Source organism: Pseudomonas sp. C 49-2 (assembly GCF_003970195.1).
Lineage (GTDB): Bacteria > Pseudomonadota > Gammaproteobacteria > Pseudomonadales > Pseudomonadaceae > Aquipseudomonas > Aquipseudomonas canadensis.
In genome coordinates this window covers 168890-284232 of sequence record NZ_RXYG01000006.1, presented here as the reverse complement: position 1 = coordinate 284232, position 115343 = coordinate 168890, and the positions used below count along the sequence as shown (strand labels likewise).

Genomic DNA, 115343 nt, shown 5'->3' with positions numbered 1-115343 from the left:
AAGACTTCATATTCGCGATTACCTATTGTCACTTTGATGGGTTTATTGACGTTAGGTGCAAATGCCCGAGCGACTAACACCAACGTGAATGTTTGTGGCAGCGGGGCTGTGAATTCAATACGCACCGTGTTGGAAAGTCTCGCATCGGACCAGCGCCCCCAGGATTCTTTCCCAGAAAGCCCCTCGGCCCCTTTCACCGTATTCGGCCAACCATCTCGCGTAAAATCGATACCGTCTTTCAGACTACCGGGATAGCGGGCTCCCAACTTGTCAGCATAATAACCGGATTTTTTCATGATCTGCGCAAAGCTCAGACCCGAGAGATCAGCCGGCTTCGGCCTATTCAAATTGAAAAAAACCAGATTCCCATCAACGCTGGATATCGAGGGCCCGGTGCCCAGCAGCGCGGTAAACTGTTGAACCACACTCTGGGCATTATCCTCATAGCCGCGACGATCAATATAAATCCCGTTGAAACCAAGATTTTTGATCACTTCCAACTGCTTTTCCGGTGTTTCTTGGGCAAGCGCTCGATAAAATAGATCGCCTTCCCGCCCCTTCATGCCACCGAAGCTCCAGCGCAGTGTTTTGGAATGCAGCACGCCCGCACCCAACTGGTAGTTATTCAGGCGGTGGACAGGAGGCATTTCTGGAAAGGCAATGTAGGGAAGCTGATAAACAGCAGCCTGAGCGGGTAACGCCGCTTCAATCGAAGTCACGAACGCCCTGTCATTCTCAAAAGCAGCCTTGGCGCTCGCATTACAAGCCCGGCAGGCCGGCGCTGTCTGATCATATAACCCTACGACAAGCAGCAGGGTCAGAATCGCCGTCGAATAGACCGCAAGCCTTGATGAATAACGCGTCATCAACGTCTGCAGCACTATAAAGAAAATCAATAGTGCGCCGAACCCAACAAACACACTGATTCTGTTCCACCCCCTGATTGAAGAAGAAACAAAAGATGAAAAAAGTGCGCCGAGCCCGCCGATAGTACCTAGCATAAAAAGCACAAAAACAAGCGCTACCAGAAACCCCAGTTTCGGATCAACAGAATGCCCCGTGAGAGACAGTAGCAACACACAGAACGCTAACAACAGGCCGAGTGCGCCGACTGCACCCAGTGTAGAAGTCGCGTTCTCATTGATTAATGGAAAGGTCGAGTTATACAGGCTTGTAAACCTCCCCACCCACGATATGCGGTGATCCGCTCTCGGAAGGATGAGTTGCATTAACTTGAAACCGTAGACCTCGGCTTCCATTGGGGACCGTTGCGCCACCTCCAGGTTGGGACCCGCTTGGTTTTTCGCGAGCATATTAGGTGCCACATTAAGCAACACCCCACCCATCAATATCGAAAGCACGCACAGGGTGCGAATAATCACACTGACACGACGGGCTCTGCACCACCCCAATACGCCCCCAAGCGCAACCAACATAACGCCAAACAACGCGTAGTACACACCGAATGACGACAGCACCAGCAGCCCAAGCACGACGGCCACAGCCTTCGGATAAGAAAAGCCTTTTAACGTTTGGCTATCAGCGTCGGTTGAAGATTGAAATATTGAATACGACAAGTAGAAAAAGAACGGAACAACGAAATACCAGGTGTAAAACAGATGGTCCATTCTTAACAAGTGAAATGGCAAAAACGTGAACAGCATGGCCGCCACAAATGCAAATGAGCGGAACAGGCCGAAAGCGCGAACCACGACGAACGTCGCAGAAAACCCTACTGGAAAACTCAGGAGAAGAAACAGGTTTGTCGCTTTGAAGCTGCTCCCCGATACGATTGCAAGTAGCTTAATGAGAAGGTGGTTACCAAAGTCAGAACCTGGATAATCTAGAAAATTTGACCCAAACGGATACCCACTGCGAATATTTTCAAACAGCCATCCTTCAGAAACCCGTTGAGCCATCCAGGCATGAAAGAGACTGTCTCCCGCATACCGATAAGGCGCAGAAAGATCAGGCAGCAGACCCGAAGGCCAGCCACTGATGAATACGCTCGCCAACACAAAAGATAAGAAAGCGCCCCCAAGCACTATTACCCAGTCACTTTTAAATACCTGCCACAATGATGCGAGTGGCTGCCCTGAACTTAAAACCGTTCTTTCCTGGAGCGTCATGCTTGAGGCCACTGTCCAATATCCCTTACCAGATTAATCAAAGTTGACGCGCTCTGCCTCTACCACTAGAGGCATATTACGTACCTGCGTGTGCACCGACCCTATGTATTCTCCCAGCATGCCCAGGAACAGTATCTGAACCGAACTGAAGAAAAATAGTGAAATCAACAACGGCGCAATACCCATCTGGAATGAGTCCCAGAATATGATTTTTGCCACAAAAAAACAGAACGCCATCAACAAGCTGACCAGGGCAAGCAACCCTCCTCCCATTACCATCAAGCGAAGAGGAACCTTCGAGTGATTGGTAATTCCCAACATAGCGATGTCATACAACGTGTAGAAATTATTTTTTGTAATCCCGCGTTGACGCCGAGGTTGCTTGAAGGGAACAGTGGCGATAGGAAAACCAATCTCACACAACAAACCGCGAAAATAGGGATACGGATCATCGACCTTCTTCAGGATATCCAGCACCGCGCGATCAAATAATCCTGCGCCCGTGGCATTTTGAACAAGTGGCACTTCAGAAATACGAGAAACGAATCGGTAGTAGGTTTTCCTGAGGAAAAACATGACCGGCGACTCTTCACTCTCGGGCTTGACTGCCAGGACAGTCTTGAAACCGGCCTCCCATTTCTTGACAAACTCTTCGATCATTTCCGGTGGGTCCTGAAGATCGGAGGCTATCAGTACGCACGCATCGCCCTTGACTTGTAGCAGCGCATGGTAGGGGGAACGGATATGACCAAAATTGCGGGCATTCAAGATAATCTTGACGCGCTTATCCTGCGCCGCGATCGCTCTCAACTTTGGAATACTTCCATCCGTCGAACAGTTATCGATGAACACGTGTTCATAATCGTAATCCAGCTTTGACATGACGTCATTAATTCGCTGGCACAGCTCATCAATATTCGCCTCTTCGTTATAGCAAGGCGTCACAATACTTATTAATTTACGCGTCATTGAAAACAAACCTATTATTAATGAGGAACGACAATACGGCCATCGGCAGAAGCAAGATCAATCCGGACACGTAAGGTACAACTCCGAATAGCGCCAGCGCCGCCACGCCACCTAGATTCACGCCATAAACCACTGCGTAGCCCAGTACAAACCTGACAATCAGCTTATTGTCATGAGAGCCGAAAACCAACGAACCCGTACTTTTAAAATTGAACGCCACACCTAAAACGGTTGCCAGTAACAATGCAAAACTGTAATGCAAGCCCAGATAAATAAAACCCGCAAAGCATCCATAGCCAAATGCTGCGTTCATCAGTCCGACGAGCAAAAATCTCAAAAACTTCACTTTGATCAGTTCATTGAACGTCATCATCCTGACCTTATACCCCTTGAGCCGACTGCGCCGTTCCAGCTAAAACAATACCCATTAATCATGCCCCCCAGCTCATGGCTATGTTTCTGCGGCTTCTGAGTAAACCTGTAGCGTTTCTCGCGCACAACGCGCCCATGAAAACTGGCTGGCCCTGGCCTTACCCACCTGCACCATTCTTTCATGCAGCCCTGAATCCTCAAGCAGTCGGGAAATAGCTGTCGTCAGGGCTTCGGCGTCCCCGGCCTCGAATAGCGTACAGGCGTCCTCGGCAAATTCCGCCATGGAGGTACCCCCAGCGCAAATAACCGGTACGCCACTCGCCATCGCCTCAAGCACCGGCAGCCCAAACCCCTCGTACAACGAGGGAAAGACAAAGGTTTTGGCACCGGCGTATATAAAAGGTAAATCCTGAGCGCTCACAAATTGCAGAAACCTCACTTCCCCCTTGGCACGCAGTACTTGAATACGCGCCATCAAATCAGCATTGAGCCAACCTGGTGCACCGGCGATAACCAAAGGCCAGGCGCGGCGGACATCCGCAGACAGGCGCTGCCACGCGTCCAATAGAATCGACAGCCCTTTGCGCGGCTCAATCGTCCCGACATAGGCCAGATAGGCACCATGCACCAAGCCATACTTGGCCAGTACCGCCTCGCTCTGTTGTGCCGAACGCGGCATGAAACGCTCATCGGCCCCCAGATAAATGGCCCTGACCCTGGCTGATGGAACGTTGAATTGTGAAATAAGCTCACGGCGCACCACTTCGGAATCGGTAATGACGAAGTCCGCCCGAGCCAGTGTCTTCGGGAGCTGACGACTCAACCAGGCCACACGCTCGGCCGGGTGAAATTCGGGATGGCGAATAAACGAGAGATCATGCACCGTTGTGACGCTGGGCCCATCATGGGGCCTCAAGATGAAGTTAGGCTCGTGATAAACGAAATTCCGGCAGCGTTGAGCGCCTTGCTTGAATCGCGTATTCGAGACCATCGACTTCAGTTGATAGGCCAACGGTGCAGCACGCAACGTTCTACGCAGATACCCCAGCACGCCTGAGCGCGCGCCACCTGATGGCGCAGAGGCTGAGTCAAGCCCGGCCAACAAATCTGCTGCAGGTAAGAACCGATGACCGTCAAAACAGCACGTGGCCCCAACATCAGGCACCCTAGAATACTCACGCAAAAGGTTAAGCGTGTAGTTTCCTATCCCGGTCAAGGGCGGACGCAGCGACTCGGCGCCCATCAGCACGTTCACTGCTCGGTTTCCACACGGGATCGCCAGTCCACTAACAGCGACGCCAGTGTGTCCTTCAACGAAATAGTCGGCTGCCAGTTCAGAACATCACGCATGCGATCACTGTTACCAACGGCAAATGGAATATCCGATGGACGCAAGCGCTGAGGATCCAACTCGACAGCGATGCTCTGACGGCTCTGACCGACAAGCTCGTTCAGGACGCTGCGAATTTGACAGGCATTTGCGGAGGAAATATTGAAAAGACGTGGGTAACCCGACTGCTCGCTGAGGGTCAGCAACTGCAGGTAAGCCGAACAGACATCGCGCACATCCAGGAAATCCCGGTAGGCATCCAAGTTGCCAACCTGTATGACCGGTGCTTGTTTACCGCTCTCGATCAGGGCAATTTGCCGGGCAAACGAAGCAGTGACAAAGTCGGGTGACTGCCCCGCGCCGATATGGTTGAACGGACGTGCAATTACCCCTCGGACGCCTTGCCGAAAATACTGCTCGCCGGCCAACTCAGCCGCTAATTTACTGGCTGCATAGGGATTCATCGGCAAGCAAGGGCTGCTTTCATCAAGCGCGACGCCCGCCTTGAATGCCTCGCCATACACTTCGGAAGAACTGACGAGGACAACAAACGCATCAGGTGCTTTCTGCTTTATTGCTTCCAGCAGATTCATAGTCCCCAGGACGTTGGTATTCCAGGTCAGCAATGGATCACGAAAGCTCGTCGGCACATGAGAAACGGCGGCCAAATGAAGAACATGAGTGGGTTTGATCCGCTCAAGTGTCGCAGCGCACGCCTGCGCATCACGAATATCCAGCAATACATGCTCAACATCCGCTCGAAGCGATGCGCCAGGCGAGGTGCAAGCGCAGCTTACCCGGTAGCCAGCGGCCAACAACTGCTCCAGCAGAACTTTCCCAACAAAGCCATTGGCTCCGGTTAACAGAACATGTTTCACGGCTATTCACCTTTAGACTGGACAACACAGGTAGGACGAACGGGCCAAAAAACAGCCCGCTCGCTCCGAGCGCAAACCACGCGCTCTGTCAGCTTCAGAACGAAAAGCCTTGTTCGTTTCGACGTAGATCAGCCTCCACCATCATGCGGCACAATTCTTCAAGATTGGTTGCAGGCTCCCAACCCAGCTTTTCCTTGGCCTTTGCAGGATCGCCAATCAACAGTTCAACTTCCGCGGGGCGGTAGAATTTCGGGTTGACCCGTACAACGACTTTGCCGGTTGCAGCATTTAGCGCATGCTCTTGATCGCCATCGCCACGCCAGTCCAGATGGATATCAACCGCCTTGAATGCCAGCGAGACGAAGTCACGGACGGTCTCGGTGCGATTGGTCGCCAGTACGAAAGTATCCGGCTCATCGACCTGCAACATACGCCACATGCCTTCCACATATTCCTTGGCAAATCCCCAGTCGCGCTTGGCGTCCATGTTTCCAAGCTCCAGGACGTCCAGCTTGCCCTGGGTGATCTTGGCCACCGAGTCGGTGATCTTGCGAGTGACAAACTCGCGCCCACGTAGCGGGGACTCATGGTTGAACAAGATGCCGCTGGCCCCGAATATGCCGTAGGACTCACGGTAATTGATGGTCATCCAGTGGGCGTACAACTTAGCAACGCCATAGGGGCTGCGCGGGTAAAACGGCGTGGTCTCGATCTGTGGAATCGCTTGGACCTTGCCAAACATTTCAGAAGTGGAGGCTTGGTAATAACGAACCTTCGGATTCACGATCCGAATCGCCTCCAGCAGATTGACAGCGCCCAAGCCTGTGATTTCCGCGGTGGTCACCGGCTGATCGAACGACACGCCGACAAAGCTTTGAGCGGCTAGGTTGTAGACCTCGGTCGCCTCGGTGCTTTGGAGCAGGCGGATGCTGGCCGAGAGGTCGGTCAGATCATATTCCACCAGATGCAGGTTCGGGTGCTGAGTGACGCCCAACTCATCCATCCGCCAGAAGTTGACCGAACTGGTACGGCGATAAGTGCCGTAGACGATGTAGCCTTTTTCTAGTAACAGCTGAGCAAGGTAGGCGCCGTCCTGTCCGGTAATGCCGGTAATAATTGCCTTTTTCACGTGTAACTCCTTGAGCAAGCTGTGCTTAGTCTATAAAAATGCTATTCAAAGAAACTGTTTGAATTCTCTCATGCATGAAATGATACGTTGTACTTAGCGAGTCATCCTGCCTGAACACTTGATCAAACTTAAGACCCTCGATTACCTCGAGTGCCTCCCTCAACACATACGCCCTCACCCATGGATCAAAGAAGGCATATATAGCGCGGTACAACATCTTCGAAGGCAATGCCGACGTGTTGAATGCAATCTCCACCTTCGGCAAGTAGCACGGAAGAATGACATCCCCGTCATCAATGCCCGGCGCCATGAAAAAACAGCTGGCGGAGGTACGTCCTTTGATCAATTGCGACCACAGTACGCAATCGGCTCCCCGCACATCCGGTAGATACCCGGGGTGAATATGAATGAATTTCAGCGCAGGCAACTGCAGGCACCGGGCAGGAACAATACCGCCTCCTGTAAACAACAGGGTAGTTTCCGGCAATTTCGCAAGGTAGTCGAACAAACGATCATCCGCGAGATTATCGATCATCAGTGTTTCGACGACAGGACAATATTCACGCAAGGATGACAACGACACTGCATCGTCAAGGACATGCGGCTCAAAACACAGCGAATCCGCTACGGCCATACGTATGGCGTCGCATAAGACGCGTTCTTTCTTGAGGAGTGCCGATGCCCAGTAATGGATGCTGTTTTTCTGGCGTACCGCCGCATACCCCTCGCGAATAAAGGCTGGCAGGTACCTCCCGACAACTTTTTTGCTCACCAGGTCTACGGCCGAGATCAAATGAATGATTTTCTCAGGTCGGTAACCCATGCTTTTAAGCGTTGCGAGGTAGGCCCTTGCAATGGGGCCTTCCCAGAACAGTACGGTGATGGGCAAGACTTTCTGTTGCTCTGGAACAGTGCGCGAAACCGCAGGCGCAATGGTTTCAACCGTGTCAGCGCTTGAATGTTGATTCAGAAACCGCTCGGCATGGGCGTCGATGGCTTTGCGCAGGTCAGCGTTTATATCCCGGCCAGTACCGATAAAGTCTGTCAGTTTCAACATCGCGTTCAGACGTTTGAACGCCAATGGAGCCTGCTCTGGGGCCTCATATATCTGCACAAAATCCAAGAGTAACAGGACAAGCGCAACTTCGGCCCATGCTGAATCTATGAGCTGATTACCGATTTTTTTACCATCAACACCATAAGCGTCAAACAAACGACCTGTAATTTCCAACCGCATGCACAGGAAGCTCAACAACCGTAACCGCTCGCTGGCAACCGGCGAAGTAGTGGCTAATTGATATAGTTCAAAAACCGTATCAAAGTGCACAGCATCATTTCTATTTGGCACCTGCTCAGGCAGGACCTTGAACAACAACCCATCGATCATCTGGCCCTCCATCATTTACGCGATGCCAATTGTTGATGAACAAACTGCAAAATATTAGCCATCGTCCAGTAAAGCACCATGCCGGAAGGAAATGAGTAAAACAGCAGGAAGAATACTAACGCCATCAGCCACAGAAAAAATTGCTGGCGAAATGCCTCTTTTGCATTAGCCGCAACGGTTTGGGAGAACTTGATACTCAGCAGGGTACTCAGTGCCATCAGCACCGGCAGCAGGTTGAAGTAGGCTCCAAAAAATGGAATATCAACCCCGAACGAGAACAGCTGGTCGGGCTGCGCGAGCGTCTGTATCCACAAAAAAGGTTCGTTGCGAAGCTCAAACGCTTGGCCGAGCAGGTGATACAGTGCCACAAAAATCGGTATCTGTATCAGCACGATCAAAAGAGGTTTCAATCCGGCCAGGGGGCTGACTTGATGTGCCTCATACAGCTCAAGGATACGCTCACTTTGCTCTCCGCCTTTATAGTTGCGGCGAATCTCCTGCAACTCTGGCTGGATACGCTCCTGGATAGCTGCAAATTTTTTCTGCGCCGCCATAGCGTTCTTCGCGACGGGATACATCACCAGCCGAACCAGGATCGATAGCAGAATAATCGAGACTCCCCAGTTGCCAACACCCTGGTGGATAAAGGCCAGGACATACATGATGCCCAGGATCAGTGCACGCATCCATTCCCACAACCCCGCAAACAACAAGCTGGTCAGTGTCGGCTCCTGAGCAGACAGGACGTCATAGGACTTGCCGCCACCAAACACATCCCAACGCAAGATTTGGGAGGACTCGCTGTGGGCTTCAGGCAGGGGGATATTTACCCTGAGCAAGGTTTCAAAGTCAGGTTGCTGCGGATACTCGACGCCCGTCGCTGGCGCCTGCGCTTCCCATTCAAGGCGACCCTCGGTACTCCCTTCAGGGATCAGAAGTAGCGCAAAGTATCGACTTTGCAAACCCACCCACTCGGTCACGCCCTGATCCGCCGGGGGTTTGAACTGCACGTTGTCGTCATGCCCCAATCGCTGAGTGGAAACACCTTCAGCGTTTCGGTAAACCACCTCAGTGAACGAGTAAATCGCTTGCCCCATGCCCAGTCCGTGTGTCGGCTGCTCGCCGAGCCCAGGGCCGAGCTCAAGCCACAAAGCGTCTTGCGCCTGCTTGGCTTGCCATCGTGATTGAAGGCTCAGCTCAAATCGAACGCGCGAGGGTGTGTTGGTCAGGCGCCATGTCTTGCGGATTACGAACGGCAACTCTGCGCTGTCGAGTGCAATGGTTACCGCGCCGCTGTCGGCGGCTACGGTTTTCCAACCACCTGCGAGGGTCGTCCACTCTTCGAGTGTTTTTCCTTGCAGACGCCCCTTCAGCGCGAACAATTGACCAGCCGGCATCGCAAGGTCCTGTGGCTGGCCCTGCGCATTCATCACCTGCGGCAAACGCCAGTGCGAGACCGTGCCCGCCGTCAGGTCGAGCGACAATTGCACATTGGAGTCAGCAAGGGAGGGAGAGACCTGAGCTGGGGCAGTCGCGAATGCAAACGGCGCCATGAACATCAGCAGCCAGAGATAAAACACACTCGGCATGCTCTTTTTCTGAATAGACATTGGGACACTTTGATTATCAGCTCCGCCAACACGAGTTGGCGGAGTGCACTATGCGTATGGAAACCTGCGACGGAAAAGGCCCGATTCATCCTAATGACAAGGACTTGAATCCACCTGCCGGCGACGCTTCATTTCTCAGTAGGGGTATCGCCGCGAGTTTGTTTTTTCACGGTGTCTTTGCGCAACCCCAGCATACGCAGGAAGCGGTGCCAGTAAAGCTTGAGCACAACGGCGATTGCGGCCAGTGCCCCCAGAATGCCTTGCAATACCGCGCTGCCGGTACCCGGATCCAGGTAAGCAAAAGCGTTGATCGGCAATACGACCAGGCAAACCAGAGCTACCAGCGAGAAACGTGATGTGTTCATAGATACTCCATATCAATTCAGCAAAGAAATCAGATGAGCTGCAGCAGCGCTGCCACTTTTGCCCGAATTGAAAACCCAACGCTCGCGTGCCGTGCGGATAGCCATCTGCCACTGGCGTGCGTTATGGATCAATTCAGTTGCTTTCAACCCCAGACTGGCTAACTCATGCTCTGAGAGAATGAGACCAACCTGTTCACGGATAGCCGCTTCCAGCGGTTCATGGCTAATTGCCTCATACGCGGGATTGAGGATTTTACGCGCAACATCAACAAAAAGGGTGGGTCTTTCTAGCCCAAGGGAAAACTCAAGCGCAGCGCCCGACCAATCGCTGACCATTAAATCCGACTCAATCAACGACTTGCGCGCATCCCCGTCTTCATCCAGATGAAACAGTGGCTCGCCATGAAAATGACTGACAATGGCTTCCAGGACGTCCGGACGCAGTTTGCGAGTACGCGGATGGGGCCGTAGCACCACACGAAAGCCCGCCTGGATCAGCGGCTGTATGACTTCGACTCCATGCAACTCCAACAGGCCATTGTCGCCCCAAGTCGGCGCTACCAGCACCTGCGCAGGTTGGCCGGGTGAGCGCGCCAACGATCCGCAGTTACCTTCTCGAAGAATCGCATCCAGACGACCGTAGCCATGTTCGACCAGTGTTTTTTCCGGCAATGCTGCCATCTGCTCGCGAGCTCGCGTTTCCAGGACGTGGTGCGGGCCGACACACAGGATCGAATCAAAATGATCGAAGGCCGCCTCGCGGTAGATCATATGCGTGCTGACAATCGAGTGGTGCAGGTAGACATAGTGCACCGGACAGGGCGACCGCTTGATATGAAAGCTCTGCAAATCCGGCATCGTCATCAGCAGGACCTGAACATCCAGCGTCGAGAAGAACAACGTGCGCATGCTGCCCTCCCCCACATAAAAGGCCAGTAGCCCTTCTGGCGGGCTCAACAAGATGGGGTCGTCCTCCGCCGATGTCACGTAGATGACCGATTGCGCATACTCGGCCCGCAAGGCCTCAAAGACTGACTCAAAGTAAGTCCAGTAGCCACGCCCCTCCGAATAGAAAACCAATTGCCTCTGGTGCTGTGGCAGCCGCTTGAAGGCCTGCAAGCCTTTCCATTCCCTGTAAGTTTTGCGCAGTGAATTGAACATGCTTAAACCGCTAGTTGAATAAAAGAGGCCAACTGTCCGGCTTCATGCATTTGGTGGTATTGATCCAGGTCTTCGACCGTATCGACTTCCAACCAACCGTTGTCGGTAAATGCAGCCTTGGCCTCCCAACCTCCATCAATCAGATGCTGGATAAAACTGGTCATGTACATGTTGTCGACATCTTTACCGTCATAGAGCGCCGAACGATCCAGGGCATGCCAAGCAGCGCGAAATGCAGCCACCTGATCGCCTCGCACCTTGAACAATCCCATGTATTGCCCTTGGATTTCACTGTAGTCACTGGGTTTTTTACCCAGTTCCACGATGCAAGCGTGCGCGTCGAGCTTGAGCGTTTCGGCATCGGCCAGGGGATTTTCCATACGGATCTCCCAGAATCGACGCCACTGGCGATCCACGGCGACAGACAACTGCGCATCACTGCGCAATACCGCCTCGAGCACTCGCGGCTCGTAGACAATATCGCCATAGGCAATCAGTAGATCTTCACCTTCCGGCATCAGGGCTTCGGCACAAAAGAGCGTCGATACCATGTTGGTTTGCGCGTAACGAGGGTTCAGCACGACTTCTATGTCATCCGCCTGTAAGCCCGAAGCACAATAGCCCCCAACCAGGGCGACCTTGTCCACCCCCCCAGCCCGCAACACTTCAAGCTGGCGGTGCAGCAGAGGCTTTCCGAGCAGCTCGACCATGCACTTGGGGCGATCATTGGTATAGGGGCGCAAACGAGTGCCCTGGCCTGCGGCAAGAATGATGGCTCGCATTAAATAGTCCCTGATTCAAAAAGCTTGCGAATGAGTTCGGCGTCGAGGATGTGGAAGGGCGCTTCACGCTCCGGGTGCCACATCAGCCCGACCCAGGGTAGATGGTCATGCGTAAACGCTTCGACCGTACCATCGATAGCGCAGACCTGCGCGGACACCTCGGGGGCCAGATCGCTGATCTGCATCCCCCAACCATGGAAGCTGTTGACCTCACGGTAGCCACTGAAGAAACCGTCATTATTCAGCGCACGCACCGCGTGTCGAACGGCAATGTGATTGGGTACGGGGGCCAGTCCACCTCCGAGAAAGTGGTTAAGCATTTGCATACCTCGACAAACCCCCAGCACGGGCAGACGCTGGAGAGCGGCCGATGACAACAATGCGATTTCTGTGGCATCGCGTTCAGGCGCGGAACGGGCCGCGCGTGGTAGATGGGCAAGATCATTGCCCCCCGTCAAAATAATCCCGGCAACCCGTTGGCGTTCAAGCCATGCCTGGGGCGCTGTCAACGAATTGGGCACAGGGACGACATCAATCCCCAAAGACTCCAGCAGGACGCTCCATTGCTGGTCAAGACAGTCACGACGCTCGCCGTAACCCTCGATCCACTCGACACGCTGGGTGACCGCGACACGCATCACCGAATGATCCTGATCAGACGGTTGGCGGCATTGAGCTCCAGTACGCGAGCCCCCGACAGGGCCTGGTATTGTGTTTCGCCCACGCCGATGGCCGCAGGCAATCCAAACTCCGCCGCTCGAATTGCCATATGTGAATTGGCACCGCCATACATGGTGATCAACCCAGCGATCTGGCGACCGAACAGCCAATCGTAACCAGGATCGGCCTGGGGTATCAGCGCGATTTTCCCACTCAGTTCGACATCATCATCGCACTTGCTCAGGTCAACACAAGACGCTGTAACCTTGGTACTGCCGATAAAGTTGGCTTGTGTCGAGGGATAAAGAAAGACCGAAAAGTCTTCTTCACGACTCAACAACGGCGGCAGTTCGGCAGCGGATGCCAGACTGTTCATTGCCTTGCCTTCCGTCGCCCGCTGCAAGAGCCAGGCGCCCGGTGTTGCAGTCGCTACCGACCCTGTACGCAACGCGAGGATGTCGTCAAGATTGACGTGGGCCAGCGCTTCACGGGAGACACCCAATGGTTCTGCCCAGAGTACGAGCTCATCCAGTGCCAGAGATAAATTGCGGCTGAAGGCAAACTTTGCATACTCACGCCCTTCGATGGCGCCTCGCAAGAATGCTTCCAGGCTCTCAACCGTGCATTGCAGCCCCTGGGCGTTTAACGCGTCGGCAAACCGTTGACGGGCTTCATGCCATAACGTCCCGGCAGGCGCGGCCTCATGGCTGGAATCCGCAGTGTTGAATTGCACAGCACTGGTCACAATGGGTTTTAAGTAATGCTCTGGGTCGGCGCGGTAACTCAGGGAGGCGATGTCGTAAGTACCCGGGCGTAAATGCCCATACATATCGACAAACGCTTCCCAACTCAGATCACCCCCGGCACAAGCCTTGGCATCCTGTGTCAACTGATGGCTGACGGTACGGATTGTCCCAAGGAAATCCTCGACCTGCGCCTCGCTCAACACACCCACGCTGACGCCTGAGCGAAGCAACGTGACCGCGACAAACGCACTGCGAGCCAAATGCGCAAAGGGCAAAGTGCCGTACTTGCGACAATCATGCAGCAGCGCCCATACCTTCTCCAGCGGAGGCAACGCCGACTCCCGCAGGCGCTCATAGCGCACTTCGAGTTTCTGTATCTGAGCCAAATCATCAGCGTTACGCACAATCGCTTGGGCGCTGATATCACGCAATGCAACGCGTAATGTTCTCAACTCCTCCACAGAAAAACCGCCCTGCTCGATCAGGCGAGTTTCCCAGCGTTCGAAGTCGAGGGCAAAACAGGTGGGCACTACGTCGAATTCAACCTTGTCATGCAAGTGCGGATGTTGCTTGAGCCATTCCAGGTAAAAGTCGACCAGCCGGGTTGCCAACCCATCATCCAGTACCGCGGGCACGAACGAGTTGAAACTGGCCCGGACATCCACATAAGGATGACCGGCAAATGCCACCAGCAAGGGCTGTGGCCGAACATCCCGGTAGCCGTACTCGGCGCGTTGGGTCGCCCACGTCTGATCCATGATCAGGAAGCGGTACAAACTGAAGGCCAGAAGACCGGGCTTGGTACCGATGATCTCTGCGGGATTCCAGTCCGGCATGATGCCAAATACACCGCTGTGTCCCAGTACGAAGGGCGATGGCGTCTGTAACTGGCAAAAACGATGACGGGCTTCCTCGATCAACGCCATCAGTTCGCTGTCATTTCCACTCCATCCCGAGTGGTCAACGGCAATCGGGCGCACCTGGAGAATATGCAAGCCACCGCTGGCAGTGACGGCAAACTCGATATCCAGCGAGTCGTACCCCAACAGGCTTTCGATTTCGCGTATTGCCGGTAACAGCGAACGCAGATGAGCAGGGATGTTCGGGTTGTGATCTTCGGCATCTCTGCGCATGACCAGGGTTTTATGTTCGCGACTGCTACCGCTGGTAATCGATTCTGTGCTGCCACTGACATCGTCGTAGTTGGCAACGTAATAAGGTGCCCCACTGCTCAGACTGCGGGTAAAAACCACACCACTGGCCAAGACTTGATCCAGCATGGGCTGGACCAGGACCTGGTCCTCGGGGTTGTAGTCCGGGTAGGAAGCAACGACCTCTTCCACGGCACGACGGAGGGCGCCCAAATCACTGCCCGGGATATTCAACAGGCTGGTATAGGCGCCCGCATTGGAGTTTACAAACCCGTCCTCCGATAACGCACTGCTTCGAATAACCAGGTTCTGATCAGGGAAATGGCGTTGAATCGTCAGCAGCACAGCCTCTGGATCGTCACGCCATTCAGCGACGGTGAAGCTGACTTGGTCCTCGATACGACTCAATGTGACCATGCCATACAAGCGCTGCAGCGTCTGGGCCTTGGTGCCGAGCACGAAATGCGCCAGATCTCGCGGTTCATTCAACTCCGCCCAGTCGCCATGGACATCGACCGCCTGCACGGTGAAACCTTGCATTCGCAAGACTTCAATGAGGTCCGACAAATTCCCCTGCCGCAACCGCTGGCGCAGACTGGCCTTCTCCCCCATCAACATCTCGATGACTTTAGGCCCGAATCGTACGCAGCCCACAAACTCCGCCGATGCGACGTCCGACGCAATATCGGCACCAAGCCGGGTCACCAACGCCTCATGCAGGCACACTTTTTCACAGCGGGCCAGATCGTCTTGAGTCCGCCCGGAGAAACGCTTGCGCCAGTGGGAGTCCACCGCAATGACTACGTCGGCGTCGACCGCACGCAACGCCGGCACCAGGCTCTTACGTATCAGAATGTCGGAATACGACACCAGGCATTCACTGAAGGAAGGCAGGTCAACCTGTAGAAACGAATAGGCCGCGCGCGTACTTTGCCACGCGCCGTTGAGCCAATAAGTGAACTCGGGGTAGCGCGCCTCGATGGTTTCGACCTGATACCCACCCACAAAGTGAACAACAGGCTGAATCGGACCAACAGCGCGCAGCAACCAGTCCAGGACTCTGGACGGGCCCAACGCGCTGCGAAGCGCTACGTGCTCCTCCCCTGAGTGTGGGCGACCAGCGCCAAGAATAATGAAAGCGGGTTGCATTACTGAGCCACTCCCTGTTCGGCAACACTGACTTCAAGGACAGCCATGCCCAGTTTTCGACAATCTTGCGAGGCACTTATCTCGCAGGGCGCTGTGGGATCTTTGATCTTGAAAACAACACCCAGCACACCATCCCCTACCACACGCTTCGCAATCGGGGCCTCGTACCAACCCACTCCCGACAAGGTCCAGTTTGCAACTTTCACACCATTCACCAGCACATCAACCTGCTGAGGACCTCCGCGCCCAGGGAAACCACCGGCTTTCACGCGCAAGAGAAGATCACGCGCCTTACCGGATAGCTTCATTGGCAAACTAAGGTCGGCCTTCGCACCATCCGTCCAACGATGATCACCTTCCTGGCCACTCCATCCATGACCGATGAACGTGTCGGAAAAACCGGATTGCGAGAAGGAAATTACACTGCCCAACTCAACGTCTGAAACTTTGACCTTGGCATTTTCAACACTGTCGAAATGGGGTCGGCCTTGCCCATTGATGCTGACTTTAAACTTGTAATAATTCCCCGCAATAATCTCGTCAGTAGAAAAGAAATTGAAAAACCGCTCTCGACCACTCGGAATATTACACGTGTCGCGGGACAGACAACTCACCAGGCTCAACCCATCCAACCGAATACCGGAGGTGTCAATTCCGGCCAGATCGGCGATCGTTGGGTACACATCCAGCAATTGCGACTCAGTGTCCACTGTCACAAGGGCGTGATCGGCATGGGCAGGCTTGATCATCAACAGTGCCATGGAGCGTGATTCCAGCTGCTGCTTGCTCCAAGGGGTGATCGAGGCGTCGAAGGGCGGGTTTTCAGACTCGACACCGGTGGAACTGTAAAACCCACTCTCTTTAGTGCCGTCCAGAAAGCCCGCCCACCCCGCACCGTGGTCCGACTGAACGATAACGATCGAGTCATCCAAACGCCCGAGCCTGTCCAGCTCCGCAAGGAACTCCTCAAGCTTGTTCAGCGCACACGCCGCTTGTCGCAAGTAAAGATTGGCAATTTCTCCTGGCTGCGGGTCGTACCTGCACTGTTCGTCCAATACATAGGGGCCATGCGGCAACAGGGCGTGCAGATAGAGATAACTTGAAACGTCAGGCCGATCCTTTTCTGTGCGCAGGGCATCATCAAACATGAAGACACCGGCATAAGGTTCGATACCTTCTTCGATCGTCTTTGGCTGTACTGTCGCGTTCGACTCAACGACATTGCTGGCCGCCTCGCCCAATGCACTGCCATATTCCAATGCCGCATTCGTCATGAAGTTAGGGGAAACCCTGGCGAACCACAGCCTGACGAACTCTTTGATAAAGGGATGTTTTAGTTCGGAGTATCGTTTCAAGACTTCGTCTTGCTGGGTGTAGGTCGTGGCTGCTTTAGCATGAATGAGCGCAGGCTTCGCGTATACATTGACGCTGTAGCCACTTTTGGCAGCAAGGTTTAACAAACTGTTATCCGACTCACCAACCCACTTAGAGAATGACCCGGAATAAAAGCCCGTTCCTGTCAGATAACTCGCGGCCGACACATCGGTATAGGGATAGTTGCTCACGTTATGCTTGAACAAGCTAAAGCCTTTAAGCGCCTTGGTTCGCTCGGGGTGCTTGAGCAGTTCGAGAAAGTAATCCGTTTCCATCTCGTCCAGCACAATATGATAGACATTAGGCCTACGGACACTCTCCATCGCCTCGCCTCCCGCTGGCACTCCGCGGGCCTGGCGTGGCAAGTCTACTTTCACTGCGTAAGCAAAGTATCCCACGAAGCACAGGATCAATACGGTTGCTACAGCGCTACAGGCTTTTCGCTGTGCTGGCGTTTTAAGTTGTCGAGCAAACAGAACGATGCCTATCAGCAACCCCGCTTCAATAGCGGTATACATCAACGGCTCGTCACTGAGCCCGACAGAACCGTCCAACCGTGCCAACTGCAATGGTGCAAACACGTCTGCAAATAATAGATAGACACCCGCAATAAAAAACCAGAAGCACACCTTCTCAACCGCCCAACCGGAGAACCACTTGAAACAAATGGCCACCAATCCAACAACCAAGGCAATGATCAGGCCGGCACACGCCGCGCTCTTCAGCAGAAAAGCGTCTCCTCCCCAATCATAAATATTATGATAGTAAAGCTCCGTCGGTATAAATAGAAAAACAACAGCAAAGGGGAATGCAAGCAATGCATAGCCACCCAACTTACCCAACTCCAATTGACGCCCCATAAACTTCCCACTACCAACTTGGTAAAAAACAAATCACTTAAACAGTGAGCACTTTAATTGTTGAGCGCTTTGCTCCCAGGTCAGCCAAGGCATATCCTTGGAAACCGGGTGCGCGCCTTCTTCAAACAACTTCAACCATTCACTCAGAGACTGCGCCACCGTCTCTGGCTGTTTTCCACTGAAGTAAAACGCATGCCCTTGGGCGACTTCACGAAAAACAGCAAGGTCACGAGCAATAATCGGTAAATCATGCTGGGCCGCTTCAATCAACGGCAGCCCGAACCCCTCTCCTTCAGAAGCGGCGATCAAGCACTTCACCGAACGGTAAACCGCTTCCAGGTATTCATCACTGATGCCTTCCAGCCAAAGCAGGCGCTTACCAAGCTCTGGATGCGCTCGTATTCTGTCCACAAGTGCTTCAACCATCCAGCCTTGCTTGCCGACGATGACCAGCACGACGTCGTTGCCCTTGGCCCATAGCAACTCAAAAGCACTCAAAATCAACGAATGCCCTTTACGCGGCTCCACCGTACCCACCATCAAGAATCCCGGCATCGCCCGCAGGCGTTCAAGGACACCCTGACTCTGCACAGGCAAACCTGTCGAGGGAACAGACTGTTGGATATCAGCGCCCAGGTGAAACCAATCCAGCTTGAAGGGCCGTTCACGCTTGCCGCCGCTGTGCTCCAGCCACTCAGCCAGTCGATCGCGTACCGCCCCGGAGATACACACAGCGCCATCGGAACGGGCTACCACTGCAAGCCACCGCTCCAACAACGCACCGGCACCTTCAGGGAAGTACTGCGCCAATTCAAGCAGCAACAGGTCGTAGACAACAAAGTGCACGCCCACCCCGCTGCGGCGCATAGCTTCATAACAAGCCGCCTGCGCGGGAACAACTTCCGGTTGAAAATCCAGCCCCACAAACACGTCACCGGCTCGGTAGGTGATGGGTTCATCGGCCAACACCGTTGACGGGCACTCCAGAAAACCAAGGGTGAACTGCCTGGCGTACCGATACCCGCGCGAGGTAGTCGTCGCATAGACCGGCTCAACTCGGTACCCGTCCGGCGGATTCAGCAACCACTCTCGCAGGATGCTACGCACTACACGCTGGATACCGCTGCGGGCATCGCGCTGAACCAGCTCCGAAACATCGACCAGCAATTGTCGATGAGAGAACCGAGCCGGCATCGAGCTATCGATGGCGCTCGCCAACTCGATCAGTTCAGCACCATTGCCGGGCGCATCCAACTGGGCGATCGCCTCGACCAACGCCGGTATGGACGTCGATGCGCGGTTGTGAAAATGCTCGATGGCCTCGAAATACTGCTCGGCACAGGCCCGCGGTGAATGCTGCTGGCGAATCGACAACTGCGCGCGATCACCCAACTCCCGGCGCGCCTGATCATCACCCCACAGCGTCTCAAGGGCCTCGACCAACTGGCTGTCGGTGAACTCATCGTCCATCCGCCAGATGCACTCCTCAGGGAGGTCAGCCATGCTGCCGTGAGAGTTGACGATGGTTGCCAGGCCGTAGTTCATGCAATCTAGAACCGCAGCAGAGGTCTCACCGCGAGACAGGGTACGCAGTTGCACACCGATATCGGCTGCCGCCAGGTACTGTTCGAAAACTCCGGCGTCAGCCCAGCCAGTAATTTTGATGCGTGCGCGAGAACCACTTTTCTTGATGATTGCTTGCAGTTCCCGCGCGTAATCGCCCGCAGCCAAGTCGCCCACAAAAACGAGCACACAGTTTTCATCACGGGCCAGGGCCGAGTTGACCCAGGCATTGAGTAATCGGTGATTCAGCTTGCTTGGGCCGAGCAGCCCGAAGCTGCAGACAACAAAGGCATTGTCAGAAAGCCCTAGCGTCGAACGTGCAACCTTGCGACTCTGCGGGGTAGGAAAATAGGGTGTACGCAGCAGCGGGATACATGACCACTCGCCGCCCACTTCGAGGCCATACCACTTGCGGGACAACCTGCAAGCGTCATTCGAATGAACGATGATGCCTTGGGCGTTGCGCAGCACGTCATAGTTGCACGGGTACGCCCACACCACGTCGGCCGTGTCCTTGGCATGAAAACGCTGACGAAGTGCGTGGTAGCCATGCCCGGAGTACAGCGCCTGGGACCAGAAATTCGGAACCGCGCCATGGCACTCTTTATGCGCGACGATACCGGAGACAAAGAAGTCGTGAAGCACAACCACCCCGGGAATATGCTCCAGGAGCGAGAACATGTGCTCGTGGAATGACGAGTTACCAAAATGATAGATAACCCGGTCAAACGCTCTTCCGTGCTGCCTGAACCACTCGACGGAACGCACAGGGCAATTCGCGGTAATCCACGGAGTGGTGATGGTGTCCTGAGCGACGACGACTTCAATTGCATAATGGCGTGCCAGCTCGGGCAAAAGCTCCGCACTGTAGTCACTGATGCCGCTACGCTCTGAAGGGAGTGGAGAGACAAATGCAAGGCGCGGGCGCCTGACCGCCTTGGCGGATCGTTCATCCACGTGCTGGGCGTAGTAAGCCTCCAGCGCCGCTATTGCGGCCAGTGCACTGGCATCCCAGGAAAACGTTTTTGCCTGCTCAAGGCTATGGCGCTCAAGCTGGGTGCGAAAGGTGTCATCCGTCAGGACCTGTTCCAGTTTTTGCGTTATCGAACGATCGTCGAACGGGTCAAACAGGGCTTCAGGAAACCCGACGACCTCGGGCAAGCTGGAAGTATTGGCAGCAATCACTGCGCGTCCACAGGCCATCGCCTCCAGCGCGGGAAGACCAAAACCCTCGTGAAAAGATGGAAAAACAAACACCTTGCAACCGTTATAAAGAGCAACAAGGTCGTGTTCCGAGACGAAGCCGGTCAGAACCAGTTCATCCTTGCCCAGTCCCTGCGCCTTGGCCAACGCGAGCAGGCGCTCACGATCAGCAGGCTGGATGGAACAGACAACAGCCAACTGGTGGGCTCGTCGCAACGCCACAGGCAACTTTGCATAGGCCCGGATCAAACCCTCGATGTTTTTCCGATAGTCAATGCCACCCGTGTACATAATGAAATCACGCACGATACCGTGGCGACTTTGTACGTCACCCCGTTCATCGTCCGTCAGTGGCGTCACCCTAAAGACGTCGTCCACGGCCGTGGAAATGTTAGTGATGCTACTTTTGGCAAACCCTAGATGATCGATACCTTCATTTCGCGATGACCCCGATATCGCCAACAGCAAATCGCAGCGACGAAGATGATCCAGCTTGTTTTCGTACCAGGCGGCCACGGCCGGGTTGTCGAGATAGGGGCTGCGCCGAATCAAAGGAATCAAATCGTAAAGAATGGCTGCGGTAGGTATCGCTCGACTCAACGTCCCGACACTCGTCACCGCGTCATCGACCAACCCTTCGAACACACTGGTCACCAGCACGATCGACGGGTCCAGTTGAGCGATGAAAGCCTCGCGCACCAGCTCCGCGGATTTACGACGCCAACTGTTGGTTGAATCAATATGGCTCAACGGCCCGACAGCCTGCCATACGTGGATGTTAGCCTGCGGCAACAGGCCCTCAAAGGCCGCACGGACAGGCTCGATCGTTTCAGGGAAACTGCCGTTCAGGACCAGAAGCACTTCATGGTCTGAACGATTTCTGACAATCGCCTGCGCTACGGAAAGTGCATATCGACCGATGCCACGATGGCGATTTTCGGCCTGCGCCCCCTGCAGGTCGATGACAATACGCATTAATGAATTTCCTTGTTCATTGAAGCTTTCTTCATTTCTGTATAAATGCGACGCGCGCCCGGCGTCATACTTGAGACCGACTCCTCCGGACTCTCGTCATGATGCGGCGCGGCGACGCTGAGGTGAGCCACGGGCGCCGAAGTGATCGGCGCAGCTCCTGTCACATGCGAATGCGCAGTCCCCGTGGACAAAATGCCACGATGCCGCGCGAACCGTTCAAGATGATTGAACAAGGCTGGAGACACACTGCGAACGCCCCTGGCCAGACGCTGGCGTAAGCCAGGGCGCTTGAGCACCGTATTGATGGAAGTGGCCAGGACGGGCCTCAATAGTCTGCGCGCGATACGAAACGGTAGGCGTATCAACCATTTGAATGCCCGAACGAGTGCCCTCAGTGGCGATGTGATCCGCCAGGAACTGCTGCTTAACACCTGCTCAAGTCGCGTTTCGTGAGCTGTCGCACGCTCCCACCAGTGATGGGCGTTGCCAAGGGACTCATTCAAACGGTCGCCAAGATGCGTGGCGCGCTCCCACCAGTGATGGGCATTTCCAAGGGATTCGTTCAAACGATTGTTGAGCTGTTCAGCCTCTGCCTTGAGCTCATTGATCCGGGCATTCAGGGATTCAACTTCAGTCTGGCTATGCGCCTTTCTGACCTCCTCCTCGGCATGCGCCAGACTTTGTTGCAACTGCTCGATTTGTTCACTGGCCTGGAAATAGGAGGTTTCCAGCAGCCTTATGTGAGTCTCAGCCTTGGTTGCTTCATGTTTGAACGTATCAATCTGGGCTTCAAGCAACTCCTCTCGATCCTGAGCATCGGCAAGCTGTTGCATCCGACGGGCCAGGTCCTCTTGTTGCGGGGCGAGTTGTTCCAGCGCTATCGCCTGAAACGCCGCTTCGAGTTCAGCCAGCTCTGCTTCCAACGACCTGTTACGGTCAGCATGCTCCCCCAAGGCGCTTTTGAGAGAGTCAGACTGAGCCTGCAATTGCAGCACTTGATTCTTTTCTGAAAGCAGTTGCGTCTGAAGCAGCTCGTTGATGGCTTGCGCGGCACTCAAACGCGCCTCCGCCTCGCTGGCACGGCTGCTCAACTCGCGCCCCATGCGCTCGCTTTGCTCATAACGGTCATCAGCCAACCGACTACGAATGCTCAAGTCCTGCAATTGGTGGCGCAACTGATTCGAGCCCGCTTCCAATCCATCAAGCCGAGCTTCGACATTCGCATTGCGCCCCAGCAATTCACGCACCGAGGCTTCCAGATGCTTGCTATGCCGCTCAGTATGTTCAACGTGGGTGCTGATCTGCGTCAGATTGCGATGCAGCAGATCCGTATGGACCTCCAGCTTGTGGCTGCGCTTTTCGGCCTGGTCGTCGTAACGCTTGGCAAGGGTATCCAGCGCTAGCCCGTAATCACGCTCGAACGCAGGGTTAAAATGCTCCAACTGCTCAGGTTCGGCGGCCTTTTGAGCGACGATCGCATAATCGGGACTTACGCCTCCCAGAACGCTCATCAGATCAACCGCAGAGCCCTCTACCAGCGACGCAGACTCTTGCAGGCGGAGCAATTTGGAGCGAGCAAAACCTGTGTACTCGGTCAAAAAGCTGAGCAGCAAATGTGGAATCGGGCGCTCGTGTGTCGGGTCCAGGTAGAAGTTCTGGGTGCCCACCATCAGGTTTTCCGCATTGGGCGTTTCCAGAACCAGCAGCCCTCCCGGGCGCAAAACACGCAATGCCTCAGCGACCAGCACCTTCAAATCGGCAAACGGGATGTGTTCCGCGATATGAAACCCGGAGACAACGACCTTGCAGGCGTCAGGCAGGCTTCGCAACGCCGACAGCGCATCCCCCTGCTCGGCAGGCAAACCGCGAGACTGGCATGCCTCTAGCATTCCACTGTCCAGGTCCACGCCTGAAGGCGCAAAGCCATTTTGGACCAGCAGTTCAAGCCACTCTCCGCGACCACAGCCCAGGTCCAGTGCATCCAGATCCTGATACAGGTTCTTCAAAGGCTCAAGAAAGGCCATGTAAACCTGAAGCCGCTGAGCAATCAACTCACGAGAGCCCCTGTGACGATCCTCAAATGCGCGATAAAAAGGGACGGTCATCTCACACACTCCACACTTGGCGGCATCCAGGCCAACCCGACAAACTCATCTTTGGAGATATTCACGATATTGAACACCATCGCCAGGTCAAGCCACTCGTAGCTTCGGGCAAGGTGTGTATCAGCGGTATGCAGCGCCACTGCTACCGAGTAAGACCCCACGCCAAGGTTGGCAGAAAAGTCAAAACGGTACTCCGGGCTTTCACCTGCTGACAGATCAGTCAGCTTACAGTCAAGGTGATGTGTATTGGTGCCAAAGACGGGCTGGCCCAGGCGGTCCTTAATGAGGTAGCCGACCACCAGCTCAGGAATATCCGCGTTGATCTGCGTTTTGATACGCAATGTAACCGGCTCGCCCACCGGCACATACTCCACCATCTGTCCCGCTGCATCGTGCAAGGAAACCGACTCGATAGTGGCTTCACCACTCCCGGAGCGAGTCTGGATACTCCCATCCTCTAATTGCCGCACGCTTACGGTCGCGTTTTCTTTCTCGGCGATAATTGCGTTGTAGAAATCCATCACTTCTTCAGGCTTGCCATCTTTGATGACGGTCCCGCTTTCGAGCAGAATCGCACGATCACACAGGGCCTGGATCGAGCCACGATCATGGGAAACAATCAGCAAGGTCGTACCCTGTTGCTGAAATTCGCGAATCCGATCAAAGCTTTTATGCTGGAAGTAACTGTCACCCACCGACAACGCTTCGTCGACGATGAGGATTTCGGGCCGAATCGCGGTTGCCACTGCAAACGCGACACGCATCTGCATACCACTTGAATAAGTACGCACCGGCTCATTGAAGTATTCGCCAATTTCGGCAAATGCCTCGATGTCATCGATTACCTCGTGAATCTGATCAGCGCTGAAACCCATAAGCCCGGCGGCGTGGTAAACATTTTGCCGGCCGGTCAACTCAGGGCTGAACCCCATGCCCAACTCGAGAATGGCCGCAATTCGTCCATTCACCGTTACCGTGCCCTCAGTAGGCTGCAACGTGCCGGTAATCATTTTAAGAAGGGTCGACTTACCTGCACCATTTTGGCCGACGATCCCTATCGCTTCTCCAGGCTCGATGGAAAAGTTGATGTGCTTGAGTACCCAATGCTCTTCAGAGGGACGCGTGGGCAAACCGAACCAGCGGCCTATCCGCTGAAACTCCGACGCATAAACACGATAAGCCTTACCCAGATTCTTAACAGACAGCAGGCTCATAGTACGTCCACCATTTCCGGCGCGGCGCGCCGAAACATGAACAAGCCGAGCAACATTAAACCCAGGGAGATCAGTGCCGTGAGCATAACGTCCTGCAGATCCGGTGTTTTGGCGTATACCAAAATGTCGTGAAACGCACTGACTATCGGAAACATCGGGTTCAAGTCCATTACGTTCTTGAATTGCTCAGGAATAATAGTGACGGGATAAACAATGGGCGTAAACCAGAACCACACCTGCATCAAAATAGGAACGACTTGGCCAATATCACGCACAAACACATTCAAAACACCCAGAATCAAGCCAATCCCAACGGCCAACGCTGTGACCGTAGCCGTCAATGGAATAATCCAGAACATCTGAGGGCCTGGAAACTGATCAAGCAATGCAAAAACCAACAGCAAAGCGAGAAACAGCAACACGTAGTTGAGCAAACAGGATCCGACAACAATCACCGGCAACGTGATACGCGGAAAACGCATCTTCTTCATCAAGTTGCCTTGATCGATAAACAAGGTCAGGCAACGATTGATAATTTCGGAAAACAAACTCCACGCCAGCATCCCGGCCATCAAATAAAGTGCATACGCATACTTATTGTCGATTCCGGGCAGTTTCGCCGCCAACACGTTGGACAACACCAGCGCATAGATCGCCACCTGCGCCAGCGGGTTAATGATCATCCACAGCCCACCCAATCGGCTACGGGCAAAACGGGCAACGAACTCATTCCGAATGGATGACCAGACGAAACCCCGGTACTCCCAAAGGCTTCTAAACAACCCCAACATCGCTGACTCCTGAAAAAAGCCAGGCCTATGCCTGACTTATTGCACCACTTAACTGCGGACTCGCCCGTCATGCACCGACGATCAACCCTTAGCGCTTCCCCAAGCAGGCGCGCTGTTCATCCTCCGGCCCTGCCATAAATGTCTTGAAACCTGACGATGTCGTTCTCCCCCAGGTAGTCGCCACTCTGCACTTCGATCAATACCAGATCGATGACACCTGGGTTCTCCAAGCGATGGGTGTGCCCGGCAGGAATAAAGGTCGATTCATTGGTATTCAACAAGAACTCACGATCATTGTTAACCACACGCGCCATACCACTCACCACAATCCAGTGTTCACTACGGTGGTGATGCATTTGCAGCGACAACGACCCTTGTGGCTTGACGACAATACGTTTGATCTTGAACCGCAGCCCTTCTTCCAGCGTGGTGTAAGCGCCCCAGGGTCGACTTACTGTGGTGTGGTCCAAGTGTGATTGGTGACCATTTTTCTTCAATTGCGCCGTGATCGCCTTGATGTCCTGCGCATGATCTTTGTGCGCAACCAACAGGGCATCCGGCGTATCGACAATGATGAGGTCCTCAACACCTACCAGGGCGGCCAAGCGGCGCTGACTGCGTACGTAGTTGTTGCTGGCGTCGTGAAAGATGGCTTCACCCTCGACGCGGTTGCCCTGCTCATCCGCCGCAGACAACTCGCTCATGGCATTCCACGAGCCAATATCACTCCAACCAATGTCACAAGGCACCGTCGCCACTTTGCTGGAACGCTCCATTAGCGCGAAGTCGATGGAGATATCAGGCACGTTGGCAAAGCTTTCGGGCTCCAGATGCAGGCTGCGATGACTGCTGCCGGTCATCGTGCCAGAACCCGCCAGGCACAGCTCTACGGCACTGGACACGTCCGGTGCACACACTGCCATTTGTTCAATTAACGTTCCGGCGCGGAAGCAGAACATACCGGAGTTCCAGAAGTACTCGCCCGACGCCAGATAACCCTGGGCAGTTTCGAGGTCTGGTTTCTCTACGAAACGCTTGACTTTGAAACCGCTACCCAAGGGGCTGTCGTTATCTTTCTGGATATAGCCATAACCGGTTTCCGGATACTCAGGCTTCACGCCAAACGTCACCAGCCAGCCATCTTTGGCCAGCTCGCACGCACTTGAAACAGCGGTGGCGAAGGCTGCCTGATTATCGATCAAGTGGTCGGCTGGCAGTACCAGCATGATGGCATCTTGCCCATGCGTGCGTGCAACTTCCAGGGCAGCCAATGCTACTGCTGCTGCTGTATTACGCCCGAACGGTTCCAGGACAAAACTCAAGTTCGTGAATTGAGGCGCCTGAGCACCATATTCATCAAGCGTCTTGAAGTAGAGATCACGGTTAGTAATCGTCAATACTTCACTCACCGCGTCCAATGCCAAGGCACGGCTATATGTTTTCCGAATCAAATTGCCACCATCTGGCAATTCGATAAACGGCTTGGGATGCGCAGAACGTGAAACCGGCCAGAGGCGGCTGCCCGAACCGCCACAGATAATGACTGGAACAAGTGTCACTTTGTACTCCTTTACGCATTGCCACTACAGTTGTGCTGCAGCCCTAGCACCCTCGATGCAGCATGCTCGAAAGAAAAGTGACGTAGAGTCTTCCAGCTATAAAAAGTCAAAACGCCGGAGGCGTTTCGGGGGGAAAATACGGTATTTTTCTTACAAAATATCCTGTGCATTCTTTATCAAACGGTCATTTATGTCTAGGAAAAGGCGGAATATTCCTATGGGCACGGCCATTATTCATCTCAAGGAAAAGGGTGCTTCAGGCGAAACTTGTCACTTTTCTGTATGAGATTTCTTAAGCTCAGCGAAATCTCGCCTAAAATCTTCCACTCCCTTGACCTAGAGCCTTGGCAGATACTGTCGCTTTTCCGCGCCAGCCCTTGGCGTGTCGCCCCTCGAAAAATCGCCCTCAACAATGGCCTACTGCTGCCGATAACCCATGAAAGCCTTGCGGATTGAACAACCATGCGTAATAACCAACCCGTTACCCAGCGCGAACGTACCTTCCCCGCTCAGCAACGGTTGATCTCCACCACAGATGCCAAAGGCGTTATCACCTACTGCAACGACGCCTTCGTCGAGATCAGTGGGTTCTCCCGTGACGAACTGGTACGTGCCCCGCACAACCTGGTCCGTCACCCGGACGTGCCGGCGGCGGTGTTCGCACACATGTGGTCCACGCTCAAACAAGGCTTGCCATGGATGGGCATTGTCAAGAATCGCTGCAAGACCGGTGACCACTACTGGGTTAACGCCTACGTGACGCCGGTTTTCGAAGGCAACCAGGTGGTCGGCTACGAATCGGTGCGCATCAAGCCTACCGCCGAGCAGATCCGCCGTGCCGAAGCGCTCTACCACCGCATCAACCAAGGCAAGTCGGCGATCCCTCAGCGGGACAAGTGGCTGCCCGTGTTGCAGGACTGGCTGCCGTTTATCCTGGTGAGCCAGTTGAGCTTCATGATCGGCGCCACCCTCACCTCTCAATGGGGCTTTGCCTTGGCGGCGGGGCTGTCGGTGCCGTTGGGCCTGTTGGGCCTGAGCTGGCAACAGCGCGGCCTCAAGCGCTTGTTGCGCCTGGCCGAGCAGACCACCTCTGACCCGCTGATCGCGCAGATGTACACCGACAGCCGTGGCGCCCAGGCGCGCCTGGAAATGTCGATCCTCAGCCAGGAGGCACGTCTGAAGACCTGCCTTACGCGTTTGCAGGACACCGCCGAACACCTTAACGAGCAGGCCGCGCAATCCAACACCCTGGCGCATAACAGCTCCAGCGGTTTGGAGCGCCAGCGCGTCGAGACTGAGCAGGTAGCGACCGCCGTCAACCAGATGGCGGCCACCACCCAGGAAGTCGCCAGCCACGTGCAGCGCACCGCTGATGCGACCCAAGAGGCTAACCGCCTGACCGGTCGCGGCCGCGATATCGCCGGGGAAACCCGCGAGGCGATTCAGCGTCTATCTGTTGCAGTGGGTGAGACCGGCGTGACCGTGACCCAACTGGCCAAGGACAGTGATGAGATCGGCGGCGTAGTCGACGTGATCAAGGGCATTGCCGACCAGACCAACCTGCTGGCACTGAACGCGGCCATTGAAGCGGCGCGTGCCGGCGAAATGGGTCGTGGTTTTGCGGTGGTCGCGGACGAAGTCCGTCAACTGGCGCAACGTACCGCCGAATCCACCGGGCAGATTCACGCCCTGATTGCCAAGCTGCAGCAAACCGCCAGCGCCGCCGTGCAAACCATGGACGCCGGGCATCGCCAGGCCGAAGAAGGCGTGGCGCGGGTGATGGAGGCGGATCAGGCGTTGGTGGGCATCAGTGAGGCGGTGGCGCATATTACCGACATGACCACGCAGATCGCGGCGGCAACTGAAGAGCAAAGCTCGGTGGCCGAAGAGATCAGCCGCAACATCAGCACCATTGCGTTGTTGGCGGACCAGACGTCAGAGCAGGCGTTGAACTCGGCTCAGTTGAGTGAAGAGCTGACGCACACCGCGAATACCCAGTATTCGCTGGTTGAGCGTTTTAACCGGTAAACCGCTATCGCAGGCAAGCCAGCTCCCACAGTCGACCGCATTCCAAGGGATGTACACGGTTAAATGTGGGAGCTGGCTTGCCTGCGATGAGGCCCTAACAGCCGCCTAAAAACCTGACCACCCGCCCCGCCGCAGCCTCCAAATGCTGCTCATGACTGAACCCCGAAGCCTTCAACGGCTTCAAGTCATGATCCCCTGCCACCAGCCACATCACCTCGATACTCGGCGACAACTCATACCCCTCCACCGCCGCCCGATTGCCCAGCGCATCCCGCTCGCCTTGCACAATCAAGGTTGGCGTCTTCAACCCGGCTAGATGTTCAGTCCGCGGTTTCTCCGGTTTGCCCACTGCATAAAACGGGTACCCAAGGCATACCAACCCATCAGCAGCCAATTCATCAGCCAGCAAACTGGCCATGCGTCCACCCATGGACTTGCCGCCAATGGCCAGTCTCCCAGCGACATGACGTCGCACCTCGGCGTACACCTCGCGCCAGGCGTCCAGCAGTTTCGGCGCCGGGTTCGGCGGGCGTTTGCCGCCGTCCACACGGCGCTGGGCCATGTAGGGAAACTCGAAGCGCAACACGTTGACGCCATGCCCGGCAAGGCGTGCAGCCATATCGTTCATGAAGGATGAGTCCATCGGTGCACCGGCGCCGTGGGCCAGGATCAGCGTCACAGGTTCACGTCCGGCAACGTTCGACGCGACATCCCACAACCAGCCGCGTTCCTGCACACACTGCGCCCATTGATCCCCGTCAATACTGGCCTTGTGCTCTTTGCCCATGCTTGCCTCGCTTTTTAGTCTGCCTATAACTCCAGCCCAAGTGCCGCATTTGCTTGGGTTGAACCGTGGATGGGGAACCATGAACACTACATTAAGTACCGCCTATAACTACAAGGTGGTCCGCCAATTCGCCATTATGACGGTGGTGTGGGGCATCGTCGGCATGGGGCTCGGGGTTTTTCTCGCCGCCCAATTGGTCTGGCCTGCACTCAACTTCGACTTGCCGTGGACCAGCTTCGGCCGCCTGCGCCCGTTGCACACCAACGCGGTAATCTTCGCCTTCGGCGGCTGTGCGCTGTTCGCCAGCTCCTTCTACTCGGTGCAACGCACCTGTCAGACCCAGCTGTTCGCGCCGAAAATCGCCGCGTTCTGCTTCTGGGGCTGGCAGTTGGTCATCCTGTTGGCCGCGATCTCCTTGCCGCTGGGCTACACCAGTTCCAAGGAATACGCCGAGCTGGAATGGCCGATCGACATCCTCATCACCATCGTCTGGGTGGCCTACGCCATCGTGTTCTTCGGCACGGTGATGAAGCGCAACACCAAGCACATCTACGTCGGTAACTGGTTCTTCGGTGCATTCATCATCACCGTGGCCATCCTGCATATCGTCAACAACCTGGAAATCCCGGTCAGCCTGACCAAGTCCTACTCCCTCTACGGCGGTGCGACGGATGCCATGGTGCAGTGGTGGTATGGACATAACGCGGTAGGCTTTTTCCTCACCGCTGGCTTCCTGGGGATGATGTACTACTTCGTGCCCAAGCAAGCCGAGCGTCCGGTGTATTCCTATCGCTTGTCCATCGTGCACTTCTGGGCACTGATCACCCTCTACATCTGGGCGGGCCCGCACCACTTGCACTACACCGCGCTGCCGGACTGGGCACAGTCCCTCGGTATGGTGATGTCGCTGGTACTGCTGGCTCCGAGCTGGGGCGGCATGATCAACGGCATGATGACCTTGTCGGGCGCCTGGCATAAGTTGCGCAGCGACCCGATCCTGCGCTTCCTGGTGGTATCGCTGGCGTTCTACGGCATGTCGACGTTCGAAGGCCCGATGATGGCGATCAAGACCGTCAACGCCCTCTCCCACTACACCGACTGGACCATCGGCCACGTACACGCCGGCGCCCTCGGCTGGGTGGCGATGATCTCCATCGGCGCGCTGTACCACATGATCCCGAAAGTCTTCGGCCGCGAGCAGATGTACAGCCTCGGCCTGATCAACGCGCATTTCTGGCTGGCCACCATCGGCACCGTGCTCTACATCGCCTCGATGTGGGTCAACGGCATCGCCCAAGGCCTGATGTGGCGTGCGGTCAACGAAGACGGCACCTTGACCTACTCCTTCGTCGAAACCCTGGTGGCCAGCCACCCAGGCTTCATCGTGCGGCTGGTGGGCGGTGCGGTGTTCCTCAGCGGCATGTTCCTGATGGCTTACAACACCTGGCGCACCGTGCGTTCGGCGCAGCCCGTCGAAGCCACTACCACTGCGCAGCTGGCCTGAGGAGTCTGTGATGAAACACGAAACGATTGAAAAGAACGTCGGCCTGCTGATGCTGCTCATGGTGCTCGCCGTGAGCATCGGCGGCCTGACCCAGATCGTCCCGCTGTTCTTCCAGGACGTGACGAACAAGCCGGTGGAAGGCATGAAGCCCTACACCGCGCTGCAACTGGAGGGCCGTGACATCTACATTCGCGAAGGCTGCGTACAGTGCCACTCGCAGATGATCCGCCCGTTCCGCGCCGAGACCGAGCGCTACGGCCACTACTCGGTCGCCGGCGAAAGCGTGTGGGACCACCCGTTCCTGTGGGGCTCCAAGCGTACCGGCCCGGACCTGGCCCGCGTTGGCGCGCGCTACTCGGACGACTGGCACCGCGCGCACTTGTACAACCCGCGCAACGTGGTGCCCGAGTCGAAAATGCCGGCCTACCCGTGGCTGGTCACCGCCGCCGTCGACAGCAGCCACACCGAGACCAAGTTGAAAGTGATGCGCACCCTCGGCGTGCCCTACACCGACGACGACATCAGTGGCGCCGTCGCCAGCCTCAAGGGCAAGACCGAGATGGACGCGCTGGTGTCGTACCTGCAAGTGCTCGGCACTGCCATCAAGAGCAAGAGGTGAGCCATGGGATTTGAATTCGATGCGGGCACCATCCGCGGCCTTGGCACGCTGGTGGTCGCCATCGCCTTTATCGGCCTGTCGCTGTGGGTGTTCAACAACCGGCGCAATGCGGAATTCGAGCAGGCGCGCCTGCTGCCGTTCGCCGATGAACCCTCTCCATCCGACGCTCAAGAAGAGCCTGCAATAAGGAGCACTCGGCCATGACCCTATTCTGGAGTACATGGATCTGCGTACTGACCCTCGGCAGCCTGATCGGCCTGACCTGGCTGTTGATCGGCACCCGCAAGGGCGAGACCAAGGGCAGCGTCGACCAGACCATGGGCCACGCCTTCGACGGTATCGAGGAATACGACAACCCGCTGCCCCAATGGTGGTTCATGCTGTTCGCCGGCACCCTGGTGTTTGCGGTCGGCTATTTGATCCTCTACCCGGGCCTGGGCAACTGGAAAGGCGTGTTGCCGGGCTATGAAGACGGCTGGACCCAGACCAAGGAATGGGACAAGGAAATGGCCAAGGCCGACGCCAAGTTCGGGCCGATCTTCGCCAAATTCTCGGCCATGCCCGTGGAAGAAGTGGCCAAAGACCCGCAAGCGCTGAAAATGGGCGGTCGCCTGTTTGCCTCCAACTGCGCGGTGTGCCACGGCTCGGATGCCAAGGGCGCGTTTGGCTTCCCGAACCTGGCGGACAACATCTGGCGCTGGGGCGGCTCGGCCGAAGCGATCAAGACCACCATCCTCAACGGCCGCCACGCGGCGATGCCGGCGTGGGGTGACATGCTTGGCGATGAAGGCGTGAAAAACGTCGCGGCCTATGTTCGTCACGACGTGGCCAAGCTGCCCTTGCCGGCCAACAGCACCGCAGACCTGGCAGCAGGCCAGGCGGCGTTCAGCACTACCTGTGTCGCCTGCCACGGTCCGGAAGGCCACGGCATGGAAGCCATGGGCGCGCCCGACCTGACCAAACCGGCCGGCTATATCTACGGCACCAGCCTTGCGCAGTTGCAGCAGACTATCCGCCATGGCCGCCAGGGCCAGATGCCCGCGCAGGAAGTGCTGCAGGGCAATGACAAGGTGCACTTGTTGGCGGCCTATGTTTACAGCTTGTCCCACACCGCTGATGGTGCAACGCCAGAAAGCCAACCTGAGTAACCTCTGAGCTGCTGCCCCAATCTGGGGCGGCAGCTCAACCTAGCTGCGCGACCAAGTGTCGCACCCTTCCAAAGCACACCTTTCCCCCCCTCACTTTCGGGTCTACGCTTGTTCCCACAGCGGACCGATCCTGGCGTACGCAACGACATTCGTTGCGACCCCAGAATTTTCCTGTCCACTCGATCAGCTTTCGAATTCTGATTTTGTCCCTACGCGAAACATGGAAAGGGCGCAGAATCTGGCGTGGAACGCATTGATACAGGTCAGCCATTGCGTTGCAATGGCCCCTCGCTTTCTACATACTTGCGGCCGATTTTACCTATAAAAAAACCTAAACCGTGGAACCTTAGAATGAGCACAGCAATCAGTCCGACTGCTTATAACTATAAGGTAGTCCGCCAGTTCGCCATCATGACGGTGGTCTGGGGGATCCTTGGCATGGGGCTCGGGGTGTTCATCGCCTCGCAACTGGTTTGGCCGGAATTGAATTTCGGTTTGCCATGGACGACCTTTGGCCGCCTGCGCCCGCTGCACACCAACCTGGTGATCTTCGCCTTCGGTGGATGTGCATTGTTTGCCACCTCCTACTATGTCGTGCAGCGAACCTGCCAGACGCGACTGATCTCCGACAGCCTCGCGGCCTTCACCTTCTGGGGTTGGCAAGCGGTCATCGTGAGCGCCATCGTCACCCTGCCGCTGGGGTACACCACCACCAAGGAATACGCCGAGCTGGAATGGCCGATCGCCATTTTGCTCGCCATCGTATGGGTGACCTATGCCGTGGTGTTCTTCGGCACCATCGTCAAGCGCAAGACCAAGCACATCTACGTGGGCAACTGGTTCTACGGCGCGTTCATCCTGGTGACGGCGATGCTGCACATCGTCAACCACGCATCGTTGCCGGTGAACCTGTTCAAGTCCTACTCGGCCTACGCCGGGGCCACGGACGCGATGATCCAATGGTGGTACGGCCACAACGCCGTGGGTTTCTTCCTGACCACCGGTTTCCTGGGGATGATGTACTACTTCGTGCCGAAACAGGCCGAACGTCCTATTTACTCGTACCGTTTGTCCATCGTGCACTTCTGGGCACTGATCACCCTGTACATCTGGGCCGGTCCGCACCACTTGCACTACACCGCGCTGCCGGATTGGGCGCAGTCGCTGGGCATGGCGATGTCGATCATCCTGTTGGCCCCGAGCTGGGGCGGCATGATCAACGGCATGATGACCCTGTCGGGCGCCTGGCATAAATTGCGCACCGACCCGATCCTGCGCTTTTTGGTGGTATCGCTGGCGTTCTACGGCATGTCGACCTTCGAAGGGCCGATGATGGCGATCAAGACCGTCAACTCGCTGTCCCACTACACCGACTGGACCATCGGCCACGTACACGCCGGCGCTCTCGGCTGGGTGGCGATGATTTCCATCGGTGCGATCTACCACATGATCCCCCGACTGTTCGGCCGCGTGCAGATGCACAGCGTCGCGCTGATCAACACCCACTTCTGGCTGGCCACCATCGGCACCGTGCTCTACATCGCCTCGATGTGGGTCAACGGCATCACCCAGGGCCTGATGTGGCGTGCGATCAACGATGACGGCACCCTCACCTACTCCTTCGTCGAAGCGCTGCAAGCCAGCCACCCGGGCTATATCGTCCGCGCCCTGGGCGGTGCGTTCTTTGCCGCCGGCATGCTGTTCATGGCCTACAACGTCTGGCGCACCGTGCGTGCCTCGGACCCTGCCGAAGCCGAAGCCGCCGCCAAGATCGCCGTTGTGGGAGCCCACTGATGAAGCATGAAGTAGTCGAGAAGAATATCGGCCTGCTGGCCTTCTTCATGGTCATCGCCGTGAGTATCGGCGGCCTGACCCAGATCGTTCCGCTGTTCTTCCAGGACGTGACCAACAAGCCGGTCGAGGGCATGAAGCCGCGCACCGCGCTTGAACTGGAAGGCCGCGACGTCTACATCGCCAACGGTTGTGTCGGCTGCCACTCGCAGATGATCCGTCCGTTCCGCGCCGAAACCGAACGCTACGGCCACTACTCGGTCGCGGGTGAAAGCGTGTGGGACCACCCGTTCCTGTGGGGTTCCAAGCGTACCGGCCCGGACCTGGCCCGTGTTGGCGGTCGTTACTCCGATGACTGGCAGCGTGCGCACTTGTACAACCCGCGCAACGTGGTGCCTGAGTCGAAAATGCCAGCGTATCCGTTCCTCGTGGAAAACAAGCTCGACGGCAAGGACACCGCGAAGAAGATGGAAGTCTTGCGCACCCTGGGCGTGCCCTACACCGACGAAGACATCGCCGGTGCAGCCGCAGCCGTGAAGGGCAAGACCGAAATGGACGCATTGGTGGCCTACCTGCAAGGCCTGGGCACCATCATCAAAAGCAAACGGTGATTCTTCATGGATATCGGGATGATTCGTGGCCTGGGCACCGTTGTAGTGATGGTGGCCTTTATCGGCCTGGCGTTGTGGGTGTTCAGCCCCAAGCGCAAGTCGGAGTTTGAAGACGCGACCTTGCTGCCCTTTGCGGATGATCCCGAAGCCATCAAGCACGTCGAGCAAGCTTCTAGGAGTAACAAAGAATGACTACGTTCTGGAGTCTGTACGTCACAGTCCTCAGTCTGGGTACCATCTTCGCCCTGACCTGGCTGCTGCTGTCGACCCGCAAGGGCCAGCGCGCCGAGCAAACCGACGAGACCGTCGGCCACTCGTTCGACGGCATCGAGGAGTACGACAACCCATTGCCGAAATGGTGGTTCATGCTGTTCGTCGGCACCATCATCTTCGCCCTCGGCTACCTGGCGCTGTACCCCGGCCTGGGTAACTGGAAGGGCCTGCTGCCGGGCTACAACTACCTCGACACCGACAAACAAACCCCCTTCGCCAACGGCCAGACCGGCTGGACAGGCGTACACGAATGGGAAAAGGAAATGGCCAAGTCGGATGCCAAGTTCGGCCCGATCTTCGCCAAATTCGCGTCGATGCCGATTGAGGAAGTGGCCAAGGACCCGCAAGCCTTGAAGATGGGCGGCCGCCTGTTCGCCTCCAACTGCTCGGTGTGCCACGGTTCCGACGCCAAAGGCGCCTATGGCTTCCCCAACCTGACCGACGCCGACTGGCGCTGGGGTGGCGAGCCAGCCACCATCAAGGAAACCATCATGAAGGGCCGCCATGCGGTGATGCCGGCCTGGCTGGATATCCTCAAGGAACAAGGCGTCAGCGATGTCGCCGCGTTCGTGGTCACCAACCTTGACGGCCGCAAGCTGCCCGAAGGCGTGAAAGCCGATGTGGCCAACGGCGAGAAACTCTTCGCCGCCAACTGCGTGGCCTGCCACGGCCCGGCCGGCAAAGGCACCCCTGCCATGGGTGCGCCTGACCTGACCCACCCAGGTGCGTTCATCTACGGTTCGAGCTTCGCGCAACTGCAACAGACCATCCGTTGGGGCCGTCAGGGCCAGATGCCAGCGCAGGAACAACTGCAAGGCAATGACAAGGTGCATTTGCTGGCGGCGTATGTGTACAGCTTGTCCCATGGGGATAAGAAGGCTGAAGAGCAGTAAGCCCTTGAAACATCAAAGCCCCGCGCAGCTAAAGCTGGCGGGGCTTTGTTCTTTCTGGCTCTCGGGGTTATGTAAGCAGGAACCCACTACCACTTGTAGCCTAATACTTGCGGTTTGTGACAGCCAAGTAGTAACGTAACTACATCCAGCCTGACGAAGGGGGATTACCCCATGACCATCACGACTATTTCCAGCCGCGAATTCAACCAAGACACAAGTGGTGCCAAAAAAGCTGCCCGCCAAGGGCCGGTTTTTATCACCGATCGCGGCAAGCCTGCCCATGTACTGCTAAGTATTGAGGACTACCAGAAACTGACAGGGCTCAACGCCGATATCGTTGATCTCCTGGTGATGCCGGAAGCGGCCGATATCGACTTCGAAACCGAACGCGCCGTAATCACTCATCGACCTGTGGATCTCTCTTGATGTACCTACTCGACACCAACGTTATTTCCGAACTGCGCAAACCCCTTGCTGATCCAAAAGTGGTCGCCTGGGCCAAAAGTGTGATTGCTCCACGCCTGTTTATTTCGGCGATTACGCTTAAAGAATTGGAGACCGGGGTCTTGCGTATCGAGCGCCGAGACCCGGCACAAGGCAAGGTGCTAAGAACGTGGCTGAAGCGCCATGTAATGCCCGCTTTTGATTCCAGGATTCTGCCGGTGGATACCGCAGTCGCCCTGCGTTGTGCACATCTGCATGTGCCTGACCGGGCCAACGAAAGTGATGCACTGATTGCCGCTACCGCTCTGGTTCACGGGCTGACCGTGGTAACGCGCAACATCAGCGATTTCAAATCCAGCGGCGTTCCACTGATCAATCCATGGGACGAATGACCTGCTTACCCACCAAAACCGTCCATACTTACCAAGTCAATTGATCCAGATCACGTACACCATCAATTGATTTCCCCCAACGCGACCAAAGGTCGCACCCTTTGCACACCATCGGGGGCGTATCATTAGGCCACTGCAACACCCCTAATTTGACCCCGGTTGGCACGTACTGGCCGAGGCAAATCTCCACCGCCGTGGGATGCAATGATGAGCAACCAAATACCGGTACATGACGTTACCCCGCCTGCCAAAACTGTCGACCTCTACGCCTCGCGAGAGAAAATCTACACCCGCGCCTTCACCGGCCTGTTCCGCAATTTGCGCATGCTCGGCGGTGCCGGACTGTTCCTGCTCTACTTCGGCACGGTATGGCTGAACTGGGGTGGCCACCAGGCCGTATGGTGGAACCTGCCGGAGCGTAAGTTCTTTATTTTCGGCGCGACCTTCTGGCCCCAGGATTTCATCCTGCTCTCGGGCATTCTTATCGTCGCGGCATTTGGCCTGTTCTTTATCACCGTGTATGCCGGACGTGTGTGGTGCGGTTATACCTGCCCGCAAAGCGTGTGGACGTGGATCTTCATGTGGTGCGAAAAGGTCACCGAAGGCGACCGCAACCAGCGCATCAAACTCGACAAAGCGCCGATGGGCGCCAACAAGTTCCTGCGCAAGTTCAGCAAGCACACCCTGTGGCTGCTGATCGGTTTTGTCACCGGCATGACCTTTGTCGGCTACTTCTCGCCGATCCGCGAACTGGTGTTCGACTTCTTCACCGGCCAAGCCGATGGCTGGTCGTATTTCTGGGTCGGTTTCTTCACCCTCGCCACCTACGGCAACGCCGGCTGGCTGCGCGAACAGGTGTGTATCTACATGTGCCCGTACGCACGCTTCCAGAGCGTGATGTTCGACAAGGACACCCTGATCGTTTCCTACGATCCGCGCCGTGGCGAGTTGCGTGGCCCGCGCAAAAAAGGCATCGATTACAAGGCCCAGGGCCTGGGGGACTGCATCGACTGCACGATGTGCGTGCAGGTGTGCCCGACCGGTATCGACATCCGCGACGGCCTGCAGATCGAGTGCATCGGCTGTGCAGCGTGTATCGACGCCTGCGACAACATCATGGACAAGATGGACTACCCACGCGGCCTGATCAGCTACACCACCGAGCACAACCTGTCGGGGCAGAAAACCCACAAGCTGCGCCCGCGCCTGATTGGTTATGCACTGGTGCTGCTGGCGATGATCAGCCTGTTGGTGGCAGCGTTCTTCATGCGTTCGCTGGTGGGCTTCGACGTGAGCAAGGACCGTGTGCTGTACCGCGAAAACGCCGAAGGCCGCATCGAAAACGTCTACAGCCTGAAGATCATGAACAAGGACCAGCGCGACCACACTTATGTGCTCGATGCCTCCGGATTGCCAGACCTCAAGCTGCAAGGTCGTCGCGAAATCAAGGTCGCTGCTGGTGATATCGTCAGCATGCCGGTCGAGCTCTCGAGTGCGCCAGAACAGTTGCCGTCGAGTACCAACGAGGTGAAATTCATCCTCACCGATGCCGATGACGCCAGCGTCCATATTGAAGCCAAGAGCCGATTTATCGGCCCACAAGTTCGTTAGAAGAGAGCAGAACAATGTCCGTAGCCACTGCCGCAAGCCCCTGGTACAAGCACCTCTGGCCCTGGATCATCATTGGGATCCTGGCCTGTTCGGTGACGTTGACCCTGTCCATGGTGACCATCGCGGTGAACAACCCGGATAACCTGGTCAACGACAACTACTATGAGGCCGGCAAAGGCATCAACCGCTCCCTGGACCGCGAACTGCTGGCCCAGACCCTGCAACTGCGCGCCAAGGTGCACCTGGATGAACTGACCGGTGAAGTCGAAGTGAACCTCGCCGGCAACAGCAACCCGACCACCCTGGAATTGAACCTGATTTCCCCGACGCAGCCGGAGAAGGATCGCAAGATCAACCTGGCCCGCAGCGACAGCGAACCCGGTCGCTACATCGGCCAGGTCACCGACAAGGTCGAAGGCCGTCGCTTCGTCGAGTTGCTGGGTGTGGAAGGCGACCGTACCTGGCGCATGTTCGAAGAAGAACAGGTCAGCCACGACAAGGACTTGCTGCTGGGCGATGAACCGTTGCAGGGTGCCGAAGACCTGAAAAAATAAACACCTGCGCTTCGCGCATCGCCGGCAAGCCAGCTCCTACAAGGGACCGCGTTAGACCTGTAGGAGCCGGATTGCCGGCGATGAGGCCTTCCCAGCCGACTAAGATTCATACCCATGACCAGCCCAATCCCCTGCTACCACTGCGCCCTGCCTGTTCCGCCGGGCAGCCGCTTCACCGCAGTGATCCTCGGCGAACGCCGCGAGCTCTGTTGCCCAGGCTGCCAGGCGGTGGCCGAAGCCATTGTGGCCGGCGGCCTGGAAAGCTACTACCAGCACCGTAGCGAAGCCTCGGCCAACCCCGAGGCATTGCCGGTGCAACTGGTGGATGAGCTGGCGCTGTACGACCGCGCCGACGTGCAAAAACCCTTTGTGCGCCACGAAGGCGAACTCGCCGAAGCCACCCTGTTGATGGAAGGCATCAGCTGCGCGGCCTGCGGCTGGCTGATCGAAAAACACCTGCGCAGCCTGCCCGCCGTGGCCGAGGCGCGGCTGAACCTGTCCAACCATCGACTGCAAGTGCGTTGGGCCGACGGCCAACTGCCGCTGAGCCAACTGCTCAGCGAGTTGCGCCACATCGGTTACGCCGCCCATCCCTATCAGCCGGACCGCGCCGCCGAGCAACTGGCCAGCGAAAACCGTCTGGCCCTGCGCCAACTGGGCGTGGCCGGGCTGCTGTGGTTCCAGGCGATGATGGCAACCATGGCCACCTGGCCGGAATTCAATATCGATCTGAGCCCGGAGCTGCACGTGATCCTGCGCTGGGTGGCAATGTTTCTGACAACGCCCATCGTGTTCTACAGCTGCGCACCGTTTTTCAAGGGCGCTATGCGCGACGTACGCACGCGTCACCTGACCATGGACGTTTCGGTGTCATTGGCTATCGGTGGCGCCTATCTGGCGGGGATCTGGACCGCGATCACTGGCGTGGGCGAGCTGTATTTCGATGCGGTGGGCATGTTTGCGCTGTTCCTGTTGGCCGGTCGCTACCTTGAGCGCCGCGCCCGCGAGCGCACGGCCGCCGCCACCGCACAGTTGGTGAACCTGTTGCCCGCCTCGTGCCTGCGGCTCAAGGCCGATGGCCAGAGTGAACGCATCCTGCTCCCGGAACTGGCACTGGGCGATCGCGTCCTGGTGCATCCAGGCGCTGTGCTGCCAGCAGATGGCGTGATCCTTGATGGGCAATCGAGCATCGATGAATCCCTGCTCACCGGCGAGTACCTGCCGCAACCCCGCCAGACCGGCGACGCGGTCACCGCAGGCACCCTCAATGTCGAAGGCGCGCTGACCGTCGAAGTACGCGCCTTGGGCCACGACACACGCTTGTCCGCCATCGTGCGCCTGCTGGAGCGGGCCCAGGCCGAGAAACCGCGCCTGGCGCAGATCGCCGACCGTGCCGCGCAGTGGTTCCTGTTGTGCTCGTTGATCGCCGCAGTGTTGATCGGCCTGCTGTGGTGGGAACTGGATTCGTCGCGGGCGTTCTGGATTGTGCTGGCGATGCTGGTGGCGACCTGCCCCTGCGCGCTGTCCCTCGCCACACCCACCGCCCTCACCGCCGCCACCGGCACCTTGCACAAACTGGGCCTGCTGTTGACCCGCGGGCATGTGCTGGAAGGGCTGAACCAGATCGATACAGTGATCTTCGACAAGACCGGCACCCTCACCGAAGGACGCCTGGCATTAAGAACCATCCGCCCCCTGGGCAGCTTGAGCACCGACCTGTGCCTGAGCCTCGCCGCTGCCCTGGAAAACCGCTCCGAACACCCGATTGCCCGCGCCTTTGGCCGTGCGCCACTGGCCGCCGATGAAGTGATCAGTTCGCCAGGGCTGGGCCTTGAAGGGCGTGTCGGCGAGCGCGTATTGCGCATTGGCCAACCGGGTTTTGTCTGTGAACTCAGTGGTTGCCCGATCCCAGCCGCGCCTGAGGTTTCGGGCCAATGGCTGCTGCTCGGCGACCGTGAAGGCGCCCTGGCCTGGTTCGTCCTCGATGACCGTCTGCGCAGTGACGCGCCGGCCCTGCTCGCCGCGTGCAAGGCACGTGGCTGGCGCACGCTGTTGCTGTCCGGCGACAGTTCGCCGATGGTCGCCAGCGTCGCCGCCGAACTGGGGATCGACGAGGCCCACGGCGGCTTGCGCCCCGATGACAAGCTGCACGTACTGCAACAACTGCACAAGGAAGGCCGCAAGGTATTGATGCTCGGCGACGGGATCAACGATGTGCCAGTCCTCGCCGCCGCCGATATCAGCGTGGCCATGGGCACGGCCACCGACCTGGCCAAGACCAGCGCCGACGCGGTCTTGCTGTCCAACCGCCTGGACGCCCTCGTACAAGCCTTTACCCTGGCGCGGCGCACCCGCCGAGTGATCATTGAAAACCTGCTGTGGGCCGGGCTGTACAATGGCCTTATGCTGCCGTTCGCCGCCCTGGGTTGGATCACCCCGATCTGGGCCGCAGTGGGCATGTCCCTCAGTTCGTTGACCGTGGTGCTCAATGCCCTGCGCCTGACTCGCCTGCCGAGCGCGCCAGCGGTCCGAGCCCCCTCAGTAACCCGCCCGCTGCCGGTGTGAGCCGCACGGCCATGGAGTGCAGATGCCAGCTTTATACGTGATGATTCCGGCGGCGCTGCTGTTAGTGGGCGTGGCTATCTACATCTTCTTCTGGGCGGTGGACAGCGGTCAGTACGACGACCTCGACGGCCCGGCCCATAGCGTGCTGTTCGACGACCAGGACCCGAACCACCTGGCCGGCATCGAAGAGGCCAACCACCCCGAACAACCGCCCAAAGACCCGCCCCATGCTTGAACTGGCGCCACTGCTGGTCTCCGCGCTGATCCTCGGCCTGCTCGGCGGCGGCCATTGCCTGGGCATGTGCGGCGGCCTGATGGGCGCGCTGACCCTGGCCATCCCCAAGGAGCAGCGTGGTCGCCGGTTTAAACTGCTGCTGGCCTACAACCTTGGGCGCATCTTCAGCTATACCGCTGCCGGGGTGTTGATCGGCCTGGCCGGTTGGGCAGTGGCGAACAGCCCGGCGGCGATGTTCATGCGCGTACTGGCCGGGTTGCTATTGATCAGCATGGGCCTGTACCTGGCCGGCTGGTGGAGCGGCCTGACCCGTATCGAAAGCCTCGGACGCGGCCTGTGGCGCTACATACAGCCAGTCGCCAACCGTTTGCTGCCGGTGTCCAGCGTACCGCGCGCCTTGCTGCTGGGCGCGCTGTGGGGCTGGTTGCCGTGCGGGTTGGTCTACAGCACGTTGCTGTGGGCGGCGAGCCAGGGCAATGCGCTGGACAGCGGGTTGCTGATGCTGGCATTCGGGCTGGGCACTTGGCCGGTGCTGTTGGCTACCGGCCTGGCCGCCGAACGGGTCACGGCATTATTGCGCAAACGCAGCGTGCGGATGACCGGTGGCGTGCTGGTCATACTCTTCGGTATCTGGACGTTGCCCGGCCCGCACCAGCACTGGCTAATGGGCCACTAGCGCCCTGCCTCGTAAGTACGATCGTTTTTGACGAGTGGCCGTTGTCGTCAGGCAAGGCGCCGCGACGACTCATAGCTGGCTATGGGGAGGAGCGGCAACGCAGCATGACGGCAACAGACGCCGTCAAAAACGATCAGTACTTGCGAGGCAGGGCGCTCGGCGCCATGTGGCATAGCGCCGCTCCCCGTTGATGCAAATCAAGATGCCATCCCTGCCACGCCCCTAGACTCGGCCCACTAGCCTATCCGGGGGAACGCCCGCATGCTCGACGCCATTCGTTGGGACACCAATCTGATTCACCGCTACGACCTGGCGGGACCGCGTTACACGTCCTACCCCACCGCCGTACAATTCGACAGCCAGGTCGGCACTTTCGACCTGCTCCACGCCCTGCGCGACAGCCGCAAAGCCGTGCGACCGTTGTCGCTGTATGTGCATGTGCCGTTCTGCGCGAACATCTGCTACTACTGCGCTTGCAACAAGGTCATCACCAAGGACCGTGGCCGCGCCCAGGCCTACCTGCAACGCCTGGAGCAAGAGATCCAACTGGTGGCCTGCCACCTCGATCCGAAACAGCGGGTTGAGCAACTGCACTTCGGCGGCGGCACCCCGACCTTTCTCAGCCACGATGAACTGCGCCAGGTCATGGGCTGCCTGCGCCAGCACTTCAATCTGCTGGATGACGATTCCGGCGACTACGGCATCGAGATCGACCCCCGTGAAGCGGACTGGGCGACCATGGGCCTGCTGCGTGAACTTGGCTTCAACCGCGTGAGCATCGGCCTGCAAGACCTTGACCCCGAGGTGCAACGGGCAGTGAATCGCCTGCAGAGCCTGGAGGAAACCCGTGCGGTCATCGATGCGGCGCGCACCCTGCAATTTCGCTCGATCAATGTCGACCTGATCTACGGCTTGCCCAAGCAAACACCGATCAATTTTGCGCGCACTGTAGAAGAAGTCATCAGGCTGCAACCCGATCGTCTGTCGGTGTTCAATTACGCGCATCTGCCGGAGCGTTTCATGCCCCAGCGGCGTATCAGCACCGACGAACTGCCCTCCCCTGCGTCAAAGCTCTTGATGCTGCAAACCACCATCGAGCAACTGACCCAGGCCGGCTACCGCTACATCGGCATGGACCATTTCGCCCTGCCCGACGACGAGTTGGCCATTGCCCAGGAAGAAGGCACCCTGCAACGCAACTTCCAGGGCTACACCACCCACGGCCATTGCGACTTGATCGGGCTCGGGGTGTCGGCGATCAGCCAGATCGGTGACCTGTACTGCCAGAACAGCAGCGACCTCAACGGCTACCAGAACACCCTGGCCGGCGCGCAACTGGCTACCAGTCGCGGCCTGGTCTGCACCACGGACGATCGGTTGCGGCGGGAAGTAATCCAGCAGTTGATCTGCAATTTCAGCCTGGCATTCGAGACGATCGAGCAGGCCTTCAACATCGACTTTCGCGGGTATTTCGACGACATCTGGCCGCAACTGACGGCGATGGCCGAGGATGGCCTGATCGAACTCGACGCCCAAGGCATTCGCGTATTGCCAGCCGGGCGACTGCTGGTGCGTTCGGTGTGCATGGTGTTCGATGCCTATCTGGAGCACCAGAACAGGCAGCGATTTTCCCGGGTGATTTGATTACATCGACAGCGAGGCAGTCTTCATCGAATCCTCGGCACTCATCCCTTTCATCGACTTAGCGAGTGAAGTCTGGGCCGACATCAGGCCCGCCTGCAGAGAACTGATCTCGCTCTGCAAAGCGCTGGCCTTTGCGCGGGCCTCTTCAGGGGAAAGATTAGTGGCCGCTGCAAGGGCCGCCAGCTCAGCCTGTTTTTCGGCGATCTGTTGTTTCAACTGGCGGATCATTTTCAGCACCTGTTTGACGTTGTCGTCCAGGCCACTTTCATCGATATCCGCATTGGAGCTCTTGGCTGCACCGGCGGCCTTGAATGCATCGGCGGAAATAGTCACCGTCACACCTTCGACCACTTTGGGTGCGCTGGTCGTTTCAACCTCAGGTGCTTTTTCCTGGGCCTCAGCCGCTGGCTTTGCATCCGGCACCGTCGGAATGCGGATGGCAGGGTTGTAGGCAGCTATAACAGACATGATCCAAGCTCCGACTCAATAGGTATGCCTGCTGTATCGACCTCGATACAAAAACCTTTATACCGCTGCCGGTTTTTTGTACAAGCTGGCCTCACCGCCCCCCAGTGCGTTACCCTTACGTCTTATGTGTGTTTTCCCACAAGGATTTAAGAAATGTCCGAGCCAGTTAAACTGCGCGCTCACAGCCAGGCTCATTGCAAGGATTGCAGCCTGGCGCCCCTCTGCTTGCCACTTTCGTTGAATTTGGAAGACATGGATGCGCTGGACGACATCGTTAAACGTGGCCGCCCGCTGAAAAAAGGCGAGTTCCTGTTTCGCCAGGGCGACAAGTTCGATTCCGTTTATGCAGTACGTTCGGGTGCGTTGAAGACGTTCAGCCTGAGCGACAGTGGCGAAGAGCAGATCACCGGTTTCCACCTGCCCAGTGAACTGGTGGGCTTGTCGGGCATGGACACCGAGATTCACCCAGTGTCGGCCCAGGCGCTGGAGACTACGTCCGTTTGCGAAATCCCCTTCGAACGCCTGGACGAACTGGCCCTGCAGTTGCCGCAACTGCGCCGTCAGTTGATGCGTGTGATGAGCCGCGAGATCCGTGACGACCAGCAAATGATGCTGCTGCTGTCGAAGAAAACCGCCGACGAGCGCATCGCGACCTTCCTGGTCAACCTGTCGGCGCGGTTCCGTGCCCGTGGTTTCTCGGCCAACCAGTTCCGCCTGAGCATGTCGCGCAATGAAATCGGCAACTACCTGGGCCTCGCGGTGGAAACCGTGTCCCGCGTGTTTACCCGCTTCCAGCAAAACAAACTGATCGCCGCCGAAGGTAAAGAAGTGCATATCCTCGACCCGATCCAGTTGTGTGCGCTGGCCGGTGGCTCGCTAGAAGGTTGATGCAGACACTTGCGGCCGCGCCAACCGGCAAAGCCGCAGGTATACTTCGAGTCCGTTTCCAGCCCCAGGACTCTTCGACGATGACCTTCGATTCGTTCGACATCAAATCCCTGATCCGCCCCGTCATCGACTTCCCCAAGCCTGGGGTGATCTTCCGTGACATCACGCCATTGTTCCAATCGCCCCGCGCCCTGCGCCTGGTGGCGGACAGCTTTGCCCATCGGTATGTCGAGGCCGAGTTCACGCATATCGGCGCGATGGATGCGCGGGGTTTCCTGATCGGTTCGATCATCGCCTACCAACTGAACAAGCCGCTGATCCTGTTCCGCAAGCAAGGCAAGCTGCCGGCTGACGTGCTGGCCGAGGGTTACCAGACCGAGTACGGCGAAGCGTTCCTCGAAGTGCATGCCGACAGCCTGTGCGAGGGCGATTCGGTATTGATGTTCGATGACTTGATCGCCACCGGCGGCACCCTGATTGCAGCGGCAAACCTGGTGCGGCGCATGGGCGCGAAGATCTTTGAAGCGGCGGCGATTATTGATCTGCCGGAACTGGGTGGGTCGCAGCGTCTGGAAGACATGGGGATTCCGACGTTTTGTTTGACGCAATTTGCGCTGACCGAACAGTAACAGTTGCCTGGGCGGGCCTCATCGCGGGCAAGCCCGGATCCTACATTTGATCGCATTCACAGATATGACTGTGTGACCCCAATCAAAAGTGGGAGCTGGCTTGCCAGCGATGAGGCCCGAAAGACCAGCAACGATCACAAACCCATCTGCTTGCAGATGATCTCGTTCATCACCTCCCGCGTCCCCCCGCCAATCGACAGGATGCGGTTATCCCGATACAGCCGTTCCACCAGGCTGCCGCGCATATAGCCCTGTCCACCGAGAATCTGCACCGCGTCGTAGGTGACGCGGTCGGCGGTGTCAGTGGCAAGGTTCTTGGCCATGGATATCTCCTTGATCACGCTGATACCGGCGGCCATCTTTGCTGCCTGCCGGTAGGTGAATTCGCGGGAGACTTCCACGGCGGTGGCCATCTCTGCCAGGCGATGCTTGATCACCTGGAATTTGCCGATGGGTTTGCCGAAGGCTTCGCGCTCGGCGGCCCATTTGAGGCTTTCCTCTAGGGCCAACTGCGCGGTCATGTTGGCCATGAGCGCCAGGGCCAGGCGCTCGCTCTGGAAGTTGCCCATGATGCAGGCAAAGCCCATGTTTTCAGCGCCGATCAGGTTGCCGACGGGCACGCGGCAATCGTCGAAGAACAACTCAGCGGTGTCCGAGGCCCACCAGCCCATTTTCTTCAGAGGCTGGCCAACGGTAAAACCGGGGGTGTCTTTTTCGATCAGCAGCAGGCTGATGCCGCCAAAGCCCGGTCCACCCGTGCGCACGGCCACGGTGTAGAAATCGGCGCGGCTGCCGCTGGTGATGAAGGTCTTGCTGCCGCTGACGCGGTAATGGTCGCCCTCGCGAACGGCACGGGTTTGCAGGCTGGCCACATCCGAACCGCCGCCCGGCTCGGTGACCGCCAGGGCGATGATCTTTTCACCGGACAGGACCTGCGGCGCTACGCGCTCGCGCACCTCGGGCCGGGCCCATTTGACGATAGGCGGCAAGCCAATATCCAATGAACCCAACCCCGCCACCACGCCGCCAGAGCCGCAACGCATCAATTCTTCGCTGGCAGCCACCTTGGCGAACAGATCACCTTCATGACTGCCACCGAGAGCTTCGGGGTAACCGATGCCAAGAATCCCCGCCGCGCCTGCCTTGAGGTACAGCTCGCGGGGAAAGCTTTCCGCCTCCTCCCACTGTTCGATGCCCGGCAACATCTCGCGCTCGACGAAACGGCGCACGCTGTCGCGAACCAATTGGTGGCTGGGGTCGAAGTAGTCCTGATAGGCAGACATCGGCAAGCTCCACGGTGAGGTGGAGCGAACTTACCAAGCGCTTGCTTGGTTATCAAGCTGTACGAAAAATCCACTGACAGCACAAAACCAATGTGGGAGCTGGCTTGCCTGCGATGCAGGCACCGAGGTGTATCAGTTACACCGTGGTGATGCTATCGCAGGCAAGCCAGCTCCCACATTTGTTCTGCGGTGAACCTTAGAGGGCGATAGGTTTGCGGCCGGCGAAGGAATGCGCCAACGTGCCACCGTCCACCAACTCCAACTCGCCACCCAACGGCACGCCATGGGCAATACGCGAGGTGATCAGGCCTTTGTTGGTCAGCAATTGCGCAATGTAGTGCGCGGTCGCCTCACCTTCCACCGTCGGGTTGGTGGCCAGGATCACTTCAGTGAAAGTGCCCTGTCCTTCAATGCGCGCCACCAGTTGCGGAATGCCGATGGCTTCCGGGCCCAGGCCGTCCAGCGGCGACAGGTGGCCCTTGAGTACGAAGTAACGGCCGCGATAGCCGGTCTGCTCCACCGCGTACACATCCATCGGCCCTTCTACCACGCACAGCAGCGTGTCGTCGCGGCGTGGGTCGGCGCATTGCGGGCAGAGTTCTTCTTCAGTGAGGGTGCGACACTGGCGACAGTGACCGACACCGGTCATGGCCTGGCTCAAGGCCTGGGCCAACCGGGCGCCGCCGCTGCGATCACGCTCCAGCAGTTGCAGCGCCATACGCTGGGCGGTTTTCTGGCCGACACCCGGCAAAATGCGCAGCGCGTCGATCAGTTGGCGAATCAGGGGGCTGAAGCTCATGGGCGAAGGGTCCGACAAAACAACGAGACGCGGTTTATACCCGCGCCCCGGATAAGCGTCAAATGCGCACGACCAACTTGCCGAAGTTGCGCCCTTCCAACAGACCGATAAAGGCCTCGGGCGCCCGCTCCAGGCCCTCGACCACATCCTCGCGGAACTTGATCTTGCCGTCGCGCACCCACGGCGCCATGGCGCTTTGGAATTCGGGCTGGCGATCACCGTAGTCATCGAACACGATAAAGCCCTGGATCCGCACGCGCTTGGTCAGCAGCGTGCGCTGCAGGGCCGGCAACCGGTCGGGTCCGCTGGGTGCTTCATGGGCGTTGTAGCCGGCGATCAACCCGCACAGCGGAATCCGGGCCTTGGGATTGAGCAAGGGCACCACGGCGTCGAATACCTTGCCGCCGACGTTCTCGAAATAGATATCGACGCCCTTGAAGCAGGCGTGGGCCAATTCGTCGGCGAAGTGTGCACTTTTGTGGTCGACGCAGGCATCGAAGCCCAACTCCTCCACCACGTAGCGGCACTTGTCCGCGCCCCCTGCGATCCCGACCACGCGCAAGCCTTTGAGCTTGGCCACCTGCCCCACCACCGAGCCCACTGCGCCGGACGCTGCGGCGACGACCAGGGTTTCCCCGGTTTTGGGCTGGCCAATATCCATCAGGCCCATGTAGGCGGTCATGCCCGGCATGCCCAGCACACCCAGGGCCATGGACGGGCTGGCCAGGCCCTTGGGCACCGGCATCAGGTTCCGGCCATCGGAAATACTATGGCTCTGCCAGCCGGTGGAACCGACTACCAGGTCACCCACTTCGAATTTCGGATTGCGCGATTGCTCGATACGGCTGACAGCGCCACCGGTCATCACTTCATCGATTTCCACCGGAGCGGCGTAGGACGGTGCGTCGCTCATACGTCCACGCATGTAAGGATCCAGAGACAGGTACAACGTCTTCAGCAGGACTTGGCCGTCTGCCAACTCCGGTAGATTCACGCGCTCCAGGCGGAAATTTTCCGGGGTCGGTGCGCCTTGGGGGCGTGAGACCAGGACAATGCGCTGGTTCAGGGTTGGTTCTTGAGGCATGAAAGGGCTCCTTTATCGAATCCATCGGTATAGGGTGCAGACCATGCGTGCCGTGCCAGGGTTCGATCAGATTCGGCACAAACAAAAATGCCAGGCACAAGGCCTGGCATTGGAGTCTAGCTAAAGCTGCCGGATCAGAACGGCAGCTTCATGCCCGGTGGCAATTGCATGCCAGCGGTCACACCGCCCATTTTTTCCTGGCTGTTGGCTTCGATCTTGCGCACGGCGTCGTTGACGGCGGCAGCGAACAAGGCTTCGAGCATTTCCAGGTCATCTTCACCGACGCCTGGCAGTACGCTTGGGTCGATGCTCACGCGCTTGATGTCGTGACGACCGGTCATCACCACGCTGACCATATCGCCACCGGCTTTACCGGTGACTTCGGCGTTGGCCAGTTCTTCCTGCATCTTGGCCATTTTTTCCTGCATCTGCTGCGCCTGCTTCATCAGGCCGGCCATGCCACCTTTCATCATGGGAATCACCTCAAAGTACGTGGATCAAGTTAGTAGCCCGGTGTCAGGACGCCTGGGGCACCGGGGCTTCGACAGGTTCAATAGTATCGTGACGGACGACCGCACCGAACTGTTGCATCATTTGCTGGATGAGCGGATCACCGTGGATCGAGTCCTCGGCCTCACGCTGACGGTTGATACGCCGGCGGGTCGCGGCCTGGGCCGGGGTTTCCTGCTCCGGCTTGATCAGCTCGATGGTAATGGTCAGCGTGCGCTCATGGTACTGGTTCAGTGCGTCGTTCAGGCGGCGTTGCTGGGTCGCGTTGAACAGGGCGCTGTGGGCCGGGTCCAGGTGCAGCAGCCAGTGATCGCCATCGATGGAAATCAGCGTGCAGTTGGCGGCGATGCTACCGGTCATGCCGGAAATCGGCAGCTTCGGAAACAATTCCAGCCATTGCAGGGCCAGGCCAGTGGCCGGCGCGGCAGCGGGTTCCGCCTCAGGCTCGGGGGCCGGCTCGGCGGTGTGTTCGCTGGCCAGATCGTCCAAGTAGCTGTAGGCCGAATCCATGTCCGGCTCGATGTAGTCTTCGTCCAGCGGCGGTTCGTCGTCGAGGTCGATGCCCGGCGTGGCGGCTTCCACTTGGGCCACGGTCGGCTCGGGAACCGGCGCCGACACCCATTCGGGCGCGTCCGGCACCACACTGTCCGGAGTCGGCGTGGGCATCGGGGTCAGCTCGGGCTGCTCGCCGATGGTTTCCAGCACGGGCTCCACGGCGGGCGCTTGCTCGGCTTCGACTTCAGCGTCTACCGGGTCATTCCAAGGCAGGTCTACGACCGGTTCAGGTTCGACGACGGGTTCCGGCTCGATCACCGGCGCAGCGACCACAGGCTCAGGCTCGGGCGCCGCAGCAACCGGCGCAGGCGCAGCAACCACTGGCGCAACCACCGCCGCGCCAGCCACTGGTTTGGCGGAATCAACTGTGGCCTGGCTGATCCCCACTGGCTTTAGCGGCTGTCTCGGCGCATCGGCCGCATCGGCGGGCCGGAACGCCAGCATCCGCAGCAGCACCATTTCAAAGCCACCGCGCGGGTCGGGCGCCAGGGGCAGGTCGCGGCGGCCAATCAGGCCCATCTGGTAGTAGAACTGCACATCTTCGGCCGGCAACGCCTGGGCCAGGGCCAACACACGGTCGCGGTCACCATGGCCGTTGTCGACACCTTCAGGCAGCGCCTGGGCGATGGCAACGCGGTGCAGCACATTGAGAATTTCCGAGAGCACGCCGTTCCAGTCCGGGCCTTGCTCCGACAGGTGACGCACAGCTTCGAGCAACGCCTTGGCGTCGCCTTCGATCAGCGCGTGCAGCACGTCGAAAACCTGGCCGTGGTCGAGGGTGCCAAGCATGGCGCGAACATCGGCGGCCATGACCTTGCCTTCACCAAAGGCGATGGCCTGGTCGGTGAGGCTCATGGCATCACGCATCGAGCCATCGGCAGCGCGGCCGAGCAGCCACAGCGCGTCGTCTTCGAATGGTACGTTCTCGACGCCCAGCACGTGGGTCAAATGCTCGACCACCCGCTCAGGGGTCATGTTTTTCAGTGAGAACTGCAAGCACCGCGACAGAATCGTTGCAGGAAGTTTCTGCGGGTCGGTGGTGGCCAGGATGAATTTGACGTAGGGCGGCGGCTCTTCCAGGGTTTTCAACAGGGCGTTGAAGGAATGGCTGGAGAGCATGTGCACTTCGTCGATCAGGTAGACCTTGAAGCGGCCACGACTCGGCGCGTACTGCACGTTGTCGAGCAGCTCGCGGGTGTCTTCGACCTTGGTGCGGCTCGCGGCGTCGATCTCGATCAGGTCGACGAAACGCCCTTCGTCGATTTCCTTGCACACCGAACAGGTGCCGCACGGCGTTGAAGTGATACCGGTTTCACAGTTCAGGCATTTGGCGATAATGCGCGCAATGGTGGTTTTGCCCACCCCCCGCGTACCAGTGAACAGGTAGGCGTGGTGCAGCCGCTGGCTGTCCAAGGCATTGATCAGAGCCTTGAGCACATGGGTCTGGCCGACCATTTCGCGGAACGAGCGCGGACGCCATTTACGTGCAAGAACCTGATAACTCATCGAAAACCGTCGCAACTGGGAAACAGAAGCCGGTAATGCTAGCGGAGCAAGGGGGAAATTGCATCCGGCACGCTTGCCTAATCTGACTAAGCTCATGTGACTGGCCCCGAAAAGGCCTGAACCCGGAGAGCTTATGCGCGCAGTCCTGGGCGTTTTATGGATGATTGCCACGGCCAGCCTTGCAGCGCCCGCACCGCTGCGCTTCTCGGTTTCCGACAGTTGGGCGATGCCCATGGTGCAACTGGAAGATGGCCGGCCTACCCAGGGCATTTTGTATGACGTGATGTTAAGCCTGGCCACCCAGGTCGGCCGCCCTGCGCAATTCCATGTACTGGCACGGGCGCGCATCTCCAGCGCCATGGAACACGGTGATATCGATGTGCGCTGTTATGTCACCCAGGCCTGGGTCGACGACCAGTCCGGCGACTACACCTGGAGCATTCCGCTGATGGTGCAGCGCAACCTGTTGGTCAGCACCCACATTCCCCCGCAACCCATACACATCGACAAGCTCGCGCCGCAAGCCATCGGCACCGTGCTCAATTACCGCTACGTCACCCTCGACCCGCTGTTTGCCGGCGGCCAACTCAGCCGCGACGATGCGCGCAGCGAAGAGCAGGTGCTGCAAAAACTGGTGGCCGGGCGTTTCAAGTTCGCAGTGATCAATGAATGGATACTCGACCGCTTCAACCAGCGGATGCCGGTGGGCAAACGCCTGCACAAGGTGGCGGTGATCAATGAACAGAACCTGGGCTGCACCGTACGCAATGACCCGAACGTGCCGGTGCAGTTGATCCTGCGTACCTTGTTGCGGATGAAGATGTCGGGCGAGATCGACCAGATCATCCAGCTGTACACCGGAGAGACCGCAGCCAACGTCCCTCAAGACTGATGGCAGCTACGCTGGCCAACACAATCACACCGCCCAGCACCACTTGCAGGGTGATATGTTCACCCAGCAGCGTCGCCGCCATCGTCATGGCCACGGGCGGGATCAGGTACATCGCCACCGAGGCACGACTGACCTCGACATGTTTCAACACATAACCCCAGGCCAGGTACGCCAGGGCACTGGGGAAGATCCCCAGCACCAGCACCGCGAGGTTTTCCGGCAATGGCGCCTGCATCATGGCAGCGGGCAGGCCCGGTAGATTCACGCAAAGCATCAAGGTGCCCGCCCACACCATGTAGCACGCCATGGTCAACGGGCTATAGCGATGGGCATAGTGTTTCTGGATGGCGAAGTACAGGCTCCACGACACCGCCGCCAACAGGATCAACAAACCGCGCGGGTCGATATCGCCCAGGCCGTGATCGCCCCAGATCACCACCAGCACACCCAGCAGGCCGAGCAACACACAGCTCCAACGCCAGACGCTGATCCGCTCCTTCAAGCAGAAGAACGCGATTAACACACTGAACAGTGGCGCCGATTGCGCCAGCACGCTGGACGCCGCTGCCGTCACGAATTGCTGTCCGTAATTGAGGCTGGTGTGATGCAGGAACACCCCGAAAAAACTCAACACCAGCAGCCACGGCAGATCCCGCAGGCGCGGCCGGCCAATGCCCATCACCAGTGCCACACCCGCCATGAACATCGAGGCAATCAAGAACCGCAGCAACGCCAACTGGCCAGGGCTGTAGCTGTGCAGCCCCATGTGCACGCCAATCGGCGAATAGGCCCAACAGAGGATGACGCTGGCGATGACTAGCGTAAGCTTCAGGGGTGACGGGGTGTTCATCGACGGCATCCGAAAACAGAGAAGGAATACCGTCAGTCTTGGCCTGCACAAGACGCAGGACAATTAACCGTTTCTGACTTCTGAAATCACTGGAACTGAGCAATGGAACTGGCCCAACTGAAAATGGTGCGAGCCGTAGCGCAAACCGGCAGCGTGGCCCAGGCCGCCGTGCACTTGCATTGCGTGCCGTCCAACATCACTACGCGGATCAAGCAGCTGGAAAGCGAGTTGGGCACGCCGCTGTTCATCCGAGCCGGGCGTGGGTTGGCGATCAGTGCGGCGGGGGAGATTTTCCTCGAATACTGCGAACGCATCCTGGCCTTGGTGGACGAATCCAAACGCGCCGTGGACGCCAACGCCATACCCCGTGGCACGCTGCGCATCGGCGCAGTGGAGTCCAGCGCCAGTGGCCGTCTGCCGCCGCTGCTGGCGGAATACCACCGACGCTACCCGGATGTCAGCCTGGAACTGGTGACCGGCGCCTGGGGCGAGCTGCTCGATGACCTGCAACACCATCGCCTGGATGTGGCGCTGGTGGCCGCCGGCAACAAACGCGCAAAGCTCGAACACAGCGTGGTCTACAGCGAGCGCCTGGTGCTGATCGCCAGCGCCTCCAGCGAACCGATCCGCAGCGCCGAAGACCTGGCCGGCCGCACCTTGCTGGTATGGCCACCGGGTTGCCCCTATCGGGCAGCGCTGGAGAACTGGGTCAAGCCCCATGCCTTCAAGCCGACCATCGCCAGCTATGCCAGTTGGGGCACGATCATTGGTTGCGTGAGTGCCGGGATTGGCGTGGCGCTGGCGCCGGAAGGCATCCTGGCCCGCTATGAGCAGGCCAATCAGCTGGCATCGTACCGGTTCGATGAACTGCAGGCGGTGGACAACCTGCTGTTCTGGCACAAGGACACCCAGCGGCATCTGGCACGGGATGCGTTTGCCGGGTTACTCCGCGAAATATTCGGTTGATGAAGATCCAAAATGTGGGAGCGGGCTTGCTCGCGAAAGCGGTGGCTCAGTCACTGCATCCAGCGACTGACACTCCGTATTCGCGAGCAAGCCCGCTCCCACATTTAGATTTTTGCCGTTTTCGAGATCAGCTTTTGGGGGCCGCCAACCGCGCGTATTGATCCTGGCTGATCCACCCCGTAAACGAGCGATCATCTGCGTTGATGAACTCGACCTGGGCCCAGCCATCCTTGAATGCCAGCACACCGACCACGTCGTTCTTGACGATGTAGGGACGTTTAGCCGCCTTGGCACTTGGATTTTTCAGCAGGTAAGCCTTGTCGGCTGAGACCTTGACCAGGCCGATCCATTTTTTGCTGGCGGTCTGGGTCAGGTCCAGGCCGGTGGCAATTTCCGGCATCAGCACATTGAGGCAACCCGGATGCTGACGGCCTTCTGCCACGGTGAGGGTCACGCCATCGGACGAGGGTGCCACGCTGCCGGGGTAGGCAGTGTCGTTCCAGGTGGTCAGCGCTGAGGGCTTGCCTTGCAGGTAGAACGTGCAGCTGCGAGTAACGCCCTCGCCCATCTCTTCCGCGTAATAGCCTTCCACCTGATGCTCAGGCGTCACCGCCAGCATCAGCCCTTCGTATTTTCCGGAATGCAACGCAGGCGAACCGGCAAATGCGGGGACAACGGCGCACAACGACAACACACCCACTGCTAGAAAACGGATCATCTTATTTTTTTCCTTCAAGTTTCTCGTAGGCTTCTTTCATCAGGACGTCATAGTTGCCGTAGTCCTTGCCGTTATAGTTACGGGCCATCGAAGTGAAATCCTTGGCTTTCATGGCCGTCATCAACGCCGGGCTGTTAGCGCAAAACGCGAGGAACGCCTTCAGTTGGTTACCGACATTCACTTTTAATGCCGCGGCAAACTCAAACACCGTTTTGTAACCGCATGAGGCGTAGTTGAACCCCATGGTCTGAAACATGCCCCACGACGCCGACATCAACGCCGCTTCCTGGTCCAGGGCGAATGCAGTGGCCATGGTTTCCCAGGCCTTGACCTGATCCTTGTTATTGACCTGCCACTGCGGCCCGGCCTTTCTCACATAGATGTACGAAAGCAGCGGATGCGCCTGGTCGTAGATATGCTTGGTGTACTTGCGAAATTGGTGCCCTTCAAACGCAATGATCGGTAACTTGGCCGGCCCGAAACCCGAGCGACCACCCGACTCCACCGTGGCGAAGGCCCTGATGACATTCACCGAAATGCCGTTGCCCAACTGCTTGGCGGCATTCTGAAAGTCCGTATCGGTGAGCGTCATGCCGCCATCGCACGTGGCCTGGAGCATCAATTGGCGATTGCGCCGCTCAGCCTCGATCATTGCCCGCATACGGTCCAGGTACACGTTGACGGTGGCTTGCACCGCGTCACCTTGGTTGTTACCGAATGCATTTAGAAAGCTTGGAATACGCATGCTCGGAAAGGCCTTCACCGGTACCTTCACCGCCTCTTCGATCAGGCTGTTGAAGGTTTTACCGGTCGGGTCGATCACACCATCGGGGTGCGCATATTTGAGATGACGGAACTGATACTGGCTGATGCACTGCACCAACTGACCGTCGCACTTGCCGTTTTCGGCCAGTGGGAAGCCCAGTTTGGGAATGATCAGATTGAATAAATATTGGATGCACTGCACATCGGAGGGCAAGTTGCGGGCTTTACCGGGCGCGCCTACTGAAGCACTGATAAGACGGGGCAACCCTTGCAGGCTTTTCATCACAGACATCCTTGTTAGTTAAAGAAGTGATAGCACTTCAATATCAACCGCACACCCTTGTCATACTCTGAAACAAGTGGCTGGCGGAAACTAACAAGGTGGTTTTAGGTTGTCCAGAGCGACCGCTGAAAGTTGTGAAACAGCCGAATTAAATAAATCAGTAACCGTGGAATTCACGGGTTTTCTGGTAGGTGTGGAAATCAATCCACTCGACCACGTCGTAAGGCAGGTAAAGCTGCATCCGCGCTCGGGAAATGGCGATGTACACCGCGCACAGCCGCTGGTCGAACGCGTAGGCGTCCTTGAACTTCACGTTGGTCAGCAGTTCGGGCGTCAGCAGCACCCGGTCGAACTCCATGCCGCCCGCCTCCTCCGCCAGCATCAGCAGGCAGCGCTTGCCGGGGACGCCGCTCAGGCGGTTCAAGCGCGTGATATCGGCAACGTTGAAGCCTTTTTCCAGCTCGCTCTCGACCCACAGGAACGACTCGTCGTACTGGCTGGCATCGCGCACCTGTTGCCAGTCGTCCATGTCGCTGAAGTAAGCATGGGGGCCGTTGTCGTTGTGCTCGTTGCTGTAGAACTCTGGCTTGAACAGCGCGATGACGCTGATCATGAAGCGCTGCAAATCCTGTTGCGCACCACTGTCGAGGAAGCCAAACGGGCAGTTAGCCTGCTGCAACTGAATGGCCCATTTCATGGTGTCCCAAAGGGACGCAGTCAACACCACGCAGCCTTCGGGTGGCACGAAACCCTGAGGGTAATGCTCAATGCCAACGTCGGCATCCCGCGCGCCTTCGAAGGGCGTCTTGCCCTTCTGCGAGTGCACGCTGATCAGCGGGTTGACCAGGCGCTCGACGTTGCGGCCCGAGCGCACCGAGTAATTGATGTCGGTGTGCCGGACTTCACGCTTGCGCCTGACCATTACACCGCTGGCCAATTGGTACTCATCGCCAAGGGTGATCAGCACCTGGCGGCCACGTTCGATAATCTGCAACAACGAGGGTGGAATGTCCTGGCTTTCATCGATCAGCACATGGGTGTACCGCGGCGGCACCACGCATCCATCGAGGCTCGCGCGCTTGATCAGCAACAAGGCTGCGAAGGCCGTCTGACCGGCCCACTGCGGGTTGGCGTCCAGATACGTCCACAACCGGCTGGAATACTCCAGCAACGCCTGGGCGTCCACGCTGGACAAGGCTTGCTTGAAATGCGGCAAATGCCTGGCCGACAGGCTGTGATGGTTGGAGTGGCAGTAGCTGTCGAGCACCTTCAGGCAGATATCAAGCGTTACCACGCCATCGTGACCACGCCAGCCGTGGATATTCAGGGTCTGCGACACTTCGTGTTTGCCGGGCAACCGAGTTGGCTTGGCCTGCGCGGCGGGTCGTTGCCCTTGCAACAGCGCCTTGGCGAAGGCAGCAAAGGTCGAGCCGGTCTTGCTGTCCTTGGCCAGTCCCATGCGTTCACGCAGGGTCGCGAGTTTTGCCCCGGTGCGCGCCAGTATCAGGGTTTGGGCGGGCCGCAGGCACTCCATCAAGGCGCCAAGCAGGTGGCTCTTGCCGATGCCGGCGTAGCCCTGGACATGCAGGTCTTCGTTCAGGTTGGCGCGGAAGGTCCGCACCAGCTTGTCCTGCGCCGGGCTGAGCCAGCGCTCGCGGTGCCGGGGCGTGACCATCTGCTGGCTGAACGGATCATTGCTACGCAGATGGCGGACCTTGTAGCCGATATCCCATTTGCCGGTAGGCAACAGGTAATCCCGCGCTGCGACTTCTTCAACCGACAACAGGCGCAGATTGACCGTTTTAAGGGCGTTGAAGCCGAAGTACAACTTGCGTGGATCGAACAGCCGCTGGGCTTCGGACAACAACGTGGCGGCGCCCGCTCCCTGGGTATCGACCGCCCAGTCGAGCAACTTGGCCAAGATGCGCTCGGCGCCCGCGCAGGTCAGGTCCTTTTCGGCCGCCTGGGCCAGGTTCTGGATAACCAGCACGGCGGCCAGCTCTGGGTCTGTCAGACCGACCAGGGCCTTGTCGCCGTCCACGCCGAGCAGGGCCGTGCAGGTTTCCTCCGTGACAGGCAGGAAGACAGGGCTGGATAAGTCAAAGTGTTCCGGTTGCATAGTGCCTCGATGCCAGGGAGTCAGGCATTGCCATGACCGCCCAGTTCAAACCGATACTCCCCCAGGGAGCCCGACATACCGCCGCAATGGGGACCCGCGTCAGCCGTGGCGGCCATCGCATTGACCTGCTGCTGGAGTTCGAAGACCGCCATATCCAGCAGCCGGCGCAGGTCCTCGGCGCTCTGTGCGGCTACATTCAACTGCAGCGTGTAGGCACCAGTGAGTGGCGGCGGCGTGGGCTCATTGGCCACGTTCGCAGACCGGATCATTTCCGCCTGGCTGAGGATTTCCGCGTGCTCGTCGTCCATAAGATCCAGCACCCGCGACAATTCCAGGGTCTGTTCAGGATGGGATTGGATGCGGTCCTTGATCTCCAGGCGCCGCATCTGCCACTCCCGCAGTTTTTCGCGCGTGAGGTCGTCGACTTTTTCCACGTGTGTTGTCTCCGGATGCCAGGCACTGGAGTATGCCGCCATGGACTGCACGATGGCAGATGGCTTGAAAGCATTTTTTGAATTGAATTTGAGGAGATGTTGCAAGGAAGAGCGTTATGGAGGCAACCCCACCAGCCACACCCCGGCACACAATGTTCCCGCTGTGGCTGCTGCCTTCCGGCTCTGACCAGGTTCACGGGTAATCGTTGCGGGGGGACCGATGGGGTCACCATAACGACGCCTGCCTCTCGGCAAGCGGGGCCATTGTACCGATCTCATCGGAAGTTACAACCATTGGGGGCGGATTAAAAATATTCGATGGTTCAAGCACTTGTGTCTATCGCGGGGCCGCCATCGCCGGCAAGCCGGCTCCTACAGGGTGACGGCTTCGTCTGCTCGGCCACCTTCTTCCTGAATCACCAGGTGAATGAAGTGCAGCTTGGCAATCACCGCCGGTGGCAGCACGAAGGGATAGAAATCCGGCTGGCCCATGCTGCGCGACAGTTCATTGAGCATGCCGGCCAGCTCGATCCAGGCGTTGACGAACGACAGGAACGCCACGCCGCCGGGGTGTTCGGGGTCGTAGAGGGTGGTGAGCGGAAATGGCTGGTAATCCAGGTCCATCTCGCGGGCGCTCATGCCAAAGCCGAGGGCGGTGTCGACGGCGTCCATCATGTGCAGGTAGTGCGCCCAGGTTTCGGCCCAGTCTTCCCAGGGGTGCATGGTGGCGTAGGCACTGACGCAGGTTTGCTGCCAGTCCGATCGTGGGCCGTTCTGGTAGTACTGGTCGAGAGCGTCGGCGTAACTGGCGCGTTCGTCGCCGAACAAGTGGCGAAACGGTTCAAGCCAATGGGTATTGGCGATCAGGCGGTCCCAGTAGTAATGGCCGACCTCATGGCGAAAGTGCCCGAGCAAGGTGCGGTAAGGTTCGCGCATTTGCACGCGGACTTTTTCGCGGTGGGCGTCGTCGGCTTCCTTGATGTCCAGGGTGATCAGGCCGTTGGCATGGCCGGTCATTGGCGCGTTGCCATCCAGATCGATGCCGACAAAGTCGAAAGCCAGGCCGGTGTCTTCGTCGACGCTTTTGGGCACCACTTGTAAACCCAGACTGATGAGTTGCGCCACCAGACGGCGCTTGGCGGTTTCGACTTTGCGCCAGCGTTCGGGGTTTTCCGGGATCGACAAGTCAGGAATGGTGCGGTTCAGGCTGCACGCCACGCAAAGCGGCGCGGTGCTGTGGGCCGGGATCAGCCAGTTGCAGGCGGCCGGGGTGTCGAGGTTGGCGCAGCGGCGGAAGGCGCCGGCGTCGAGGTTGCCGTCTTGCAGCCAGGTGCCTTCGACCGGGCCGGGTTGCAGGGAGGCGAGTCGACTTTGTTGGGGCTGGTAGCCCAGCAGCGCCTGGCAGGCCAGGCATTGGCTGTTGCGAAAGAACAGCGACTGGCCGCAACGGCACTGCCACACCTTGCTGTCGCGGGAGCTGCCGGCTACGAAGGGTGCAGCGATGCGCGAACTGAGTTGCTCGAAGTAGCGAAACATGGCGATCTCTCCCTGGGTGACTGAGACTAGATCACTTTCGCTTCAGAATCGTTCCACATTGTTGTAGTGAGCGGGCTTGCCCCGCTCACCACAGCAAGCCCGCTCACCACAACACGTTTGTTTACCCCACAGTCCACATCAGACAGTGATGTTGTGCTTGGCGAGGAAGGCGACGAAAGCCTCTTCGTCCAATACCTTCAGGCCCAACTCGCTGGCCTTGGCCAGTTTGGAACCGGCCCCCGGCCCCGCCACCACGCAATGAGTCTTCGCCGACACGGAACCCGCCACCTTGGCGCCGAGGCTTTCGAGTTTTTCCTTGGCCACGTCGCGACTCATCAGCTCCAGGGAGCCAGTGAGAACCCAGGTGTGCCCGGCCTCAGGCAAGCCTTCGACAACCTTCTTCTCGCTGTTCCAATGCATGCCGAAGTCTTTGAGCTGCTGCTCGATGGCCAGGGCGCGGCTGGCGTTGTCGGCGTTATCGAAGAACTCGCGCACGGCCTTGGCTTGTTTCTCGGGCAGGGCCTGGCGCATGTCCAGCCAGTCGGCCTTGATCACGCCTTCAAGGGTGACGAATTTGTCCGCCAGCTTCTGCGCCGCACCGGGGCCGACGCTCGGCACGTGCAGCTTGTCGAGCAACCCGCCCAAGGTGGTGCTGGCGGCGAATTCGGCACTCAGGTCGCCCTGATCCTGCAGTTGCAGGCCGCATTCCTGCGGCGACAGCAGCGCGCCGATCACGTCCTGGTTATGGCTGTCTTCAAAGAAACTATGAATCTCATGCGCCACTTCCAGGCCCACGTCCGGCAAGTACGTCAGCACTTCCGGCAAGGCCTTCTGCACGCGCTCCAGGGAGGCCAGGGAGCGCGCCAGCACCTTGGCGGTCTCCTCGCCGACGTCGGGAATGCCCAGGGCGTAGATAAAGCGCGCCAGGGTCGGGGATTTGCTGTTTTCGATGGCGGTGATCAGCTTCTTGCTGGAAATGTCGGCAAAGCCTTCCAGGTCGATGATCTGTTCGTACTTGAGCTTGTAGAGGTCGGCCGGCGAACCAATGAGCTTTTCATCCACCAGTTGCTCGATGGTCTTGTCGCCCAGCCCATCAATGTCCATGGCGCGGCGCGAAACGAAATGGATGATCGCCTGCTTGAGCTGCGCGCCACAGGCCAGACGCCCAACGCAACGGTACACCGCGCCTTCGCTGACGGTTTCCTTGCCCTTGCTGCGCTTGACCAGTTGCGTGCGCTCCACGTGGGAACCGCAGACGGGGCAGCTTTCGGGGATCGGCACCGCACGGGCGTTTTCCGGACGGCGCTCAAGCACCACCGAGACCACCTGCGGGATCACATCCCCGGCGCGGCGAATGATCACGGTATCGCCGATCATCACGCCCAGCCGCGCCACTTCATCCATGTTGTGCAAGGTGGCATTGGACACGGTGACACCCGCGACCTTGACCGGCTTCAACCGCGCCACCGGCGTGACGGCGCCGGTACGCCCGACCTGGAATTCCACGTCGAGCAATTCGGTCAGTTCTTCCAAGGCCGGGAATTTATGCGCGATGGCCCAGCGCGGTTCGCGGGCACGGAAGCCCAGCTCACGTTGGGAGGCGATGCTGTTGACCTTGAACACCACGCCGTCGATCTCATACGGCAGGCTGTTGCGCCGCTCGCCGATATCGCGGTAGTAGTCCAGGCAATCCTGAATGCCTTTGGCCAGCTTCAGTTCGTGACTGATGGGCATGCCCCATTTCCGCAACTGTTGCAGGTTGCCGATGTGGGTGTCGCTGATGTCGGTGGTTACACCGTAGCAGCAGAACTCCAAGGGTCGGCTGGCGGTGATCTTCGAATCCAACTGACGCAGGCTGCCGGCAGCGGCGTTGCGCGGGTTGGCGAAAGTCTTGCCGCCGACTTCCAGTTGCGAGGCGTTGAGCCGCTCGAAACCGGCCTTGGACATGAACACTTCGCCACGCACCTCAAGGGTCGCCGGCCAGCCGCTGCCGTGCAGTTTCAACGGGATATTGCGCACGGTGCGCACGTTGACGCTGATGTCTTCGCCGATCGTGCCGTCGCCACGGGTGGCGCCGCGCACCAGTTCGCCGTCCTGATACAGCAGGCTGACCGCCAGGCCATCCAGCTTAGGTTCGCAGCTGTACTCCACCACCGCGCCACCGCCAAATAGATCGCCGGCCGGCAGGTCGAGTCCTTCGGTGACCCGGCGATCGAATTCCAGCATGGTGGTTTCGTCAAAGGCGTTGCCGAGGCTGAGCATGGGGATCTCATGCTTGACCTGGGTGAACGCCGACAACGCCGCACTGCCGACCCGCTGCGTCGGAGAATCGCGCGTGACCAGCTCCGGGTGCTCGGCTTCGAGGGCCTTGAGTTCATGGAACAGCCGGTCGTACTCGGCGTCGGGAATGCTCGGCTCGTCGAGGACGTGGTAACGGTAGTTGTGCTGATCCAGTTCAGCGCGCAGTTCGAGGATGCGGGTGTGGGCGGCGGTCATGGGTGTTCTCTCAGAAAGCAAAAGAGCAGCCGAAGCTGCTCAATATGTTAGTGCGCTTATTCTATCCGACAACGCCGAGGAGCAATCCTCAGCGTTTTTGTGTCAGGGCGCGACGCTCGAACTCGACGATGCGCTGACGGTAATGCTCGATGGTCTGGGCGGTCAGGACACTGCGTTGGTCGTCCTTGAGTTCGCCGTTCAGTTCCTGGGATAGCTTGCGGGCTGCCGCCACCATCACGTCGAACGCTTGTTTCGGGTGACGCGGGCCTGGCAGGCCGAGGAAGAAGCTCACCGCCGGGGTGCTGAACAGGTCGATATCGTCCAGATCGAAGGTGCCCGGCTTGACCGCGTTGGCCATGGAGAACAGCACTTCGCCGTTGCCGGCCATGCTTTCGTGGCGATGGAAAATATCCATCTCACCGAAACGCAGGCCGCTTTCCAGAATATTCTGCAACAAAGCCGGGCCCTTGAAGCCGGCGGCGTCGCGGCAGATCACGCTGATCACCAGGACTTCTTCGGCAGCAGGCTGATCATTCACGGATTGGCGCGGTGCATTCTTGCCAGCGTTTTCGTCCGGGAAATCATCGTCGCGGCTGCTGAAGCTCGGACCCTCATCCACATCGAGGTTCAGGTCACCCTGATGCGGTTCAGCCACGGCGGCACTGGCACGCTTGCCACGCTTGGAAGACGGCTCGCGGGCTTCACGCACCGGCGCGCTCATCGACGGCAAGTCGTGTTCGTCCAGTTGCGGTTCTTTATGCGTATCCAGCACACGGGGCGGCCCCAGCAACTCGGCGGCGCCGTCGTCGTCGGGTAAGTTGGACAGGTTGCGGTCCAGACGGAACTTGAGCTTGCCCTTGCCACCGCGCATGCGGCGCCAGCCATCAAAAAGAATACCGGCAATGACAATAATGCCGATGACGATCAGCCACTCGCGCAGACCGATTTCCATGTAATCCCGTGCCTCTAATAAAAAATGCTGAAAAATAAGGGGTTTAGCAACGTGCAAACCGCTTTAAAACGTGGCGCCAACTCTATGTTCTGACTGACGTTTTGCCCACGCATACGAAAATTTGACATTAAACTAGCACGACCAAAGATAACTTTACACCGTCTGTCAAAATGCCTTGAACAAATATGTCCATTTGCCACTTTCGCCAGACCGGTAAAGCGTCTTACCGCGCGCTATAAAAATTCTGTCCCGGCATGGATCAAGACTCCACCATCGCCATCGCTTCTTCCACATCCACTGCGACCAAACGCGAACAGCCCGGTTCGTGCATCGTCACGCCCATCAATTGATCCGCCATCTCCATGGCGATCTTGTTGTGGGTGATATAGATGAACTGCACGGTCTGGGACATCTCTTTGACCAACCGTGCGTACCGTCCAACGTTAGCGTCATCCAGCGGGGCGTCAACTTCGTCGAGCATGCAGAACGGCGCCGGGTTCAACTTGAAGATGGCAAATACCAGGGCCAATGCGGTCAGGGCTTTCTCGCCGCCGGACAACAAATGGATGGTGCTGTTCTTCTTGCCCGGAGGCCGCGCCATGATCGTCACCCCTGTATCGAGTAGATCTTCGCCCGTCAGTTCCAAGTAAGCGCTGCCACCGCCGAAAACTTTTGGGAATAACGCCTGTAAACCGCTATTAATCTGATCAAAGGTATCTTTGAAGCGGTTTCGGGTTTCCTTGTCGATCTTGCGGATCACGTTCTCCAGGGTGTCCAGGGCTTCGACCAAGTCGGCGTCCTGGGCATCCAGATAACGTTTACGCTCGGATTGCTGCTGGTATTCGTCAATGGCCGCCAAGTTGATCGCGCCCAGACGCTGAATACGCGCAGCAATCCGCTCAAGTTCTTCTTCGGCGTCTTTCTCGTTGGCCTGGGCGGTCAGGGTATTGAGCACGCCGTGCAGGTCGTAGCCGTCTTCCAGCAACTGGTCTTGCAAGGTCTTGCGGCGCACGGTCAGGGCTTGCCATTCCATGCGCTGTTGTTCGAGCTGGCCACGGATCAGCTGGGATTGCTGCTCGGCCTGGGTCCGGCGTTTTTCGGCGTCACGCAGTTCGCGGTCGGCGTCTTCCAGGGCGATTTGTGCGGTCTTGAGCTCTTCGTCGACAGTCATGCGCTTGTCGAGCAATTCTTCCAGCTTGAGGCGCAGCTCTTCCAGCGGCGCTTCGCCCTCTTCCAGGTTGAGGCTCAGTTGTTCGCGCTTTTCGGTGAGGCGCTCGGATTGCATCTCCAGGCGTTCAAGGGCCTGGGCCGTGGACGCGTGCTGGGCCTTGAGCGAGCCCAAGCGCACCGCCAATTGGTGGGCATGGTCTTTGTGCTGACGGGCTTCCTGGCGCACACGGTCGAGGCGCTCGCGCAGGCTGTCGCGCTGGGCCAGCAGCAGTTCGCGCTGCTCGGTGTCCAGCGCCATGCTGTCGAGGGCCTCCTGAAGCTGCAGGCGTGCTTCGCCGATCTGTTCGTGTTCCAGGGCGCGTTGCTCGCCCATCTCTGCCACTTCTTCGTCGAGGCGGGTGCGGCGCAGGGTCAGTTGCTCGACCTTGGCTTTGCTCGCGGAAAGCTGGGCTTTCAATTCACCTTGCTGGCGTGCTTCGTCCTGCAACAGGCGGCGCAGGTGTTCGCGACCGGTCTCTTGCTGGCGCTGGGTGGCGCGCAGGGTTTGCAGTTCGGTTTCCAGGCTTTCGAGGGTGGCTTCGCGCTCTTCGCGTTCGGCGATCAGGTTGACGATTTCCTGGCCACGGGCCAATACGCCACTTTCGGCTTCACTGGCGCGACGTACTCGCAGGAAATGGCGGCCGACCCAGTAACCATCGCGGCTGATCAGGCTTTCATCGGCGCCGAGCTGGCCGCGCTGGGCCAACGCCTGCTCAAGTGATTCAACCGGTTTGACCTGGCCCAGCCACGGCGACAGATCAATCGCCGCTTCAACCTTATCCAGCAAACTGCCCGGCACCCGCGTGCCGTCGGCGGCCGGGCTGAGCAGACGCAAATCGCCTTGGGCAAAACCGGCCAGGTCGAAACCGCCAAAATCATCCACCAGCACGGCTTGAAGGTCGGCACCGAGGACCGTTTCAACCGCCAACTCCCAACCTGCCTCTACCTTCAAGCCTTCCGCCAAGCGCGGGCGCTCGGCCAGATGCTGGTCACGCAGCCACTCGGCGGTGCCGGTACCGGGGTCCAAGGCGGCTTGCTGCAAGGCTTCAAGGGAAGCAAGCCGACCATTGAGCCGCTGCAAATCACCCTGGGCCTGCTGCTGCGCCTGGGTCGCCTGTTGCAGTTGCTGACGCAATTGCTCCAGGCGCTCCACTTGTTGTTCTTCACTGGCTTCCAGCTCTTCCAGCGTCATTTCGCTTTCGGCCAGTTGCTCGCTCAGTTCCATGATCGCCGCGTCTTCCGGGTCGGCGGACAGCAATGCGCGCTCTTCCTGCATTCGACGCTGGCGCTCGGCCAGGCGCTCCATGCTGGTTTCCAGCTGCTGGATGCGCGATTGCTGCACCTCGGCCTGGCGGCGTGGCTCGGCGGACTTCAGGTTGAAGGTGTCCCACTGCTCCTGCCAGCCGTGCATGGTGGTTTCGGATTCTTCCAGGGCGGCGGCGGCTTCTTCGGCGGCGGCGCTGGTGATTTCCTGCTCGGGGGTGAGCATGTCCAGCTCTTCGCCAAGGGTCAGCAGCAAGGTGCGGTCGTGGCCCAGGTGGGATTCGGTCTCCAGGCGTGCGCGTTCGGCTTCCTTCAAATCATCCTGCAATTGGCGCAGGCGCTGCTGGCCGTGCTGGATGCTCTGCTCGACGCGGGCAATGTCGCCACCCACCGAATAGAAACGGCCCTGCACCAGATTGAAGCGTTCGGACAGGTCATGGTGACCGTCACGCAGGCGTTCGATGCTGGCGTCGGCGTTGCGCTGCTCGGCTACCAGGGCCTCAAAGCTGATTTCCTGGGTGCCGATGATTGCTTCGCGCTGGCCGACCTGATCATTCAACGCCTGCCAGCGCAGGGCCGAGAGTTGCGCCTTGAGCTGGCGTTCTTCGCCCTTGTATTCCTGATACTTCTCGGCGGCCTGGGCCTGGCGGTGCAGGCGTTCAAGTTGACGCTCCAGCTCTTCGCGCAGGTCGGTCAGGCGGGCGAGGTTTTCATGGGTGCGGCGAATACGGTTTTCAGTCTCGCGGCGGCGCTCCTTGTACTTGGAGATGCCGGCCGCTTCTTCGATAAAGTTACGCAGGTCTTCGGGCTTGGCTTCGATCAGCTTGGAGATCATGCCCTGCTCGATGATCGAGTAGCTGCGCGGGCCTAAACCAGTGCCGAGAAAAATATCGGTAATGTCGCGACGGCGGCACTTGGTGCCATTGAGGAAATAGCTGTTCTGGCTGTCGCGGGTCACTTTGCGGCGGATCGAGATTTCCGCGTAGGCCGCGTACTCGCCGATCAAGGTGCCATCGGAGTTATCGAACACCAGTTCGATGCTGGCCTGGCTCACCGGCTTGCGGCTGGTGGAGCCGTTGAAGATGACGTCGGTCATCGACTCGCCACGCAGGTTCTTGGCCGAGCTCTCGCCCATCACCCAACGGACGGCGTCGATGATGTTCGACTTGCCGCAACCATTGGGCCCGACCACCGCCGCCATATTACTGGGGAAGTTCACCGTGGTCGGGTCGACGAAGGATTTGAACCCCGCCAGTTTGATGCACTTGAGCCGCACGTTTAGGCGTCCGCCAACGCAGCGATGACCAGCGAGCAACTACGCTCGCCGTAGGCCGACAGCACTTGGCGGATCTGCGGCAGGTCACGGGCCAGTACGGCGGCGAGCAGTTGCTCGAACAGCGCCAGGTACTCGCTCATGGACGCCTTGCGTTGATCCAGCGCCAGGTAGTAGGCGCGGTTCATCGCCGGTTGCAGGTTCTCGACGGTTTCCTGCAGGTACGGGTTGTTGGCGAAGGGATAGGCGGCGCGCATCACATTGAAGCTTTCTTCGACGAAGGCGCGGATGTCTTGGTGCTCGAAGCTGGCGATCAGGCGCTGCTGGATCTGCATGAACGGCGCCATGTCGGCCTGGGTCTGCCAGCCTTGAGCCACCGCATTGCCGAGCAGGATATACAACTCGCCCATCAAGGTGCACAGGCTCTGCACCTTGTGTGCCGTGAGTTCTGTGACGTGGGCGCCACGGCGCGGCAGGATCGCGATCAGGTGGCGGCGTTCGAGGATCAGCAAGGCTTCGCGCACGGAACCACGGCTGACATTGAGTGCCAGCGTGACCTTTTGCTCCTGGATCCGCTCCCCAGGCTTGAGATCGCCGCGAATGATGCGTTCGGCGAGGTGGTGAGCAATTTGCTCGGCGAGACTGTCCGGCGCCTTGAACGTCATGTTTTCCCTTCAAAATCTTCTATCGGTACAAGCGCGGCAGTGTAGCGCATTGGCTGGCTGATGGCGCTACGCCCACCCTTCAGAATTTGGCACGGAATAAGCAGCGATGAACACCCACAAGCCCCCAAAAACACCGGTTCCAGAAGACTGGACCATAATTGAAAGTGTTGCGACTGCATTTTCTTGACCTTCTGGTCAGAAAATCGTTGACCGAAAAGTCAGACATGACTAGATTCGGCGCAAAGCGGTTAACAACAATAATGAGTCTGCGAGGCCTTCCGTGATCCAGTTTTTACTTAACCAGGAACTCCGTAGCGAGCACGCCCTGGACCCCAACCTGACGGTGCTCAACTATCTGCGTGAGCATCTAGGCAAATCCGGCACCAAGGAAGGCTGCGCCAGCGGCGATTGCGGTGCCTGCACCGTGGTGGTCGGCGAACTGCACACCGATGATCAAGGCGCCGAGCAGATTCGCTATCGCAGTCTCAATTCGTGCCTGACCTTTGTGTCGTCGTTGCACGGCAAGCAACTGATCAGCGTCGAAGACCTCAAGCACCAAGGCCAACTGCACAGCGTCCAGCAAGCCATGGTCGAATGCCACGGCTCGCAATGCGGCTTTTGCACCCCAGGCTTCGTGATGTCGTTGTTCGCCCTGCAAAAAAACAGCGACGCGCCCGACAGCCAAAAAGCCCACGAAGCCCTGGCCGGCAACCTGTGCCGCTGCACCGGTTATCGCCCGATCCTTGCCGCCGCCGAACAGGCCTGCTGCAACAAACCCCAGGATCAGTTCGACAGCCGGCAGGCAGAGACCATTGCCCGCCTCAAAGCCATCGCGCCGACGCAAACCGGTGAACTCAACAGCGGCGACAAACGCTGCCTCGTGCCGCTGACCGTCGCCGACCTGGCCGACCTTTATGACGCCTACCCACAAGCTCGCTTGTTGGCGGGCGGCACCGACCTGGCGCTGGAAGTCACCCAGTTCCACCGCACACTGCCGGTGATGATCTACGTCGGCAACATCGAAGAAATGAAACGTGTCGACGACTTCGACGACCGCCTGGAAATCGGCGCCGCCACCGCCCTCTCCGACTGCTACACCGCGCTGCACCATGAGTACCCGGACTTCGGCGAGCTGCTGCACCGCTTCGCCTCCCTGCAGATCCGCAACCAGGGCACCTTGGGCGGCAACATTGGCAACGCCTCGCCGATTGGGGACTCACCGCCGCTGCTGATTGCCTTGGGCGCGCAGATCGTGTTGTGCAAAGGCGAAACCCGCCGCACATTGGCGCTGGAAGACTACTTCATCGACTACCGCGTCACCGCGCGCCAGGACAGCGAGTTCATCGAGAAGATCATCGTGCCGAAAGGCCACACGCTGTTCCGCGCCTACAAGGTCTCCAAGCGCCTGGACGATGATATTTCCGCCGTGTGCGCCGCGTTCAACCTGAAGATCGAAAACGGTGTGATCAACGAGGCCCGCGTCGCGTTCGGCGGCATGGCTGCCACGCCAAAACGTGCCAAGAGCTGCGAAGCCGCGTTGGTTGGCGCCACCTGGAACTCCGCCACCGTGGAAAAAGCCTGCGCCGCCCTGGCCGAAGATTTCACCCCCCTGTCAGACTTCCGCGCCAGCAAGGAATACCGCCTGCTCAGCGCGCAGAACCTGCTGCGCAAATACTTCATCGAACTGCAAACGCCGCACATCGAGACTCGGGTGACCGCTTATGTCTAACCATCACGCCGTCGTTAAAACCCAGGCCGAACTCGCCGAGCTGTTCGCCCAGGACCTCACCTCCGGGGTCGGTCGCAGCGTCAAGCATGACAGCGCCGCCAAGCACGTGTCCGGTGAAGCGCAGTACATCGATGACCGCCTGGAATTCCCTAACCAGCTGCATCTGTATGCGCGCATGTCTGACCGTGCCCACGCCCGCATCATCAGCATCGACACCGCGCCCTGCTATGCCTTTGAAGGCGTGCGCATTGTCATCACCCACGAAGACGTGCCGGGGCTGAAAGACATCGGCCCATTGATGCCGGGCGATCCATTGCTGGCGATCGACACCGTGCAGTTTGTCGGCCAGGTCGTGCTGGCGGTCGCCGCCCGCGACCTGGAAACCGCGCGTAAGGCCGCGATGGCCGCCGTGATCGAATATGAAGACCTGGAGCCGGTGCTGGACGTGGTCGAGGCCTTCCGCAAGAAGCATTTCGTGCTCGACAGCCACACTCACCAACGCGGCGATTCGGCGGGCGCCTTGGCCACCGCAAAAAACCGCATCCAGGGCACCCTGCATATCGGCGGCCAGGAACACTTTTACCTGGAAACCCAGATTTCCTCGGTAATGCCCACCGAAGACGGCGGCATGATCGTCTATTGCTCCACGCAGAACCCCACCGAAGTGCAGAAGCTGGTGGCCGAAGTGCTGGACGTGTCGATGAACAAAATCGTCGTGGATATGCGCCGTATGGGCGGCGGTTTCGGCGGCAAGGAAACCCAGGCGGCCAGCCCGGCGTGCCTGTGCGCGGTAGTGGCGCGCCTGACTGGCCAGCCGACCAAGATGCGCCTGCCGCGCGTCGAAGACATGTTGATGACCGGCAAGCGCCACCCCTTCTATATCGAATACGACGTGGGCTTCGATGACAGCGGCCGCCTGCACGGGATCAACCTGGAGCTGGCGGGCAACTGCGGCTGTTCGCCGGACCTGTCCAACTCGATTGTCGACCGTGCGATGTTCCACTCGGACAACTCGTATTACCTGGGCGATGCCACCGTCAACGGCCATCGCTGCAAGACCAACACCGCGTCCAACACCGCTTATCGCGGTTTCGGCGGCCCACAAGGCATGGTCGCCATCGAGGAAGTGATGGACGCCATCGCCCGCCACCTGGCGCTGGACCCACTGGCGGTGCGCAAGGCCAACTATTACGGCAAGACCGAGCGCAACGTCACCCACTACTACCAGACCGTCGAGCACAACATGCTCGAAGAGATGACTGCCGAACTGGAAGCCAGCAGCCAATACGCCGAGCGCCGCGAAGCGATCCGCCTGTACAACGCCCACAGCCCGATCCTGAAGAAAGGCCTGGCATTGACCCCGGTGAAGTTCGGCATTTCGTTTACCGCCAGCTTCCTCAACCAGGCCGGTGCGTTGATCCATATCTACACCGACGGCAGCATCCACCTGAACCACGGTGGCACCGAGATGGGCCAGGGCTTGAACACCAAGGTCGCGCAGGTGGTGGCCGAAGTGTTCCAAGTGGACATCGACCGTGTACAGATCACCGCCACCAACACTGACAAGGTGCCCAACACCTCGCCAACGGCGGCCTCCAGCGGTGCCGACCTGAACGGCAAGGCCGCGCAAAACGCCGCCGAAACCATCAAGCAGCGCCTGGTGGAGTTTGCCGCGCGCAAATACGACGTGAGCGAAGCGGATGTGGAATTCCACAACGGTCACGTGCGCGTGCGTGACCAGATCCTCACCTTCGAAGCGTTGATCCAACAGGCGTATTTTGCCCAGGTCTCGCTGTCGAGCACCGGCTTCTACAAGACCCCGAAAATCTTCTACGACCGCAGCCAGTCCCGTGGTCGCCCGTTCTACTACTTCGCATTCGGCGCGGCGTGCTGCGAAGTGATCGTCGACACCCTGACCGGCGAATACAAGATGCTACGCACCGACATCCTCCACGACGTCGGCGCCTCGCTGAACCCGGCCATCGACATTGGCCAGGTAGAAGGCGGGTTTATCCAGGGCATGGGCTGGCTGACCATGGAAGAGCTGGTGTGGAACAACAAGGGCAAGCTGATGACCAACGGCCCGGCCAGCTACAAGATCCCGGCCGTGGCCGACATGCCGCTGGACCTGCGGGTGAAGCTGGTGGAAAACCGCAAGAACCCGGAAGACACGGTGTTCCACTCCAAGGCCGTGGGCGAGCCTCCGTTCATGCTCGGGATTGCTTCGTGGTGCGCGATCAAGGACGCGGTAGCGAGCCTGGGTGACTATCGCCATCAACCCAAGATCGATGCGCCAGCGACGCCGGAACGGGTGTTGTGGGGCTGCGAACAAATGCGGCAGTTGCAAACAACCCCACCCCCTGTAGGAGCTGGCTTGCCAGCGATGACGGCCTGACAGACACCACAAGAGGTGACTATGAACAACTGGATCAGCGCCCTCGCCGACCTGCAAAACCGGGGTGAACCCTGCGTGCTGGTGACCATCATCGAAGAGCTCGGCTCCACGCCGCGCAATGCCGGTTCGAAGATGGTCATCAGCGCCGCGCAGACCTTCGACACCATCGGCGGCGGGCACCTGGAATACAAGGCGATGCAGATCGCCCGCGACATGCTCGTACGCGGTCAGCAGAACACCCACCTGGAGCGCTTCAGCCTGGGCGCCAGCCTGGGCCAGTGCTGCGGCGGCGTGACTGTGTTGCTGTTCGAACCCATGGGCCAGGTGCAGGCGCAGATCGCGGTGTTTGGCGCCGGCCATGTCGGCCGTGCGCTGGTGCCATTGCTGGCCAGCCTGCCGTGCCGGGTGCGCTGGATCGATTCACGGGATCAGGAGTTTCCGGAGCATATCCCCCAGGGCGTGCGTAAAATCGTCAGCGAAGAGCCAGTCGACGAAATTGCCGACCTGCCGCTGGGCAGTTACTGCATCGTCATGACCCACAATCACGCGCTGGACCTGGAACTGACCGCCGCGCTGCTAAAACGCAATGACTTTGCCTACTTCGGCCTGATCGGTTCGAAGACCAAACGGGTCAAGTTCGAACACCGCCTGCGTGATCGCGGTTTCGATGCCGCGCAGTTGCAACGCATGCGCTGCCCCATGGGCCTCACCGAGGTGAAGGGCAAGTTGCCGGTGGAAATCGCCATCTCCATCGCCGGCGAAATCATCGCCACCTATAACGCCAATTTCGGCCAGCACACCGCCAGCGCCGAACCTATTGCCAAACTGCTGCCGGCTTCACGTCGCAGCCAAGCCATTTGAATTGAGATCACCATGCCTTTGACTCGCAAAGCCTACCGTGCCGCCCTTCTGCACAGCATCGCCGACCCTGCTGAAGTGGGGATAGAAGCCTCGTACGAATATTTCGAAGACGGCCTGCTGGTGATCGAAAACGGTCAGATCAGTGCCCTTGGCCATGCCAGCGATTTGCTGCCAACCCTGCCTGCCGACATCGAAATCACCCACTATCAGGACGCGCTGATCACGCCCGGCCTGATCGACACCCACATCCACCTGCCGCAAACCGGCATGGTCGGCGCCTATGGCGAGCAGTTGCTCGACTGGCTCAACACCTACACCTTCCCGTGCGAAAGCCAGTTCGCCGACAAGGCCCACGCCGAAGAAGTCGCGGATATTTTCATCAAGGAACTGCTGCGCAATGGCACCACCACCGCGCTGGTGTTTGGCAGCGTGCACCCGCAGTCGGTGAATTCGTTCTTTGAAGCCGCCGAGAAACTCGACCTGCGCATGATCGCCGGCAAGGTGATGATGGACCGCAATGCGCCGGACTACCTGACCGACACCGCCGAATCCGGCTACCAGGAAAGCAAAGCGCTGATCGAACGCTGGCACGGCAAGGGCCGCCTGCACTACGCGGTCACCCCGCGTTTTGCACCGACCAGCACACCCGAGCAACTGGCGCTGGCTGGGCAACTGTTGGGGGAATACCCGGACCTGTACATGCAGACTCACATCAGTGAGAACAAGCAGGAAGTCGAGTGGGTGAAGGAACTGTTCCCGGAACGCAAAGGCTATCTGGATGTGTACGACCACTACAAACTGCTGGGCGAGCGCTCGGTGTTTGCCCATGGCGTGCACCTGTGTGATGACGAATGTGCGCGGTTGGCGCAAACCGGTTCGGCTGTCGCGTTCTGCCCGACCTCGAACTTCTTCCTCGGCAGCGGTTTGTTCAACCTGCCGATGGCTGAGAAGCACAAACTGAATGTGGGCCTGGGCACGGACGTGGGCGGCGGCACCAGTTTCTCGCTGCTGCAAACCCTGAACGAAGCCTACAAGGTCATGCAATTGCAGGGCGCGCGGTTGAGCCCGTTCAAATCGCTGTACCTGGCGACGTTGGGTGGTGCGCGTGCATTGCGCCTGGAAGACAAGATCGGCACGTTGCAACCGGGCACCGATGCGGACTTCCTGGTATTGGACTACAACGCCACGCCGCTGCTGAGCTATCGCTTGAAGCAGGCGAAGAACATTGCCGAGACGTTATTTGTGCTGATGACGCTGGGGGATGATCGGACGGTGTTGCAGACGTATGCGGCCGGGCAACTGGTGCACCAGCGCTAATTTCAGCCACACAACAAAACAAAGGGGGGAGCTGGCTTGTTGTGGTGAGCGGGCTTGCCCCGCGCTGGGCTGCGAAGCGGCCCTAGACCCAGACACCGCGTTCTACTAAATAGAACGCGGTGTCTTTATTGGGGCCGCTTCGCGCTCCAGCGCGGGGCAAGCCCGCTCACCACACAAGCCCCCTTAACATTTGAGGAACGTTTACAGCTTGATCGAAGAACGACCCGGCTTCTTGGTCTGCAACAAATGCGAGAACACCGCATGCAGATCATCCGACGCGCTCTCTTCATCAAGGTTGAGCTTGCTGTCGATATGGTCCATGTGATGCATCATCAAGTTCACCGCCAGCGCCGCATCCCGCGCTTCGATCGCATCGATCAACTGGGTGTGCTCGTCGTAGGAACAGTGCGAGCGGTTGCCGCTTTCGTACTGGGCGATGATCAATGAGGTCTGGGACACCAGGCTGCGCTGGAAGCTGATCAGCGGCGCGTTCTTCGCCGCTTCGGCCAGCTTGAGATGGAATTCGCCGGAGAGACGGATACCGGCGCCACGATCGCCACGGGAGAAGCTGTCGCGCTCGTCGTTGACCATCTGGCGCAGCTCGGCCAGTTGTTCAGCCGTGGCGTGTTGCACGGCCAACTCGGTGATCGCCCGCTCCACCAGACGCCGCGCAAGGAACACTTGACGCGCTTCCTCGACACTCGGGCTGGCCACCACCGCACCGCGATTGGGCCGCAGCAGTACCACGCCTTCATGGGCCAGGCGCGACAGGGCGCGGCGAATGATGGTGCGGCTCACGCCGAAGATTTCGCCCAGTGCCTCTTCACTCAATTTGGTGCCGGGTGCCAGGCGTTGTTCGAGGATCGCCTCGAAGATATGCGCGTAGACGATATCGTCCTGGGTTCCGCTGCGACCGGCCTTGCCGGCACGCGGTTGTTTCTTGAGAGGTTGCAACTGTTCGTTCATGGGCACTCGGGTTTGGAGAACGGCGGCGAATTAACGGTAATACGGCAACAGCGTGTCGCTGGCAAGTATCACCTAAAATCAGGGCACATTGTACACAACCGGATGCGCCAACACACTGTACGGCTGTTTGCGCCGTCGGCTGTATTGCAATGAGTCGTTACGTTTGAGTTTAGGCTTGAATCCGTGCCGACAACGGCAAAAATCCAGGTAAAAGGAACACCTCTCCATGAACGACGCCACCCAAGCGCCTTTGCGCCCGCTGGCCGACACGTCTGCGTCGGCCGTTGTCGCCGGCTTCATCGCCATGATGACCGGCTACACCAGCTCCCTGGTCCTGATGTTTCAGGCCGGGCAAGCCGCCGGTTTGACCACCGCGCAGATTTCTTCATGGATCTGGGCGATTTCCATCGGCATGGCGGTGTGCAGCATCGGCTTGTCCCTGCGCTATCGCACACCGATCACCATTGCCTGGTCGACGCCGGGCGCGGCACTGCTGATCACCAGCCTGGGCGGTGTGAGTTATGGCGAGGCCATCGGTGCCTATATTACCTGCGCCGTGCTGGTGACGATCTGCGGGCTGACCGGCAGCTTTGAAAAACTGGTCAAGCGCATCCCGGCGTCGCTGGCGGCCGCTTTGCTGGCAGGGATTCTGTTCAAGATCGGCAGCGAGATCTTCGTCGCCGCGCAGCATCGCACCGGGCTGGTGCTGGGGATGTTCTTCACGTACCTGGTGATCAAGCGCCTGTCGCCGCGTTATGCGGTGCTGGCGGCATTGGTGATCGGCACCGTATTGTCCGGATTGATGGGGTTGCTGGACTTCAGTGGTTTTCACTTGGAAGTGGCGACGCCGGTGTGGACCACGCCGCACTTCTCGCTGGCTGCCACCATCAGCATCGGCATCCCGCTATTCGTCGTGGCGATGACGTCGCAGAACATGCCCGGCGTCGCCGTGCTCAGGGCCGACGGTTACAACGTGCCCGCCTCGCCGCTGATCACCGCCACCGGCCTGGCCTCACTGGTGCTGTCGCCGTTCGGCTCCCACGGCATCAACCTGGCGGCGATCAGCGCAGCCATCTGCACCGGGCCCCATGCTCATGAAGACCGTAACAAACGCTACACCGCCGCCGTGTGGTGCGGAGTGTTCTACGGGATTGCCGGGGTGTTCGGCGCGACCTTGGCGGCGTTGTTCGCAGCCTTGCCCAAGGAACTGGTGCTGTCGATTGCGGCATTGGCACTGTTTGGCTCGATCATCAATGGCTTGAGCATCGCCATGAATGAGCCGAAGGAGCGAGAAGCGGCGCTGATCACCTTTATGGTCACCGCGTCTGGCTTGACGCTGTTTTCCATCGGGTCGGCGTTCTGGGGAATCGTGGCGGGGGTGTTGACGTTGCTGATTCTGAACTGGCGCAAGGCATAAAAAAACGGCGACCCTGAGGTCGCCGTTTTTTTAGTATCACTTAGCCGCGTTGATCGGCTTTTCCGGATACCACACGTCCAGCAGCGGGCTGACTTCAGCGCTTTTCAGTTCGCTGCGGCCTTTGAGCCAGCTTTCAACAGCTACGCGCTGTTCTTCGTTGACCGAGCCACGCTTCTGCAGGCAAACCAGACCGAAGTCATCGCCGCCAACATAGCCCAGACCGTTGGCTTCCATGGCTTCTTTGATGAATGCTTCGAGGAAAGCGTCGGTAGCTTCTTCACTCAGGTCTTCTTTGAAGTCCAGGTTCAGTTCGAAACCCAGCTCTTGAAATTCATCAACGCACAGTTTTTTGCGCAGACGCTGGGAACGGTTAGTCGCCATTGGAACAATCCTCATAAGTAATAACGGGCGGCACTTTAGCAGTTTAAGGCGGCGATTGCCCGACTCTCTGGGACAGGCGGCACTTTGCGTGTAAAAAAACGCCGAATTCCAGCTATCGTTCAGCTACAAGTGGATCCACCTTGGGGCATAATGCCGACACTTTCATGACCATTGAGGGATTTTTCTTATTTACCCCTCGCCTTTTTCACCCTCCTCAGCAGTAGGGTTTTACTTCTTATGATCAAATCTTTGCGTTCAGTGTTTTTCGCCGGTCTTATTCTGCCACTGGCCTTTTCCGTCTCCGCCGCCCCCGTCAACAACACCCTGCCGCCCAATGTTCAACAGGCGCTGGCCAAAGCCAAGCTGCAAAACACTGCGTTGTCCTTGGTAATGATCCCCCTGAACGGTCCGGGCACGCCGACTGTCTTCAACGCTGACGTCTCGGTGAACCCGGCGTCGACCATGAAGCTGGTCACCACTTATGCGGCCCTGGAAATGCTCGGCCCCAATCACCAGTGGAAAACCGAGTTCTACACCGACGGCACCCTCAGCGGTGGCGTGTTGCACGGCAACCTTTACCTCAAGGGCGGCGGCGATCCCAAGCTGAACATGGAAAAACTCTGGCTGCTGATGCGCGACCTGCGCGCCAACGGCGTGCAGCAAGTCACTGGTGACCTGGTGCTGGACCGTGGTTTCTTCAACCAGCCGCTGTTGCCGGAATTCAATGACGATGGCAACGACGAGAACAAACCGTTCCTGGTCAAGCCGGACGCGCTGCTGGTCAACCTCAAAGCCCTGCGTTTTGTGACGCGTAATGATTCCGGCCGCGTGCTGGTGTCGGTCGAACCGCCGATTGCGAGCATCCGCATCGACAACCAGGTCAAGGTTTCCAACGCCAAGCAGTGCACTGGCGATGTGCGCTACAACCCGGTCACGGCCGCAGATGGCAGCGTAACCGTCACCGTCAGCGGGCAATTGGCCGATGGCTGCAGCTCGCAGACTTACCTGTCATTGCTCGACCACGCCACCTACACCGCAGGCGCCGTGCGCGCGATCTGGCAGGAACTGGGTGGCACCATCCAGGGCCGTGACATCCAGGCGCCAGTGCCCAAGGATGCCAAGGTACTGGCCCGGGCCTTCTCGCCGGACCTGGCGGAAATCATCCGCGACATCAACAAATACAGTAACAACACCATGGCCCAGCAGTTGTTCCTGAGCCTGGGTGCGCAGTTCCGCAACGACGCCGATGGCGACGATGCCAAGGCGGCACAACGTGTGGTGCGCCAGTGGCTGGCGAAGAAAGGCATCACCGCGCCGCACCTGGTGATGGAGAACGGCTCTGGCCTGTCGCGTGCCGAACGCGTCAGCGCCCGCGAAATGGCGGCTATGCTGCAAGCCGCGTGGAAAAGCCCTTACGCCGCCGAGTACATCAGCTCGATGCCGATTGCCGGCACTGACGGCACCATGCGCAAACGCCTGAAGACCACTGCCATGCGCGGCGAAGCCCACGTCAAGACAGGTACTTTGAACACCGTACGTGCCATTGCCGGGTTCAGCCGCGACAACAACGGCAATACCTGGGCCGTGGTGGCAATCCTCAACGATCCGAAGCCATGGGGCGCTTCGTCGGTGCTGGATCAGGTGCTGCTGGACTTGTATCGTCAGCCGAAGGCAGTGGCGGCCGCTCCAGTCCTCTGATTTATTGAACGGGACCGCTGCGCGGTCCAACGGGAGCAAGCTCCCTCGCCACAACTTCCACCCGATCCCTGCCCGCCTGCTTGGCCACATACACGGCCGAGTCGGCGCGCAGCAGCAACCCGTCAATGCCCTCATCCACCCGCCAACTGGCCACGCCAAAGCTGGCGGTGACGATGCCCACCGGTTCCATCGGCGCACTGCGCAGCGACGTCCACAACTCCACCGCCAGGCTGTAGGCCTGTGCACCATCGGTGTGCGGGCACAGCACCATGAACTCCTCGCCGCCCAGGCGGCAGAACACATCGGTGCGGCGCAGGCGCTGGCTGATGCGCTTGCACAGTTCCTGCAGCACCCCATCGCCCACGGCATGCCCGTGCTGGTCGTTGATGCGTTTGAAGTGATCGATATCCAGCATGATCACCGACAAGTTACCCGAGGTGCGATTGAGCCTCACCATTTCGGCCTTGAGACGATCCTGGAAATAGCGGCGGTTATGAATCCCAGTCAAAGAGTCGGTGATGGACAGCGCACGCAGTTCTTCTTCCACCCGCTTCAGATCGGAAATATCCGACACGTACCCATGCCACAACGTACCGCCTGCGGGTAACTCTTCCGGCGTCGCCTCGCCACGAATCCAACGCAGGCCGCGTTGCGGCAACAACACGCGGTATTCCTCGCGCCAATGGCTCAACTGCAATGCTGACAAGCGAATCGAAGCGCGCACCCGCTCCGCATCCAACGGGTGGATGCGCTCGAACACTTTATTCGCATCCTGCTGCAACACCTTGGGTTCGATTTCATAGATGTCACGCATGCCGTCGCTGGCGTAGATGAATTTCCAGTTGTCCTGGGGCTCCAGGGTGAACTGGAAGATCCCGCCGGGCACATGGGCGCTGAGTTTCTTGAGCAGGCGGTCGCGGGCCGCCAAGGCCTCGTAGGCACGTTTCTGTTCGGTGATGTCCAGGTAAATCGCCAAGTGGCCGATCCACAAACCATGGTCGTCCAGCAACACCGTGGCCAGCATGTTCACGGTCAACTGAGTGCCGTTTTCGCGGATCAAGCTCCATTCGCGGGCTTCGTGCAGGGTGTCCGGGCTTTCCACCAGCATCGCCTGGCTGGCGGGAATACGCTTGCCCAACGCCACACTCAGGCTGGCCGCGCGCGCTTCCAGCTCCGAAGCCAGGTGCAGGCTCTCCAACGTGTGCGTGCCTACCACGTGCTCGGCCTTGAAACCCAGCATCTGCTCGGCGCCGGCGTTGAAGGTATTGATGACGCCGCGCAGGTCGGTGGCAATGATCGCCACCTGGGTCGCGGCGTTCAGCACGCTGCGCAATTGGCCATGGGCACCGCGCAATTCCTGTTCACGCAGGCGCAACTGGGCAGTGCGCTGCTCCACCAGCTTCACGGCGCGCTGACGCTGGCTTACCAGCACATAGAGCAAGGCACTGAGCAGCAGGCTGAGCAGGCAGCCCATGGTCAGGATAGTGTTCAGCGAGGAATGGTTGGCCTGGTCGAACACCTGGCTGGGGCGCAGTTTCAAGGCGTACACATGGTCACCCAGCGTGAGACGACGCGCACCGACCAGGTCGCTGCTACCGACGTCATTGCTGGATTCGAAGAGCACGCGTTTCTGCAGGTCGGACGTGTCGATGATCTGCATCACCAGGTTGTCCCGCTCCGGCTTGGGCAGACCGTCGGCCACCAACTGGCGCATGCTGATCACTGCCATCACATAGCCGTAGGGCTCGTTCTGCGACTGATCGGAGGTGGGCAGGTGACTCACCGGCGCGACCAGTAAAACCCCGGTGGCATAGGCCGGCTCCACTCCCACCAATTGCATGGGCTGGGACACCGCCAGCTTGCCGGTCTTTTGCGCACGCTCAAGGGTTGAACGCCGCAAGGGCTGGGCCAAAAGATCAAAGCCAAGGGGCGCGCCCAACAGGCTTTGGGTCTGGCTGTACAGCACCGGCACGTATTCGTCACGCTGGGGCGCAGGGGCCAGCTCACCGGCTGTATTCAGTTCGCGGATCACGAAAGGCAGGCCGCGCTGGCGGGAGACGTCTTGCTCAAACTGGCTGCGCTGTTCGCGGTACACCCGTGGCGCCCAGGAGTACGCACGGGCGCGCAACAACAAAGGCTGGGCAAAACCGTCGAATTCTTCGCGGGACACGTCATCGGAATTGACGAAGAAGCGCCGCAGGCTGTTCAGCCGTTGCTCCTGGTCTTCGAAACGTTCCTGCAGGCGGGTGTAGCGCTCATTGACCAGCAATTGAAAGCGCTGGCGCACCTGTTGCTGATAGAGGTCGGCGGCCGCCCAGGCGACAATCGCCGTCAAGGCAAACCCTGCCAGTAACACCACCAATGCCACCAGCCAAGCCGACGCCTGCTCACTGATAAAGCCTAGGATTTTCGGGCGTACGGCTTGCAACGGCATAGGCAACACTCACAACGCCAGCGTGCGGGGGGTGTCACTTTGGCTAGGCCTTAAGTTATAGCCATCGGCCCTGGGTTTGACCAGCGTAAAAAAGCCGCAAGCCCGGAATAATCCAGGCTTGCGGCTCTTTTAGTGGCAACGATCAGCGCGCGGTGATTTTCCACGCCCGGTGGATCTTCGCATTACGCGCGAAATCCGGGTCGATGGTCTTGTCGCTGATTTCCTCGACCGCATAACGTTCGCTGAGGTTGTCCTCCAGCGCGAACTTGCGGAAGTTGTTCGAGAAATACAGTACGCCGCCCGGTGCCAGGCGCGCCATGGCCAGGTCGAGCAACTGCACGTGATCGCGCTGCACGTCGAAGATGCCTTCCATGCGCTTGGAGTTGGAGAAGGTCGGCGGGTCGATGAAGATCAGGTCGAACTCATCGCGGCTGGCCTCCAGCCACGCCATCACATCACCCTGCTCCAGGCGGTTCTTGTCGGAGAAACCGTTGAGGGAGAAGTTGCGACGCGCCCAGTCCAGATAGGTCTTGGACAGATCGACGCTGGTGGTGCTGCGCGCGCCGCCTTTGGCCGCGTGCACACTGGCAGTGGCGGTGTAGCAATACAGGTTGAGGAAGCGCTTGCCGGCGGCTTCTTTCTGGATGCGCATGCGCATTGGGCGGTGGTCGAGAAACAGGCCGGTGTCCAGGTAATCGGTGAGGTTGACCAGCAACTTCACGCCGCCTTCGCTGACTTCGGTGAACTTGCCCTGGGCGCTCTGGCGCTCGTACTGCTTGGTGCCGCTCTGACGCTCGCGACGCTTGACCACCACGCGGCTCTTGTCGATGTTCAGTGCCTGGGGAATCGCGGCCAGCGCATCGAACATCCGCGCGGAGGCTTTTTCCGGGTCGATGGACTTCGGCGCAGCGTACTCCTGCACGTGGACCCAGTCGTGGTACAGGTCGATGGCCATGGAGTATTCCGGCATATCGGCATCGTACACACGGTAGCAATCCACGCCTTCGCGCTTGGCCCACTTGCCCAGCAACTTGAGGTTCTTCTGCAGGCGGTTGGCGAACATCTGCCCGCCTTCGCTCAGGCGCGCCTGCTCGACCACCGGGGCCGGAGCAGGTTTGATCGGGTTGCCGTTCTTGTTGTACTGGCGCTCTTGCGGCTCAGCCGGGGCTTGATCGTAAGCGGCTTGCTCACGCTCAGCCTGGCGCTGTTCCGGGGTACGACGCTCGCCGGTGACGAACTGCTCCGGATTGACTTTGATCAGCAACAGCTTGCACGGCAACGCGCCGTTCCAGAACGAATACTGTTTGTGGCTGCGGATGCCCATGCGCTTGCCCAGGTCCGGCGCACCGGTGAACACCGCCGCTTCCCAGCCCATGCAGGCCTGGCGCAGACGCTCGCCGAGGTTCTGGTAGAGGTACAACAGGCTGGCTTCGTCACCCAGACGCTCGCCGTACGGCGGGTTGCAGATGACCAGGCCTTTCTGGTTCTGGTCCGGACGCGGCTCGAAAGTGCCGACTTCGCCCTGGTACACCTTGATCCAATGGCTCAGGCCAGCGCGTTCGATGTTGTTGCGCGCGGGTTGGATCAACCGTGGGTCGGCTTCGTAGCCTCGGATCCACAGTGGCGGCTTGTTCATGCCGATGGCGGCACGTTCAGCAGCTTCTGTGTGCAGCTTCTTCCACAGCGCCGGGACGTGACCCAGCCAGGTGGTGAAGCCCCACAGTTCACGATTCAGGTTGGGCGCCATGTCGGCGGCGATCATCGCGCCTTCCACCAGGAAGGTGCCCACGCCGCACATCGGGTCGCTCAGCGCGCCGCCTTCAGCGGCAATGCGCGGCCAGCCGGCACGGATCAGGATCGCCGCGGCCAGGTTTTCCTTCAACGGTGCCGCGCCCTGCTGCAGACGGTAACCGCGCTGGTGCAGGCTGTGGCCGGACAGGTCGAGGGACAGGATGGCTTCGCCACGGTCCAGGCGCAGGTGGATGCGCAGGTCCGGGTTGATCTTGTCGATGGACGGGCGTTCGCCGGTCGGGGTGCGCAGCTTGTCGACGATCGCATCCTTGACCTTCAGCGCGCCGAAGTGGGTGTTGTCGATGCCCGAGCCGTGACCGCTGAACTCAACGGCCAGGGTGCCGTCCGGCACCATGTGGTCGGCCCACTCGATGTCCAGCACGCCGTGGTAGAGGTCTTCGGCGTCCTTCATCGGGAAGCGCTTGAGCACCAGCAGCACGCGGTTGGCCAGGCGCGACCAGAGGCAGAGGCGGTAGGCGGTTTCCATGTCGGCCATGCCGCGCACGGCCGAGGTGTGCTCGCGGGCTTCCTCAAGGCCAAGCCCGACGGCTTCCTCGATCAGCAGGCCTTCGAGGCCCTTGGGGCAGGTGAGGAAGAGTTCAAAACGGTCCGACATGGGGCATTCCAGGCTTTTCAGCAATAAATGAACGGGCGACGCATCGCCGGCTCGGTTTTCAATCAAGCACTTTTCTTGAAGAGTGCTCGCGTGGCACGAATGTGCCGTCCCACCCCGTCCGACAGGCCCTTGGGCCTTTATTGACGGGGCAGATAACAATTAGCTGTAACAAAAAGAAATATTCCGACCCTTCGTCGAATAATAACCGACTGCAACGAGCGGACATTCTCACTAAAGGATTAAACCCATCCTCTTTGCAGGGTGCATCATAGCTGGCTTTGCCAGATAAATGGGGCGAAAAGCCATCCCAGCTTATGGCTATAGCATCGTTATCGTTACGTGCTTATGACAAAACGATCATTGAATCCATGTGACCTATTGGTTAGAACTCAACACAGGTTGGCGCCGTAACGACGCCGACACATAGGCTCGCCACGCCGGCAGCGAGCCCACCAACGGCAGAAAAACTCTGCCCGGCCCCACGCGGGGCCGAAGGATATCAAGACAGTCAACAAGTGAGGGAAACACCCTATGAGAAGACTTAAGCGTGATCCGTTGGAAAGAGCATTTTTACGCGGATATCAATATGGCGTTCATGGCAAATCCCGTGAGCTTTGCCCATTTACTCTACCGTCGGTACGCCAAGCCTGGATCAACGGCTGGCGAGAAGGACGCGGCGACAACTGGGACGGTATGACTGGCACTGCGGGAATCCACAGACTCAACGAACTTCACGCCGTCGGCTAATCAAGGGCAACTCATTCCGACATCATCACCGATGAAGATGTAACGACTTAACCACGCACGTCCTATCCGGGCGGCGGGCTTCGGCCCAGGGGGCTCCTTAATGGAGCCCTTTTTAATGGGCCTGTAGGAGCCGGTTTGCCGGCGATGAGGCCTTAGGAATCGAGGTTGATCTTGGATACGCCATCACCGGCAAGCCGGACTCCTACTGTTTCGGTAATGCTGCGATCGCGTCCACCGACTGGCGGATCAACGCCGGGCCCTTGTAGATAAACCCAGAGTACAACTGCACCAGGCTGGCACCCGCGGCGATCTTCTCGGCTGCGTGCTTGCCTTCGGTGATGCCTCCTGCGGCGATGATCGGCAAACGTCCAGCCAGCTCGGCGGCCAGCACCTTGACGATATGGGTGCTCTGCTCACGCACCGGCGCACCCGACAGGCCACCCGCCTCGTCACCATGGGCCAAGCCTTCGACACCTACGCGGCTGAGGGTGGTGTTGGTCGCGATCACCGCGTCCATGCCCGAGTCCACCAGGGCTTGGGCGACCAGTACGGTTTCTTCGTCGCTCATGTCCGGGGCAATCTTGATCGCCAGTGGCACGCGCTTGCCATGGCGCACGGCCAGGTCTTCCTGGCGCTGGCGCAGGGCTTCGAGCAATTGCTTGAGGGAATCACCGAACTGCAGGCTGCGCAGGCCCGGGGTGTTGGGCGAGCTGACGTTGACCGTGACGTAGCTGGCGTGGGCGTAGACCTTGTCCAGGCAGATCAGGTAATCGTCGACGGCACGCTCGACCGGCGTATCGAAGTTCTTGCCGATATTGATACCGAGGATGCCCTTGTACTTCGCCGCCTGAACCCGCGACAGCAGATGATCAACGCCCAGGTTGTTGAAGCCCATGCGGTTGATGATCGCCTCGGCTTCCGGCAGGCGGAAGATGCGCGGCTTGGGGTTGCCCGGCTGTGGTCGCGGGGTCACGGTGCCGATTTCGACGAAACCGAAACCCAGCTGCGCAAAGCCATCGATGGCCGCACCGTTTTTATCCAGACCGGCCGCCAGCCCGACCGGGTTGGGGAAGTCGAGCCCCATCACCGAGACCGGCATTTTCGCCGGTGCCTTGCATACCAGGCCATTGAGCCCCAGGCGTCCACCGGCACCGATCAGGTCCAGGGACAGATCGTGGGAAGTTTCCGGGGAAAGTTTGAACAACAGCTGGCGGGCCAGGGTATACATGGGCGGGCTAGACTCGGTGGCGGCGAAAGGTGGCGGCGATTATAGCCGGGGTGACAGGTAGCGCGCGAGGCGTGAACCTCAATCGTCAGTAACGGTGCGCGACCAACTGCTCGTAATACGCCCATATTTTCTGCGCATACTGCATGCGCAACGCCTCACGCTCGGGCCCGGTGCCTGTCCCCACGTTGTAGGAACCCACTGCCGTCCAGTTGTAGCCAAAGCGCTGGATGAACTCGGCCAGGATCGAAGCCCCCACCTCAACCGACAGGCAGGGCTCATTGATCAAGCGATCCTCGGTAATGCCCTGCTTCAGCAAGCGTGGCAGGTGGATGCTGTTGATTTGCATCAGACCGATGTCCCACGTGCCATTACGGTTGGCGCGATTTATCGCTTGCGCACGATTACCCGACTCCACGACCGCGATCGCCTGCAGCAACTCCGGCTCGATGCTGTATTGACTGGCAGCCTCCTCCCAGCAGTAGGCCAAAGCTTGATTGCTGGCCATCAAGGCACCCAGCAGCCAGCCCTTGCTCCAGAACCTAGCCACGTTTCAACACCCCCTGGCTGGCTCGGCCGCAGGCGGAACACACCTGCTCCGCACGATCAGACATGGCACTCACCGGGCAGGTGAAACGATACCCCCGACCGTAGATCGTCTTGATAAACCCCTTATCGGCACCAAGGTACTTGCGCAATGAATAAATGCAGCGAGTCAAGGACTCCTCGGCGACCTCTTCCTGGGGCCAAGCCAGTTCCAACAAGCGATCCTTGGTCATCAACGCACCACCGGAGACCAGCAACAGCCGTAACACCCGCCATTCCTTAGGCGGCAACTGGACATCCGAACCCTCCCCCGTCAGGCGACCATGGTCATGCAAAGTCCAATGCGCAAAAAGCAGGGAAGTCGTCGTCCCTCCATCATCCATGACGCTATCCCGACCTCCGACTACTGACATTGACGTCCTCATTTCAATCACTGGCTCATGTGCCCATGTCATGACTATAAAAACCTGCCTCACTGCTCACCCGAGGAAAAAACCCATACATCAGGCGTTTTTTGACATCGCGCCGTAGGACATTTCGCTACCCTCCTCCAGGCAACCACGTCTGATACACCTCATGCAGTTCAACCCCTAGCCGGTCTTCCAATTGCACCAACTCGCCCAACGCCAACAACTGCCCATTCACCCGAACCTCCACGCAGTGGATGATCTCCGGCATCAGCGGCAACACCTTTCCGGGCGCAAAGGCAGCCAGCCGCCTGCGGCTGATCAGTTGTTCCTGTAGAAGAATTTCCAGATGCATGAGTTAACACCTTGTTTACGGTGAGACATCGCGCTGCGGTCGTACAAACGCACGCTGGACACGCTCGTATTGCGCCGCAGTCAGGGGTGGTGGCCCTCCTGCCTCTTCCAACCCCTTCAACTCGCTACCCACCGCCCTGGCCTGGATCACAAACAGGCGTACTTGGGCTGGACGACCTGCTCCCCGCCCTTCTGATTCCCGCTGAAACGCACCCAGCCATAGGCGTCTGCCCTGAGGCACTCGGACCACGCTGTTGATGCCCACCCGCCCCACCGCCGCGTTTTTTTCACGCCGCCCCGCCTCACTCATCTGGCGCCCTTCGTCCACCTCAAGGCGCATTTCAATCTGGTTACCCTGCGCAAAACGCGGCAGCACGCTGACCTGGGTGCCATAACGCAGCGGTTTCCAGTCGGCGCGATCGTCTCCGCGGGGCGGCATGTAAAACGTATGGTTGTCCTGGAACACCGCCGGCACATTCTCCTGGGTGAGGATCACCGGCAAGGTGGTTAGCTTCGCTCGTCGGCGACGCTCCAATGCAGCGACCTTCGCCATGAGGAGGCTATCGTCCAAGGGGGCCAAGACTCGCGTGGTCGACGCCTTCGGTTCTTCATCCGAGTCCAGGCCCAGTTTCTTCAATTCATCGCGTTCAACATCCACCAGCCACAGCGAGACCTCGATCGCTCGCTTGGGCACGTCGAGTTCCGCCACCAGTTTCTGGATGAAACTCACTTGGGCCGGCTTGCCCTTGATCAACAGGCTGTTGCTGTCCGGGTACGCGATCACGCCCAGGCTCTTGTCCGAGAGCCCCCCCTTTTGCTCGCTGGCCAACAGGGTCTCGATCATCGTCGCCATCCCCGGCACGGTGACCGGGTTGTCGCGCGTGCCGTACTGTCGATCCACCACATCGGTATTGAGCACTTGGACGACGGCAAAGGACTGAACGCCCACTCGCAAGTCAGCCCTTTTCCGGTCCATCAACTGAGCCAGGCGCAGTACCTGGTCGATATAATTCGGTGGGCCGGACACATAGAACGTGCGCGCTCCACTTTCACGCAATGGATAACGTGATTCATCGAGGCCGGAGCGGCGCATCAGGCTACGTAGCCTGTCGACCGAGATATGCCGCAAGGTCACCGCAGAACTTTTTGCTTCGCCTGCGTCATAGACATGCAGCGCTTGCCCGTCGCTGTACCAGATCAACCCTTGCTCAAGTGCAAGCGCCTCCAGGGCCTGTTGTGGCGCATCGAAATCCAGTGCTGCGCTGAGGCGTTTGCGTGCGACTTCGCGACTCACAACGATGGGCAACCCAAGTGGCACCGACAGCGCAGTGAACACGGTATGCAGGCTTTCGTCCTGCGCTTGATAAAGCTCGCCCCAGGCCCGCGTGTTGATCAAGAGCAGCGCGACAAACAACAGTCGGCGGTATAGCCAGAGGCGAGGCATCGTTGCTGGGACTTCGGCGTACACCGTGGGCGTTCCTCGGCGGTCTGGCAGTGGGAGAGTCGCCATACTGAGAGCCCGCCCGCTTTCAATCTTGATGGAAAGTTGATGACTCTCCAGGCCCACTCGGCCGTGGCATGTGCCTTGCTATGAACTCTGTATCAGAGCACGCACCAACGGCGGAGCGAGCTTACGGACAAAGGCGTCGTTACCCGCATTGGCTTACATCGCCATCTGAGGGAACGACGCTTTTTTTTGAAAGAAAAGGTAGGTGTAGATGAACGATTCGGTGGGCAACAGCCCGATGAACGACCCGCTGGCCTGGGTCAACGGCAGTGATGCACCGGAAAAAGGCAGCCTCGACCTGGGCTTCATGGCCTTGAGTGACTGCGCCTCGATGGTGGTGGCGGCCACCCAGGGCTTCGCGCAACCCTATGGCCTGACCTTGAACCTCAAGCGCCAATCGTCCTGGGCCAACCTGCGCGACAAACTGGTCAGCGGCGAACTGGACGCCGCCCACAGCCTGTACGGGCTGATCTACGCCGTGCACCTGGGTATCGGCGGTGTCGCGCCCACCGACATGGCCGTGTTGATGGGGCTCAACCAGAACGGCCAGAGCATCAACCTGTCCCACGGTTTGCAACAACAGGGGGTGATCACTCCTGAGGCGCTGGATCGCCACGTGCACCAAAGTCGAACAAAACTGACCTTCGCCCAGACATTTCCCACAGGCACCCATGCGATGTGGCTGTATTACTGGCTGGCAAGCCAGGGCATTCATCCATTACAGGATGTGGACAGCGTAGTGGTCCCACCACCGCAAATGGTTGCGCACCTGCAAGCCGGGCGCATCGATGGGTTTTGCGTCGGCGAGCCCTGGTGCGCCAGCGCGGTCAAACAGAACCAAGGGTTTACCCTGGCGACGACCCAGGCGATCTGGCCGGATCATCCGGAAAAGGTGCTCGGCTGCACCCAGGCGTTCGTGGATCAAAACCCGAACACGGCACGCGTGCTGGTGAGGGCAATCCTGGAAGCCAGTCGGTTTATCGAAGAAAGCCGCGAAAACCGCCGCTCCACCGCACAACTGCTCAGTGGCCGCGAATACCTCGATGCCCCGCTCGACTGCATCGAGCCGCGCCTGCTGGGGATCTATGACGACGGCCTGGGCAATCAGTGGCAGGATCCCCACGCGCTGCGTTTTTTTGCCGACGGTGAGGTCAACCTCCCCTACCTCTCTGACGGCATGTGGTTCATGACCCAGTTCCGGCGCTGGGGTTTGTTGCGCGAAGACCCCGACTACCTCGGCGTTGCGCGCCAGGTGCAGCAACTGGCGCTGTATCGCCAGGCCGCCGATGGACTGGGGATCGCCACGAACGACCAGGACATGCGCAGCAGCCAACTGATCGACGGCAAAATCTGGGACGGTTCCGACCCCGCTGGCTATGCCCGCAGCTTCCGGCTGCATGCGCTGGCCGATCCGACCCACCGCCAAGCCTTGCGCTGACAGGAGGACCCCATGCTGCGAATCCTGCTGATCAACGACACCCCACGCAAGGTAGGCCGACTCAGGACTGCGCTGATCGAAGCCGGTTTTGACGTGATCGACGAGTCCGGCCTGACCATTGACCTGCCCGCACGCGTCGAAACGGTGCGCCCGGATGTGATCCTGATCGATACCGAGTCACCGGGGCGCGATGTGATGGAGCAAGTGGTGCTGGTCAGCCGTGACCAACCCCGGCCCATTGTGATGTTCACCGACGAACACGACCCGAACGTGATGCGCCAGGCGATCAAGTCCGGCGTCAGCGCCTACATCGTCGAAGGCATCCAGGCCCAGCGCCTGCAGCCGATCCTTGACGTGGCCATGGCCCGCTTCGAAAGCGATCAGGCCTTGCGCGCGCAGCTTCAAGCCCGCGACCAGCAGTTGGCCGAGCGCAAACGTATCGAGTTGGCCAAGGGCATGTTGATGAAAATGAAGGATTGCAACGAGGAAGAGGCCTACACCCTGATGCGCCGCCAGGCCATGAGCCGCCAGCAGAAGCTGATCCAGGTGGCGGAGCAGATTATCGCCATGAGCGAGTTGCTCGGCTGATTTGGCGCAGCTCTTGCTAAGCATTCACCACAGGTAGCCAACGGCGGTTGCCCCTCCCCGACAAAGACGTCGCACACCCGGTTTGCCCTCGCGAACCCGGTGGCGGCGTTTTTTCGTTTTGGCCTTCTTACAAGACCCCCAACCGTTGAGGTGCGTGATGAAATCAAGCTTCTGGAAATCCGGGCACACCCCGACCTTGTTTGCCGCGTTCCTGTATTTCGACCTGAGCTTCATGGTCTGGTACCTGCTGGGCCCCTTGGCGATACAGATTGCCGCCGACCTGCACCTGACCACTCAGCAGCGTGGCCTGATGGTCGCAACGCCGATCCTCGCGGGTGCGATTTTGCGCTTTTTGATGGGCATGCTGGCGGACAAGCTATCGCCCAAGACGGCAGGCCTGATTGGCCAGGTGATTGTGATCTGCGCCCTGTTCGGCGCCTGGAAACTCGGGATCCATAGCTACGAACAAGCGCTGTTGCTGGGCGTGTTCCTTGGTATGGCCGGCGCCTCGTTTGCCGTTGCACTGCCCCTGGCCTCCCAGTGGTACCCGGCTGAACATCAGGGCAAGGCGATGGGTATCGCCGGTGCGGGGAACTCCGGCACCGTGTTCGCCGCGTTGCTGGCACCGGTATTGGCGGCCGCCTTTGGCTGGAGCAACGTGTTCGGCTTCGCGCTGATCCCCCTGGTGCTGACCCTGATCGTCTTTGCCTGGCTGGCACGCAATGCCCCGGAACGCCCGAAGGCCAAGTCCATGGCCGACTACTTCAAGGCCCTGGGTGACCGTGACAGTTGGTGGTTCATGTTTTTCTACAGCGTGACCTTCGGCGGCTTTATCGGCCTGGCAAGCGCCCTGCCCGGCTATTTCAATGACCAATACGGCCTGAGCCCGGTGACAGCCGGCTACTACACCGCCGCCTGCGTGTTCGGCGGCAGCCTGATGCGCCCGCTGGGTGGCGCGTTGGCGGATCGCTTCGGCGGGATTCGGACCTTGCTGGGCATGTACAGCGTGGCGGCGATCTGCATCGCGGCGGTGGGTTTCAACCTGCCGAGTTCCTACGCAGCGCTGGCGCTTTTCGTCTGCACCATGCTGGGGCTCGGCGCAGGAAATGGCGCAGTATTCCAATTGGTGCCGCAGCGTTTCCGCCGTGAGATCGGCGTGATGACCGGCCTGATCGGCATGGCTGGCGGTATCGGCGGCTTTGCCCTGGCAGCCGGCATGGGCGCGATCAAACAAAGTACCGGCAGCTATCAGATGGCGTTGTGGTTGTTCGCCAGCCTGGGCGTATTGGCCTGGTTCGGCCTGCACGGCGTTAAGCGTCGCTGGAGAACCACCTGGGGCTCGGCTGCCGTGACGGCTGCGCGGGTCTGATGAGCCTGCAACTGAGCGTCGCCCAGGCCAGTGCCATTGGCCCTCGGGCGGAAAACCAGGACGCGTTGCGGGTGGTCACACCCGTGGCCGAACTGGCGGCGAGCAAAGGCTATCTGTGCGCCATCGCCGACGGCGTAAGCCAGTGCGCCGACGGCGGCCTGGCCGCGCGCTCGACCTTGCAGGCACTGGCCCTGGATTACTACGCCACGCCGCAAACCTGGGGCGTGGCCCAGGCCTTGGAGCGTTTGCTGCTGGCACAGAATCGCTGGTTGCAAGCCAATGGCGGTGGTCAGCCTCTGTTGACCACCCTGAGTGCGCTGGTGTTTCGCGGCCAGCGCTTCACCCTGGCGCATGTCGGCGATTGCCGAGCGTATCGTTGGCTCGACGGCCAATTGCAGCGCCTCACCGAGGATCACGTCTGGGAGCAACCGGGCATGCAGCATGTGCTCAAGCGCGCCCTTGGCCTGGATCAACATCTGGTGGTGGATTTTCTCGATGGCCAGTTGCGTGAAGGCGAATGTTTCCTGCTGCTCAGTGATGGCGTGTGGGCAACGCTGGGCGATCACAGTATCCAGGCGATTTTGCGCGAGCAAACCAACCTGGATGTGGCGGTCAACACCCTAGTCAACGCCGCACACCTGGCGGGTAGCCAGGACAATGCCAGCGCGCTGTTGGTGCGTGTCGACGCCCTCGGCGCAGCCACCCTCGGCGATGCGCTAGTACAGTTGCAGCAATGGCCACTGCCACCGCTGTTGAAAGCCGGGCAGCACTTTGAAGGCTGGCAGGTGGAGAGCGTGTTGGCGCAAAGCCGGCAATCACTGCTTTACCGGGTGCGCGATGCCCAGCAACAACCCTGGCTGTTGAAAACCCTGCCGTTGAGCCGTGACGACGATCACGATGCCGGCCAAGCCTTGCTATCGGAGGAATGGTTTCTGCGCCGGGTTGCGGGGCGGGCATTCCCTGAAGTCCATGCCGGCAGCGGGCGCCAGCATTTGTACTACGTGATGCGTGATTATTCCGGCCAGACCCTGGCCGAACTGTTCCAACATCAAGGCCCCTTGCCCTTGGCGCAGTGGCAGTCGATTGCCGAGCGTTTGCTGCGGGCCGTGGGCATGCTGCATCGGCGGCAGATCCTGCACCGCGATATCAAGCCGGAAAACCTGCTGCTGGGAGACGACGGAGAGTTGCGAGTGCTGGATTTCGGCCTGGCGTATTGCCCAGGCCTGTCGGAAGACGGCGCTCATGCGCTGCCGGGCACGCCCAGCTTTATTGCACCTGAAGCCTTCAACGGCGAGCGTCCTACGGCCCAACAGGATTTATACGGCGTCGGCGTTACCTTGTATTACCTGCTGACCGGACATTACCCCTACGGCGAAATCGAGGCCTTCCAACGGCCCCGGTTTACTCAGCCTGTCAGCGCCAGCCGCTACCGTCCCGACCTGCCGGATTGGCTGCCCCTCAGCCTGGAACGGGCCGTGGCGGCCCAACCCGCCCATCGCTATGAAACCGCCGAAGAGTGGTTGCGCGTGCTGGAACAGGCTGACCGCCAGGAAATGAGCATTCGCCCCCGGCCTTTGCTGGAGCGGGAGCCCATGAAGGTCTGGCGCACGCTGGCGCTGCTCTCGTTATTGATCAATCTGGTGCTGTTGTACTCACTCTTTCACCGCTGACGTCATCCCTGGACGAGGAACACCCTATGAATGCAAAAGTCTGGCTGGTAGGCGCGGGTCCGGGTGACCCGGAACTGCTGACCCTCAAGGCGGTACGCGCCCTGCGTGAGGCCGATGTGGTGCTGATCGATGACTTGGTCAACCCGGCAGTGCTGGAACATTGCGCGGACGCGCGCGTGGTCACAGTGGGCAAACGCGGCGGCTGCCGGTCGACCCCGCAGGACTTTATCCACCGCCTGATGCTGCGCTATGCGCGCCAGGGCAAATGCGTGGTGCGGCTCAAAGGCGGCGACCCGTGCATTTTCGGACGCGGCGGCGAAGAGGCGATGTGGCTGCGTGAACAGGGTGTCGAGGTGGAATTGGTCAACGGTATTACCGCAGGCCTGGCGGGCGCGACGAATTGCGCGGTGCCGTTGACGTTGCGTGGGGTGAGTCGTGGCGTGACCTTGGTCACGGCGCATACCCAGGACGACAGCCGCCTGAATTGGCGCGCCCTGGCCGAGGGCGGGACTACGTTGGTGGTGTACATGGGCGTGGCGAAACTGGAGGAAATCCGCCAGCAACTGCTCGACGGCGGAATGGCGGCGGATATGCCGGTGGCGATGATCGAGAATGCATCGCTGCCCCAGCAAAGGGAATGCCGCAGCGAACTATGGCGTATGCATGAAGATGCACAGGCATTTGCCTTGAAGAGCCCGGCAATCCTGGTGATCGGCCGTGTCGCCGGCAGCGAACAGGCCGCATACCTCGCAGCAGCTACTGCCTGAGGCAAATTCCAGGCGAAAAAAAGCCCGGCCTAAGCCGGGCTTTTTTCTACCACTCAGTAATTACTGAGCTTGAGCTTCTACCGACGCTTCTACGCGACGGTTAACAGCACGACCAGCTTCAGTTGCGTTGTCAGCAACTGGGCGGGATTCGCCGTAACCTACCGCGGTGATGCGGCTAGGAGCAACGCCGTCTTTAACCAGGACTTGCTTAACAGCGTCAGCACGACGCTGGGACAGCTTCTGGTTGTAAGCGTCTGGACCGACGGAGTCAGTGTGACCAGCAACTTCTACGTTGGTAGCTGGGTACTGAGCCATGAAGTCGGCCAGGTTTTTAACGTCGCCGTAGCTGTTAGGCTTAACAACCGACTTGTCGAAGTCGAACTTAACGTCCAGCTCAACACGAACAACCTGAGCAACTGGAGCTTCTGGCTCTGGAGTTGGCTCTGGAGCTGGTGCTGGGGTAGGAGCTGGAGCAACTGCGCCAGCGTTACCGCCGAAGTTTACGCCCAGGCCGACCAGTGCGGAGTAGTCCCACTTGCCGTTGTCCAGACCGTAGTCAGCTTCAACACCGGCACGAGCGTACAGGTTGTTGGTGAAGTAGTACTTCACGCCAGTACCAACGGTAGCGAAGGTAGTCTGGTCGCGACCGCTGTGGCCGTCAGCTTGAACGTTAGTACGGCTCTGGTGGCCGAAACCGCCTTCAACGTATGGACGCAGGCTGTCTACGCCAGCTTGACCGAAGTGATACTGGGCAACCAGGCTGCCGGTATCGCCTTTGATCTTCTGGTTACCAGTACCGTCGTTCGAACGGGTGTGGTTGGTCTTGTCGTAGGACAGGTTCAAGGACAGGTCGTCGGTCAGGAAGTAACCGATGCGAGCGCCAGGATTGAAGCCGTCTTCGATGTGCTTGACGCTATCGTTGTACTGCTTCTTGTAGAACAGCTCGCCTTCAACTGCGCCTTGGCCTTGTGCCAGAACGCCGAAAGAAGTAGCGGCAATAAGAGAACCAATGGCCAAGCCCAAGGTGTTTTTCAGTTTCATCCGTTAAATCCCCATCTGGTGATTGTAAAGCAGTCCCACAAACCGGGGGACAACTCGGCGACAAGTCTAACAGAACTTGCCTACACGTAAGAGATATTTGCCACGCACTAAGTTTCAGTCTCGCCCGCAAATTTCTCACGTAATTTATCAAGAGCACGTTTGTAACGCATTTTTGTAGCACTCAAACCCATGTGCATGATGTCAGCGATTTCCTGAAATTCCAGCTCTGCGACAAATCGTAGCACCAGAATTTCCCGGTCAATCGGGTTCACATACACCAACCAGCGATCAAGTCCGCCCTTCTCCTCGGGTGCCGGCGCCTTCTCTTCAGACGCTTCCTCAAGGGGGTCCAGACTCAACGCGTCCATCAAGCGACGCTTTCGCCGTTCCTTCCGATACTGCGTGATGCACTCGTTGTACGTGATGCTGTATAGCCACGTCTTGAACTTCGATTTGCCCTCGAAGTTCTTCAGGCCGTACAGCACCTTGAGCATCACTTCCTGACAGACATCATCCGCATCTCTATCGTTCCCTAAATACCTTGAACAAACGTTGAACAGAGTGCGTTGATATCTGCGCATCAATTCTTCGTACGCGCGAGTTACGTGAAACAGCTCCGTGTGCGCGCGCGCGACCAACTCCTCATCAGAGAGCTCACGGGGGTCATAGCGCGTGGACAGCGTTTGGGCTTTATTCAAAACAAGTCGTGCCGACAGTCAGGTCAATGTCCGCCACAACCCGGTCAGCCGGGTTTGCGGCGGCGTACATTAGCAGGGTTTGCCGGATTAGCGGCTACTGACCTGCTGTTCCAGGAGAATCCGATTGGACAGCGACACCAGGTCGCCGTCATCGGTCAGCACTGTCGTCTTGACTGTGCCGATCTCCTCGATTTGCCCTTCGACCTCGCCCACACGCACCTGTTGCCCAACCTGATACAACTCACGCACGTAGATTCCCGCAAGAATCTGACCGGCAATTTCCCGGCTTCCCAAGCCCATGGCCAGCGCAACGGCCAGACCAACGGTAATCAAAACGATCACAATCACATGGTTGAGCAGGTCAGTCTTGACCTCCAACTGGCTGATCGCGACTGAAATACTGATGATGATCACCAGGCCCTGGGCAATTCGCCCCAGGCCCGCAGCATAGTCCAGCCCCACGCCTTCAGCGGCGCCGCGCACCAGCCCATTGGCCAGTTGCGCCAGCAAAACGCCTACCAGCAGCACCAGCGCGCCGCCGAAAACCTTCGGCAAATACAGCGCCAGCATGTCGAGCGTAGCTGAAACTCGCTCAAGTCCAAGGGATTGAGCCGCAGAAACCAGAAAAATCAGCAAAACAAACCAATAAACGATCTTGCCAATCAAGGTAGAGATCGGCACTTGCAGCCCGGCACGACCCAGCAGTTTGGTCAGTCCGGTGCCCGCCATCAGGCGATCCAGGCCCAGTTTTGCGAGCAGTTTGGACAGCAGGGTGTCGAGCAGCTTGGCCACGACAAAGCCCAGCAATACCAGGACCAGGGCACCAAACAGGTTGGGAATGAAGTTCGCCACCTTGGTCCACAATGCGGTCATCGCGGTGACCAGGCTCTGGGTCCAGAGATCAAGTTCCATATTCAATCAGCCTTATCAGCAGTGCGAGCAAGAGGTTTACGACGGGAAACCGGCGATACATGGGCCGAACCGTTGTTCAGGGCCATCATCAACGCTGGCAGCCAGCGGCCGAGCAGACCGAACAGGTCACCCGCACCGACTTGGCGGTTGGCGGTTTTCAACACGCGGCCCAGGCAGGCATCGTCGTCGCGGTTGGACGGCGAGGCATTGAGCATGTCACGCAAAGACTGTTCGAACGGATCGTGCATAAAGACCTCTCGCAAGTGATTTAAAAGACGAGGGTAAAATTCTTGAGGTCACATAGGACCGTACGTACGTTCAGGTCATATTCAGCTCAAACCCAGCGCAATCGTCGAAAAAGCCACCATTGTCCGAGTGCAACCGAGACCATCAACAGGCACGCCACCATGAATCCATAGGGGCTGGCGGAGAACGGAATACCGCCCACATTGATCCCCAGCAGACCGGTCAAAAAACTCATCGGAAGAAAGATTCCGGTGATGATCCCGAAGCGGTACATGGTGCGGTTCATGCGCACGCTCAAACGCCGGTCTTCGGCCTCCAGCACAAGCCCCACGCGCTCCCGGGTCAATTCGAGTTCTTCCAGGTAGCGGGTCAGGCTGTTGTTCAATTCGTTCCAGTAGTCGGCATCGTCGTCACAGAACCACGGCAATTTGATCCGCGTGAGCTGGGCAAAAATATCTCGCTGCGGCGCCAAAAATCGCTTCAGCCCAGCCGCTCGTCGGCGGATCTGCAACACGCTGCCATGTTCCGGCGTATACCGTTCGTCGGTATCGAGTTTTTCTTCCTCGGCGTCGACGATTTCAGACAGGTCGGAGACCAGATCCTGCACTTTATTGGTCAGGTACTGCGCCATATAAAGGATGAGTTCCGACGCGGTCTTAGGCCCCTTGCCGTCCGCCAGTTGCACCAACAGTTCGTCAGTGGCGCGCAACGGGCGCAGGCGTAGAGAAATCACGCGGCTGGCGGCAGCAAAGATGCGTACCGAGACCATGTCTTCCGGCTCCGCACCGGGGTTTAGGTTGACCCCGCGCAGGAACAGCAGCAGTTCCGAGTCCGGCAGCGGCAACAGGCGCGGACGGGTGTTCTCTTCCAGCAACAAGTCACAGGCAAATTCGCTCAAGCCGCTGGATTTGCGCAGCCACGTCTGGGTTTGCGGATGGCTGCGATCCCAATGCAGCCACAGGCTTTCCTGGGGCTGCAGTTGCAAATCGTCGAGCTCTGTCCGGGCAATCGAACGCGCACCGCCTTTACCGTCCAGCACCAGGGCATGCACCAGGCCCCATTGCGCGTTTTCTTCCTCGAACATCCTTACTCCTGTCTTATTCGGGCATTTTCAGCGGGCTGGGAGAAACGATCACGCCATTGTTATCGGCGTAGATGTATTCACCCGGACGAAAGGTCACACCCGCGAAAGTAACAACCACGTTCAAATCGCCAATACCGCGCTTGTCGGTCTTCATCGGATGGCTGGCCAAGGCCTGTACCCCCAGATCGGTCTGGGCAATGACGTCCACATCGCGGATGCAACCGTAGATCACCAGCCCTTCCCAACCGTTTTTCGCCGCTTTCTCGGCGATCATGTCGCCCAGCAGCGCCCGACGCAGGGAGCCGCCACCGTCGACCACCAGCACCTTGCCGGCCCCCGGCTGATCGGCTTGTTCCTTGACCAGGGAGTTATCTTCGAAGCATTTGACGGTGACGATCTCGCCGCCGAAGGAATCCCGGCCGCCGAAGTTGCTGAACATCGGTTCGAGCACCTGCACCAGGTCCGGGTAGGCGTCGCACAGATCGGGGGTCACGTAATGGTTCATTGAAAAATTCCTTTCCGTCAAAGAGGTGTCTTTCGAAAGAAGCGCCAGCCAGAGCAGGTGCGAAACATCCCATTCGCCTCGCCGCAACGCAATAGCCACTGCGCGACTGAATATGACCAGAAGCGTTTAACGCGTCATATCTTAGCCGCAACCACACTCGAGCGAAACGCCCTTGGCAGAGCGCTGCGTCAAACCGTGGCCAACACCTGCGCCTGCGCACCGGACAACGGTGTGAGCGGATCTTTCAACCACTGCGCCACCAATGGCCACACTTCGGCCTGGGCGGCTTTGCTCACCAGCATCTCCACATGCCCAAAATCCCCTGTAAAGCCTTGCTGTCGGCCCAGGCACAGGTACTGACGGTGCTCGGAACCGACTTGCTCGAACAGCTTGCGACAGGCCCAGTCGGGGTCTTGATGATCCCCGGCTGCACTGACCGCCAACAGCGGCACATCGACCTCTGCCAAGCCTTTCCACCAATCGTTCTTACCTTCGCCAAAGCGACCAAACAGGCCATTCCAGCGCATGGCTTCGATCATCACGCCCGCCGGTTCATCCTCGGGGCCACGTTTCAGGCGCGAGCCGGACACTTCGCCAAAGCGCTTCAACAGCAAGCGGCCGGTCCACTCCACTGGTGGCAGTTTCAACGGCCAATGGGTGCGACTGACCTGACAACCAAACAGCGCCACCGAAGCTACGGCCGGCGCGCCCAGATGCTGACCGCCTAGCGCCGCTGCCAAGCTGGTGCCACCCAGGGAATGGCCGATCCAGTGGGGAATCTGCCCGCTTTGTTCACGCACGAATGCGCCGATGGCCGGCAAATCGTAACGTGCATAGTCAGCGACGCGGTTGCGGGCGTAGTCATGATTGCGCTTGGACAGGCCATGACCGCGCATTTCCGGGATCCAGACATCAAACCCCTCGCGCGCCAGGTAGGCGCCCAGGCCGATCCCCTTGGGCGAATACCAGAAGCGCCGGTTGGAAAAACTGCCGTGCAATAAAATAACTGGGATGCCCCGGTTTTCCGGGACGTCGGCCAGGCCTAAACGGGTAACCGCCAGCTCGACGGTGCCGTCGGGGCTGTTACCGGGTTTGAGGCGATACACGTCTTCACTCAGGTCGCCACGACGTTCAGCGCTGATCAGGGCGACGGGAAACAGGTTGCTGCTGCTTTGCATAATGCTCTTGCACAAAAAAGGGCGGCGTCCGCGAGGAGGCCCGCCCTGTACAGATAAGAATGCCGGTCACCCACGACGGGTGACCGGCACTTTTGACGTGACGATCTTAGGCGGACGCTTGGCCTTCCGCCAGGAAGAACCAGGTTTCCAGCACGGAATCGGGGTTCAGCGAGACGCTTTCGATGCCCTGTTCCATCAGCCATTTGGCCAGGTCAGGATGGTCGGAAGGGCCTTGGCCGCAGATACCGATGTACTTGCCGGCCTTGTTGCAGGCCTGGATGGCGTTGGCCAGCAGCTTCTTGACCGCAGGATTTCGCTCGTCGAACAGGTGCGCGATGATCCCGGAGTCACGGTCCAGGCCCAGGGTCAGCTGGGTCAGGTCGTTGGAGCCGATGGAGAAGCCGTCGAAGAACTCCAGGAATTCTTCGGCCAGGATGGCGTTGGACGGCAGCTCGCACATCATGATCACGCGCAGGCCGTTCTCACCACGGGACAGGCCGTTCTCAGCCAGCAAGTCCACCACCTGGCTCGCTTCGCCCAAGGTGCGTACGAACGGCACCATGATCTCGACGTTGGTCAGGCCCATCTCGTTGCGCACGCGCTTGAGGGCGCGGCATTCGAGTTCGAAGCAGTCACGGAACGCTTCGCTGATGTAGCGCGAGGCGCCACGGAAGCCCAGCATCGGGTTTTCTTCTTCCGGCTCGTAAAGCTTGCCGCCGATCAGGTTGGCGTATTCGTTGGACTTGAAGTCCGACAGACGCACGATGACCTTTTTCGGGTAGAACGCCGCCGCCAGGGTGCTGATGCCTTCCACCAGCTTCTCGACGTAGAAGCCAACAGGGTCGTTGTAGCCGGCGATACGCTTGTCGACGCTTTCCTTGATGTCCAACGGCAGGCCGTCGTAGTTCAACAGAGCCTTGGGGTGCACGCCGATCATGCGATTGATGATGAACTCCAGGCGGGCCAGGCCCACACCGGCGTTTGGCAGTTGCGCGAAGTCAAAGGCGCGGTCCGGGTTGCCGACGTTCATCATGATCTTGAACGGCAGGTCCGGCATGGCGTCGATGGAGTTCTGCTTGATATCGAAGCCCAGCTCGCCTTCAAAGATGAAACCGGTGTCGCCTTCGGCGCAGGAAACAGTGACGCCTTGGCCGTCTTTCAACAGCTGGGTCGCGTTGCCGCAGCCCACGACTGCAGGGATGCCCAGTTCACGGGCGATGATCGCCGCGTGGCAGGTACGCCCGCCACGGTTGGTGACAATGGCGCTGGCGCGCTTCATCACCGGTTCCCAGTCCGGGTCGGTCATGTCGGAAACCAGCACGTCGCCTGGCTGGACTTTATCCATTTCGGACACGTCCTTGATGATCCGCACCTTGCCGGCGCCGATGCGCTGGCCGATGGCACGGCCTTCCACCAGCACGGTGCCGGTTTCTTTGAGCAGGTAGCGTTCCATGACATTGGCCGAGGTGCGGCTTTTCACGGTTTCCGGACGGGCCTGCACGATGTACAGCTTGCCGTCGTCACCGTCCTTGGCCCACTCGATGTCCATCGGGCACTTGTAGTGCTTTTCGATGATCATCGCTTGTTTGGCGAGTTCGCTGACTTCAGCGTCGGTCAGGCAGAAGCGCGCGCGTTCGGCCTTGTCGACTTCAACGGTTTTCACCGAGCGACCGGCCTTGGCCTCGTCGCCGTAGATCATCTTGATGGCCTTGCTGCCCAGGTTGCGGCGCAGGATGGCCGGGCGGCCGGCTTCAAGGGTGTGCTTGTGTACGTAGAATTCGTCGGGGTTGACCGCGCCTTGTACGACGGTTTCGCCCAGGCCGTAGGCGCCGGTGATAAACACCACGTCACGGAAGCCCGATTCGGTATCGAGGGTGAACATCACGCCAGCAGTGCCGGTTTCCGAACGCACCATGCGCTGCACACCGGCAGACAGGGCCACCAGCTTGTGGTCGAAACCTTGGTGCACACGGTAGGAAATGGCGCGGTCGTTGAACAGCGAGGCGAACACTTCCTTGGCCGCACGGATCACGTTTTCAACGCCGCGGATGTTCAGGAAGGTTTCTTGCTGGCCGGCGAAGGAAGCGTCCGGCAAGTCTTCGGCGGTGGCCGAGGAGCGCACGGCAACGGCGACGTCCGGGTTACCGGCCGACAGCGCGGCGAAGGCGGTGCGGATTTCTTCGTTGAGCTTCTCGGGGAACTCGGCCTCCATGATCCATTGGCGGATCTGGGCACCGGTCTTGGCCAGGGCATTGACGTCATCGACGTCCAGGGCGTCCAGCGCGGCGTGGATCTGAGCGTTGAGGCCGCTCAGTTCGAGGAAATCGCGGTAAGCCTGGGCCGTGGTGGCGAAACCACCGGGCACCGACACACCAGCGCCTGCAAGATTACTGATCATCTCGCCGAGGGATGCGTTCTTGCCCCCCACGTGCTCTACATCATGGACGCCGAGCTTATCGAGGGAAACTACGTACTCTACCAAGGTGATCTCTCCACTAACTGTGTTGGAAAAGCTCAGGACGCCGGCTGCTCAGTAAGAGCGAGTGCCAGCGCTTGTGGCCTGGACCTGGAAAATAAGTGAGAATGCGGCCCACTGCGGGACGGCAAAATCGCGCCTATCATATCCAAGATTCGCCATCAGCTTAAGGCCCAGGGCTCAAATGAAACGATCTGCTTTCTTTATCTCCGACGGCACCGGCATCACAGCCGAAACATTGGGTCAAAGCCTGCTCGCGCAGTTCGAAAACATTACCTTCGCCAAATTCACGCGACCGTACATCGACAGCGTGGATAAAGCGCGGGCCATGGTACAACAAATCAATCTGGCGGCCGAAAAAGACGGTTTTCGTCCGATCATTTTCGACACCATCGTCAATCAAGACATTCGTGAGATTCTCGCAACGTCGAATGGTTTCATGATCGACATCTTCTCGACGTTCCTCGCACCACTGGAACAAGAGCTGAGTGAACATTCGTCGTACTCGGTAGGAAAGTCCCATTCCATTGGCCACAACTCCAACTATATGGAGCGTATCGAGGCGGTGAACTTTGCCCTCGACAACGACGACGGCGCCCGCACCCACTACTACGACAAGGCCGACCTGATCCTGGTGGGCGTGTCCCGCTGCGGCAAAACGCCCACCTGTCTGTACATGGCCATGCAATTCGGCATCCGCGCGGCCAACTACCCGCTGACTGAGGACGACATGGAGCATTTGACGCTGCCGGCCGCCCTGCGGGCGCATTCGCACAAGCTGTTCGGGCTGACCATTGATCCGGATCGGCTGACGGCGATCCGCAATGAACGCAAGCCCAACAGCCGCTATTCCAGCTATGCGCAGTGCGAGTTCGAAGTGCGAGAAGTAGAAAATCTGTTCCGTCGCGAGAATATTGCGCACATCAATTCCACGCATTTTTCGGTGGAAGAGATTTCGGCGAAGATTCTGGTGGAGAAAGGCGTGGAGCGACGCTTCAAATAATGTTGTCTGCCTATTACTTTGTGGTGAGCGAGCTTGCCTCGCGCGGGGCAAGCCCGCTCACCACAAGGATCAAGGCCTACAACTGAAACCTCCCTCCCCCCTGCCCCAACGCCGTCGCCAACGCATCAAACCCCGCCCGCAACAACTGGTCATCCCCCGACGTGTTGCAGATACTCGCCCGAATAAATTGCGGCACCGCCGTCTGCCCAACCGCAAACGCCTCGGCGGTGGCGATCAGGTAATTATTCTGCTTGAGCTCCGCCTCGATTTCCGACGCCCGCCACGGCTCCGGTACTTCAATCCAGAAGTGCGGGCTGTTGAGGTGGGTGCGGTACTCCAGGCCGATCAGTAGGTCACGGACCAGGGCCTTGCGCCGACTGATTTCGTTGATCTGCTGGCGCAGCAGGTACTCCGCCGTACCGTTTTCGATCCACTGGGTAGCAAGCTCCAAGGTGACGGGCGTAGCCATCCAGCAGGTCGAACGCAGCGCCGCCGAAATACGGCTGACCAACGCCGGTGGCGCATGCACATAACCCACACGCAGCCCGGCCGATACGGCTTTGCTCAGGCTGCTGATCAAAATCGTACGCTCGGGGGCGAAATGGCTGAGGGGCGGCGGCCGGTCCTCGACCAGTACACCGTGGGCCTCGTCCTCAAGAATCAGCAGGTTGTGCTCGCGACACACTTTGACCAAGGCTTCGCGGCGCGCCACCGAAAGTACCGCCGTGGTCGGATTCTGGATCGTCGGTGTGCAGTACAGCGCTGAAACCCGGTGATTTCGACAGACTTCATCCAGCGCGCCCGGCAGCACGCCTTCTTCATCCATCTCCAGGCCGATCAACCGGATACCCAGCATCCGCGCGGCGGTAATCAGGCCCGGATACGTCAGTTGCTCGGTGACCACCGTATCGCCGGCCCGCAACAGCGCCATCATTGAGCACAGCAAGCCGTGCTGGCCGCCATTGACGCAGATCACCTGCTCGGGGATCGGATGAAAATCACGCTGCACCAGCCATTGCGCGCCCGCTTCACGGTAGCGCGGCAGGCCGGCGTCCGGGGTGTAGGCGCTGATGTCCTGGAGGAATTTGGCGTTGGTCGACAGGGTCTGGAAGCTCTGGGCCAGGAACACGGTTTCCTGACCGGGGATGTGCATATTGCGGCTCATGTCGAAGTACTGGCGCGGCTCTTCGCTGAAGTTGCGAAAACCCTCATCGCGCTGGCGCTCCATCCCACGCTTGCGCACGAAAGTGCCGTCACCGACCCGCGCCACCACCAACCCCAGGCGTTCCAGTTCGCCGTAGGCCCGGCTGATGGTGCCGATCGTCACACCCAGATTGTCGGAAAGCACCCGATGGGGCGGCAGTTTTCGTCCTGGTTCAATCAAGCCTTCGAGGATGCCCCGTTCCATGACATCGGACAGGCGCTTGTACTTCACGCCCTGCCCGTTGGACAACCCCTCACGCATAATTGACACCATGTCAATATTTGTTTTGACAGCCATCTTTCGCCCTAATAGTGTGCTTTTACGGGTTCAATCGCCGGATTTTACAACTCATTACAAGCTCAATATAGAGTTCAATTTCGGCTCAGGGAAGCAATAAACGATGCCAATGTCCGCCGTTCTCGAAAACACCGCCAAGACAAAAACCCAAAAACAGTGGTTGGCAGGGCTTATCACCAGCGTGATGTTCCTGATCGTCTGCCTGAGTTGGGGCACCACGTGGCTGGGGATCAAGATTGCCGTGGAGAGCGTGCCGCCACTGACGTCCGCGGGCCTGCGCTTCCTGATCGCTTTCCCGCTGTTCCTGTGTTTTGCCATGGTGCGCCGCGAGCCGATCCTGTTCCCCCGCGAGAGCCGCTGGTTCTTCGTGTTCGTGACCCTGTCCTACTTCAGCGTGCCCTACTACCTGCTCAACTACGGCGAGATGCATGTCTCGTCCGGCCTGACCGCGCTGCTGTTCAGCTGCATGCCGGTGTTCATCCTGATTTTCTCTGCGCTGTTCCTGCGTGAGCGCATCTACTTTTCCCAGGTGGTCGGCATCGGTATTGGTTTCGGCAGCCTCTACATGATCATCAAGAGCCAGGGCCTGCACCTGGACCACGCGGAGTTCTTCGGCGTATTGGCGATTCTGACCGCAGCGATCATGCATGCCTTGTGCTACGTGATTACCAAGCAGAAAGGCAGCGCCATCAGCGTGATCACCTACAACACCCTGCCCATCGGCATTGCCGGGCTGATGCTGTTCGTCGCCGGGCTGTGGTTTGAAGCGCCGACCTTCGACGCCATCACCCTGCGCTCCTGGGGCGCACTGTTCTACCTGGGGCTGGTGGCCTCAGTGGGCGGGTTCATCGTGTACTTCATGCTGCTCAAGCGCTTGAGCCCGATCATCCTGTCATTCGTGTTCATCATCTTCCCGGTGTTCGCGGTGATCATCGGCGCCTGGTACGAAGGCGTGTCGATTTCCCGCGACCTGATGCTGTATTCGGCCATCCTGCTGGCCGGCTTTGCGATCACCAAGTTGCCGGTTGAAAAACTCCTGGCCAAGAAAAATTGACCCTTCTACAACCACGCGAGAGAAACATGGACGTCCTCCGCCCCAAAGCCCTGGAACAGATCTACGCCCACGCCAGCCGCAGCTACCCCGAAGAATGCTGTGGTTTTGTCTTCGCCGACGGCAGCGTGTACCTGGGCAGCAATATCCAGAATGAACTGCACCACAAGAACCCCGAGATGTATCCGCGCAGCGCGGCCAACGGCTACACCTTCTCGGTGGCCGACACCCTGTTGATGAACAAGGCGTTTCGCAGCGACAACCCGGTGGTAGTGATCTACCACTCGCACCCGGATGTAGGTGCCTATTTCAGCGACGAAGATCAGGACAAGGCGCTGTTCATGGGCGAACCGATCTACCCCGTCAGCTACCTGGTGGTCGACGTTCGCCAGGGCCAGCCCCTTGGTTCCAAGCTGTTTGCCTGGGATGGCAAGCATTTCGCCCTTCAACCTTTCAACGACCTGCACACGGAGTTGTCCATGAACGCTGTCTCTTTCCCCGACATTCTGGTCCGCGTGGCCAAGCTGCCGGAATCGACCCTCGAGGGCACCGGATCGACATTGCGCGAAGTCATTGAAAACCTCTGCAGCAGTCACCCACAGTTGCGTCCGCACCTGTTTCACGAGAAGAACAACCAGCTCAAGGAGCACTTCCTGTTTACCGCCGAGGAAGAGCTGGTTGGCGCGGATGACCCACTGCCCGAGAAAGCCAGAATCGAGGTGCTGCTGGCCACGTCCGGCGGCATGGACGTCGACGCGCTGAGCAATGAAGAAGTACAACGCTACGTACGCCACATCACCCTGCCCGGTGTGGGTCGCGAAGGTCAGTTGAACCTCAAGAAAGCCAAGGTGCTGATCATCGGCACCGGCGGTCTGGGCTCGCCGATCAGCCTGTATCTGGCGGCTGCCGGGGTCGGCACCCTGGGGCTGGTGGACTTTGATGTGGTGGAAAGCAGCAACCTGCAACGCCAGATCGTCCACGGCAACAGCACCCTCGGCATGCCCAAAGTCGAATCCGCCAAGCAGCGCCTGCAAGACCTCAACCGCCATATCCAGATCAACGCCCACGACACCGCGTTGAATGCCGACAACGCCCTGGAACTGGTAGGCGCCTACGATCTGGTGATCGACGGCACCGACAATTTCGACACCCGCTACCTGGTCAACGACGCTTGCGTGCAACTGGGCAAGCCCTTGGTGTACGGCGCCATCTACCGCTTCGACGGGCAGATCAGCGTGCTCAACTATAAAGGCGGGCCGTGCTACCGCTGCCTGTTTCCGAGCGCGCCGCCCGCCGAGCTGGCGCCCAATTGCAGCGCCGGGGGCGTGATCGGCGTGCTGCCCGGTGTGGTCGGGATGATCCAGGCCACCGAGGCAATCAAGTTGCTGATTGGCATCGGCGAACCGCTGTCAGGCCGCTTGATGCGCTTCGATGCGCTGGCGATGAAGTTCAGCGAGATCCGTTTCAAGCGCCGCGCCGACTGCCCATGCTGCTCCGAGGCGCGCCACAGCGAAACCCTGGCACCGACCGCCTGCGCGGATGCCGTGCCCAGCCAACCGTCGCTGGCCGAAGAACGCTACATCAAGCCGCGCGTACTCAAGCAAGTACTCGAACACCCCAGCAGCGCCGATGTGCTGCTGGATGTGCGCGACGCCAGCGAACTGGAAGTGTGCAAATTGCCGGGCGTGGTGCATATCCCCCTGGCCGAACTGGACGGCCACCTCGACAGCCTCAGCCGGGACAATACCCATTACCTGATCTGCTACGCCGGCACCCGTGCTGAGCAAGCCGCCAGTACTTTGCTGGCGGCTGGTTTCGCCAACACCAAAGTCCTGCAGGGCGGCATGAAACATTGGGTTCGTGACGTCGAACCCGACATGCCGTTGTATTGAGCCGGGGGCTGAATGATGTTGCATAACTCCATCCTCGACGTGATCGGCCAGACGCCGATCGTGCGTCTGGCGCAGTTCTCCGAAGACCTCGGTATCGAGGTCTACGCCAAGCTCGAATCCCTCAACCCAGGCGGCAGCCACAAGGCTCGCATCGCCTTGGGCATGATCCTCGACGCCGAGCGCCGAGGCGTGCTGATCCGCGACTCCGGGCAGACCATCATCGAGCCCAGTGGCGGTAACACCGGCATCGGCTTGGTGATGGCGGGCAATGTATTGGGCTACAAAGTGGTGCTGGTGATTCCCGACAACTACAGCCCGGAAAAACAGAAGCTGCTGCGTTTATACGGGGCCAAGGTGGTGCTGTCGGACAGCCGCCTGGGCAACAACTCCCATGGCGAGAAGTGCATGGAATTGCAGCTGGAAAACCCCAGCTACGTGATGCTCAACCAGCAGCGCAACGGTGCCAACCCACAAACCCATCGCGACACCACCGCACCGGAAATCCTGCGTGCCTTCGGTGAGCTGCGCGCCGACTACTTTGTCAGCGGCATCGGCACCGGGGGGCATATCACTGGCATCGGTGAAACCCTGAAAGCCGCCTGGCCGCAACTACGCGTCATGGGCGTGGAACCGGAAGAGTGCGACCTGCTGAAAAACCAGCACGCACCGCATCACATCCAAGGCCTGTCGATCGGTTTGATCCCGAGCATTCTCAACCTGGACGTGATCGACGGCATGCTCAAGGTCTCGCGCCAGGACTGCATCGACATGATGAAACGCATCATGCGCACCGACGCTATCAGCCTAGGCCTGTCGTCCGCCGCCAACATGGTGGCCATTGCCAAGCTCGCCCCCGAACTACCGCCCGAAACGGTGGTGCTGACCATGGTCTACGACAATGCCGACAGCTACCTGCCCAGTTTCGAATAAACGGGTTTCCAGCCAACCAGAATGCAGGGGTGCCTCCATGGGCGGTTTTATCGACATGCAACAGTTGCACGATGAGTTGATCACTCACCTCATCAAAACCCTTACGCCCCTACAGATGAAGCAGCTGGAACCGCATCTGGCGCCCCTGATCCAGAATGCTGCCCAGGCAGTAGCCGAAGACCTGATCGCCTACGCCTACCGTGATCCGGCCTCACGCGGGCGCGGCGAGTTGATCCTGGAGTCCTACGCCTCGTTCAAGGCGGTGCTGTATTACCGCCTGGCGCACCTTGTATGGAATTTTCCCGACCAGACCAACGGCGTGTTTTCGCGCATTGCCCTCAAGCTGAGCAACCAGGGCAAGGTGCTTTCCGGCGCCGAGATTCACCCGGCGGCGCGCATCGGCCGACGCTTCGTGCTGGACCACGGCTACGGCACGGTGATCGGCGAAACCTGCGAAATTGGCAACGACTGTTACATCCTCTGCGGCGTGACCCTGGGCGCCCGAGGCATCGCCAACAACCCCGACGGCAAGCGTCACCCACGCCTGGGCAACAACGTCGAGGTCGGCTCCGGTGCCCGCGTGCTGGGTTATGTGCTGATTGGCGACAACGTGTTTATCAGCCCGTCCTGCGTGATCACCCAGGACGTCCCCGCCGGCACCAAAGTGAAGGTGGTGAACCAGATCCAGCTGCAAAAAAACGATGAATCGGACCACAGCAACTACCTCGGTGCCTTCGCCCTGGATGAGCGATTGCATGTGGTGGGCGAAATCAACGCCAGCCATAAGGTGACCGTGCTGGACGCCGATTTCCACCCCCTGCCGGGGCTGATGTTGGAGCCCACGGTCAAGGAGCGCCACCACCTGCAGTTTCGTCTGCACCGTGTCGAGTCGGGCACTCCATTGCCGCGCTTGCCGCTGAACCTGAAAGTCTGCGGGCCGGAATTCGAAATCACCCTGCTCTCTCCCCCTGGCCTGAGTGCAATGGTGCGCTCCCTGCTGCAAGCCAGCCCACTGATCGTCGGAGGTTGAACATGTCCGTGCACACCATGGAAACCCTGGCGCTGTTCGACAGCGCGCCCTACCAGAACGCGTTCAGCGCCCGAGTGATTGCCGTCAGCGAACACGGCATCGCCCTGGAGCACACGCTGTTCTACCCCACGGGCGGCGGCCAGCCAGGCGACACGGGCCACCTCACACTGGCCGACGGTACGCGGGTCGAAGTGATCGGCACCGTGCGCGATCCGGTGCTGCGCTCGATCATCTGGCACCAGGTGGAACACTGCCCCGCGCAACTGACCGCCGGGGTACAGGTGGATGCCGGCCTCGATTGGGACCGGCGCTACCAGCACATGAAAATGCACACCTGTTTGCACCTGCTGTGTTCGATCATCGATGCGCCGGTCACCGGATGCAGCATCAGTTCGGACAAGGGCCGGCTGGATTTCGACCTGCCCGAAATGACCCTCGATAAAGACAGCATCACCCGCGACCTCAATGCGCTGATCGAACAGGCTCACGCGGTAAAAACCCTGTCGATGCCGGCTTCCGAATATTCGACCCTGCTACAGATCACGCGTACACAGGCAGTGGCTCCTCCGGTGATTCAGGGATCGGTACGGGTGATTGAAATCGCCGGCATCGATATCCAGCCGTGTGGGGGCACCCATGTGATCAACACCGAAGAAATCGGCCGGGTGTATTGCGAGAAGATCGAGAAGAAGAGCAAGCACAACCGCCGGGTGATCCTGCGGTTCGAGTGAACACCATTCAATGTGGGAGCTGGCTTGCCTGCGATGCAGGCAACTCGGTGCCTCAGGCAGACCGAGGTGATGCTATCGCAGGCAAGTCGAAGCGTCGAACCGCAGCTCCCACATTGACCCTGTAACGGCTTAGATCACGAACAGGTCCACAAACCGATTGACCGGTGTGGCTTCAAGCCGTGCCTGGTCCTTGCACAGCGCAAAAATCTCGGCACTGCGCTGCGCGGTAAATCGCGTCGCCAGGTTGGCCTTGAACTTGTCTTCCAGCAACGGAATGCCGTCCACCCGACGCCGGCGATGGCCAATCGGGTACTCCACCGCCACCTGCTCGGTGCTGCTGCCATCCTTGAAGAACACCTGCACGGCATTGGCGATGGAGCGCTTGTCGGCCTCCAGGTATTCGCGGCTGTAGCGTGGGTCTTCGACGATGACCATTTTGTCGCGCAACTCGTCGATGATCGGATGCGCAGCGTGGAAATCATCCTCGTACTGCTCGGCCACCAGGTTGCCGAATGCCAACGGCACGGCGGTCATGTATTGCAGGCAGTGATCGCGGTCAGCGGCGTTGGCCAGTTGCCCGACTTTGGAAATGATACGAATCGCCGATTCATGGGTGGTGATCACGATGCGCTCGATTTCCTGTAGGCGGTCTTTCACCAACGGATGCAGCGTCACCGCGGCCTCGCAGGCGGTTTGCGCGTGGAATTCGGCGGGGAAGCTGATCTTGAACAGCACGTTTTCCATCACATAGGTGCCGTAGGGTTGGGCCAGGCTGAACGCGCGTTTGTCCTCCGGCTTGAGCGCCAGGTCCTTGTTGGTGTGGCTGAACAGCACGTCGTAGAAACCCCACTGCGGCGCGCTCAAGACACCCGGAATACCCATCTCGCCACGCATGGCGATATCCGCCAGGCGCACGCCCCGGCTCGACGCATCCCCCGCCGCCCAGGACTTGCGCGAACCGGCATTCGGCGCATGCCGGTAGGTGCGCAATGCCTGCCCATCGACAAACGCATGGGACAGCGCCGCCAGCAACTGCTCACGGTTGGCGCCCATCAGCTTGGCGGTGACCGCTGTGGAGGCGACTTTCACCAGCAGCACGTGGTCGAGGCCTACCCGGTTGAAGGAGTTTTCCAGGGCAATCACGCCCTGGATTTCGTGGGCCATGATCATCGCTTCCAGCACTGCGCGCACGGTCAGCGGCGCGTCGCCATTGGCCACGCGTTTCTGCGACAGGTGATCGGCCACGGCGAGGATGCCGCCGAGGTTGTCCGAGGGGTGACCCCATTCGGCAGCGAGCCAGGTGTCGTTATAGTCAAGCCAACGCACGATGCAACCGATGTCCCACGCGGCCTTGACCGGATCCAAGCGAAACGATGTGCCCGGCACCCGCGCGCCAAACGGCACCACCGTGCCCTCGACGATCGGTCCCAGGTGCTTGGTGCACTCGGGGAAACGCAGGGCCAGCAGGCCGCAGCCCAAGGTGTCCATCAGGCAGTTGCGGGCGGTGTTCAATGCGTCCGGCGAGTCGATCCGGTAGTTGAGAACATAGTCAGCAATATCCTGCAGGACCTGATCGTAGTCCGGGCGGTTGTTCTGGTCGACGTTGGCGCTCATGGCAGTACTCCAAAGTGGGTTAGGTTGTTTCATCCTCAGGGTCAGGGTTGATGTGTTGCGGAGGGTCTGATTGCCCGCCTTTTGTGTAGGAGCCGGTTTGCCGGCTCCTACAGGGTTAAAACGCGTCGCCAGGGACGCGGACGAAACCTTCCATCAGCACTCGCGCGCTGCGGCTCATGATGGCTTTCTTCACCACCCATTCGCCGTTTACCTGGGTGGCTTCTGCGCCCACACGCAAGGTGCCGGACGGGTGCCCGAAGCGCACCGCATTGCGTTCAATACCACCCGCCGCCAGGTTGACCAAAGTCCCGGAAATCGCCGCCGCCGTGCCAATCGCCACCGCAGCGGTGCCCATCATCGCGTGGTGCAACTTGCCCATGGATAGCGCGCGCACCAGCAGGTCCACATCACCGGCCTTGATCGCTTTGCCACTCGACGCCACGTAGTCCAAAGGCTTGGCCACAAACGCCACCTTCGGCGTGTGCTGACGCTGGGCGGCTTCGTCCAGGTGCTTGATCAGGCCCATGCGCAAGGCGCCATAAGCTCGCACCGTCTCGAACATCGCCAGGGCTTTCGGGTCGCTATTGATCGCGCCTTGCAACTCGGTGCCGGTATAGCCGAGGTCTTCGGCGTTGATGAAGATCGTCGGAATGCCGGCGTTGATCAGCGTGGCCTTGAAGGTGCCGACGCCGGGCACCTCCAGGTCGTCGACCAGGTTGCCGGTGGGGAACATCGAACCACCGCCGCCCTCTTCTTCCGCCGCCGGGTCCATGAACTCCAACTGCACTTCGGCGGCTGGGAAGGTCACGCCGTCCAGTTCGAAATCACCGGTTTCCTGCACCGCACCGTCGGTGATCGGCACATGAGCGATGATGGTTTTGCCGATATTGGCCTGCCACACCCGCACCACGGCCACGCCGTTGTGCGGGACGCGGGCCGGGTCGACCAGGCCGGCGCTGATGGCAAAGGAACCCACCGCCGCCGACAGGTTGCCGCAGTTGCCACTCCAGTCCACGAACGGCTTGTCGATGGAGACCTGGCCGAACAGGTAGTCCACGTCATGCTCGGCGCGGGTACTCTTAGCCAGGATCACGGTTTTGCTGGTGCTCGATGTGGCGCCACCCATGCCGTCGATTTGTTTGTCGTAGGGATCGGGACTACCGATCACCCGCAACAGCAAGGCGTCGCGCGCGGCACCCGGCACCTGCGCCGATTCGGGCAGGTCCTTGAGGCTGAAAAACACGCCTTTGCTGGTGCCGCCACGCATGTAGGTGGCGGGGATCTTGATTTGCGCTACGTGTGCCATGGTGTCCTCTCAGGCCGTCGCCGCCGATTCCAGGAAGTCTTGGGCGAAACGTTGCAACACACCGCCCGCCTCGTAGATCGACACTTCTTCGGCGGTGTCCAGGCGGCAGGTCACCGGCACTTCGACACGTTCGCCATTCTTGCGGTTGATCACCAGGGTCAACTGCGCACGCGGGGTGCGCGCACCCACCACGTCATAGGTTTCGCTGCCATCGATCTTCAGGGTGTTGCGGTCGGTGCCCGGCAGGAACTCCAGCGGCAACACGCCCATGCCCACCAGGTTGGTGCGGTGGATGCGCTCGAAACCTTCAGCGGCAATCGCTTCAACACCGGCCAGGCGCACGCCCTTGGCCGCCCAGTCGCGGGACGAGCCTTGGCCGTAGTCGGCACCGGCAATAATGATCAGCGGCTGCTTGCGCTCCATGTAGGTCTCGATGGCTTCCCACATCCGCGTGACCTGGCCTTCAGGCTCGATGCGCGCCAGGGAACCCTGCTTGACCTTGCCGTTTTCAACCACCATTTCGTTGAACAGTTTCGGGTTGG

96 protein-coding genes and 1 other RNA gene (2 of these 97 running past the window's edge) are annotated in these 115343 nt (G+C 59.2%); 39 read left to right on the top strand and 58 right to left on the bottom strand.

Annotation, left to right across the window (positions count from 1 at the left end):
• The 19 genes from EJ576_RS14510 to EJ576_RS14420 form a co-directional block, all read right to left on the bottom strand.
• A protein-coding gene (locus tag EJ576_RS14510; RefSeq protein WP_256656608.1) for a sugar translocase crosses the window boundary here: on the bottom strand, window positions 1–2129 show its 5' portion. The gene continues 166 nt to the left of window position 1, outside the view; only the first 2129 of its 2295 coding nucleotides appear in the window; it begins with the start codon at window positions 2127–2129; its stop codon lies beyond the left edge, outside the window.
• A 33-nt stretch (window positions 2130–2162) separates the two neighbouring features.
• Window positions 2163–3098: a glycosyltransferase family 2 protein gene (locus EJ576_RS14505; protein WP_032864229.1), complete on the bottom strand. Its 936-nt coding sequence runs from the start codon at window positions 3096–3098 to the stop codon at window positions 2163–2165.
• Window positions 3088–3468: a GtrA family protein gene (locus tag EJ576_RS14500; RefSeq protein WP_028617449.1), complete on the bottom strand. Its 381-nt coding sequence runs from the start codon at window positions 3466–3468 to the stop codon at window positions 3088–3090. Before EJ576_RS14500 ends, EJ576_RS14505 begins: the two co-directional genes overlap by 11 nt.
• Before the next feature lie 81 nt (window positions 3469–3549).
• Complete coding sequence (locus tag EJ576_RS14495; RefSeq protein WP_256656607.1) at window positions 3550–4725, bottom strand: glycosyltransferase family 1 protein; 1176 nt, start codon at window positions 4723–4725, stop codon at window positions 3550–3552.
• Complete coding sequence (locus EJ576_RS14490; RefSeq protein WP_126570595.1) at window positions 4722–5678, bottom strand: GDP-mannose 4,6-dehydratase; 957 nt, start codon at window positions 5676–5678, stop codon at window positions 4722–4724. Before EJ576_RS14490 ends, EJ576_RS14495 begins: the two co-directional genes overlap by 4 nt.
• Before the next feature lie 94 nt (window positions 5679–5772).
• The gene (gene gmd / locus EJ576_RS14485) at window positions 5773–6807 is read right to left on the bottom strand and encodes a GDP-mannose 4,6-dehydratase (RefSeq protein WP_122726628.1); all 1035 of its coding nucleotides are present in this window, start codon (window positions 6805–6807) and stop codon (window positions 5773–5775) included.
• A gap of 25 nt (window positions 6808–6832) precedes the next feature.
• Window positions 6833–8194 (bottom strand): hypothetical protein, encoded by a 1362-nt coding sequence (locus tag EJ576_RS14480; protein WP_126570594.1) that lies wholly within the window; start codon window positions 8192–8194, stop codon window positions 6833–6835.
• An 11-nt stretch (window positions 8195–8205) separates the two neighbouring features.
• Window positions 8206–9804, bottom strand: coding sequence for a membrane protein insertase YidC (yidC, locus tag EJ576_RS14475; protein ID WP_122726623.1), 1599 nt, complete (start codon window positions 9802–9804; stop codon window positions 8206–8208).
• A 128-nt stretch (window positions 9805–9932) separates the two neighbouring features.
• Window positions 9933–10169 carry a hypothetical protein gene (locus EJ576_RS14470; protein ID WP_032864231.1) on the bottom strand — a complete coding sequence of 79 codons (237 nt, stop codon included), beginning with the start codon at window positions 10167–10169 and terminating at the stop codon, window positions 9933–9935.
• 12 nt (window positions 10170–10181) lie between these two features.
• Entirely contained in the window at window positions 10182–11330 is a 1149-nt protein-coding gene (locus EJ576_RS14465) for a CDP-glycerol glycerophosphotransferase family protein (RefSeq protein WP_122726622.1), read from the bottom strand.
• Window positions 11331–11332: 2 nt separating this feature from the next.
• Window positions 11333–12112: an NTP transferase domain-containing protein gene (locus EJ576_RS14460; protein ID WP_028617455.1), complete on the bottom strand. Its 780-nt coding sequence runs from the start codon at window positions 12110–12112 to the stop codon at window positions 11333–11335.
• Window positions 12112–12750, bottom strand: coding sequence for a gamma-glutamyl-gamma-aminobutyrate hydrolase family protein (locus EJ576_RS14455; protein ID WP_126570593.1), 639 nt, complete (start codon window positions 12748–12750; stop codon window positions 12112–12114). Before EJ576_RS14455 ends, EJ576_RS14460 begins: the two co-directional genes overlap by 1 nt.
• Window positions 12750–15818 (bottom strand): PEP-utilizing enzyme, encoded by a 3069-nt coding sequence (locus EJ576_RS14450; protein WP_126570592.1) that lies wholly within the window; start codon window positions 15816–15818, stop codon window positions 12750–12752. Before EJ576_RS14450 ends, EJ576_RS14455 begins: the two co-directional genes overlap by 1 nt.
• Complete coding sequence (locus tag EJ576_RS14445; protein ID WP_126570591.1) at window positions 15818–18052, bottom strand: sulfatase-like hydrolase/transferase; 2235 nt, start codon at window positions 18050–18052, stop codon at window positions 15818–15820. Before EJ576_RS14445 ends, EJ576_RS14450 begins: the two co-directional genes overlap by 1 nt.
• A gap of 33 nt (window positions 18053–18085) precedes the next feature.
• On the bottom strand, window positions 18086–21793 hold the full coding sequence (locus tag EJ576_RS14440; RefSeq protein ID WP_122726612.1) for a glycosyltransferase: 3708 nt from the start codon (window positions 21791–21793) through the stop codon (window positions 18086–18088).
• Window positions 21793–23898 carry a methyltransferase domain-containing protein gene (locus EJ576_RS30020; RefSeq protein WP_256656606.1) on the bottom strand — a complete coding sequence of 702 codons (2106 nt, stop codon included), beginning with the start codon at window positions 23896–23898 and terminating at the stop codon, window positions 21793–21795. Before EJ576_RS30020 ends, EJ576_RS14440 begins: the two co-directional genes overlap by 1 nt.
• Window positions 23895–25112, bottom strand: coding sequence for an ABC transporter ATP-binding protein (locus EJ576_RS14430; RefSeq protein ID WP_028617461.1), 1218 nt, complete (start codon window positions 25110–25112; stop codon window positions 23895–23897). The genes EJ576_RS30020 and EJ576_RS14430 overlap by 4 nt, the downstream gene beginning before the upstream one ends.
• The gene (locus EJ576_RS14425; protein ID WP_122687283.1) at window positions 25109–25903 is read right to left on the bottom strand and encodes an ABC transporter permease; all 795 of its coding nucleotides are present in this window, start codon (window positions 25901–25903) and stop codon (window positions 25109–25111) included. The genes EJ576_RS14430 and EJ576_RS14425 overlap by 4 nt, the downstream gene beginning before the upstream one ends.
• A 116-nt stretch (window positions 25904–26019) precedes the next feature.
• Window positions 26020–27462, bottom strand: a complete 1443-nt coding sequence (locus EJ576_RS14420) for a mannose-1-phosphate guanylyltransferase/mannose-6-phosphate isomerase (RefSeq protein WP_122726610.1) — start codon at window positions 27460–27462, stop codon at window positions 26020–26022.
• A 462-nt stretch (window positions 27463–27924) separates the two neighbouring features.
• Here EJ576_RS14420 and EJ576_RS14415 point away from each other — a divergent pair, with 462 nt between their 5' ends.
• On the top strand, window positions 27925–29490 hold the full coding sequence (locus EJ576_RS14415; protein WP_123474512.1) for a PAS domain-containing methyl-accepting chemotaxis protein: 1566 nt from the start codon (window positions 27925–27927) through the stop codon (window positions 29488–29490).
• A gap of 94 nt (window positions 29491–29584) precedes the next feature.
• Here EJ576_RS14415 and EJ576_RS14410 read toward each other — a convergent pair whose 3' ends face one another.
• A complete protein-coding gene (locus EJ576_RS14410; protein ID WP_126570590.1) occupies window positions 29585–30277 on the bottom strand; it encodes an alpha/beta family hydrolase in 693 nt (230 codons plus the stop codon).
• A 79-nt stretch (window positions 30278–30356) separates the two neighbouring features.
• On the opposite strand from EJ576_RS14410, the gene ccoN (EJ576_RS14405) reads away from it, so the two are divergent.
• The 16 genes from ccoN (EJ576_RS14405) (at window position 30357) to hemN (ending at window position 45237) form a co-directional block, all read left to right on the top strand.
• A complete protein-coding gene (ccoN, locus tag EJ576_RS14405; protein ID WP_123474514.1) occupies window positions 30357–31781 on the top strand; it encodes a cytochrome-c oxidase, cbb3-type subunit I in 1425 nt (474 codons plus the stop codon).
• Window positions 31782–31791: 10 nt separating this feature from the next.
• Window positions 31792–32400 carry a cytochrome-c oxidase, cbb3-type subunit II gene (ccoO, locus tag EJ576_RS14400; RefSeq protein WP_017735321.1) on the top strand — a complete coding sequence of 203 codons (609 nt, stop codon included), beginning with the start codon at window positions 31792–31794 and terminating at the stop codon, window positions 32398–32400.
• 3 nt (window positions 32401–32403) lie between these two features.
• Complete coding sequence (locus EJ576_RS14395) at window positions 32404–32604, top strand: cbb3-type cytochrome c oxidase subunit 3 (protein ID WP_010208563.1); 201 nt, start codon at window positions 32404–32406, stop codon at window positions 32602–32604.
• A complete protein-coding gene (ccoP, locus tag EJ576_RS14390; protein ID WP_122726604.1) occupies window positions 32601–33548 on the top strand; it encodes a cytochrome-c oxidase, cbb3-type subunit III in 948 nt (315 codons plus the stop codon). The genes EJ576_RS14395 and ccoP (EJ576_RS14390) overlap by 4 nt, the downstream gene beginning before the upstream one ends.
• Window positions 33549–33899: 351 nt before the next feature.
• The gene (gene ccoN / locus EJ576_RS14385) at window positions 33900–35342 is read left to right on the top strand and encodes a cytochrome-c oxidase, cbb3-type subunit I (RefSeq protein ID WP_028617468.1); all 1443 of its coding nucleotides are present in this window, start codon (window positions 33900–33902) and stop codon (window positions 35340–35342) included.
• The gene (gene ccoO / locus EJ576_RS14380; protein ID WP_003193167.1) at window positions 35342–35950 is read left to right on the top strand and encodes a cytochrome-c oxidase, cbb3-type subunit II; all 609 of its coding nucleotides are present in this window, start codon (window positions 35342–35344) and stop codon (window positions 35948–35950) included. The genes ccoN (EJ576_RS14385) and ccoO (EJ576_RS14380) overlap by 1 nt, the downstream gene beginning before the upstream one ends.
• 6 nt (window positions 35951–35956) lie before the next feature.
• Window positions 35957–36142, top strand: coding sequence for a CcoQ/FixQ family Cbb3-type cytochrome c oxidase assembly chaperone (locus EJ576_RS14375; RefSeq protein WP_003175465.1), 186 nt, complete (start codon window positions 35957–35959; stop codon window positions 36140–36142).
• Window positions 36139–37116, top strand: coding sequence for a cytochrome-c oxidase, cbb3-type subunit III (gene ccoP / locus EJ576_RS14370; protein WP_028617469.1), 978 nt, complete (start codon window positions 36139–36141; stop codon window positions 37114–37116). Before EJ576_RS14375 ends, ccoP (EJ576_RS14370) begins: the two co-directional genes overlap by 4 nt.
• Window positions 37117–37287: 171 nt before the next feature.
• Window positions 37288–37542 (top strand): type II toxin-antitoxin system Phd/YefM family antitoxin, encoded by a 255-nt coding sequence (locus tag EJ576_RS14365; RefSeq protein ID WP_010208555.1) that lies wholly within the window; start codon window positions 37288–37290, stop codon window positions 37540–37542.
• Window positions 37542–37952 carry a type II toxin-antitoxin system VapC family toxin gene (locus tag EJ576_RS14360; protein WP_122726602.1) on the top strand — a complete coding sequence of 137 codons (411 nt, stop codon included), beginning with the start codon at window positions 37542–37544 and terminating at the stop codon, window positions 37950–37952. Before EJ576_RS14365 ends, EJ576_RS14360 begins: the two co-directional genes overlap by 1 nt.
• Before the next feature lie 207 nt (window positions 37953–38159).
• Window positions 38160–39563 carry a cytochrome c oxidase accessory protein CcoG gene (gene ccoG / locus EJ576_RS14355; RefSeq protein ID WP_122726600.1) on the top strand — a complete coding sequence of 468 codons (1404 nt, stop codon included), beginning with the start codon at window positions 38160–38162 and terminating at the stop codon, window positions 39561–39563.
• Window positions 39564–39577: 14 nt separating this feature from the next.
• On the top strand, window positions 39578–40117 hold the full coding sequence (locus tag EJ576_RS14350) for a FixH family protein (RefSeq protein ID WP_126570589.1): 540 nt from the start codon (window positions 39578–39580) through the stop codon (window positions 40115–40117).
• 114 nt (window positions 40118–40231) lie between these two features.
• The gene (locus tag EJ576_RS14345) at window positions 40232–42682 is read left to right on the top strand and encodes a heavy metal translocating P-type ATPase (protein ID WP_126570588.1); all 2451 of its coding nucleotides are present in this window, start codon (window positions 40232–40234) and stop codon (window positions 42680–42682) included.
• Window positions 42683–42704: 22 nt separating this feature from the next.
• Complete coding sequence (gene ccoS / locus EJ576_RS14340) at window positions 42705–42917, top strand: cbb3-type cytochrome oxidase assembly protein CcoS (protein ID WP_033900568.1); 213 nt, start codon at window positions 42705–42707, stop codon at window positions 42915–42917.
• A complete protein-coding gene (locus tag EJ576_RS14335) occupies window positions 42910–43593 on the top strand; it encodes a sulfite exporter TauE/SafE family protein (protein WP_122687279.1) in 684 nt (227 codons plus the stop codon). Before ccoS ends, EJ576_RS14335 begins: the two co-directional genes overlap by 8 nt.
• A 261-nt stretch (window positions 43594–43854) precedes the next feature.
• On the top strand, window positions 43855–45237 hold the full coding sequence (hemN, locus tag EJ576_RS14330; RefSeq protein ID WP_122687278.1) for an oxygen-independent coproporphyrinogen III oxidase: 1383 nt from the start codon (window positions 43855–43857) through the stop codon (window positions 45235–45237).
• Here the strand turns inward: hemN and EJ576_RS14325 are convergent, their stop codons facing one another.
• Entirely contained in the window at window positions 45238–45705 is a 468-nt protein-coding gene (locus EJ576_RS14325; protein WP_126570587.1) for a FlxA-like family protein, read from the bottom strand. It abuts the gene before it with no gap.
• 153 nt (window positions 45706–45858) lie between these two features.
• Between EJ576_RS14325 and fnr the strand changes: the two genes are divergently transcribed.
• Together fnr and EJ576_RS14315 are read left to right on the top strand one after the other, a co-directional pair.
• Window positions 45859–46593 (top strand): fumarate/nitrate reduction transcriptional regulator Fnr, encoded by a 735-nt coding sequence (fnr, locus tag EJ576_RS14320; protein WP_122726593.1) that lies wholly within the window; start codon window positions 45859–45861, stop codon window positions 46591–46593.
• Window positions 46594–46673: 80 nt separating this feature from the next.
• Window positions 46674–47222, top strand: a complete 549-nt coding sequence (locus EJ576_RS14315; protein ID WP_028617477.1) for an adenine phosphoribosyltransferase — start codon at window positions 46674–46676, stop codon at window positions 47220–47222.
• A gap of 134 nt (window positions 47223–47356) precedes the next feature.
• On the opposite strand, the gene EJ576_RS14310 is transcribed toward EJ576_RS14315, so the two are convergent.
• From EJ576_RS14310 to dnaX, 5 genes are all read right to left on the bottom strand, one after another.
• Window positions 47357–48505 (bottom strand): acyl-CoA dehydrogenase family protein, encoded by a 1149-nt coding sequence (locus EJ576_RS14310; RefSeq protein ID WP_126570586.1) that lies wholly within the window; start codon window positions 48503–48505, stop codon window positions 47357–47359.
• A 196-nt stretch (window positions 48506–48701) separates the two neighbouring features.
• A complete protein-coding gene (gene recR, locus EJ576_RS14305) occupies window positions 48702–49304 on the bottom strand; it encodes a recombination mediator RecR (RefSeq protein ID WP_122726589.1) in 603 nt (200 codons plus the stop codon).
• 58 nt (window positions 49305–49362) lie between these two features.
• A complete protein-coding gene (locus EJ576_RS14300) occupies window positions 49363–50388 on the bottom strand; it encodes an NADP-dependent oxidoreductase (protein WP_122815034.1) in 1026 nt (341 codons plus the stop codon).
• 134 nt (window positions 50389–50522) lie between these two features.
• Window positions 50523–50861 carry a YbaB/EbfC family nucleoid-associated protein gene (locus EJ576_RS14295; protein ID WP_003175481.1) on the bottom strand — a complete coding sequence of 113 codons (339 nt, stop codon included), beginning with the start codon at window positions 50859–50861 and terminating at the stop codon, window positions 50523–50525.
• Window positions 50862–50904: 43 nt separating this feature from the next.
• The gene (dnaX, locus tag EJ576_RS14290) at window positions 50905–52959 is read right to left on the bottom strand and encodes a DNA polymerase III subunit gamma/tau (protein WP_126570585.1); all 2055 of its coding nucleotides are present in this window, start codon (window positions 52957–52959) and stop codon (window positions 50905–50907) included.
• 133 nt (window positions 52960–53092) lie between these two features.
• Here dnaX and EJ576_RS14285 point away from each other — a divergent pair, with 133 nt between their 5' ends.
• A complete protein-coding gene (locus EJ576_RS14285; RefSeq protein WP_126570584.1) occupies window positions 53093–53851 on the top strand; it encodes an ABC transporter substrate-binding protein in 759 nt (252 codons plus the stop codon).
• Here EJ576_RS14285 and EJ576_RS14280 read toward each other — a convergent pair.
• On the bottom strand, window positions 53802–54701 hold the full coding sequence (locus tag EJ576_RS14280) for a DMT family transporter (protein ID WP_126570583.1): 900 nt from the start codon (window positions 54699–54701) through the stop codon (window positions 53802–53804). The genes EJ576_RS14285 and EJ576_RS14280 overlap by 50 nt on opposite strands.
• 102 nt (window positions 54702–54803) lie before the next feature.
• Between EJ576_RS14280 and EJ576_RS14275 the strand changes: the two genes are divergently transcribed.
• Window positions 54804–55667: a LysR family transcriptional regulator gene (locus EJ576_RS14275; RefSeq protein WP_028617485.1), complete on the top strand. Its 864-nt coding sequence runs from the start codon at window positions 54804–54806 to the stop codon at window positions 55665–55667.
• Between the two features lie 127 nt (window positions 55668–55794).
• On the opposite strand, the gene EJ576_RS14270 is transcribed toward EJ576_RS14275, so the two are convergent.
• The 10 genes from EJ576_RS14270 to EJ576_RS14225 form a co-directional block, all read right to left on the bottom strand.
• Complete coding sequence (locus EJ576_RS14270) at window positions 55795–56385, bottom strand: hypothetical protein (protein WP_122726579.1); 591 nt, start codon at window positions 56383–56385, stop codon at window positions 55795–55797.
• 1 nt (window position 56386) lies between these two features.
• Complete coding sequence (locus tag EJ576_RS14265) at window positions 56387–57433, bottom strand: N-acetylmuramidase family protein (RefSeq protein WP_028617487.1); 1047 nt, start codon at window positions 57431–57433, stop codon at window positions 56387–56389.
• A 157-nt stretch (window positions 57434–57590) separates the two neighbouring features.
• Window positions 57591–59552, bottom strand: coding sequence for an AAA family ATPase (locus tag EJ576_RS14260; RefSeq protein ID WP_126570582.1), 1962 nt, complete (start codon window positions 59550–59552; stop codon window positions 57591–57593).
• A gap of 20 nt (window positions 59553–59572) precedes the next feature.
• On the bottom strand, window positions 59573–59986 hold the full coding sequence (locus EJ576_RS14255; RefSeq protein ID WP_122726575.1) for a hypothetical protein: 414 nt from the start codon (window positions 59984–59986) through the stop codon (window positions 59573–59575).
• Window positions 59987–60112: 126 nt separating this feature from the next.
• Window positions 60113–60209: signal recognition particle sRNA small type (ffs, locus tag EJ576_RS14250), an RNA gene on the bottom strand.
• A gap of 149 nt (window positions 60210–60358) precedes the next feature.
• Window positions 60359–61522 (bottom strand): putative zinc-binding metallopeptidase, encoded by a 1164-nt coding sequence (locus EJ576_RS14245; RefSeq protein ID WP_126570581.1) that lies wholly within the window; start codon window positions 61520–61522, stop codon window positions 60359–60361.
• Window positions 61523–61660: 138 nt separating this feature from the next.
• Entirely contained in the window at window positions 61661–64018 is a 2358-nt protein-coding gene (gene ligA, locus EJ576_RS14240; protein WP_126570580.1) for an NAD-dependent DNA ligase LigA, read from the bottom strand.
• Window positions 64019–64106: 88 nt separating this feature from the next.
• Window positions 64107–64970, bottom strand: coding sequence for a cell division protein ZipA (gene zipA, locus EJ576_RS14235; protein WP_122726568.1), 864 nt, complete (start codon window positions 64968–64970; stop codon window positions 64107–64109).
• Window positions 64971–65229: 259 nt separating this feature from the next.
• Window positions 65230–68718, bottom strand: coding sequence for a chromosome segregation protein SMC (gene smc, locus EJ576_RS14230; RefSeq protein ID WP_126570579.1), 3489 nt, complete (start codon window positions 68716–68718; stop codon window positions 65230–65232).
• A 2-nt stretch (window positions 68719–68720) separates the two neighbouring features.
• A complete protein-coding gene (locus EJ576_RS14225) occupies window positions 68721–69380 on the bottom strand; it encodes a GntR family transcriptional regulator (protein ID WP_122726564.1) in 660 nt (219 codons plus the stop codon).
• A 280-nt stretch (window positions 69381–69660) separates the two neighbouring features.
• On the opposite strand from EJ576_RS14225, the gene xdhA reads away from it, so the two are divergent.
• Genes xdhA through guaD form a run of 4 tightly spaced genes read left to right on the top strand, consistent with a single transcriptional unit; the run spans window position 69661 to window position 75682 of the window.
• Window positions 69661–71109 (top strand): xanthine dehydrogenase small subunit, encoded by a 1449-nt coding sequence (xdhA, locus tag EJ576_RS14220; protein ID WP_122726562.1) that lies wholly within the window; start codon window positions 69661–69663, stop codon window positions 71107–71109.
• Entirely contained in the window at window positions 71102–73504 is a 2403-nt protein-coding gene (xdhB, locus tag EJ576_RS14215) for a xanthine dehydrogenase molybdopterin binding subunit (RefSeq protein WP_123474530.1), read from the top strand. The genes xdhA and xdhB overlap by 8 nt, the downstream gene beginning before the upstream one ends.
• Window positions 73505–73525: 21 nt before the next feature.
• Window positions 73526–74365 carry a xanthine dehydrogenase accessory protein XdhC gene (xdhC, locus tag EJ576_RS14210; RefSeq protein WP_122726558.1) on the top strand — a complete coding sequence of 280 codons (840 nt, stop codon included), beginning with the start codon at window positions 73526–73528 and terminating at the stop codon, window positions 74363–74365.
• 12 nt (window positions 74366–74377) lie between these two features.
• Window positions 74378–75682, top strand: a complete 1305-nt coding sequence (guaD, locus tag EJ576_RS14205) for a guanine deaminase (protein WP_122726555.1) — start codon at window positions 74378–74380, stop codon at window positions 75680–75682.
• 201 nt (window positions 75683–75883) lie between these two features.
• Here the strand turns inward: guaD and EJ576_RS14200 are convergent, their stop codons facing one another.
• Window positions 75884–76648 (bottom strand): GntR family transcriptional regulator, encoded by a 765-nt coding sequence (locus EJ576_RS14200; protein WP_015885332.1) that lies wholly within the window; start codon window positions 76646–76648, stop codon window positions 75884–75886.
• 226 nt (window positions 76649–76874) lie between these two features.
• Here EJ576_RS14200 and EJ576_RS14195 point away from each other — a divergent pair, with 226 nt between their 5' ends.
• Entirely contained in the window at window positions 76875–78065 is a 1191-nt protein-coding gene (locus EJ576_RS14195) for a benzoate/H(+) symporter BenE family transporter (protein WP_122726553.1), read from the top strand.
• 36 nt (window positions 78066–78101) lie between these two features.
• On the opposite strand, the gene EJ576_RS14190 is transcribed toward EJ576_RS14195, so the two are convergent.
• A complete protein-coding gene (locus tag EJ576_RS14190; protein WP_033900540.1) occupies window positions 78102–78446 on the bottom strand; it encodes a YggL family protein in 345 nt (114 codons plus the stop codon).
• Between the two features lie 237 nt (window positions 78447–78683).
• Between EJ576_RS14190 and dacB the strand changes: the two genes are divergently transcribed.
• Complete coding sequence (gene dacB, locus EJ576_RS14185) at window positions 78684–80144, top strand: D-alanyl-D-alanine carboxypeptidase/D-alanyl-D-alanine-endopeptidase (RefSeq protein ID WP_016979276.1); 1461 nt, start codon at window positions 78684–78686, stop codon at window positions 80142–80144.
• A gap of 1 nt (window position 80145) precedes the next feature.
• Here dacB and EJ576_RS14180 read toward each other — a convergent pair whose 3' ends face one another.
• Together EJ576_RS14180 and rlmKL are read right to left on the bottom strand one after the other, a co-directional pair.
• Window positions 80146–82578: a GGDEF domain-containing protein gene (locus EJ576_RS14180; protein WP_126570578.1), complete on the bottom strand. Its 2433-nt coding sequence runs from the start codon at window positions 82576–82578 to the stop codon at window positions 80146–80148.
• A gap of 142 nt (window positions 82579–82720) precedes the next feature.
• Window positions 82721–84985, bottom strand: coding sequence for a bifunctional 23S rRNA (guanine(2069)-N(7))-methyltransferase RlmK/23S rRNA (guanine(2445)-N(2))-methyltransferase RlmL (rlmKL, locus tag EJ576_RS14175; RefSeq protein ID WP_126570577.1), 2265 nt, complete (start codon window positions 84983–84985; stop codon window positions 82721–82723).
• Between the two features lie 531 nt (window positions 84986–85516).
• On the opposite strand from rlmKL, the gene rmf reads away from it, so the two are divergent.
• Window positions 85517–85732, top strand: a complete 216-nt coding sequence (gene rmf, locus EJ576_RS14170; protein ID WP_002553055.1) for a ribosome modulation factor — start codon at window positions 85517–85519, stop codon at window positions 85730–85732.
• Window positions 85733–85934: 202 nt separating this feature from the next.
• On the opposite strand, the gene EJ576_RS14165 is transcribed toward rmf, so the two are convergent.
• From EJ576_RS14165 to sctC, 5 genes are all read right to left on the bottom strand, one after another.
• Complete coding sequence (locus EJ576_RS14165; protein WP_126570576.1) at window positions 85935–86960, bottom strand: quinone-dependent dihydroorotate dehydrogenase; 1026 nt, start codon at window positions 86958–86960, stop codon at window positions 85935–85937.
• An 85-nt stretch (window positions 86961–87045) separates the two neighbouring features.
• Window positions 87046–87507, bottom strand: a complete 462-nt coding sequence (locus EJ576_RS14160) for a transglycosylase SLT domain-containing protein (RefSeq protein ID WP_122726545.1) — start codon at window positions 87505–87507, stop codon at window positions 87046–87048.
• Window positions 87500–87916, bottom strand: coding sequence for a winged helix-turn-helix domain-containing protein (locus EJ576_RS14155; RefSeq protein ID WP_240037336.1), 417 nt, complete (start codon window positions 87914–87916; stop codon window positions 87500–87502). The genes EJ576_RS14160 and EJ576_RS14155 overlap by 8 nt, the downstream gene beginning before the upstream one ends.
• 127 nt (window positions 87917–88043) lie before the next feature.
• A complete protein-coding gene (locus EJ576_RS14150) occupies window positions 88044–88265 on the bottom strand; it encodes a FliM/FliN family flagellar motor switch protein (protein ID WP_095017238.1) in 222 nt (73 codons plus the stop codon).
• 15 nt (window positions 88266–88280) lie between these two features.
• Window positions 88281–89708: a type III secretion system outer membrane ring subunit SctC gene (gene sctC / locus EJ576_RS14145; protein WP_126570575.1), complete on the bottom strand. Its 1428-nt coding sequence runs from the start codon at window positions 89706–89708 to the stop codon at window positions 88281–88283.
• Between the two features lie 274 nt (window positions 89709–89982).
• On the opposite strand from sctC, the gene EJ576_RS14140 reads away from it, so the two are divergent.
• From EJ576_RS14140 to cobA, 5 genes are all read left to right on the top strand, one after another.
• Window positions 89983–91209, top strand: a complete 1227-nt coding sequence (locus EJ576_RS14140) for a CmpA/NrtA family ABC transporter substrate-binding protein (RefSeq protein WP_028617508.1) — start codon at window positions 89983–89985, stop codon at window positions 91207–91209.
• 12 nt (window positions 91210–91221) lie between these two features.
• A complete protein-coding gene (locus EJ576_RS14135) occupies window positions 91222–91797 on the top strand; it encodes an ANTAR domain-containing response regulator (protein WP_010208501.1) in 576 nt (191 codons plus the stop codon).
• A gap of 157 nt (window positions 91798–91954) precedes the next feature.
• A complete protein-coding gene (locus tag EJ576_RS14130; protein ID WP_016979267.1) occupies window positions 91955–93166 on the top strand; it encodes a NarK/NasA family nitrate transporter in 1212 nt (403 codons plus the stop codon).
• Entirely contained in the window at window positions 93166–94836 is a 1671-nt protein-coding gene (locus tag EJ576_RS14125) for a bifunctional protein-serine/threonine kinase/phosphatase (RefSeq protein WP_126570574.1), read from the top strand. The genes EJ576_RS14130 and EJ576_RS14125 overlap by 1 nt, the downstream gene beginning before the upstream one ends.
• A 26-nt stretch (window positions 94837–94862) precedes the next feature.
• Window positions 94863–95603 (top strand): uroporphyrinogen-III C-methyltransferase, encoded by a 741-nt coding sequence (gene cobA, locus EJ576_RS14120; RefSeq protein WP_028617511.1) that lies wholly within the window; start codon window positions 94863–94865, stop codon window positions 95601–95603.
• A 60-nt stretch (window positions 95604–95663) separates the two neighbouring features.
• On the opposite strand, the gene EJ576_RS14115 is transcribed toward cobA, so the two are convergent.
• The 8 genes from EJ576_RS14115 to ppsA all read right to left on the bottom strand — a co-directional run bounded on the left by EJ576_RS14115 (window position 95664) and on the right by ppsA (window position 103749).
• Complete coding sequence (locus tag EJ576_RS14115; RefSeq protein ID WP_010208496.1) at window positions 95664–96644, bottom strand: OmpA family protein; 981 nt, start codon at window positions 96642–96644, stop codon at window positions 95664–95666.
• Window positions 96645–96751: 107 nt separating this feature from the next.
• A complete protein-coding gene (gene sigX / locus EJ576_RS14110; protein ID WP_003175518.1) occupies window positions 96752–97342 on the bottom strand; it encodes an RNA polymerase sigma factor SigX in 591 nt (196 codons plus the stop codon).
• Window positions 97343–97429: 87 nt separating this feature from the next.
• A complete protein-coding gene (locus tag EJ576_RS14105) occupies window positions 97430–98254 on the bottom strand; it encodes a mechanosensitive ion channel domain-containing protein (protein ID WP_003175519.1) in 825 nt (274 codons plus the stop codon).
• 2 nt (window positions 98255–98256) lie between these two features.
• Window positions 98257–98502 carry a hypothetical protein gene (locus EJ576_RS14100; protein WP_005790375.1) on the bottom strand — a complete coding sequence of 82 codons (246 nt, stop codon included), beginning with the start codon at window positions 98500–98502 and terminating at the stop codon, window positions 98257–98259.
• A gap of 86 nt (window positions 98503–98588) precedes the next feature.
• A complete protein-coding gene (locus EJ576_RS14095; RefSeq protein ID WP_016979263.1) occupies window positions 98589–99584 on the bottom strand; it encodes a zinc transporter ZntB in 996 nt (331 codons plus the stop codon).
• 13 nt (window positions 99585–99597) lie between these two features.
• Window positions 99598–100089 carry a ribonuclease E activity regulator RraA gene (rraA, locus tag EJ576_RS14090; RefSeq protein ID WP_028617513.1) on the bottom strand — a complete coding sequence of 164 codons (492 nt, stop codon included), beginning with the start codon at window positions 100087–100089 and terminating at the stop codon, window positions 99598–99600.
• A gap of 188 nt (window positions 100090–100277) precedes the next feature.
• Window positions 100278–101267, bottom strand: a complete 990-nt coding sequence (locus tag EJ576_RS14085; RefSeq protein WP_122726536.1) for an alpha/beta fold hydrolase — start codon at window positions 101265–101267, stop codon at window positions 100278–100280.
• A gap of 106 nt (window positions 101268–101373) precedes the next feature.
• On the bottom strand, window positions 101374–103749 hold the full coding sequence (gene ppsA, locus EJ576_RS14080; protein WP_028617515.1) for a phosphoenolpyruvate synthase: 2376 nt from the start codon (window positions 103747–103749) through the stop codon (window positions 101374–101376).
• 178 nt (window positions 103750–103927) lie between these two features.
• Between ppsA and EJ576_RS14070 the strand changes: the two genes are divergently transcribed.
• Window positions 103928–104746 carry a pyruvate, water dikinase regulatory protein gene (locus EJ576_RS14070; protein WP_003193298.1) on the top strand — a complete coding sequence of 273 codons (819 nt, stop codon included), beginning with the start codon at window positions 103928–103930 and terminating at the stop codon, window positions 104744–104746.
• 76 nt (window positions 104747–104822) lie between these two features.
• Here EJ576_RS14070 and EJ576_RS14065 read toward each other — a convergent pair whose 3' ends face one another.
• Window positions 104823–106247: a PLP-dependent aminotransferase family protein gene (locus tag EJ576_RS14065; RefSeq protein ID WP_016979259.1), complete on the bottom strand. Its 1425-nt coding sequence runs from the start codon at window positions 106245–106247 to the stop codon at window positions 104823–104825.
• Between the two features lie 160 nt (window positions 106248–106407).
• Here EJ576_RS14065 and EJ576_RS14060 point away from each other — a divergent pair, with 160 nt between their 5' ends.
• Genes EJ576_RS14060 through EJ576_RS14040 form a run of 5 tightly spaced genes read left to right on the top strand, consistent with a single transcriptional unit; the run spans window position 106408 to window position 111881 of the window.
• Window positions 106408–107301 (top strand): DMT family transporter, encoded by an 894-nt coding sequence (locus EJ576_RS14060; protein ID WP_161634125.1) that lies wholly within the window; start codon window positions 106408–106410, stop codon window positions 107299–107301.
• Window positions 107302–107327: 26 nt separating this feature from the next.
• Window positions 107328–109190: a molybdopterin-synthase adenylyltransferase MoeB gene (moeB, locus tag EJ576_RS14055; RefSeq protein WP_068935371.1), complete on the top strand. Its 1863-nt coding sequence runs from the start codon at window positions 107328–107330 to the stop codon at window positions 109188–109190.
• Between the two features lie 15 nt (window positions 109191–109205).
• Window positions 109206–110120: a PLP-dependent cysteine synthase family protein gene (locus EJ576_RS14050; protein ID WP_025999978.1), complete on the top strand. Its 915-nt coding sequence runs from the start codon at window positions 109206–109208 to the stop codon at window positions 110118–110120.
• 37 nt (window positions 110121–110157) lie between these two features.
• Window positions 110158–111150, top strand: a complete 993-nt coding sequence (locus EJ576_RS14045) for a serine O-acetyltransferase (RefSeq protein WP_028617518.1) — start codon at window positions 110158–110160, stop codon at window positions 111148–111150.
• A 2-nt stretch (window positions 111151–111152) separates the two neighbouring features.
• On the top strand, window positions 111153–111881 hold the full coding sequence (locus tag EJ576_RS14040) for an alanyl-tRNA editing protein (protein ID WP_122726532.1): 729 nt from the start codon (window positions 111153–111155) through the stop codon (window positions 111879–111881).
• A gap of 129 nt (window positions 111882–112010) precedes the next feature.
• Here EJ576_RS14040 and prpD read toward each other — a convergent pair whose 3' ends face one another.
• From prpD to acnD, 3 genes are all read right to left on the bottom strand, one after another.
• Window positions 112011–113495 (bottom strand): 2-methylcitrate dehydratase, encoded by a 1485-nt coding sequence (prpD, locus tag EJ576_RS14035; protein ID WP_126570573.1) that lies wholly within the window; start codon window positions 113493–113495, stop codon window positions 112011–112013.
• Window positions 113496–113610: 115 nt separating this feature from the next.
• Complete coding sequence (gene prpF / locus EJ576_RS14030) at window positions 113611–114801, bottom strand: 2-methylaconitate cis-trans isomerase PrpF (protein WP_126570572.1); 1191 nt, start codon at window positions 114799–114801, stop codon at window positions 113611–113613.
• 9 nt (window positions 114802–114810) lie between these two features.
• Window positions 114811–115343: the end of a Fe/S-dependent 2-methylisocitrate dehydratase AcnD gene (acnD, locus tag EJ576_RS14025; RefSeq protein WP_126570571.1), read on the bottom strand. It continues 2062 nt past the right edge of the window; 533 of the gene's 2595 nt are visible here — the last part of the coding sequence; the start codon falls outside the window, past its right edge — the gene reads right to left on this strand; it ends in the stop codon at window positions 114811–114813.

Bases quoted from the DNA above. Each gene is read 5' to 3' on its own strand.
- EJ576_RS14505 (WP_032864229.1), bottom strand. From the start codon at position 3,098: ATGACGCGTAAATTAATAAGTATTGTGACGCCTTGCTATAACGAAGAG.
- EJ576_RS14500 (WP_028617449.1), bottom strand. From the start codon at position 3,468: ATGACGTTCAATGAACTGATCAAAGTGAAGTTTTTGAGATTTTTGCTC.
- EJ576_RS14480 (WP_126570594.1), bottom strand. From the start codon at position 8,194: ATGATCGATGGGTTGTTGTTCAAGGTCCTGCCTGAGCAGGTGCCAAAT.
- yidC (WP_122726623.1), bottom strand. From the start codon at position 9,804: ATGTCTATTCAGAAAAAGAGCATGCCGAGTGTGTTTTATCTCTGGCTG.
- EJ576_RS14470 (WP_032864231.1), bottom strand. From the start codon at position 10,169: ATGAACACATCACGTTTCTCGCTGGTAGCTCTGGTTTGCCTGGTCGTA.
- EJ576_RS14465 (WP_122726622.1), bottom strand. From the start codon at position 11,330: ATGTTCAATTCACTGCGCAAAACTTACAGGGAATGGAAAGGCTTGCAG.
- EJ576_RS14460 (WP_028617455.1), bottom strand. From the start codon at position 12,112: ATGCGAGCCATCATTCTTGCCGCAGGCCAGGGCACTCGTTTGCGCCCC.
- EJ576_RS14455 (WP_126570593.1), bottom strand. From the start codon at position 12,750: ATGCGTGTCGCGGTCACCCAGCGTGTCGAGTGGATCGAGGGTTACGGC.
- EJ576_RS14450 (WP_126570592.1), bottom strand. From the start codon at position 15,818: ATGCAACCCGCTTTCATTATTCTTGGCGCTGGTCGCCCACACTCAGGG.
- EJ576_RS14445 (WP_126570591.1), bottom strand. From the start codon at position 18,052: ATGGGGCGTCAATTGGAGTTGGGTAAGTTGGGTGGCTATGCATTGCTT.
- EJ576_RS14440 (WP_122726612.1), bottom strand. From the start codon at position 21,793: ATGCGTATTGTCATCGACCTGCAGGGGGCGCAGGCCGAAAATCGCCAT.
- EJ576_RS30020 (WP_256656606.1), bottom strand. From the start codon at position 23,898: ATGACCGTCCCTTTTTATCGCGCATTTGAGGATCGTCACAGGGGCTCT.
- EJ576_RS14430 (WP_028617461.1), bottom strand. From the start codon at position 25,112: ATGAGCCTGCTGTCTGTTAAGAATCTGGGTAAGGCTTATCGTGTTTAT.
- EJ576_RS14425 (WP_122687283.1), bottom strand. From the start codon at position 25,903: ATGTTGGGGTTGTTTAGAAGCCTTTGGGAGTACCGGGGTTTCGTCTGG.
- EJ576_RS14415 (WP_123474512.1), top strand. From the start codon at position 27,925: ATGCGTAATAACCAACCCGTTACCCAGCGCGAACGTACCTTCCCCGCT.
- EJ576_RS14410 (WP_126570590.1), bottom strand. From the start codon at position 30,277: ATGGGCAAAGAGCACAAGGCCAGTATTGACGGGGATCAATGGGCGCAG.
- ccoN (WP_123474514.1), top strand. From the start codon at position 30,357: ATGAACACTACATTAAGTACCGCCTATAACTACAAGGTGGTCCGCCAA.
- ccoO (WP_017735321.1), top strand. From the start codon at position 31,792: ATGAAACACGAAACGATTGAAAAGAACGTCGGCCTGCTGATGCTGCTC.
- EJ576_RS14395 (WP_010208563.1), top strand. From the start codon at position 32,404: ATGGGATTTGAATTCGATGCGGGCACCATCCGCGGCCTTGGCACGCTG.
- ccoP (WP_122726604.1), top strand. From the start codon at position 32,601: ATGACCCTATTCTGGAGTACATGGATCTGCGTACTGACCCTCGGCAGC.
- ccoN (WP_028617468.1), top strand. From the start codon at position 33,900: ATGAGCACAGCAATCAGTCCGACTGCTTATAACTATAAGGTAGTCCGC.
- ccoO (WP_003193167.1), top strand. From the start codon at position 35,342: ATGAAGCATGAAGTAGTCGAGAAGAATATCGGCCTGCTGGCCTTCTTC.
- EJ576_RS14375 (WP_003175465.1), top strand. From the start codon at position 35,957: ATGGATATCGGGATGATTCGTGGCCTGGGCACCGTTGTAGTGATGGTG.
- ccoP (WP_028617469.1), top strand. From the start codon at position 36,139: ATGACTACGTTCTGGAGTCTGTACGTCACAGTCCTCAGTCTGGGTACC.
- EJ576_RS14365 (WP_010208555.1), top strand. From the start codon at position 37,288: ATGACCATCACGACTATTTCCAGCCGCGAATTCAACCAAGACACAAGT.
- EJ576_RS14360 (WP_122726602.1), top strand. From the start codon at position 37,542: ATGTACCTACTCGACACCAACGTTATTTCCGAACTGCGCAAACCCCTT.
- ccoG (WP_122726600.1), top strand. From the start codon at position 38,160: ATGAGCAACCAAATACCGGTACATGACGTTACCCCGCCTGCCAAAACT.
- EJ576_RS14350 (WP_126570589.1), top strand. From the start codon at position 39,578: ATGTCCGTAGCCACTGCCGCAAGCCCCTGGTACAAGCACCTCTGGCCC.
- EJ576_RS14345 (WP_126570588.1), top strand. From the start codon at position 40,232: ATGACCAGCCCAATCCCCTGCTACCACTGCGCCCTGCCTGTTCCGCCG.
- ccoS (WP_033900568.1), top strand. From the start codon at position 42,705: ATGCCAGCTTTATACGTGATGATTCCGGCGGCGCTGCTGTTAGTGGGC.
- EJ576_RS14335 (WP_122687279.1), top strand. From the start codon at position 42,910: ATGCTTGAACTGGCGCCACTGCTGGTCTCCGCGCTGATCCTCGGCCTG.
- hemN (WP_122687278.1), top strand. From the start codon at position 43,855: ATGCTCGACGCCATTCGTTGGGACACCAATCTGATTCACCGCTACGAC.
- EJ576_RS14325 (WP_126570587.1), bottom strand. From the start codon at position 45,705: ATGTCTGTTATAGCTGCCTACAACCCTGCCATCCGCATTCCGACGGTG.
- fnr (WP_122726593.1), top strand. From the start codon at position 45,859: ATGTCCGAGCCAGTTAAACTGCGCGCTCACAGCCAGGCTCATTGCAAG.
- EJ576_RS14315 (WP_028617477.1), top strand. From the start codon at position 46,674: ATGACCTTCGATTCGTTCGACATCAAATCCCTGATCCGCCCCGTCATC.
- EJ576_RS14310 (WP_126570586.1), bottom strand. From the start codon at position 48,505: ATGTCTGCCTATCAGGACTACTTCGACCCCAGCCACCAATTGGTTCGC.
- recR (WP_122726589.1), bottom strand. From the start codon at position 49,304: ATGAGCTTCAGCCCCCTGATTCGCCAACTGATCGACGCGCTGCGCATT.
- EJ576_RS14300 (WP_122815034.1), bottom strand. From the start codon at position 50,388: ATGCCTCAAGAACCAACCCTGAACCAGCGCATTGTCCTGGTCTCACGC.
- EJ576_RS14295 (WP_003175481.1), bottom strand. From the start codon at position 50,861: ATGATGAAAGGTGGCATGGCCGGCCTGATGAAGCAGGCGCAGCAGATG.
- dnaX (WP_126570585.1), bottom strand. From the start codon at position 52,959: ATGAGTTATCAGGTTCTTGCACGTAAATGGCGTCCGCGCTCGTTCCGC.
- EJ576_RS14285 (WP_126570584.1), top strand. From the start codon at position 53,093: ATGCGCGCAGTCCTGGGCGTTTTATGGATGATTGCCACGGCCAGCCTT.
- EJ576_RS14280 (WP_126570583.1), bottom strand. From the start codon at position 54,701: ATGAACACCCCGTCACCCCTGAAGCTTACGCTAGTCATCGCCAGCGTC.
- EJ576_RS14275 (WP_028617485.1), top strand. From the start codon at position 54,804: ATGGAACTGGCCCAACTGAAAATGGTGCGAGCCGTAGCGCAAACCGGC.
- EJ576_RS14270 (WP_122726579.1), bottom strand. From the start codon at position 56,385: ATGATCCGTTTTCTAGCAGTGGGTGTGTTGTCGTTGTGCGCCGTTGTC.
- EJ576_RS14265 (WP_028617487.1), bottom strand. From the start codon at position 57,433: ATGAAAAGCCTGCAAGGGTTGCCCCGTCTTATCAGTGCTTCAGTAGGC.
- EJ576_RS14260 (WP_126570582.1), bottom strand. From the start codon at position 59,552: ATGCAACCGGAACACTTTGACTTATCCAGCCCTGTCTTCCTGCCTGTC.
- EJ576_RS14245 (WP_126570581.1), bottom strand. From the start codon at position 61,522: ATGTTTCGCTACTTCGAGCAACTCAGTTCGCGCATCGCTGCACCCTTC.
- ligA (WP_126570580.1), bottom strand. From the start codon at position 64,018: ATGACCGCCGCCCACACCCGCATCCTCGAACTGCGCGCTGAACTGGAT.
- zipA (WP_122726568.1), bottom strand. From the start codon at position 64,970: ATGGAAATCGGTCTGCGCGAGTGGCTGATCGTCATCGGCATTATTGTC.
- EJ576_RS14225 (WP_122726564.1), bottom strand. From the start codon at position 69,380: ATGACGTTCAAGGCGCCGGACAGTCTCGCCGAGCAAATTGCTCACCAC.
- xdhB (WP_123474530.1), top strand. From the start codon at position 71,102: ATGTCTAACCATCACGCCGTCGTTAAAACCCAGGCCGAACTCGCCGAG.
- xdhC (WP_122726558.1), top strand. From the start codon at position 73,526: ATGAACAACTGGATCAGCGCCCTCGCCGACCTGCAAAACCGGGGTGAA.
- guaD (WP_122726555.1), top strand. From the start codon at position 74,378: ATGCCTTTGACTCGCAAAGCCTACCGTGCCGCCCTTCTGCACAGCATC.
- EJ576_RS14200 (WP_015885332.1), bottom strand. From the start codon at position 76,648: ATGAACGAACAGTTGCAACCTCTCAAGAAACAACCGCGTGCCGGCAAG.
- EJ576_RS14195 (WP_122726553.1), top strand. From the start codon at position 76,875: ATGAACGACGCCACCCAAGCGCCTTTGCGCCCGCTGGCCGACACGTCT.
- EJ576_RS14190 (WP_033900540.1), bottom strand. From the start codon at position 78,446: ATGGCGACTAACCGTTCCCAGCGTCTGCGCAAAAAACTGTGCGTTGAT.
- dacB (WP_016979276.1), top strand. From the start codon at position 78,684: ATGATCAAATCTTTGCGTTCAGTGTTTTTCGCCGGTCTTATTCTGCCA.
- EJ576_RS14180 (WP_126570578.1), bottom strand. From the start codon at position 82,578: ATGCCGTTGCAAGCCGTACGCCCGAAAATCCTAGGCTTTATCAGTGAG.
- rlmKL (WP_126570577.1), bottom strand. From the start codon at position 84,985: ATGTCGGACCGTTTTGAACTCTTCCTCACCTGCCCCAAGGGCCTCGAA.
- rmf (WP_002553055.1), top strand. From the start codon at position 85,517: ATGAGAAGACTTAAGCGTGATCCGTTGGAAAGAGCATTTTTACGCGGA.
- EJ576_RS14165 (WP_126570576.1), bottom strand. From the start codon at position 86,960: ATGTATACCCTGGCCCGCCAGCTGTTGTTCAAACTTTCCCCGGAAACT.
- EJ576_RS14155 (WP_240037336.1), bottom strand. From the start codon at position 87,916: ATGTCAGTAGTCGGAGGTCGGGATAGCGTCATGGATGATGGAGGGACG.
- EJ576_RS14150 (WP_095017238.1), bottom strand. From the start codon at position 88,265: ATGCATCTGGAAATTCTTCTACAGGAACAACTGATCAGCCGCAGGCGG.
- sctC (WP_126570575.1), bottom strand. From the start codon at position 89,708: ATGCCTCGCCTCTGGCTATACCGCCGACTGTTGTTTGTCGCGCTGCTC.
- EJ576_RS14140 (WP_028617508.1), top strand. From the start codon at position 89,983: ATGAACGATTCGGTGGGCAACAGCCCGATGAACGACCCGCTGGCCTGG.
- EJ576_RS14135 (WP_010208501.1), top strand. From the start codon at position 91,222: ATGCTGCGAATCCTGCTGATCAACGACACCCCACGCAAGGTAGGCCGA.
- EJ576_RS14130 (WP_016979267.1), top strand. From the start codon at position 91,955: ATGAAATCAAGCTTCTGGAAATCCGGGCACACCCCGACCTTGTTTGCC.
- EJ576_RS14125 (WP_126570574.1), top strand. From the start codon at position 93,166: ATGAGCCTGCAACTGAGCGTCGCCCAGGCCAGTGCCATTGGCCCTCGG.
- cobA (WP_028617511.1), top strand. From the start codon at position 94,863: ATGAATGCAAAAGTCTGGCTGGTAGGCGCGGGTCCGGGTGACCCGGAA.
- EJ576_RS14115 (WP_010208496.1), bottom strand. From the start codon at position 96,644: ATGAAACTGAAAAACACCTTGGGCTTGGCCATTGGTTCTCTTATTGCC.
- EJ576_RS14105 (WP_003175519.1), bottom strand. From the start codon at position 98,254: ATGGAACTTGATCTCTGGACCCAGAGCCTGGTCACCGCGATGACCGCA.
- EJ576_RS14100 (WP_005790375.1), bottom strand. From the start codon at position 98,502: ATGCACGATCCGTTCGAACAGTCTTTGCGTGACATGCTCAATGCCTCG.
- EJ576_RS14095 (WP_016979263.1), bottom strand. From the start codon at position 99,584: ATGTTCGAGGAAGAAAACGCGCAATGGGGCCTGGTGCATGCCCTGGTG.
- rraA (WP_028617513.1), bottom strand. From the start codon at position 100,089: ATGAACCATTACGTGACCCCCGATCTGTGCGACGCCTACCCGGACCTG.
- EJ576_RS14085 (WP_122726536.1), bottom strand. From the start codon at position 101,267: ATGCAAAGCAGCAGCAACCTGTTTCCCGTCGCCCTGATCAGCGCTGAA.
- EJ576_RS14070 (WP_003193298.1), top strand. From the start codon at position 103,928: ATGAAACGATCTGCTTTCTTTATCTCCGACGGCACCGGCATCACAGCC.
- EJ576_RS14065 (WP_016979259.1), bottom strand. From the start codon at position 106,247: ATGGCTGTCAAAACAAATATTGACATGGTGTCAATTATGCGTGAGGGG.
- moeB (WP_068935371.1), top strand. From the start codon at position 107,328: ATGGACGTCCTCCGCCCCAAAGCCCTGGAACAGATCTACGCCCACGCC.
- EJ576_RS14050 (WP_025999978.1), top strand. From the start codon at position 109,206: ATGTTGCATAACTCCATCCTCGACGTGATCGGCCAGACGCCGATCGTG.
- EJ576_RS14045 (WP_028617518.1), top strand. From the start codon at position 110,158: ATGGGCGGTTTTATCGACATGCAACAGTTGCACGATGAGTTGATCACT.
- EJ576_RS14040 (WP_122726532.1), top strand. From the start codon at position 111,153: ATGTCCGTGCACACCATGGAAACCCTGGCGCTGTTCGACAGCGCGCCC.
- prpD (WP_126570573.1), bottom strand. From the start codon at position 113,495: ATGAGCGCCAACGTCGACCAGAACAACCGCCCGGACTACGATCAGGTC.
- prpF (WP_126570572.1), bottom strand. From the start codon at position 114,801: ATGGCACACGTAGCGCAAATCAAGATCCCCGCCACCTACATGCGTGGC.